Genomic DNA, 115,343 nt, shown 5'->3' with positions numbered 1-115,343 from the left:
GTTCCGATGGGGTCGTACAGGTCAAACGTCACGTCGACTGGAAGGTCTGCATCATCGGCGTTCAGCAGGTTATCGGCCGGGTTCGGGCCGGTCCCGCGTACCGTGACCCGTGGCAGGTTTGGATTGATCGGTCTGGGTCGATCAGGGTTGACCGGGCCGGGCACGAAAAAGTCGACAGCGATGGTCGTGGTATCCGAGCCGAACGTCCGATTGCCGCGCCTCACGTCATAACTGATCGGCGTGGCAACCTCGCCAGGCCCTGCACCATAGGCGGGCGCCAATATGGTGGTGTAGGGGACGTTGAGGATGATGGGGTCCTGCGCGCTGGTCATCTCATGGAACACCGGGGTTGGTGACGTGCCCCACGTCAGGATGAGCTGGTCCCCTTCCAGCCAATTCTCATAAAGGGGAATCTCGACCAGGTTGTCCCCCAGCAGCACGTCATCCAGATTCAAAACCCCGTCGTCGTCAATGCGCGGCACCAACGGCGCGTCCAGCGGCGCGACAGGTAGCGGCTTGATGAAAAGCCCTGTTTGCGCATTATCCGAGGTAGCGCCACGGTTACCAACCTTGTCCACCAGCCGGTAGTACAGAAATATCGTCCCGTCCTTCAGGTTATCGAAGGCTGTTGCAGGCACTTGCATCTTCACGGTTTTATCTGGCTCGCTGGGACCCAGCTCGCTGGTGAACACGGGGTCCGTCGGCAGTGTGTTCTCGTTATGCACATAGAGTTCCAGAGAATCACCCGTCTGTTTGTCGCCATAGGGCGCAATGATGATTTCCACCCCGTCATTGGCGGCCAGATATTCGCCGGTGATACCGTCCGAACCGATCGAGACATCGGAAAACGTGAGTTTATTGGGTGACTGATTGGCATTAGGCGGGGTCTTGTCGATGATAAAGGTCGAGACCTCAGAATAGGTCCTCGTCGAATTCCACAGATCTACGAAATAACGCAGCTCGAACCGGCCTTCGACAGCAAAGTTGGAGCTCGCCAGATTCAAGGCAATCGGAAAGTCTCCTGGGTGGTTGGCCCCTGGAACAGTAATGGGCCCTTGCGCGTCCTGCCAATCACTGGAGGCGGCTGGCTTCCACTGAAACTGCAGGATGTCGCTATCACCCGACTCGGCATATTCAGGCCACCCGTCAATTCGGATCTCCATGTCTTTTTCCTGGTCCTCTCTGGGAACCAGCCCTGCGAACTGCACATCGCCATTCCACCAGTCCGGTGGCACCGGCGCTGACAACAAGTCCAGAACACCTTCATTCAGTGTCAGGCGTTTTTTCTCCCGGCTGATAGCGCCTGCCAATGCGAACCTGAGAAGGTCGAACTTTTTCGATGATTTGCTGCTCATGCCATTTCTCCCTGAGTTGACGCTCGCCGCTCGAGCCCGGCGAGTCCTGATTCCCTGCTTGTGGATCTATCTACTGCCACGCCCCCACGCTCGAAACAGGCGCGCGAGAAAACTACAGCTCCTACGACAAAATTCGCATCCGCTCCCAGCAGACGTAACGCGTGGTGGCAGTGACGCAACGGGCCCGCAGATCTCACCGCCCGGCAATTGCCGATTGATCTTCACCAGTCCCTCGTAGGAACCGCCCGACTGGCCGCTCACTTTCGTCAGGCGATAACTCGCCACGGCTGACCCCTCGATGATGGGTTCAATGTGCGGGATGAAAGGCTCCACGAGGATGTCCAGATAATCGTCTATGACGTTCTGCGCACTGATCTCGCGGGAAAAAGTCCCCTCGGTTCCGGCAATGGGGTCATTGCCATTTAACGTGCGATAGCCCTGCCAGTGCAGCGTGATCTTGTCCTGGTACTCAAACAGATTACGCACGAACTCGATCCTTACCCGGATGCCGTTCCAGGGCTCGTGCGCACAATGGATATAACCGTCGAGCGTGGCATCCGGGAACCGAGGCTCAGGCAGATCGCCCCCCGGCAAAGGCTTGAGCGTTACCGTTGCGGCGGTCTCGCGGGAAAAAGTCTGGGTTTCGTTACCGGCACGGTCGCGCACCTTGTAGGTCGCGTAGAAATCTCCGTCCCGGTCAGGTGCACGGATGACGCTGCCAGGTAGCACGATACGAATGTCGCCGGCACCTATTTCAGCCTGCGTCACTGTCTTGCTGGCCACAACATCAGAGGTGGGCGGGTTGTCCTGCGACCAGTAGAGATCGACGGTGTCACCGGCTTCAGCATCCAGGTACACAGGACTGGGCAGCCTCAGTTCGACCTCATCGTTGTGATTGGTCAGATACGCTTCATCGATGACGCCACCGGGCAGATCGGCAGGCAGCAACAGCGCAAGCAACTGCTGATCGTAACTGGGAGGACGGGTGTCGATCGTGACGGTGCGACGCTCGGAAGACACGCTGGTATTATTGCTACCGGTAACCACATACCAGACCTCATACACACCGTCAGGCTGCAGGAGATTCTTGTCCACCGCCATGGCGAATGGAAACAGCGCCGTATCCACCGGCCCATCGAATCGTTGGGTCGCCACGGGATCGCCGGAGGCAGCACCGCTCCAGAACAGCGTCACGGTGTCCCACTCATCCCGCCCCGCGTAGCTGGGCCAGAGCGGGATCAGAACAACAAGGTCATCGAGCTGCGTTCCAGTGAGCACCAGGCCCTGCGGATCATTGGGATCGATGATCGCCGGAACCTGCGGCACCATCAGACTGAAATGTGCGGTGTCACCGTTTCGCCACGAGGACGTAGCTGTCCGATCCTTGGTCATGTGGTTCCCATCCCTGTCCGTGGAAACGCTGTCGGCCGGCACAGCGGCTTTGACAGCGCAACAGGTCTTCATTGAGAACCATTACAGCGGGCTTGGCTACTGTCAGAAATGACAGTTCCGGTCACCGCCGGTCGGATCCGGCGGCGTGTCAATCAACCCTGCGACCAGTGCGTAATAGTGATCACACCAGCGCTTCGTCGATCACCAGCACCACCTTGCCCGAGACCTGATTGGTGGCCAGCTCGGCGTAGGCTTCTTCGGCCTCGCTGATCGGGAAACTGCGAGCCAGTTGCGGCTTGAGGCGGCCCTCGGTGAACAGCGGCCAGACGTGCTGGCCCAGATCGGCGAGCAGGTCGGCCTTGAACTGATCGTCGCGGCTGCGCAGGGTGGAGCCAAGAATCTGGATGCGTTTGCCCAGCACTTGGGCGAAATCCAGTTCTGCCTTGCGGCCCCCCATCAGACCGATCAGCACCAGACGCCCGTCGGTGCCCAGCACCTTGAGATTCAGCGTGGCATAGTTGGCGCCGACCGGGTCGAGGACGACGTTGAACGGCGCGAAGTCGCTCAGGCCATCCAGGCTCTCGGTACGAACCACGCCCCCCTGCGCGCCGAGGTCTTCGCAATATTTCAGACGGTCCGCCGAACCGACACTCACCCAGCAAGGGTTGCCGAACGCCTTGCACAGCTGAATGGCAGCTGAACCAACTCCACTTGCTCCGGCATGCAACAACACTTTTTCGCCGGGCTTCAGACCCGCCAGCTGGAACAGGTTCAGCCAGGCCGTCGCATAGACTTCCGGAATGCCCGCCGCTTCATGCAGCGACACGCCCTCTGGTACCGGTAAAACATGCCGTGCGTCGACGACCACTTCTTCGGCCATCGCCCCGCCCGCAACCAGCGCACAGACGCGGTCTCCGACCGACCAGGAGGTACCGGAACCCACTTCGGCGATGACGCCGGAGCACTCCATCCCAAGGATTTCCGTGACGCCGGGCGGTGGCGGATACAGCCCCGCACGTTGCAACAAATCGGCTCGGTTGAGCCCCGCCGCCGCGACCCTGATGCGAACTTGCCCTACATCGAGCGTCGGTGATGGCTGTTCAACCCATTCCACATGACCTTCAACGCCTTGCAATGCTTTCACGGTGCCTCCATAGTGAGTCTGGACTGAGTCCGATGTGCCTCCTGGCACTCGGGCTTTCTTGCATTATGCGACCGGGTTCCCCTCTGTCCGGGGCGGAACCGGCGACCTCAAAGACGGCCTACTATGCGTTATCAATTGTCCCCGCGTCGAATCAGCATGAAGCAATTTTTGCCCAGCACCACCCTTGCATTACTCCTCGGTCTGACCGCACTGCCCATGTCGGCCAGCACTTTCGCAGCCAACAGCTGGGATAATCTTCAACCTGATCGCGATGAAGTCATCGCCAGCCTGAATGTCGTGGAGCTGCTCAAGCGCCACCACTACAGCAAGCCGCCGCTGGACGACAAGCGTTCGGAAATCATCTATCAGAGCTATCTCAAACTCCTCGATCCTGCGCGCAGTTACTTTCTGGCCAGCGACATCGCCGAGTTCGATAAATGGCGCTTCCAGTTCGACGACTTTCTCAAGAGCGGCGATCTGAATCCGGGATTCACTATCTACAAGCGCTACCTGGACCGAATCAAATCACGTCTGGACTTCGCGCTGGCCCAGCTGGACAAAGGCGTCGATAAAATTGATCTGAACACCAAGGAAACCTTGCTGGTGGATCGCAAGGACGCGCCTTGGCCCAAGAACGAAGCCGAACTCGACGACCTGTGGCGCAAGCGCGTCAAGGACGAGGTGTTGCGCCTGAAGATCGCCGGTAAAGACCCGGCCAAGATTCAGGAAACCCTGACCAAGCGCTACAAGAACCAGCTCGCGCGGCTGGGTCAGACACGCAGCGAGGACATCTTCCAGGCGTACCTCAACACCTTCGCGATGTCCTACGATCCGCACACCAACTACCTGTCACCTGACAGTGCGGAAAACTTCGACATCAACATGAGTCTGTCGCTGGAAGGCATCGGCGCGGTCCTGCAAAGCGACAACGACAACGTCAAGATCGTGCGCCTGGTGCCGGCCGGCCCTGCCGCCAAGACCAAGCAAGTGGCCACCGCCGACAAGATCATCGGCGTGGCTCAGGGCGACAAAGAAATGGTCGACGTGATCGGCTGGCGCCTGGACGAAGTGGTCAAGCTGATCCGTGGTCCGAAGGGCTCGGTGGTGCGCCTGGAAATCATCCCGGCCAGCAACGCGCCGAACGATCAGACCACCAAGATCGTGTCGATCACCCGCGAGGCGGTGAAGCTTGAAGAACAGGCCGCCAAGAAGTCCGTGCTGCACCTGAATCAGGACGGCAAGGACTACAAACTGGGCGTGATCGAGATCCCCGCTTTCTACCTCGACTTCAAGGCCTATCGTGCCGGCGATCCTGAGTACAAGAGCACCACGCGCGACGTGAAGAAGCTGCTGACTGAATTGCAGTCCGAGAAAGTCGACGGCGTGGTCATCGACCTGCGCAATAACGGTGGCGGCTCGTTGCAGGAAGCGACCGAACTGACCAGCCTGTTCATCGACAAAGGCCCGACCGTGCTGGTACGCAACGCCGACGGCAAGGTCGACGTGCTGGAAGACGAAAACAGCGGCGCGTTCTACAAAGGGCCGATGGCGCTGTTGGTCAATCGCCTGTCCGCCTCGGCTTCGGAGATTTTCGCCGGCGCCATGCAGGACTATCACCGCGCATTGATCATCGGTGGCCAGACCTTCGGCAAAGGCACCGTGCAGACCATTCAGCCGCTGAACCACGGCGAGCTGAAACTGACGCTTGCCAAGTTCTACCGGGTCTCGGGTCAGAGCACCCAGCACCAGGGCGTGCTGCCTGACATCGCTTACCCGTCGATCATCGACACCAAGGAAATCGGCGAAAGCGCGCTGCCTGAGGCGATGACCTACGACACCATCAAGCCTGCGATCAAGCCGGCAGTGGACCCGTTCAAGCCGTTCCTGGCACAGCTGCAGTCGCGCCACGACGTGCGTTCGGCCAAAGACGCCGAATTCGTGTTCGTCGAGCAGAAGCTGGCGCTGGCCAAGCAATTGATGAGCGAGAAGACCGTCAGCCTGAACGAGGCCGAGCGTCGCAGCGAGCACGCCGATGTCGAGAACAAGCAGCTGGTGATGGAAAACACCCGTCGCAAGGCCAAGGGCGAAGAGCCGCTCAAGGAATTGAAGAAGGAAGACGAAGACGCGCTGCCGGTGGACGACGACAAGACCAAACCGGAAGACGACGCGTACCTCTCCGAAACCGGACGGATCCTCATCGACTACCTGGGCTTGAGCGGTTCTGTGGCAAAGAAGTGAATCGTCAGGGCTCATGAAAGACGATAGATGATGGCAAATCGTCATCAAATAGTCATGAATCTGTCGTGAAATAGCGGGGCTTGGCGCCACAGTGCCAAGCCCCTTTTTCTTGCCCCGAGATTGCCATGACCGTAACTGAACAGCTGAGCGCACTGAGTTCAATTCTGACTCACAGCGACTTGCACAGCCTGTTCCAACCGATTGTGTCGCTATCGGATCGCCGTATCCTGGGCTACGAAGCCCTGACCCGCGGCCCATCCAACAGCGCGCTGCACTCCCCTGTCAGCCTGTTCGCCGTGGCGCGACAGGCGGGCCGCCTGAGCGAACTGGAACTGGCTTGTCGTGAATCGGCATGTCGGCGCTTCAGCCAGCAGAAACTCGAGGGAAAGCTGTTCCTGAACATTTCGCCCGAGTCGCTGCTTGAAGCCTCGCACCCGCCCGGCCGGACATTGCAGCTGCTGCAGCGCTACGGCATTCCGCCGAATCAGGTGGTGATCGAACTCACCGAACAGACGCCCACGGATGATTTCGGCCTGCTGTACAACGCGCTTCATCACTATCGCGACATGGGCTTTTCCATCGCCCTGGACGATCTGGGCGCCGGCTATTCCAGCCTTCGTCTGTGGTCGGAGCTGCGACCGGATTACGTGAAGATCGACCGGCACTTCATCGATGGCATTCATCAGGACGCGGTCAAGCGTGAGTTCGTCGGCTCCATGCTCCAGATCGCGAAGGCCTCAAGGGCGCTGGTGATCGCTGAGGGCATCGAGCTGCAGGAAGAGCTGTCGGTGTTGATCGACATGGGCGTCGAGCTGGTTCAAGGGTATCTGCTGTGTCGCCCGCAGGAGACGCCGCCCCGCGACGCGCGCGCCCTGCTGCCAAAGATTGATCCTGCGGCGGCAACGCTCGCTGAAGAAGGCAGCGACCTCACTGCGCTGCTCAACGAACTGCCCGCAGTGATCCAGACCACCCCGACCGCAACGGTGCTGGAAGCTTTCCGTAAACAGGCCAATCTGAACTCGCTGGCCGTGCTGGACGAACAGCAACAACCGATCGGCATCGTGCATCGTCATTCGCTCTCGGACGTGCTGTTGCAGCCATTCGCCACTGAGCTGTATGCGCGCAAGCCCATCAGCCGGCTGATGAGCGATGACTTTCTCGCCGTGGAGCTGAGTCAGTCGCTGCAGCAGGTCAGTCGGCTGATCACCAGCCGCGCCCGACAGCGGATCGAAGAAGACTTCATCATCATGCACAACGGCGTCTATCTGGGATTGGGTCGGGTGATCGATGTGCTCAAGCTGATCACCGAACTCAAGATTCAGCAGGCGCGCTACGCCAATCCGCTGACCCTGCTGCCCGGCAACGTCCCGATCCAGCAGTGCCTGACCCGTCTGCTGCAACAAGGCCGCGAGTCGATGATCTGCTACGTGGATATCGACAGCTTCAAACCCTTCAACGACCTCTACGGTTACGGGCGCGGGGACGAAGTTCTGCTGTGCCTGGCGCAGTGCCTGAACGACCGTATCGACCCGAGCCGTGACTTCGTCGGGCACATTGGTGGCGATGATTTCCTGATGGTGCTGAGCTCGGAAGACTGGCGCAAACGGCTGAACCTGCTGCTCGAGGATTTCCAGAATCAGTGTCGGCGCTTCTATCGCGCCGAGCATCTGGAAGCGGGCTGTTTCATCGCCCTCAACCGTCAGGGCCAGCGCCAGGAATTTGCGCTGCTGTCGCTGTCGATCGGGGTCGTGCACCTGCACGCGCAGGTCTGCAGCACCCTCGACGCCAGCCAGCTGGCGGAACTGGCATCACAGGCCAAGCACCACGCCAAGGACGTCGTCGGCGCCAGTATCCACGTCATCGACACCCTTGAGGCCGACGTCATGGCAGCGTTGAACCAGGCGATTTCCGCAAGCTGATCGCAGCCGCCCGAATGAGCGCCTGGTCACGACAAAGGCGAAATACGCGCCGACAGTGTGGGAGAACCCGCGACACCCGACGCCTTCCCGGCTGAAGCCGGTCCTACGAAAAACTCCCGGCGCTTGTAGGACCGGCTTCAGCCGGGAGGAAGCTGGTTAATGCTGCGCAGATGCAGCGTCTGGAAATCAGCGTGCGTGAGCCCAGCTCACTTTCCACCCGAATGACAGTTGGCGCGCTTTTTACGGCTCGGGTTTTGCCGGCTCCGGATAGACGAATTCGAACACGCGCACGACTTCAGCGGCGTGCCAGGAGGCGGCTGCGACGCCGTCGGAAGGGCCTGAAAAGCGACCCAAGCGTTCAGCGCATTCGAAGAAGCCGGTGCGGGGCAGTCGGCTGGCGCCCTGGCTGATCACCAGCGAGCTGCGCAGCGGTTGTTCGGCGCGGGCGTCCAGCGCCGCCAGATGTTCGAGCGCGGCCGTCAGCGTCTGCATCGCAGGGCTGGGCAGCTGCAGCCGCTCCAACAGTGCACGGTAGGTCACCAGATGCCGTTGCCGGCGCGCCAGGTCAAGCTCAGCGATAAGCCCCTCCCAGTGCTGACGGCTGATGCGCACGCTCATGATTCACCCCGCCAACCCGACACCCCCAGCTCCCACGCCAGGCTTCGTCGGATAGCGGCGTCAGGCTCGCGGCTGCCATTTTCAATCAACTCCAGGTAGGACGGACTAATGCCCACCGCCCGGGCCAGTCGGGCCAGTTCCAGACCTTTGGTCCGGCGCAGCACACCCACCTGATCGAACGAAGGAAAGTCATCGGAAGCGGCCGGACCGCCAGGCTGAGCAGCCGACGGCGCCTGCGGTGAGTCGGATATCCCGGCGGCCTTCAACAGCGCCTGATACTGCGCCCACGGCAACACCGCATACTCGGGCTTTCCCTCGCGAGAAATAACCTGAAGATCCATACCACCCCCTGTAGGACAAAAAGATGCTTCGTGTAGTCTTTTTCTTCGTATAAGGCATCTTAACAGCGCAAAGCCCCCGCCTGCGTACGCTCAGTCGACACAGTTTTCTCAGGAGCGACGTTTTTCAGGGGGATAACGGCCATTTGCCGCAATCAGGCGGGATTTCCAGCGAGGCGGCAACGCCGATGGCATCGCCCTCTGCTCGCGACTCAGAACGGTTTCAGTCCTTCTTTTCCTGCTCGAGCATCTTTGGCGTGGCAGGCAAGCGCTCCACCACCGCCAGTTTTTCCGGGGTCTGCCGGTCGCGCCATGCACGAAACGCGGTGAGCTCCGCTTCCAGGTTTTTCATCACCCAGGCAAGCACGGCGATGTCGTCGAGCATGCCAAGTCCCGGTATCCAGTCCGGAATCGCATCCAGCGGGCTGAGGAAATACATGAGCCCGGCGACCACTGACAGGATCGCCTTGCCGCTGATCGCCCGGTATTCCCCACGCCAGTAAGCCAGGCACAGCGCCTGGAGCAGCTTCAGATCCTCCTTGAGCTTGCCTAACCGGTTGCCTTCGCTGGCCGCCTTGCCGGCAACTGCAAACAGCAATGCCGGCAACCGACCTGCCGCCATGAGCCTTTTCGCCATGGGCAGGTAACGAATCAGATTCCAGGGTGCTTTCATGTTCACTCCAGCGATATCGATAAAAATCGACCAATCGGTCAACCGCTTCTGATGAAACGCCCTGCTTGTCGAGCACTCGCTGACAGGCACCCAAGGTTATCCACACAAATTGTGGATAACCTTGTGAACAGAGCCCGGTTACGGCGCCGAAACGCCCGTTTTATAGGGCTCTGGCTTAAATCGCGCGTTTTTTACTCACACACATAAACGCAAATAATCATTGACTCAGAGACTTCACGGGGCTAGCCACAGGCGGTATCAGGCTTGATCGAAGCCCCGACAAATCCCCGCTTTCGCCTGTCCACTGACGGTATTGGGACTGCCCTTACCGGGTCAGGTTCGATCTTTTTCGGCAAAAACAAAAATGCCCCGTCTGGGACGGGGCATTTGTTCAAGCGGCAATCGAGGTGTCGATTACTTCTTGGCTGCAGGCTTGGCAGGTTCGTCTGCCGGTGCAGTCTCTTCTTCGTCCGCGCCTGCGGCAGGGTCATTGGCGCCTGCAGCAGGGTCTTTGATGCCCAGCAGTTCGAGGTCGAATACCAGCACCGAGTTGGCTGGAATCATCGGGCTTGGGCTCTGCGCGCCGTAAGCCAGTTCGCTCGGGATGTAGAGCTTGATCTTCTCGCCGACATGCATCAGCTGCAGACCTTCAACCCAACCTGGAATCACGCCGCTGACCGGCAGGTCAATCGGGCTGCCGCGCTCGACCGAACTGTCGAACACCTTGCCGTCAGTCAGCTTGCCTTCGTAGTGAACGGTCACGACATCAGTCGGCTTGGGCACAGGGCCGTCGGCTTTCTTGATGATTTCGTACTGCAGGCCGGAAGCGGTGGTGGTGACTTCCTTGCGCTTGCCGTTTTCTTCGAGGAACTTCTTGCCGGCCGCGGCCGACTCTTCGCTCATCTTGGCCATGCGCTCTTCAGCGCGCTTCTGCAGTTCGCCGAAGGCTGCTACCAGCTCTTCGTCTTTGAGTTTCTGCTCTTTCTTGCCGACGGCGTCTTCGATACCCAGCGCTACGGCTTTGGAATCCAGATCGTCCATACCTTCCTGAGCCAGGCTCTTGCCCATGTTCAGGCCGATGCCATAAGAGGCTTTCTGTGCCGGGGTTTTCAGCTCAACGGTGCTGGCTTGCTTGTCGCAGCCCGCGAGTACCAGACCGACCAGGGCAATCGCCGCTGCCAACCGATGCTGTTTCATCCTGTTTCCTTGTTCATGCGCCAATAGGGCAAACGAGTAAAGCCGCGAGCTTATCAGGCTGCCGCGATCAATGGCTACCGGCATGAGAGGGGGAAAAGGCAGATAAGTTCAGGTAACCAAAGGTTTTCTTGTCCCATCGAGAAAGCTGTTCAGTTTTGGTTCAGGCGCCGCGCGCGGGAGTCGGTTGCGCGGGTCACGAAATGGACAGGAAGCGAAACGCAGGACATGCCGTTCGCGTTCACTAATTCGCAATAAAGCACTTTTCGAGGGGGCATTTATGCCCGCTTCATTCATGGACAAGACAGTACATTAGGGCTGCATGGTCCCGCAGAGCGACCGACAACAAAACCTCCCGCTCGCTTGATAAATCTGCCCACCATCCGGAGTCTTTTCATGAGCAAACCCTGCAACGCTTTGAAGCTGGCGAGTCTGGCGCTTTTGATCGGTGGCACCCAGCAGGCCTTCGCCGAGGACATCACGTTCGTGTCTCAGGGAGGGGCTTATCAGGAAGCGCAGAGCAAGGCGATCCTTGAACCGGCGGCGAAAAAACTGGGGCTGACGCTCAAACAGGACAGCTCGCCCAAGGCTTACCCGATCATCAAGACCCAGGTGGAAAGCGGCAAGGTCACCTGGGATGTGGTGGACCTGCCGACCGGCGACTGCGTGCGTGGTCAGCAGGAAGGCCTGTTCGAGAAGCTCGATCCGGCGCTGGTGCCCAACGCCGCGCAATTGCCCGCCGAATTGAAAGATGAGTACAGCGTCGGCTACATCAGTTACTCCACCGTGCTGGCTTACCGCACCGATGCGTTCAAAGGCGATCACGTGCCGAAGACCTGGGCGGATTTCTGGGACACCAAAAAGTACCCCGGCCAGCGCTCGCTGCGTAACCTGCCGCGTCCGACGCTGGAAATCGCGCTGCTCGCCGACGGTGTGCCGGCAGACAAGCTGTACCCGCTGGACGTCGACCGCGCCTTCAAGAAACTGGAGCAGATCAAACCGGACATCGCCACCTGGTGGACCTCGGGCGGTCAGTCGGCGCAGCTGATCAGCGACGGCGAAGTCGACATGATTCAGGCGTGGAACGGCCGCATCAGCGCGGTGCAGGCGGCAGGCGCGCCGGTCGCTTTCGATTACAACCAGGGCGTGCTGGAAACCAATTCGCTGTGCGTGCTCAAGGGCACCCCGCACAAGACCGCCGCCATGAAGTTCGTCAACGAAGCCATCGATGCGAAGTTGCAGGCCGCGCTGCCGATGATCATCGATTACGGCCCGCTCAATCCAGAGGCGTTCAAGACCGGCGTGATTCCTGCCGAACGTGAAGCCCGTCTGCCATCTTCGCCGCAGAATATTTCGCGTCAGGCCCTTTTGTCCGCGCAATGGTGGGCCTCGGACGCAGGCGTCAAAGCCGAAGAGCGCTGGCTGTCCTTCGTTCAGAAAAAGTAATGGGAGGCTCCAATGTCCAACGCTTATCTTGCCAAATCCCTGCCCGACTCCAGCGATCAGTATCCGCCACCGATGACCGATGAACAGGCATTGGTGCGCGAGGAGCGCAAGGAGCATGCCTCGATGCTGTTGCTGCTCGCCCCGGCGCTGGTGATGGTGGTGGTGCTGCTGATCATGCCGCTGTGCTGGCTGGCGTTTCAGTCGGTGCAGACCGAAGACGGCTTTTCACTGGCCAACTACCTGCGCATCTTTCAGGAGTCCATTTATTGGGACACCTTCGCGCTGACGTTCAAGATCAGTTTTCTGGTGACGATTCTGTCGATCGTCATGGGCTTTCCCATCGCTTACGCGGCGTCGCGGCTGCACGGGTTCTGGGCCAATCTGGTGTTGATCTGCGTCATCCTGCCGTTCTGGACCAGCGTGCTGGTGCGTTCCTACGCCTGGCTGGTGCTGCTGCAACGTCGTGGTCTGGTCAATCAGACGCTGATGGACCTGGGCATCATCGACCAGCCGCTGAACCTGATGCACAACACCACCGGCACCGTGATCGGCACGTTGCATGTGATGCTGCCGTTCATGGTCCTGCCGCTGTATTCGGTGATGAAAAAGATCCCGCAGGATCTGATGCAGGCCTCGGAAAGCCTGGGCGCCAAGCCGTTTTATACCTTCCGCCGCGTGTTCCTGCCGATGGCTGCGCCGGGCATCATGGCCGGTTCCATTCTGGTGTTCGTGATCTGCCTGGGCTTTTTCATCACCCCTGAATTGCTGGGTGGCGGGCGCACGATTCTGGTATCGATGCTGGTGCAACGCAACGTCGAGCTCTATCACGCCTGGGGCGCGGCCAGTGCGGTCGGTCTGGTGTTGCTGTTCGTGGTGTTCCTGATTTTCTGGGGCATCAATCGCTTTATCCCCATCGAACGCATTCTGGGAGCACGCTGATGAACCTGCTTGCCAACCTGCGCCACCTGCGTCTGTCCCGCGTGCTGTTCACGCTGCTGGTGGCGGTGATTCTGCTGTACCTGATCATCCCGGTGCTGATCGTGGTGCCGATGTCGTTCTCCGAAGCGCGCTTTCTGCAGTTCCCGCCCAAGCAGTGGTCGTTTCACTGGTACGAGGCGTTCTTCAACAGCGTGGAGTGGATGTCGGCGGCCAAGGTCAGCCTGATCACTGCGTTCTTCACCATGGTGATCAGCCTGCCGATCGGCATGGCCGCCGCCTACGCGATCAACAATTCGAGCCTGAAGGTGGTGCGCACGCTGCAGATCGTTCTGCTGTTGCCGATGATGGTGCCGATCATCCTGATCGCGGCCGGAGTGTTTTTCGTCTATGCGCGGGTGGGTTTGATCAGCACGATGACCGGTCTTGTGCTGGCGCACATCATGCTGGCGCTGCCGTACGTGATCATCGCGTTACTGGCCGGGCTGCGTAATTTCGACATGTCTCAGGAGATGGTCGCGCGCAGTCTCGGGATGAACCGCTTTCGCGCGTTCATGGCCGTGACGCTCCCGCAGATCAAGCCCAGTGTGGTGTCGGCCACCCTGTTCGCGTTCATCACGTCGCTGGATGAGACAGTGGTCGCGCTGTTCATTTCCGGTGGCGATAACCAGACCCTGACCAAGCGCATGTTCACTGCCCTGCGCGACGAAATCGACCCGACGATCGCTGCCATCAGCTCCATCCTGATTCTGGCATCGCTGATCCTGGTGGTGATCGCAGGGCGCAACAAGCAGGGGTGATTGGCTGGCTTTACTTCTGATCGTTCCCACGCTCCGCGTGGGAATGCCGCCTGTGACGCTCCGCGTCACGCCGGGGACGCGGCGCGTCCGGGGGAGCATCCCCGCGCAGAGCGTGGGGACGATCAAAAACACCCCAGCACAGCCTGCCGTCAATCCTCGCAATTCAGCATCAATCACCCGCCCAACCCTTGATCTCGGCATCGGCCGCTGGGCGCGGGTTTTTACAATGAGTCCATCCTTCGTACCCTCAAGGCCCTGATCATGTTGAAAAACCAGCTGCGTGACCCTTCCCTTCTCGTCGAACGTGCCTACGTCAATGGCGCGTGGATCGAGGCCGATGACGGCGCGACCCTCGATGTGACCAACCCGGCGGACGGCAGCGTCATCGCACGCGTTCCCGCCTTGCAGGCACAGGAGACTCGCCGCGCCATCGAAGCGGCCGAGGCGCGCTTCGCCAGTTGGCGCGAGGTGCCCGCCGCAGAGCGTGCGCGTTACCTTGAGGTGTGGTTCAAGTTGATCATGGACAACCAGGAAGACCTGGCCCTGATCATGACCGCCGAACAGGGCAAGCCGCTGGCCGAATCCCGTGGCGAGATTGCCTATGGCGCCAGCTTCGTCAAATGGTTTGCCGAAGAAGCGCGGCGTATCTACGGCGACACGATTCCAGCGCCCACTGCCGATCGGCGCATTCTGGTGCTCAAACAGCCCATCGGCGTCGTGGCCGCCATCACGCCCTGGAATTTCCCGAACGCCATGATCACCCGAAAATGCGCCCCGGCATTGGCGGCGGGTTGCCCGGTGCTGGTCAAGCCGTCGGAAATGACGCCGCTGTCCGCGCTCGCCCTTGCTGTCCTGGCCGAGCGCGCAGGCATTCCGGCCGGTGTCTTCAACGTGCTGACCGGTCTGCCGGCCGGCGTGGGCGGCGAGATGACCGCCAACCCTGCGGTGCGCAAGTTGTCATTCACCGGATCGACTCGCGTGGGTCAACTGCTGATGAGCCAGTGTGCCGCAACCATCAAGCGCCTGAGCCTTGAGCTGGGCGGCAACGCGCCCTTCATTGTGTTCGACGATGCCGATCTGGACCTGGCCATTGCAGGCGTCATGCAGAGCAAATTCCGCAACGCCGGGCAGACCTGCGTCTGTGCCAACCGCATCCTGGTGCAGGATGGCATCTATGACCGTTTCGCCGAGCGCCTCAGCGCTGCGGTCGCCGAGCTGAAAGTCGGTGACGGTCTGCAGAACGGCGTCACCATCGGCCCGCTGATCAACGCCGCGGCAGTGGATAAAGTCGCCCGCCACATCGATGACGCGCTGGAGAAAGGCGCGAGTATCGTCGTCGGCGGCGCGCCGCAAGGCGACGGCCTATACGTCCAGCCGACCGTGCTGCGCGATGCCAGCGCGGACATGCTGCTGGCCAGCGAAGAAACCTTCGGCCCGGTCGCCCCGCTCTTCCGCTTCAAGGATGAAGCCCAGGCGCTGGCGTTGGCCAACGCCACGCCTTATGGGCTGGGTGCTTATTACTTCACGCAGGACATGCGGCGCGCCTGGCGCGTGGGCGAGCGTCTGGAGTTCGGCATGGTGGGCCTGAACACCGGAATCATTTCCATGGAAGTCGCGCCGTTCGGTGGCATGAAGCAATCGGGCACGGGGCGCGAAGGCTCCAAATACGGGCTCGATGAATTTCTGGAAGTGAAGGCCTGGCACATTGGCGGGCTCAACTGACCCCGCCCTGCGTTCACTGCTTCGCCCCCGCCGCCGGACAGCAGATCGTGTTTTTCCGGCGGCCCAAAACGGCACGAACCGGGCCTGCGCCTGTGTTCAGATGACAGGCAGATCTTTCGGGCCAACCCCTTCTGCAAAGAGGACGCTCCATGAATTTCACTGAAGGTTTTGAATCGGTCAGCGTCAACAAGGTGTGCAAGCACTACGGCAGCCTGAAAGCGCTGAACAACGTCGACCTCAAGGTCGAGGCCGGGGAGTTCATGTCCTTACTCGGCCCATCGGGATCGGGCAAGACCACCTTGCTGAGCATCCTCGGCGGCTTCATCCGGGTCAGTTCCGGCAGCATTTTCTTCGGCGAGCGGGACGTCACGCTGATGCCGCCGCACAAGCGCGAGATCGGTGTGGTGTTTCAGAACTACGCGCTGTTTCCACACATGACCGTGGGCGAAAACGTTGCCTTTCCACTGCGCGCACGCGGGGAAAGTGCAGCCAAGAGTCGCGACCGCGTAAAAAGCGCACTGGCGACGGTCGAGCTGTCCGGTTATGAGGATCGCAACATCGCGGCGCTGTCGGGCGGGCAACGGCAACGGGTCGCACTGGCGCGGGCAATCGTGTTCGAGCCCAAACTGATCCTGATGGACGAGCCGCTCTCGGCGCTGGACAAACAGCTGCGCGAGATCATGCAGATCGAATTGCGCGCGCTGCACAAGCGGTTGGGCGCGACGATGATTTACGTCACTCACGACCAGCGCGAAGCCCTGACCATGAGCGACCGAATTGCGATCATGCGCGGCGGTGAGCTGGTGCAGGTTGATACGCCCCGTCGCCTGCACGATCATCCGGCCAACGATTTCGTCGCAAGCTTCATCGGCGAAAGCACGCTGGTGCCGCTGCAACGTGGCGCGGACAACGGCCTGACCCTGGGCGCGACCACGCTGCGCACCACACGGCCGGTGCCTGCTTCGGGTGACGTCTTCCTGGCCCTGCAATCGGAAAAGCTGCTGCTGGACAACGCAAGCTCCGGGCCTGAGTGGAACCGTCTGCGGGGCCGGGTTTCCGACATCGTCTTTCAGGGCGAGAGCCTGAAAGTGTTTGTCGATCTCGAAGGCGGCCCGACCGTCAGCCTGCGTCAGCCGAGCCACCATGAGGGCAATATGAGTCTGCCGCCCATCGGCTCGCCCATGCTGATGCGCCTGCATCCTGAAGACACCATCGTCGTACCTCGCGCCGGGGTTTGATCGACGGGTTGAACCTGCGGCCAGACCTGTAGGCGTGAGCCGGCTGCTTTCAAGGCCCCTTCGATCAACGGCGTAACACCCGACGCCTTCCCGGCTGAAGCCGGTCCTACGAGCGTCAGTAGGACCGGCTTTAGCCGAGAACAGCCCGGTGCATCTAAAGCCGGTCCTTTGAAAAGCTCGCAGATTCCGTAGGACCGGCTTTAGCCGGGAAGAGGCCAGTGCATGCCGTGGAGATGTAACGTCTGGAATCCGGTCTTCGCGGGCAAGCACGCTCCTACAGATTCTGTGGTTGCAGCGATCCCTGTAGGAGTGAGCTTGTTCAATTGGGCTTGCCTGATGACCACTTTTCATCCGACACACCCCGTCGCGAGCGCACTCACGCCTCCAGCAGTTTCAGGCAGCCTCAAAGGGTGTGAGCCTTACCACAAACACCCCGCAGCGAAATATTCCGAAACACCCCCTCAAAACAGTCGATCACAGCGCTGGCCAGCCCAAGTTCAGCGCTTGTGATTCCGGGCAGTCCTTATGCTGATGGCATCACCCGCCCTATTGGCAATCACGGAGATCGAGATGAATTCTGCACTGACTGAAAACCAGCGCTTGCTGGCCCTGCGCGAACAACACGTGCCGCGCGGTATCGCCACCGCTCACCCGGTGGTCGCTGCGCGCGCCGACGGTGCCGAGCTGTGGGATGTCGACGGCAAGCGATATCTGGACTTCGTGGGCGGGATCGGCGTGCTCAATGTCGGCCACAACCATCCTGACGTGGTCGAAGCGGTGCGCCGCCAGGTCGGTGAGATATCCCACGCCAGCTTTCAGGTCGTCGCTTACGAAAACTATATCCAGGTCGCGGCCCGGCTGAACGCGATGATCGGCGGTGACGCACATTACAAAAGCGTACTGTTCACCTCCGGCGCGGAAGCGGTCGAGAACGCCATCAAGATTGCCCGCGGTTACACCAACCGCACCGCCGTCATCTCCTTCCGCGGCGGCTTCCACGGTCGCACCCTGCTGGGCGTGACGCTGACCGGCATGAGCCAGCCCTACAAACAGAACTTCGGCCCCTTCCCCGCCGAGGTCTACCACGCCACTTACCCCAACGCCTATCGCGGAGTGAGCAGTGACGATGCGCTGGCCGAACTCGATGAGCTGTTTGCCACCGACGTCGCGCCCGATCGCGTGGCTGCGATCATCATCGAACCGGTGCAGGGCGATGGCGGTTTCCTTGCAGCACCCAAAGCCTTCCTGCAGGCCCTGCGTGAACGCTGCACCCAGCACGGCATCGTGCTGATTCTGGATGAAATACAGGCAGGCTTTGGTCGCACCGGCAAAATGTTCGGCTTCCAGCACGCCGACATTCAGCCGGACCTGGTGACCGTGGCCAAGAGCCTCGCCGGCGGGATGCCGCTGTCAGGCGTGGTCGGTCGCGCCGACATCATGGACGCCCCGACACCGGGCGGCCTCGGCGGCACATACGGCGGCAATGCAGTCGCTTGTGCTGCGGCGCTGGCGGTCCTTGATCTGTTCGAAAAGCAGGATCTGCTAAGCCAGGGTGAAACACTTGCCACGCAGTTGCGCGAAGGTCTGCAGGCGCTGCAAAAGCGCTATCCACGCATCGGTGACGTGCGCGGTCTGGGCTTCATGCTGGCGATCGAAATGGTGGCCGACGACGCTCGCCAGAGCCCGGATGCAGCCCTTGCGCAGAAGGTCATCGATGAGGCGCGCAATGCCGGTCTGCTGGTGATCAAGTGCGGCGTGCATCGCAACGTGGTGCGCTTCCTGGCACCGCTGGTGGCCACGCCGGCGCAAGTGGCAGAGGCCTTGCAGATGCTGGACAAGGCATTGGCTGCGGCCTGCTGATACACGGCAATACCCACGGCCCGACCTGCATTGGCAGGCTCGGGCTCAGGCTGCATCACAGGGAACCGTCAGCGCTGTTCAGGAGCAAAACATGAAAGTCACCCAGTACAAAGCGCTCGGGCTGTCCATCGCCACTGTGGTTGACCGCGAACGGGGCATCCTTGAAGGGCTGCGACCGCTGGCAGTGCAAAGCGAGGCGCTCACCAGTGACGCGCAACTGCTCAGTGCTTACCGACATGTGGCGCAGGAGCTGGCTGTAGCGCCGGTTCAGGTCAGTGCCACGGCATTCCATGGCCAGCTTTACCAACGTGTGGCGCAACAATTGCAAATCATTCCCGGCTGGGACGAAAGTGTTGCGTTTAGTAGCTCTTCGGCGCAGTGGCCGATTTTCGAAGACGCTCCGGGTGCGCTTCAGTACCTGAGCAAGTTTTACCGATTGATACTGATCGCCCCACCCCAGGGGGTCGATGCAACGGCGCTGAGCAAGCGTCTGCCCATCGAATTCGACGCGATCATCGAGCCGGGCGCAGACGACTGGCATGCCAGCCTCGCTAACGCCTTGCATCGTCTGGGTCTGGAACGATCAGAGCTGTTACCGGTGCGCAGTACCGAGAGTGACGACCCGTGGACCGACCGGGTGGACTTTCCGGTCTGCACACTCCGCCGCGGCCATGACCGGCCGTGGAACCATTCGCCTCAGGCAATGGATGGCAAGCGCTGTGAATACGCCAGTCTTGCCGACCTGGCCCATGCCCATCAAAAGGCATTGCACGCCTGAGACCGACAGCCCGGATATGACATTGCGAGGACTGATCAATGGACGCTGCAACGAAGCTGGACCGTATCGACATCAACATCCTGGTTCAACTGCAGAAAGACGGGCGCATGACCAACGTCAGCCTCGCCGAAGCCGTGGGTCTGTCACCCAGCCCTTGTCTGCAGCGGGTCAAGCGACTTGAAGCCGCTGGCTACATCAGCGGGTACGAGGCACACGTGAACCTGGCCAAGTTCGCCAACTCGGTAACGGTCTTCACCGAAGTGACATTGTCGGATCACAAACGCGCCGACTTCGTGAAATTCGAATCGAGCATCCGCAACATCGACGAAGTGCTCGAATGCCATCTGATCAGCGGCGGCTATGACTATCTGGTGCGCTTCCTGTGCAGCAGCATCGCGCATTATCAGGAACTGATGGAATCGATCCTGGACAAGAATATCGGCATCGAGAAGTACTTCAGCTACATCGTGATCAAGTCCCCGGTGGTCAAGAGCACGGTGCCGTTGAGGAGCCTTGTGCGGGCGGTTTGAGGTTTTGGATTTTGCAGAAAAGGGCCTGGATTGGCCCTTTTTCTTTGGGTTCTGCCTGACGCTGTAGCGGGAGCACATTCATTCGCGAAACATGATCAAGGCCTTGACCCTCTACGGTTGTACCCGCGCGTCGCGAAACGGATCGCTCCGGCCGTAAGCCCCATGGGTGACGAAGGTCCATGCCTGATCGGACGCCCTTCACGCCAGAATGCAAAACACCTTGCGCACGATCTCCTCGCTGACCCACGCATTGGTCGCACCTTTGGGCACCACAACGGTTTCCCCGGCACGCACGCAATGACGGTCACCGCCTTGCGCGGTCAGCGTCACCGCCCCGTCGAGAATAAACATCAGCTCGCTGTAGCTCGGCTCAACCTGCTTGCGGGTATAACCCTCGCACTGCCACAGACCAATGCGCAGATTGGCCACGCTGAACAACGTCTCACTCCAGGCCCTGGGCGCCGGCGTCAACAGCACGCTGGCCGCGGGCGGATTGCTTGGTGCAAGCGTTCGTCCCAGATCGATTTTGATCGGCATGGCGGGCATGTCGGAACACGCCTGCAGTCCCGGAAAGGCCATGAACAGACGCCGCAACTGCCCGCGATGATGCCAGCGCACCCGCACGCCGCGAGGCACGACGAAGCAGTCACCGGCGCTCAGTTGCAGGTCGAATCCATCACCTTGCAACCTCAGTTCGCCCGCCTCGACGATCCCCAGTTCAACCCAGGGAAAATCCTCGATCAGCAGGTTGGCACCGACACTGACGCTGCTGCCGGTGACGAATCCCTGCTGCGCCTCATGGAAATGGATCACCCGCCCTGCCGCCAGCGGATCGTCTTGCAGGGCGAACGCGGCGCAAGGCAGGTCGCGGTCGGTGTGGGGCTGTGAATAGTGCAGAATCGGGGGCATGTGCTGAGTGCTCGCTCATCGTCCGATGACATCAAGGAACTGCTGCCAGCCTGCCGCCAGGCGAACGCCCGGGGCCCGGAAGGCATGCAGCGGAATGGGTTTGAACGTGTCGCCCGCCAGCAGGCCGAGCTCGACGTTTTCGCCGGCGGTCATCGCCGACAGTTGCTTGCCCATCCACGTGGACATCGCCACCCCGCCGCCGTTGTAGCCGATGGCGTAGTAGCTGCGCTCGTCGAGTTTTCCGGCATGCGGAAGGTAGTCCAGGGTCATCGCCACCAGACCCGACCAGCGATACGCGATCTTGTAATCGCGCAAAATCGGGAACACCACCGCCATGCTGCGCTGCAGGTCGTCGAAGGCGCTGCTTGAATCATTTTTTCCGAACGCGCCGCGCCCGCCGAAGATCAGCCGGTCACCTACCACGCGGAACCAGCGCAGCATGCGTTTGGTGTCGCCACAGACCTGCCCGCCGGGCATCAGCGTTGCAAGCACATGGGCAGGCAGCGGCTCGGTGGCGATGATCGCGCTGCGAAACGGAATCAGCCGACGATGCAGGCTGTCGGTGACTCGGGTCTGATCCGAATAACCGTTGGTGGCATAGATCACCTGACGCGCGCTGACGCGGCCTTGCGGCGTCTGCACGATCACTCGATCGCCTTCGTGAGTCACCCGCTGCGCCGCGCTGTTGATGAAAACCTTCACCCCGCGATCCGTCAGGTGCCGGGCGATGCCACGGGCGTAATTCAAAGGATGGATACCGCCGGCCTTGGGCGTCAGCAGGCCACCGGCAAAAATCGTCGAGCCGGTCATTTCCCGCACCTGATCGGCCGGGATCATCACCGATGAAGCGCCGCCGGTTTCCCGCTTGATCCAGTTGGCGGTGCTTTCAAGGCCCGCCAGTGCATGCACGTTGTGCGCAGCGGCGATGTGCCCGCCCATGTGCAGGCTGGCATCGGTCAGCCCCAGGGTTTCAACGGTTTCCACGAGGCTGTCCACGGCCGCGTAACCGGTGCGGTACATGTGCAAGGCGGTGTCGCGATCGTAACGCGCCATCAGGGCCGAAAAGCCTACGCGGAATTTTGGCGAGACCACGCCGCCGTTACGCCCGCTGGCGCCCCAGGCGAGCGTGTTGGCGTCGACGATCAGCGGCTCGCGGCCACTGTCGGCGATGTGTCGGGCTGCCGAGAGACCGGTGTAACCGGCGCCGATGATCACCACGTCACACTGCCGTTCACCTTCGAGCGATTGCAATGCCGGTGCGGGTTGGGCGGTGGCCGCCCATAAGCTCTGAACAGTCATGCCAGCCTCTGGGCTCAGGAAGAATGGCGCTCGCGATCGGGCGCGAGCGCCGACAGGGTTCAACCCAGTTCTTTTTCCACGGCGTCGGCCAGTTGCGCCAGCGAGGTGAAATGGTAGTGCGGCTCAGTACGTTCGGATTCCAGCGTGCCGCCAGTGCCTTTCTGGGCGAAGCGCCGCTCGATCCAGCAGGTCTGGTAACCCAGGCGCATGGCCACGCCGATGTCGTGATACTGGCTTTGCGCAACGTGGAGGATTTCTTCGAAGACAATGCCCTGCGTCGAGGCCAGCACGCCGCGTGTGTAGGCGAAGAACTGCGGATCGGGCTTTTCGAAACGGACATCGTCGACAGTGACGCGCACGTCGAACGGCTGGTCGAGCGTCTCGGCCATGTGGTTGAGAGCCCAGATCTGCGAGTTGGTGGTGGCGACCAGCTTGAAATGTTTACGCAGGCGCTTGAGGGCTTCGACCGAGTCCGGGAAGGCCGGGAAATTTTTCACCGACTGAGCCAGGCCTTTGGCGTAGTCATCGTTGTCCGGCAGCCCCAGCTTGGCGGCGATGACGTGGTAGCAGCGCTCCAGATCGTCCGGCCACCAGCCCGAATCCGTGGAGGCGCGCGCTTCGCGATAGGCCTTGAGGATGTCATCGTCGCTGCAGGCTTTACCGGCTTCGCCGGACACTTCGCGCACATGGGCGAGGATCCCGGCTTCGAAATCGATCAGGGTACCGACGACGTCGAACGTCAGGGCTTTGAACTGCATGAAAGACATAGGGCGCTCCGCAAGAAAAGTCGTGAGAGTGAAACGGGCTGGACAGGCCCATTATCTGCCCCGCTTCTCGCGCAATATTCTGTTTTGCCCTGCCCGTAAGGCATAACCTACTGTTTTTCTACTCGACGTGCCGCACCTGTGCTCAAGCGGGTTTTCAGGAGCGTTTCAAGGGGTGTTCTTGAGGACGGCGGCAAGACTCAGATGCGGGTAAAGCGCGTCGATGGCGAGCAGATCGGCGTGCATCTCTTCGATGATCCAGTCGCGCACCTGTTCGACCACCGGACGCACTGGACGACTGCCCGGCACCACCAGACAACAGCGTCGGGACGTGACCCGGACAGCATCCGTGGCAGGGACCAGCTCGCCTTTGCAGAGCGAGTTGGACACGACGTTCAACCAGCCCAGCGCAATGCCCTGCCCCAGTAACGCGGCCTGCACGACGACCGCGTAATCCGAGAACACCAGGGTGTTGTCCGGCCGGCCCGCGGTCTCGAAAGCGGCTGCCCAGCTGCGATCCTGATTGTCCATGCTGATGAGTGCCGGTACCCGCTTGCGACCCTTGCCCTGTACCACGTCGGCCAGGTATTGAGGGTTGCACACCGGCAGGACAATCTCCGGCATCACCAGTGAATCCGCGGGTTTCAGGCTGCCGGACTCCAGATAGCGCATCCCCAGATCGACATCCACCAACGGCCCGCCGATCCTTCCCGACATCAGTTGATAGCGCATGTCGACCGTGGGAAACCGTTCGTTGAAGCGGCGCATACGCGGCATCAGCCAATGCGTGGTGAACGCTGTGGACACCGACAGCGTCACGGTCTCGATGCCTGTGGCGCGCGCTTCGATTTCACTGATCGCCGACTCGATGGTGCTGAAGCCTTCCTGCACCCGACGATACAGAATGCTGCCGCTGTCGGTCAGTCGGGCGCCGCCCCGGACGCGTTCGAACAGCTGCACGCCCAGGTGCTCTTCCAGGCGCGACAACATGCGGCTGACGGCCGGTTGACTGACACACAGTTCATCGGCCGCCCGCGTGAAACTGCCACATCGCGCGGCCGCTTCGAAGACGAACAGGGAACTGGAGCTGGGGAGTTTGCGACGTAAATTAGACATGACCTGAGATTATGCTCAATCCAACTATTAGTAAATTGTCGCTGAAAAAAAACCGAGCCTACTCTTGCCAGCCAATGTGTCCGGCTCGCGACCCTCGTTTGCCCTGCCACACACCCTCGTTTCCCCTCTTCGAAGAGACCGTTGCTGATATGGATAACGCCCTGAAATTTTATATCGATGGCCGCTGGGTCGAACCCCATGGCAACACCCGCCTGCCGGTGATCGACCCCGCGACCGAACAGCCATTCTGCGAGATCGCCATGGGCAATCTGGCCGATGTCGAAGACGCCGTGGCAGCGGCGCGGCGCGCCTTTCCAGCCTTCGCACGGACGACGCCCGGGGAGCGCAAACAGTTGCTGCAACGCATCCTTGACGGGTTCATGGCACGTTACGACGAAATCGCCGAAGCCATCGTTCGCGAAGTCGGCGCGCCCACGTCGCTGTCCCACGACTGGCAGGCCGGCATCGGCAAATTCCACCTGGAACAGCTGCTGCGCACCCTCGACACGTTCGAATTCCAGAAGACCCGAGGCACGACGCTGATCAATCAGGAGGCTGTGGGTGTGGTGGCGTTGATCACGCCCTGGAACTGGCCGATCAACCAGATCGTCTGCAAAGTGGCGCCGGCCCTTGCCGCTGGCTGCACGATGGTGCTCAAGCCGAGCGAGATTGCACCGATCAACGCGCTGCTGTTCGCCGAAGTGCTGCACGATGCTGGCGTGCCGCCCGGCGTGTTCAACCTGATCAATGGCGACGGCCCGAGCGTGGGCGCGGCGCTGGCAGCGCATCCGCAGGTAGACATGGTCTCGTTCACCGGATCGACCCGTGCCGGTGTCGAGATCGCACGCCTGGCCGCGCCGACCGTCAAGCGCGTGCATCAGGAACTGGGCGGCAAGTCGGCGAACATTCTGCTCGATGACGTTGATCTGGAGGCGGCTGTGACTGCCGGTGTGAACAGCTGTTTTGGCAACAGCGGCCAGTCGTGCAATGCGCCGACCCGGATGCTGGTGCCTGCCGCGCTGCATGATCGCGCGGTGGAAATCGCTCGACGCGCCGCCCTCGCTCATCGGCCCGGCGCCCCTGCCGCGGCACACACGACGATGGGTCCGGTGATCAGCGAACGGCAGTTCGACGCGATCCAGCGGATGATTGCCATCGGCATCGATGAAGGTGCACAACTGGTGTGCGGAGGCACCGGACGGCCGGCGCATCTGCCGACGGGTTACTACGTGCAGCCGACGATTTTCGCCCATGTCAGCCCGGAGATGACCGTTGCACGGGAGGAGATTTTCGGTCCGGTGCTGGTGATTCAGCCGTACGAAAATGACGCGCACGCGGTGCAACTGGCCAACGACAGCGTGTTCGGCCTCGCCGCCTATGTGCAATCGTCCGATCTGCAGCGTGCGCGGGACATCGCCCTGCAGATGCGTGCCGGAAGCGTCTACGTCAACTATCCTGCGTGGGACCCGGCGGCGCCGTTCGGCGGGTACAAGCAGTCGGGCAACGGCCGCGAATATGCCGAATGGGGACTGGAAGCGTTTCTGGAAACCAAGGGAATCGTGGGCTGGGGCCACTGATGCGAGGCAAGCCGCGCGCCCGGTTGCACGGGCGCGCGGCGTACCGTGAAAGGCCTTACAGGTGGGCGACTGCCTCGCTCATCTGCGCCACCGGCGTCTTGATCAGATCCGCCACGCGCTCGGCGATCATGATCGTTGGCACGTTGGTGTTGGCGCACGGGATCGACGGCATCAGCGATGCATCGCAGACCCGCAAGGCGTCGACGCCTATCACCCGTGCATCGCCGGTGGTCACGGCAAGCGGATCATCCGCCCGCCCCATGCGACAGGTGCCGGACGGATGCCAGGTGCCACCGACGTTGCGCTGCACGAATTCAGTCAGCGCCTGATCGTCGGCCAGCAGTTTCTTGAGGGTCACGCCCTGAGTCACCAGGCCATGAACCAGCAGCGCCCGCAATGGACCGGCGATATCCAGCAGCACACTCAACACGCCGCGCTGCAAGGCATTGAACAGACCCGGCATCGCGACCTTCGCCACCCGCGGCGAGTAACTGGAGGCGAACACCACACTGCGCTCGTCACGCAGCGCGTCACTCGACAACGCGCGCGCGCCAAATTGCAGCGCCTGCTTGAGCCGCTGCAGATCCCGAGGATCCGAGAGCATCTCGAAGTTCACCTGCGGCTCGTCGACGGGATCGCTGGACGCCAGGCGCAGACGGCCCCGGGAGAAGGATTTGTTGACCCAGAAAAAAATCGTTCCCAACCGATAACCGATCGAATGCCAGCCTGAACGCGACAGGATCGCGCCGTGCATGTCGCCCGGCATGGCGCCTTCCACGCCGGAAGAAAACCGCACGATGGCCTGCTCATGATGTTCCTCAGGGAACGGTGTCCGGCCACGCCGGGTCAGCAACGCCGAAACCGCGATCGAAGGATGTTCCATCAGGTTGCCACCCACGCCCGGCCGGTCGGCGACCACAGGAATGCCCAGCGAACGCAGATCCTGCGCCGGCCCGATGCCGCTGCGCAGCAGGATCGCCGGACTGTGAATGGCCCCCGCGCAGAGGATGACCTGCCGCGCCATCAGGGATTCGCGCTGTGCCGCTGCGTTGATGATCCGGGCACCGACGGCGCGACGGCCTTCGATCAGCACGCGATCGACCACGCAGCGAGTACGCAGCGTCAGATTGCTGCGCCGACGCACCTCGTCGGTCAGGTAGCACACGGAGGTGGGAATCCGTTCGCCCTGCTCGCTGACCCCGATGGCGCCGACGTAAGTGCCATCTTCCCACGGCCCATTCTGATCAGGCTTGTGCGCCAGGCCTTGCGCGGCGAAGACCTGAATCACCTTATTGACGAACGGCGACAGAAACTGCGCGGGCGTGCGACGAATCCGTACCGGGCCATCGCTGCCATGAAGCGCTGCGTGCGGCGGTCCGTTGAAATCCGTGTCGTTTTCCAGCTTGCGAAAGTACGGCAGGCAGGTGGCCCAGTTCCAGCCGTCGGCGCCAAGCGTCTCCCATTCGTCATAGTCGGCGGGGGCACCACGGTTGGTCATCAAGGCATTGATCGCCGAGCCGCCGCCGAGTATCCGCGCCTGCTCGTAACGCCGCGAAGCGTTCGCCCGCAGGCCCATGAACGCCGTCAGACTTTTCCAGATATTGCTCACGTCCAGATAGGCACGACCGGGATAGCGGCTGCGGATCGCCGGCGGCATGGTCTGCGCCGAGATGTCCCGCCCCGCTTCGATCAGGCAGACCTGCACGTTCGGGTCCTCCGAGAGCCGCGCGGCGAGCACACAGCCCGCCGAACCGCCTCCCAGAATCAGGTAATCGATCATCGAAGGACCTCGCCGTCACTGAACGAACTTGAGCCAGCGATCCTTCGCCGCGATACCGGCCGGCGATGCCCACCATTCCTCGGACATCAAGGCTTGTCTGGCGGCGTTGTCCGGCGAGCTAGGCAGCTCCCTGGCCCGTTGCTCGGTGATCTTCCCGGTGCCGAAGGCTGCAGGGTTGCCGGGGCCGTAATCGATGTACAGCGGCAGGTTAGCCTGCAGTTCGGGCGACAGCGCTTCGTTGATGAACGTCACCGCGGCCGCGTAGTTCGGCGCGTCTTTGAGGATGCACAGCTGGGTGTTCTGCAACAAGCCGTCGTTGTAGGTGAAGGCGACGTCGGGATTGCTCTTCTGCACGGCACTGGCGCGACCGTTCCAGATCATCAGCATGTCGACCTCGCCATCGGCGAGCAACTGAGCCGACTGGCCGCCGGACGTCCACCACACGGCAATGTTCGGCTTGATTTGCTCAAGCCGCTTGTAGGCACGGTCGACATCCAGCGGGTACAGCTTGTCACGCGGCACGCCGTCGGAGAGTAATGCCGCCTCCAGCGTGCTCATCGGGTCGTTGCGCAACGCGCGGGTGCCGGGGAAATTCTTCACGTCCCAGAATTCGGCCCAGGTCTGCGGGATTTTCTTCAGGGTCTTCTTGTTGTAACCGATCACCGAAGAATAGAACTCGTAAGCCACCGAATACGGCGTGCGGTATTGCGCCGGCATGTTTTGCACATTGGGCATCTTGCTCAGGTCCAGCGGCTCGATCAGCCCTTCGTTGCCACCGCGAACGCAGTTGGAGGGCGGCGTGTCGATCACGTCCCAGACGGGCTTTTTCGCATCGCCCATGGCCTTGACCATCGGCCATGCATCGGGGGCGCTGTCCTGTTTGATGGTCATGCCGAGGGTCTTTGCGGCAGGGTCCAGAATGGCTTTGGTCTGGGCTTCCTGGTAAGCGCCACCTTGGGAAACGAAGGTGATCTCTCCAGCCGCCAAGGCACTGCTCGCGCACGCCACCGAAAGACTCAACAGGGATAAGACGGAACCGAAAGCTGCAGCAACAGACAAGGTTTTCATGGCAAATCATCCTGGACGTAGATTAATTCGGCAGCTCAAAAAACCTGAAGGACACCCTGCACTGTCGTGCGCTGCTCAGATTTTCTTTTTGTTGGACCGAGCGGGACATCTGGACGTTACAAGAGCATGACGCCAGCGGGCAATGCACCAATAGTCAGGATGAACATGTCTTCAAGTTATGCCGGAATTGAACCTTGGCTGCGTTGACATCAGTCCCGTCGCACGGCTGCAAACGGCAGGCGCTGATTCAACGCGTGGCTCAGGTATCGCACGAACAGCGAGATGCGTTGCGGGATGTGCGCACGATGCGGGTACACCACGAAGATGTCACCACGCGGCGCCTGATGATCGGTCAGCACCGCGCGCAGGCGCCCGGAATCCAGATGTTCCTGCGTGTCCCAGCGCGATCGGAGAATCAGGCCGTGCCCCTCCAGTGCGAGGCCGACGGCGACTTCGCCATCGTTGCTCGACAGCGTGCCTCTGACTTTGTGTGCGTATTCGCGACCGTCCTTGTGAAAGCGCCAGATCGCGTAATCACTGCCGAACTGGCGCAGAACGATGCAGTTGTGCTGCGCAAGATCGGCCACGCAGGTCGGCTCAGGCATAGCTTCAAGGTATCTGGGCGCCGCGCAGAGGATGCGTGGATTCTCCAGCAATCGCACGCCGATCAATCGTGAATCGGGAGGCTCGCCCATCCACACGCCGAGGTCGAACTGGTCGTCCAGCAGGCTGGGCGGCTGACTGCTGAGCTCCAGGGAAATCTCCAGTTCCGGATGCAGCCGGGCGAACTCCGAGACCACCGGCGCCAGATGTCGTCGGCCAAAACCGAGCGTGCCGTTGATCCGCAGACGCCCGCGCAGTGTCGGCTGACGACTGTTGAGCGCGCTTTCCAATTCCTCAAGCTGGCGCAGGATGGGCCGGCCACCTTCCAGGTACTGCGTGCCTTCCGGCGTCAGCGAAAGCCGGCGCGTGGTGCGCTGCATCAATTGCACCCCGAGGCGAGCTTCGAGTTGACTCAAGCGCTTGCTCACTGCCGGCAGCGATAACCCCAACTGACGGGCCACTTCGGTCAGGCTGCCACGGCTGGCCACCTGCTGGAAGAAACTCAGGTCATCGATGGCGCTCATCGATTCTTTCCCCAAATCTAAGAATGGATTTCATTGAAGGCTAATTATTAATTCCAGAACACTGCATACACTCACTGGCATTGGCTTTCAATCCCAGCCTCTCAACCCAGGAGTCGAACCCATGAGCAAGGCCCGGTACAAAATCGCCGTCATCCCCGGCGACGGCATTGGCAAGGAGGTCATGCCGGAAGGCGTGCGCGTGCTGGACGCCGTGGCCGCCCGCCACGATCTGGACTTGCAATGGGACTGGTTCGATTTCGCCAGCGCCGATTACTACCTGGCCCACGGCAAAATGATGCCCGACAACTGGTTCGAGGTGCTCAAGGGGTATGACGCGATCTACTTCGGCGCGGTGGGCTGGCCCGACGTGGTGCCGGATCACATTTCGCTGTGGGATTCGCTGTTGCAGTTCCGTCGCGAATTCGACCAGTACGTCAACCTGCGACCCTGCCGCCTGATGCCCGGCGTGAAGGCGCCACTGGCCAATCGCAAGCCCGGCGACATCGATTTCTGGGTGGTCCGCGAGAACACCGAAGGCGAGTACTCAAGCGTCGGCGGCAAGATGTTCCCTGGCACCGAGCGGGAAATCGTCCTGCAGGAAACCGTCATGACCCGCGTGGGCGTCGACCGCATCCTCAAGTTCGCCTATGACCTGGCGCAAAGCCGACCGAAAAAGCACCTGACGTCGGCGACCAAATCCAACGGCATTGCGATCACCATGCCTTACTGGGACGAACGCGTGGTCGAAATGGGCAAGCAATACCCGGACGTGAACGTCGACAAGTACCACATCGACATTCTCACCGCGAACTTCGTGCTGCACCCCGACTGGTTCGACGTCGTGGTGGCGAGCAACCTGTTCGGCGATATTCTTTCCGACCTGGGTCCTGCGTGTACCGGCACCATCGGCATTGCGCCCTCGGCGAACATCAACCCGGAACGCAACTTCCCGAGCCTGTTCGAGCCGGTGCATGGCTCGGCGCCCGACATCGCCGGCAAGGGCATCGCCAACCCGATCGGACAGATCTGGTGCGGCGCGATGATGCTTGAGCACCTTGGCCATCCCGAGGCCGGGGCCGCCGTACTGGCCGCCATTGAAAGCGTATTGTCGATGGGCCCGGAAAACGCGCCGCTGACGGCCGACATCGGCGGGACCGGCAACACCGAAGCCCTCGGCAAAGCGATCGCCGCTGCGGTCTGAGCCTGAAAAAGCGCGCAATCTTCCGCTGACCCTGACGTTTTCGGAAGATTGTTTCGCAGCCCTCTGGCATCGTGACCAGACTTTCCCTGCGCTTGCGAGAACCCCATGGCCTTGCTGTTCAAAGTCGACGACGCCCGCGGCCCTGCCTGGCTGTCCCTGTTCCGGCAACATGCGCCGGACATCGACGTACGGCTGTGGCCGGACACGGGAGAGCCCTCGCAGGTGCGTTACTTCGCTGCCTGGCAGCCACCGCAGAATCTGCACGAACAGTTCCCCCGTCTCGAGGTGATTTTCGCCACCTCGGCCGGCGTGGATCAGTTCGACCTTGGCGAGTTGCCCGAACACATCAAAGTCGTGCGCATGCTCGACCCCGGCATCGCCAGGGGGATCATCGAGTACGCCTGTTTCGCCGTGCTGAGCCTGCATCGCCAGATCCCGCTGTACCTGCAACAGCAGCGCGAACGGCAGTGGCAACTGCACCCGCTCGTCCCGGCCACGAAGCGTCGCGTCGGGGTCATGGGCCTAGGCAATCTCGGCGCGGCCGTGCTCGAGAGCCTGCGCCCGTTCGGCTTCGAGTTGAGCGGCTGGGCGCGCTCCGAAAAAGACCTTCCAGGTGTGCGCTGCTTTGCGGGAAACGATCGGTTACCGGCATTTCTGGCGCAGTGCGACGTGCTGATCTGCCTGCTGCCACTGACTGATGACACGCGCGGGATTCTCAACGCGAACACCTTCACATCGATGCCCAAGGGCGCGCAATTGATCAACCTCGGACGCGGCGGCCATCTGATTGAACGGGACCTGCTGGATGCCCTGGCAAGCGGGCAATTGAGCCATGCGATCGTCGACGTCCTGAACGACGAACCGCCCGCCCCCGACCATCCGTTCTGGCAACACCCCGCCATCTGGCTGACCCCACACATCGGCGCCAACACCTCGCCCGACAGCGCGTTCAACGTCCTGCTGGCAAACATCCGCCGTCACCAGCAAGGCCAAGCCATGCTGGGAGAGATCGCCCGGGATCAGGGCTATTGAGCGTCTCAGTAGGACGAGGTGTAGCCAGTCCCATAACCGTTACGCCTTGCGTCGCCTCGGTAGGACCGGCTTTACGCTCTGCGTCGGTAGGACCGGCTTTAGCCGGGAAGAGGTCCGCGCGCGCGACATCCATTTTGCGATATCGCGACCGACGCCTTCCCGGCTGAAGCCGGCCCTACGGATTTGCGCCCTGCCTCGGTAGGACCGGCTTTAGCCGGGAAGAGGCCCGTGCGTGCGACATCCATTTTGCGATATCGCGACCGACGCCTTCCCGGCTGAAGCCGGCCCTACGGATTTGCGCCCTGCCTCGGTAGGACCGGCTTTAGCCGGGAAGAGGCCTGTGTGCACGCCATCCATTTTGCGACTTGGAAACCGACGCCTTCCCGCCCGAAGCCGGTCCTACGGATTTGCGCGTCGCCAGCTACATTCCCGGTCAGAGCGGTGGGCATCTGCTCGCTGGCGGATGTGCAACGCCTTAATACACGTCCCGCAGGTAGCGCTTTTCCTGGGCCAGCGATCGCAGATAGTCAGCGGCCCGTTCGCGACTCACGCCGCCGTGCTGGCTGACGATGTCGCGCAGGGCGTGGTCGACATCCTTGGCCATGTGCGTGGCATCGCCGCAGATGTAGATCCGCGCGCCGTCCTGTAACCAGCGCCAGAGCTCGGCGCCGTGCTGGCGAATGCGGTGCTGGACGTAGATTTTTTCCGCCTGGTCGCGGGAGAACGCCAGGCTCAGGTTCGTCAGCAATCCGGTACGCTGCAGGTCTTCGAATTCGTCGCGGTAATAGAAATCCGTTGCCGCGTGCTGCTCGCCGAAGAACAGCCAGTTGCGCCCGCGATCACCGCGAGCCCGGCGCTCCTGAAGAAAGGCCCGAAACGGCGCCACGCCGGTGCCGGGACCGATCATGATCATGGGCACATCGCCGTCGGCCGGCGGGCGAAAGTGTTGCGTCGGTTGCAGGAAAATCGGCACCTCAGCCTGCTCGGCCCGATCCGCCAGAAAGGTCGACGAGACGCCCTTGCGTTTGCCGTAACGCACCGCCGACACAGTGAGGTGCACCGCATCGGGATGCACCTTTGAACTGGATGCAATGGAGTACAGCCGAGGCTGCAGCGGCCTTAAGTGCTCAAGCAGTTCCTGCCCCGACGCGCGAAGCGGAAACTCGCGCAGGACATCCGCCAGCTGTCGCCCCCACAACCAGCTTTTCAGCTCATCCTTGAACGGTTCGCTGAGCAAGGTTTTCAACTCCTCGTTGCCGCTGCTTCGGGCAATGAACGCCAACGTCTCCGCGTTCGGCCGCGCGATTTCAAAGCGCTCGGTCAACGCCTGCCGCAGCGAAACATCACCCGCCTCCGCGATTTGCACCGGCCGGTCGCCTTCAAGCCCGGTCAGTTCAAGCACCTCGTCCACCAGCACCGGGCAATTGCGCGGCCAGACACCCAGCGCATCGCCCGCCTCATACGTCATGCCCGAGTCGTCCAGCGTCAGCGCGAACTGGCGAGTGTCCTTGCTCGCGCCATCGGCGCTCAGTCGACGATTGATCGACAAGCGAGCTGAGTGCGGGCGTGTCCGCGAAGGTTGATCGCCTGGCTGCTGCTCGCCCTCGCCTAAGGTGGCAAGGGGAACGTCCAACGCCAGCGCCTGTTGCAACGCTGCGAACCAACGTTCGGCTTGCGGCTGGAAATCGCTGTCGCAGTCGATTCTCTGCATCAGCGCCGACGCGCCCAGTGCCGACAGGCGTTGATCCAGATTCTTGCCGTGCTGACAGAATGTTTCATAGCTCTGATCGCCCAACGCCAACACGGCGTAACGCAACGACTCCAGCCGTTCCTCCAGGGCGCATAGCGACGCCCAGAACGCCTGCCCGTTGTCCGGCGGGTCGCCATCGCCGAACGTGCTGGTGATCAGCGCGACAGTGGAGCGCTGGGCCAAAGCGGCGACCGGAAAACTGTCCATCGGCGAAACCTGAACCGACACACCGCCTGCCCGCAACAGCGCGCCGATCCGCTTGGCCAGCGCCTCGGCATTCCCGGTCTGCGAGGCCCACAACAGCGTGAGCAGCGGTGCTTCGCCGAGCAGCTCCTGCGCCTCTTCCCGCGCTTGCCCCTGCCCCTCGGCATCGGCCTGCGCCAGGTCGATGAACCGATGACCGATCAACTCGATCTTGCGCAACGCCACCGCACAGAACTTGAACTCAGGCTGCTGTGAAATCGGGTCGATGGCGTCGCTGGTCACGGCGTTGATCGCAAGGTGCTCGCCGTACACGTCATTCCAGTGAAAAGGCGCAAAACACTCGCCGGGCCGCACGCGATCCGTGACCCGAGCGGGCAATATCGCCTGCCCACGGGCCGAACGGATCTCGACCGCGTCTTTTTCCCGCACGCCCAGCGCAACGGCGTCTTGCGGGTGAATCTCGATGAAAGGCCCCGGGTTGAGCCTGTTTAACGTCGCGACCTTGCCGGTCTTGGTCAGCGTATGCCACTGATGCTGCAAACGACCGGTGTTGAGCACCCACGGGAAGGTGGCGTCCGGCATCTCGGCGGGCGGCAGGTGGGGCCGCGGCAAGAACACTGCTTTGCCGTCGAGGGTGGGAAAAACCAGGGCCGGGCGCTGGCCTTGCGCGTCCACTTTCAGCGTCTGGCTGACGCCGGTGTTGAGGTAACGCAGCGGATTGCGCGTGCCCTGCGCATCAGGCGCGCAAGGCCATTGCACCGGTCGGTCACGCAGTTGCGCATAACTGGCGCCGCGTATGTCATAGCCGGTATCCGGATTCCACGCCCGCTTGATTTCCTCGAACACCTCCTCGGCCGACCCGTAGCTGAACGCCGAGGCAAAACCCATTTCGCACGCCACGCGGGCGATGATCTGCCAGTCCGGCAGCGCCTGCCCCGGCGCATCGACCGCCTTGCAGGTCAGGCTCATGTTGCGTTCGGAATTGATCATCACCCCTTCGCCTTCGGCCCACAGCGCACCGGGCAAGAGGATGTCGGCGTAGCGGTTGGTTTCCGTGTCGAGATAGGCATCCTGGGTGATCACCAGCTCGGCGGCCCGCAACGCCTCGATCACCGTGGTGCGGTTGGCGACGCTGGCCACCGGGTTGGTACAGATGATCCAGCAGGCCTTGATCGCGCCGTCGCGCATCTGTTCGAACAGGTCGATCGTCCCGCCGCCAGGCTCACGCCGCAGGCTGCCTTGCGGTATCGCCCAGAGGTGTTCGACGAATGCACGATCGGCGTCGACCAGCAGCGAGCGCTGCCCGGGAAGTCCCGGCCCCATGTAGCCCATCTCCCGCCCGCCCATGGCATTGGGCTGACCCGTGAGTGAGAACGGACCGCTGCCAGGACGACAGATCGCCCCGGTCGCCAGATGCAGATTGCACAGTGCATTGGTGTTCCAGGTGCCGTGGGTGCTCTGGTTCAGCCCCATGGTCCAGCAGCTCATCCAGTCTGGCGCCTGACCGATCATGCGCGCTGCCTGACGAATGTCGCCTTCGGCAAGGCCCGTGATCTGCGCCACTTTGTCCGGCGTGTACGCGGCCAGAAACGCAGGCATCGTCTCCCAGCCCTGGGTGAAGGACGCGATGAAACCGGCATCGACATCGCCGTTTTCATTCAATAAATAAAGCAGGCCGTTGAGCAGCGCCAGATCGGTACCGGGCCTGATCTGCAGAAACAGATGCGCTTTGTCTGCCGTGGCGCTGCGGCGAGGATCGACGACGATCAACTTCGCGCCGGCCTTGACCCGATCCATCATGCGCAGGAACAGGATCGGGTGGCAGTCCGCCATGTTGGCGCCGGTCACAAAGAACAGGTCGGCCCGGTCGAAGTCGTCGTAGGAACCCGGCGGCCCGTCGGACCCCAGCGACAGCTTGTAGCCGCTTCCCGCACTGGCCATGCACAGCCGCGAATTGGACTCAATGCGCGACGTGCGCACGAAGCCCTTGGCCAGTTTGTTCGCCAGGTATTGCGCCTCAAGCGACATCTGGCCCGACACATAAAAAGCCAACGCATCGGGGCCATCGCGGTCGAGGATCCTGCGCAGGCGTAGCGCCGTCTGGGTGATCGCCGCGTCCATGTCGGTGCGTACCGGGTCGGCATCTCGCTGACGGCGCAGGTAGGCCGCGTCCATGCGCCCCGAATCTGCAATCGCCTCGCCGCAGGTGGTGCCTTTGGTGCATAACCGGCCGCGATTGGCAGGATGCGCCTTGTCACCCGTGACCTTGATCACGCGGTTGTTCTCGACCTGCATGACGATGCCGCAGCCCACCCCGCAATAAGGACACACACTTCGTACGCTGTTGCTCGCCATAACCATTTCCCGAGGCCAAAAAAAAGACGCCCTGTTCTCTCCCGTTCAGATGAGCGGAGAGCACACGGCGCCTTTGTCGTGAAGATGGCAATCGGCGTTGACTGCCTGTCAGCTGGCAATTGCAAAGGACAGGCCAGCACGGGGGCGGAGGCTTTCGAGCGGTCGATCGGCGGGTGAACCGGCGCGGGTGGCCTGAGATCAGGGCGCTGCGGCGTGGAAGCAAACCGGCCAGAGAACCGCGGATTTCAGCCTCGCAATGGGGCGGGCCGGACGAAAGCGCACCGTTTGCGTGCCAGATGCCTCCCGTTGCAGAGGCGTGGCGCGTCCCGAGATCGGCGGAGAATCCGTCGTGAAAGCGGTGAGCGCGGTCAGCCTGACAGGCCCTTGATCAGGCCGATCGCCGTATCGCGGCAGATCCTGTGACGCGGCACGCGCCTGCACTCATCGTGCGGCGTACGCACTGGCACACCCATTGCTTGATCACCTGCAAGTCCAGCCTGAATGCGTGGTTGGCAGCCCTGGTCGGTCAATGACGATCGTCCGCCCCACACGGCATTGGGCTCATCAGGTTGCGCCGACACTGTGGTCGAGCGACAACCCCTAAAAGAACAGGCAAAGGCGCCTGGAACCGAGAGGTTCCGGGCGCCTTTTTTTTGCTTTCAAAAAACCTGATTGGCTTAGGCCGGGACTCGATATGAACACCACAGTCGCCCCTTTTGACGATATGCAGACACTGATCGTGGTTGGCAACGGAATGGTTGGTCACCACTGCGTCGAGCAATTGATCGCCGCCGGTGCCCTTGAGCGCTATCGCATTCACGTGTTCGGTGAGGAAGGCCAGCGCGCCTACGACCGCGTTCACCTGTCCGAGTATTTCGGCGGTCGCGATGCCGAATCCCTGGCGCTCAGTGATGCCGCGCTGTATCAGCAAGCCGGACTGACGCTGCATCTGGGCGTGCCGGTGCTGGAAATCGATCGGGCGCGCCGTGAAGTGATCACGTCCGCAGGTTGTTTTACCTACGACAAACTGGTGCTGGCGACCGGCTCCTATCCGTTCGTGCCGCCCATCGAAGGCGCCGAGGGAGACTCGCGACTCGTTTATCGCACGCTGGACGACCTGGACACCATCCGCGCCGCCGCGCGTCATGCCCGACGTGGGGTCGTGGTCGGCGGCGGGCTGCTCGGCCTGGAGGCGGCCAATGCGCTGAAGTCCCTCGGTCTGGAAGCCCATGTGGTGGAGTTCGCCCCGCGCCTGATGCCTGTGCAGCTGGACGATTTCGGCGGCGCAGCCCTCAAGGCACGCATCGAAGCGCTGGGCGTCGGCGTGCATTTGTCCCGCGCCACCCAGTCGATCACGCCTGGCGAGTCTTTCCGCTATCGCATGAATTTCGCCGGTGACGACTTTCTCGAAACCGACCTGGTCGTCTTTTCCGCGGGCATCCGTCCGCAAGACGCCCTCGCCCGCCAGTGCCAGCTGGCGCTGGGTCCACGGGGCGGCATCGACATCGACGAACACTGCCGTACCAGTGACGCCGACATTTACGCGATTGGTGAATGCGCCGCCTGGAACGGCAGCGTTTTTGGCCTGGTCGCGCCGGGTTATCAGATGGCACGCAATGTCGCCGCGCAATTGTGCGATCAGGACGCTGAACCGTTCTTCGGCGCCGACATGTCGACCAAACTCAAGCTGCTGGGCGTCGACGTGGGCTCCATCGGCGATGCCCACGGTGCACTGACCGGCGCGCGCAGCTACCGTTTTATCGATGAAGCCACGCACACCTATCGCCGGCTCGTGGTGTCCGCCGACGGCAAACAGGTGCTGGGTGCGGTGCTGGTGGGCGATAACAGTTATTACGACACGCTGCTGCAATACGCGCAGAACGGCATCAAGCTGCCGGCCGACCCGTCGAGCCTGATTTTGCCCCACAGCGACGGCGCGCCCACTCTGGGTGCCGACGCCTTGCCGGCGACCGCCACGATCTGTTCGTGCCATAACGTCAGCAAGGGCGCGATCTGTTCGGCCATCGACAGCGGCTGCAGCGACCTTGCCGGGATCAAGGCGTGCACCAAGGCGGCCACCGGCTGCGGCGGCTGCTCGGCCTTGCTCAAAAGCGTGTTCGAGCACGAACTGACCGCGCGCGGGGTTACGGTGGACAAAAGCCTGTGCGAACACTTTGCGTTCACGCGGCAAGAGCTGTACGCCTTCGCTCGGGTCGAGACGATCGAGAGTTTCGAGGACATGCTGGCGCGTCATGGCAAAGGCCATGTGGGCTGCGACATCTGCAAGCCGGTCATCGGCTCGATCCTCGCCTCGTGCTGGAACAAGCCGATCATGGACCCGTCACTGGTACCGCTGCAGGACACCAACGACACGTTCATGGCCAATATGCAGAAGAACGGCACGTATTCGGTGGTGCCGCGCATTCCAGCAGGCGAAATCACCCCGCAGGGGCTGATGGCGATTGGCGCCGTGGCGAAAAAATACGATCTGTACACCAAGATCACCGGCGGTCAGCGCATCGACCTGTTCGGCGCCCAGCTGCATGAGCTGCCGGACATCTGGGCCGAGCTGATCGCGGCCGGCTTCGAAACCGGACACGCCTACGGCAAATCGACACGCACGGTGAAGTCTTGCGTCGGCAGCACGTGGTGCCGCTACGGCGTGCAGGACAGTGTGCAAATGGCGCTGAACATCGAGGATCGTTACAAGGGCCTGCGTTCGCCCCATAAACTGAAATTCGCGGTTTCCGGTTGCACCCGCGAATGCGCTGAAGCGCAGAGCAAGGACATCGGCGTGATCGCCACCGAAAACGGCTGGAACCTCTATGTGTGCGGCAACGGCGGCATGCGCCCGCGACACGCCGAGCTGTTCGCCACGGACCTGGATGACCAAACGCTGATTCGCTACATCGACCGTGTGCTGATGTTCTACATCCGCACCGCCGACAAATTACAACGCACCTCGGTATGGCGCGAGTCGCTGGAAGGTGGACTGGATTACCTCAAGGCAGTGGTCATCGACGACAGTCTGGGGCTGGCCGCCGAGCTGGAAGCGCAAATGCAAGTGGTGGTCGATCGGTATGAATGTGAATGGGCGAACGCGCTCAAAAGCCCGGAGAAACTCAAACGCTTTCGCACGTTCGTCAATGACAAGGCGGCCGACCCCGACATTCATTTCGTCAAGGAACGCAGCCAGCGGCGGCCGGCGAGAGCCAGTGAACTCAACCTTATTCCCGTCCAGGAGACCGCACGATGAGTCAGGCCAACGCAGTGATGCTGGATGCTCCACAGAGCCGGGTCTGGCGCGCCGTGTGCGGGCGTGATGATCTGGTGCTCAACTCCGGCGTCGTAGCCCTGGTGGGCAATACGCAGGTGGCACTGTTTTACGTCGCTTCGATCAGTGGCACGCCAGAGCTGTTCGCAGTCGATAATCGTGACCCGGTATCGGGCGTCAACGTGATCGGACGTGGCTTGATCGGGAGTCTTGGCGGCGATCTGGTGATTGCGTCGCCGTTGTACAAGCAGCATTACCGTCTGGAAAACGGCACCTGCCTGGAAGATGCTTCGTTGAAACTGCGCACCTGGCCGGCGCGATTGAACGGCGATGTGGTCGAGGTGGACGTGGAGTGATGTTCGACCCGGATAGGCGTGTCTGGTAGAAGCGCGCTTGCCCGCGATTGCGACAGATCAGCCCCTGAAAGTCGGCACTGCGCAATCGCGGGCTAGCGCGCCTGCAACATGCGCCAAGGCATCAAATCGCAGGCACAAAAAAAGCGACCTTAAGGTCGCTTTCTTCGTCGTTTCGAGGAGTTCAAGGGCCTCGAAACTTAATATGGCGCAGCGGACGGGACTCGAACCCGCGACCCCCGGCGTGACAGGCCGGTATTCTAACCGACTGAACTACCGCTGCGCGTAACACCTTTCAACGAGTGGTGGGTGATGACGGGATCGAACCGCCGACCCTCTGCTTGTAAGGCAGATGCTCTCCCGGCTGAGCTAATCACCCTTGTCTCTCGGTGTGGCGCGCATTCTACGGAGCGATCAAACCTCTGGCAAGCACTTTTTCAAATAATTTTTATAATCCAACCAAAGGCTTACATCAGGGTTGGCCGCACGGTCGCGGCAGCGAATAATGCCCCCCTTTGTATAAAGGAGAGATGTACCCCATGTGGTTCAAAAACCTGCTTGTCTATCGCCTGACCCAGGACCTGCCATTTGACGCCGAGGCGCTGGAAACCGCATTGGCGACCAAGCCTGCACGTGCTTGTGCCAGCCAGGAGTTGACCACTTACGGTTTTATTGCCCCGTTCGGCAAGGGCGAAGACGCGCCGCTGGTGCATGTCAGCGGCGATTTCATGCTGATCGCAGCGCGCAAGGAAGAACGCATTCTGCCGGGCAGCGTCGTCAACGATGCACTCAAGGAGAAAGTCGAAGAGATCGAGACCGAGCAAATGCGCAAGGTCTACAAGAAGGAACGCGATCAGCTCAAGGATGAAATCATCCAGGCGTTCCTGCCGCGCGCCTTCATTCGTCGTTCCATGACTTTCGCCGCCGTCGCGCCCAAGCAAGGCGTGATTCTGGTCAACGCCTCCAGCCCCAAGCGTGCCGAAGACCTGCTGTCGACCCTGCGTGAAGTGGTCGGTTCGCTGCCGGTGCGTCCGGTCACCGTGAAAACCGCGCCGACCGCCGTGATGACCGAATGGGTCAAGACCGGCCAGACCGCCGAGAACTTCTTCGTGCTGGACGAGTGCGAACTGCGCGACACCCACGAAGACGGTGGCATTGTGAAGTGCAAGCGTCAGGACCTGACCAGCGACGAAATCCAGCTGCACCTGAGCACGGGCAAGGTCGTCACGCAACTGTCGCTGGCCTGGCAGGACAAGCTGTCCTTCGTGCTGGACGACAAACTCAGCGTCAAGCGCCTGAAATTCGAGGACCTGCTGCAGGATCAGGCCGAACAGGATGGCGGCGATGATGCGCTGGGCCAGCTGGACGCCAGCTTTACCCTGATGATGCTGACCTTCGGCGAGTTCCTGCCGGAGTTGTTCGAAGCCTTGGGTGGTGAAGAGATTCCGCAAGGGATCTGACCCAGCGTTCGGACTCGCGTTGTTCCTGTAGGAGCGCGCCTGGTCTGGGCCGCATTTGGACGAATGCGGCCCGGACCAGGCGCGCTCCTGCAATCGTGAAACCCATAATAAAAGGAGCGAGCCATGCGTGCCCTGGCTGCGTTGAGTCGTTTTGTCGGTAATACCTTCGCGTACTGGGTGCTGCTGTTCGCCGTGCTGGCGTTCCTGTTCCCGGCCTGGTTCATCAGTCTGAAAACCCTGATCGTGCCGCTGCTGGGGCTGGTCATGTTCGGCATGGGCCTGACCCTCAAGCTCGACGATTTCTCGGAAGTCGTGCGTCATCCGTGGCGCGTGGCGCTGGGCGTGGTGGCCCATTTCGTGATCATGCCGGGCGTCGCCTGGCTGCTGTGCCAGGTGTTTCATCTGCCCGCAGAGATCGCTGTCGGCGTCATTCTGGTCGGTTGCTGCCCGAGCGGCACGTCATCCAACGTCATGACGTGGCTGGCGAAAGGCGATCTGGCCCTGTCGGTCGCCATCGCGGCCGTCACCACCCTGCTTGCGCCGCTGCTGACGCCGGCGTTGATCTGGCTGCTGGCCTCGGCGTGGCTGCCGGTCTCGTTCATGGAAATGTTCTGGTCGATCCTGCAATTGGTGATGCTGCCGATCGTGCTGGGCGTGATCGCTCAACGCCTGCTCGGCACGCGCGTGCAATTCGCGGTCGACGTGCTGCCGCTGATTTCGGTGGTGAGCATCGTGATGATCGTCTGCGCCGTGGTAGCCGCCAGCCAGTCCAGGATCGCGGAATCGGGCCTGCTGATCATGGCCGTGGTCATTCTGCACAACAGCTTCGGTTTCCTGCTGGGCTACTTCACCGGCAAGCTGTTCAAGCTTCCACTGGCCCAACGCAAGTCGCTGTCACTGGAAGTCGGCATGCAGAACTCCGGCCTTGGCGCGGCCCTCGCCAGCGCGCACTTCTCCCCGCTCGCCGCCGTGCCCAGCGCGTTGTTCAGCGTATGGCACAACATCTCGGGCGCGTTGCTCTCGACGTATTTCCGGAAGATGGCTCCGGATGAAGAGCATCCAGCGCAGCAAAAGCCTGCTGCGCATTAACGTACAGGGCAGTAAGTTGCATCGTGATGATGGTGGGCCAAGCGCGGGACTGCTTCTTACCCACCTGATTCATTCGCACGACGCCGGGTCAGGCGATCAGTGACCATCGCCCTGCCCCGCTGCCTCGAGCATGTCCGCTCGCAGACTATTCAAGACATGTCAGCGCTTAGCGCACGGTGCCTCTGAGTGCCGCCACGCGCTCGCGCACCAGCGCCGGTTGCGACTCTTCGCCGGTCAGGGCCGGTCCGGCCACCAGGGTGACGCGTGACCAGAGTCTGCGAAACACGCCTTTGTTTGGGTCACGGCTGAAGAAGCTGCCCCACAAGCCTTGCAATGCAAGCGGGATGACCGGCACGTCGGTCTCTTCCAGCACGCGGGTCATGCCGCTTTTGAATTCGTCGATTTCGCCCGTTGTGGTCAGTTTGCCTTCAGGGAAGATGCACACCAGTTCGCCTTCCTTGAGGTAGCCGGCAATGCGTTTGAACGCCTGGTCGTAGATGATCGGGTCCTCGCTGCGTCCGGCGATGGGGATGGCGCCTGCGGTGCGGAAGATGAAGTTGAGCACCGGCAGGTTGAAGATTTTGTAGTACATGACGAAGCGGATCGGGCGGCGTACCGAGCCTGCGATCAGCAGCGCGTCGACGAACGAGACGTGGTTGCAGACCAGCAGCGCCGCGCCCTCGTCGGGAATCCGCTCGAGGTCCTTGTGCTCCACGCGGTACATCGAATGGCTGAGCAGCCAGATCATGAAACGCATGGTGAATTCCGGAACGATCTTGAAGATGTACGTGTTGACCGCGATGTTCATCAGCGAGACGACGAGAAACAGCTGCGGGATCGACAGCTTCACCACGCTGAGGAAGATGATCGAAACGATGGCCGACACCACCATGAACAGCGCGTTGAGGATGTTGTTGGAGGCAATGACGCGTGAGCGCTCCTTCTCCGGGGTGCGCGACTGAATCAGTGCGTACAGCGGAACGATGTAGAAACCGCCGAAGATGCCGATGCCCAGAATGTCCAGCAACACCCACCAGGCCTGAGCGTAACCGAGAATGGCCAGCCAGTTGTTGGCCTGGACATTTTGCGGAAAATCGCCCGAATGCCACCACAGCAACAGGCCGAAAACCGTCAGCCCCATCGAGCCGAACGGCACCAGACCGATCTCCACCTTGCGCCCCGACAGGCGCTCACACAGCATGGATCCTGCGGCGATACCGATGGAGAACACAGTCAGAATCAACGTGACGACGGTTTCATCGCCGTACAGAAACTCCTTGGCGTAGGCCGGAATCTGCGTCAGATAGATCGCGCCGACGAACCAGAACCAGGAGTTGCCGACGATGGAGCGTGAGACGGCTTTGGTCTGCCCCAGCCCGAGTTTGAGGGTGGCCCAGGATTCGCTGAAGATGTTCCAGTTCAGGCGCATTTCGGGGGACGCGGCGGCTGCGAACGGTATCGCGCGGCTGGCCAGGTAACCCAGGCAGGCAACCAGCACCATCGCGGTAGAGACGATTGGCGCATAGCTGCTGGCCGACATCATGATGCCGGCGCTGATGGTGCCCGCGAGGATCGCCAGGAACGTGCCCATCTCGACGAGGCCGTTGCCGCCCACCAGTTCGTTTTCGTGCAGGTGCTGCGGCAGGATCGAGTATTTCACGGGGCCGAACAGCGCCGAGTGCGTGCCCATGGCGAACAGCGCAGCCAGCATCAGTGACAGATGATCGTAGAGAAAGCCGACGGCGCCGACGACCATGATGGCGATTTCGAGCAGCTTGATCAGACGGATCAGTCGGTCCTTGGGGTATTTCTCGCCGAACTGGCCGGCCAGTGCAGAAAACAGGAAGAACGGCAGAATGAACAGCAATGCGCACAGGTTGACGTAAATCGAGCGATCGCCGTCGACGTTGAGCTTGTAGAGAATGGCAAGAATCAGCGATTGCTTGAAGATGTTGTCGTTGAATGCGCCCAGCGACTGCGTCACGAAAAACGGCAGGAAACGCCGTTTGCCCAACAGACTGAATTGCGACTGACTCATCAAACTTCGTCCTGAATGACGCCGGGTTCGGCTTTGGGATTGGAAGGCGGGATTCCTGTCCGAGCCACATTGAAGACGTTGCAGGGGTGAATGTACAGACCTCTTCGCCAGCAGACTCGGGCCACACTGGGATCGTGCGCGCCCTGAGACCGTATCAGCGCTTTAACCCGGCAATGCACGGTGACACGAACAGTTCGCCGGTGTAGGCACCGATCAGCGTGCGCTTCATGATCGCCAGCCAGAGTACGGTCAGGGCGACGGCAAGCAGGCTACCGAGGGTCGAAAAGAATGCCAGGTTCAGCACCGCGCCCAGCTTGAGGGTGGTCAGGGCGAAGACGCCCAACGGAAAGGTGAACCCCCACCAGCCGAGGTTGAAGGGCATGCCGTTGCGCAGATACCGCGCGGTGATCAACAGCGCCATCAACAGCCACCACACGCCCACGCCCCAGAGCAGAACGCCGGCGATCAGACCCAGTCCAAAGGCGATCTCGCCCACGCCTTGCAGACCATGGGCCGCAAACACGGTCGGTGCGTCGGCGCCCAGCACCATCAGACCCAGCGCGCCCGTGCTGATCGGCCCCAGCGCCAGCCAGCTCGATGCCGCCATGCTTTCGTGCGGCAATTTATGCAGCGCCATGCGCAGCAGCAAAATGGTCAGAATGCTGAAAGCCACCGGCACCGAAAGCGCCCAGAGCACGTAGCTGGTAATGAGCACGTTGAACTGGCTGTGCGCATCGGGCAGACGCGCGGCGAGCAAGCCGCCACTGACCGCCGCGACTTCGGCGGCCACGACCGGCAACAACCACACGGCGGTCATCTGATCGATGCGATGCTCCTGCCGCGTGAACATCATGAATGGAATCAGCACGCCGCAGGCCAGCGACATCGCAACGTCCAGCCACCACAGCGCTTCGGCGAGCGGCAAGACCGCAGCGCCCCAGCGCGCCTGCCCGAAGAGGAGCAGACCGTTGATCAGGGTCGCCATGCCCATCGGAATCGTGCCGAAGAACATCGACACCGTGGAGTGGCCGAACACCCGCCGCGCTTCATGGAAGAATAGAACCCAGCGAGCGGCATACAAAAAGCTGAAGGTCAGAAACAAGCCGATATTCAAGAACCACAGCGCTTCGGCCAGCTGAAAGACGCCGGCGATGTTTATCGGCAACTGAGTCAGCACAGTGGACAGGATGCCGGTGCCCATCGTGGCGGCGAACCAGTTCGGCGTGAACTGGCGGATGACTTCCCGTGGGTGAGTCAGTTGGCTGAAGGGTCTGCGTGGCAGAGAGAGGATGTGATTCATGGTGCGCTCCGGTCCCCGTGTGAGGTGGTGTCCATGTTACGGCGCGTCCTGATATCGATTAAGCGGGTAATTTCTCTATACCTCATAGATTTCGCAGATATGCGATTCCCTTCCGCGGGCAAGCACGCTCCTGCAGTGATCGTGCACGCCGGAGGACCTGCACCACCGCTCAGACCTTGGTCGAGACAGACGAACGTCACCCGGCATGCGAGACTGTCCCACCTGCAATGGATCGCAGTTGAAATCGATACCGCATGAATCTGGAGTTCCCATGTCGCTGTCCAGCGGACTGATCGCTGCCGTCGCTCTGGCCTATATGGCCATCATGTTCGCCATCGCCTTCTACGGCGATCGTCGGCGCGCACCGCTGCCGCCTCGTTTGCGGGCCTGGGTTTACAGCCTTTCGCTGGCGGTCTATTGCACCAGCTGGACGTTCTTCGGCTCTGTGGGGCAGGCCGCCGAACAGCTGTGGTCGTTCCTGCCGATCTATCTGGGGCCGATCCTGTTGCTGCTGCTGGCGCCCTGGGTGCTGCAGAAGATGGTGCTGATCAGCAAGCAGGAAAACATCACCTCCATCGCCGACTTCATCGCCGCCCGCTACGGCAAGTCGCAATCCCTGGCCGTCGTCGTCGCCCTGATCTGCCTGATCGGCGTGCTGCCCTACATCGCGTTGCAACTCAAAGGCATCGTCCTGGGGGTGAATATCCTCATCGGTGCTGGCGCCGACGCTGCGGGCACCCGCGCTCAGGACACCGCGCTGATCGTCTCGCTGGTGCTGGCGTTGTTCACCATCGTCTTCGGCACGCGCAACCTCGACGCCACCGAGCACCATCGCGGCATGGTCCTGGCGATTGCGTTCGAATCCCTGGTCAAGCTGTTCGCCTTCATGGCGGTCGGCGCCTTCGTCACGTTCGGCCTGTACGACGGCGTCGATGACCTGTTCAGTCAGGCCATGCTCGCGCCTCGTCTTGAGGAGTACTGGAAAGAAACGGTCAACTGGCCTTCGATGGTCGTGCAGACCGGCGTGGCGATGATGGCGATCGTCTGCCTGCCCCGACAGTTTCACGTCACGGTCGTGGAAAACATCGAGCCCCAAGACTTGCGCCTGGCCAAATGGGTATTCCCCGCTTATCTGCTGCTGGCGGCGGTGTTCGTGGTGCCGATCGCGCTGGCCGGGCAGATGCTTCTGCCGGCTTCCGTCCTGCCCGACTCGTTTGTGATCAGCGTGCCACTGGCGCACGCGCACCCTGCTCTGGCGATGCTGGCGTTCATTGGCGGAGCGTCAGCGGCAACCGGGATGGTCATCGTGGCGAGCGTGGCCTTGTCGACCATGGTATCCAACGACATGCTGCTGCCGTGGCTGCTGCGGCGCAAGACTGCCGAGCGCCCCTTCGAAGTCTTCCGCTACTGGATGCTCTCAGTGCGCCGGGTCAGCATCGTCGCGATTCTGCTGCTGGCCTATGTCAGTTATCGCCTGCTGGGATCGACCGCAAGCCTTGCCACCATCGGCCAGATTGCCTTTGCCGCGATCACCCAGTTGATGCCGGCCATGATCGGCGCGCTGTACTGGAAGCCCGCCAACCGCCGGGGCGTGTTTGCAGGGCTGGCCGCTGGCGTCTTCATCTGGTTCTACGCCCTGGTGTTGCCGCTGGCCGCGCACAGCATGGGCTGGTCATTGAGCAGTTTCCCGCTGCTGGCCTGGTTGCACAGTAACCCGCTGAACCTGCCGATCAGCCCGCTGACGCAGGGCGTGGTGCTGTCGATGGTGGGTAACTTCGCGCTGTTCGTCTGGGTGTCGCTGCTGTCGCGCACGCGGGTTTCAGAGCATTGGCAAGCGGGCCGCTTCATCGGCCAGGAGCTGCAGGCCCGGCCCAACAACCGTTCGTTGCTGGCCGTACAGATCGAGGATCTGCTCAAACTGTCGGCGCGTTTCGTCGGTGAAGAACGCGCGCAGCAGAGCTTCATTCGTTTCGCCTATCGCCAGGGCAAAGGCTTCAACCCCAACCAGAACGCCAATGGCGACTGGATCGCCCACACCGAGCGGCTGCTGGCAGGCGTGCTCGGCACTTCGTCGACCCGGGCGGTGGTGAAAGCCGCGATCGAGGGTCGCGACATGCAACTCGAAGACGTTGTGCGCATTGCCGACGAAGCGTCCGAGGTGCTGCAGTTCAACCGCGCCTTGCTGCAGGGCGCCATCGAGAACATTACCCAGGGCATCAGCGTCGTCGACCAGTCCTTGCGGCTGGTGGCGTGGAACGACCGCTATCTGGAGCTGTTCAATTATCCCGAAGGGCTGATCAGCGTCGGCCGGCCCATTGCCGACATCATTCGCTACAACGCCGAACGCGGGCTGCTCGGCCCGGGTGAGGCGGAAGTGCATGTGGCCCGACGCCTGCACTGGATGCGCCAGGGCCGCGCGCACACCTCCGAACGCCTGTTTCCCAATGGCCGGGTGATCGAGCTGATCGGCAACCCGATGCCCGGCGGCGGTTTCGTCATGAGCTTCACCGACATCACGGCGTTTCGCGAAGCCGAGCAGGCCCTCAAAGGCGTCAACGAAAGCCTGGAGCAACGGGTTGCCGAACGCACCCGCGAGCTGTCGCAGTTGAACCTGGCGCTCACCGAAGCCAAGGCCCATGCCGAAGCGGCGAACCAGTCGAAGACGCGATTCCTGGCCGCTGTCAGCCACGACCTCATGCAACCGATGAACGCCGCGCGGCTGTTTTCGGCCGCCCTGCTGCACACCGATGACAATGTGCCTGACGAGGCGCGCACGCTGATTCAGCATCTGGACAGCTCGCTGCGCTCGGCCGAGGACCTGATCAGCGACCTGCTGGATATTTCGCGTCTGGAGAACGGCAAGTTCACCCCGACCATCACGCCGTTTGCGCTCAATAACCTGTTCGACACCCTGGGTGCGGAATTCAAGGCGCTGGCACAGGAACAGGGCCTGAGTTTTCGCGTGCGGGGCAGCCGCCTGCGTGTCGCCAGCGACGCGAAACTGTTGCGCCGGGTGCTGCAGAACTTCCTCACCAACGCCTTTCGTTATGCCAAAGGCCCGATTTTGCTGGGCGTGCGGCGAAAAGGCGATCAGTTGAGTCTGGAAGTCTGGGATCGCGGTCCGGGCATTCCGGAAGACAAACGGCAGGTGATTTTTGAAGAGTTCAAGCGTCTGGACAGCCATCAGACCCGAGCCGAAAAAGGCCTGGGACTGGGGCTGGCAATTGCCGACGGACTGTGTCGCGTGCTCGGCCACACGCTGGAAGTGCGCTCATGGCCGGGCAAAGGCAGCGTGTTCAGTGTCAGCGTACCGCTGGCCCGCGCGCAGACGTTGCCGCACCCGCCGGCCGCTGAACCCAAGCGGGCAGAGCTCAACGGCACGCACGTGCTGTGCGTCGACAACGAGGACAGCATTCTGATCGGCATGAACAGCCTGCTCAGCCGCTGGGGATGTCAGGTCTGGACCGCGCGCAACCGTGAGGAGTGCCAGACGCTGCTCGACGACGGCATCCGCCCGCACCTGGCGCTGGTCGATTACCACCTCGATCATGGCGAAACCGGCACCGAGCTCATGGCCTGGCTGCGCACCCAACTGGGAGAACCGGTGCCCGGTGTGCTGATCAGTGCCGACGGTCGCCCGGAGCTGATCGCTCAGGTGCATGCCGCGGGCCTTGAGTACCTGGCCAAACCGGTCAAACCCGCGGCTTTGCGGGCATTGCTGAGCCGACACGTGAGTTTGAACTAGCGCCGCAGGCCTTCGGCACGATCAGTCGCGAAGGCCTGACGCTCGCCTTACTTCACCTTGCGAAACACGAACACCAATCCCACCACGATCAGCACCATCCCCAGCATACTCAACAGCGCCAGACGGTTGCCGAAGATCAGGTAGTCCATGATCGCCGTCACGGCCGGCACCAGATAAAACAGGCTGGTGACGTTGACCAGGTTGCCTTGGGCGATCAGCCGATACAGCAGGAAAGTCGCCAACACCGACACCACCAACCCCATGTAGATCACAGGCACGTAGAACCCGATGCTGTGTTCGAAGTGAAAAGGCTGGAACGGTACGAACACCGCGCACACCACGGCGCCGGCAAAATACTGCACCGGCAGCGTACCGAGCGGATTGTCAGTGATCCGCTTCTGCATGATCGAGCCGCCGGTCATGCTCAACATGCCCAGCACGCCAAAGAGCATGCCCGCCAGCGATCCGCCATCGCCGATGCCTTGGTAAACGACCAGCACCAGCCCGGCCAGGCCCAGACTCAGGCCGAACATGCGCGATCCCGAACGACTGCGCTCGACCAGCACCGCGGTCAGAATCGGTTGCACCCCCATGATGGTGGCCATGACACCGGGCGCGACTTTCATGTCCAGTGCCAGCAGATAGCAGATCTGATAAGCCCCCAGCAGCACGGCACCGGTTGCCAGGGCGTAACCCAGCGTGCGCCGGGTATCAGGCAGCTTGTAGCCCAGCGTCGGGATGAGGACCACCAGCGCAATCAGCGCCAGCAGAAAACGAAAGAACAGAAATGCGAAAGGCGAAGCGTGGGTCAATCCCCACTTGGAGACGATCGCCCCGCTACTCCAGAGCAGGACGAACAGGGTAGTCGTGGCCATCGAGGCCAGGGCTTTATTGGCAAACATGGTTTCACCTGTGATTCAGACAAAATCGGACCCGGCACTGGCCGGATTCACGGATGTTTTGTTGGCGTTTTGCAGGCGTGGATCGAACGTTCGCGACGCTCGATCAGCCCAGCACGACCACGCCTGGCGGTGCTGCAACGCACACGACCGGGCTGTTCACAGGGGAAGGTGGGGGATAACGCGTCAGGAAGGCGACTTGCAGGCAACCGCACGGTTCAGCGACAGCAGATGCTGTGGCGTGGAACGCATCATGTGAGCGGGTTGCAGGCATCGTGGTCGGCTTCTTGAGAGAAAGAGTCAAAGGGATGACCCAGTGTTGCCAGACATTGCAACACCGAGCCCGACTATAACCAGCCTGCGATGCCTTGCGCAATATCAAATGCAGCCTTGCGCGTGCGATTGACCTCCGCACGCTTTCGTTCGCTCAGTCCAGCAGATTGAGCGGGTACTCGACCACCAGGTAAAGCCGGTCGATATCGGCGCCGCCCTGCGCATCGTTGCCTCGATGCGAGAGGTGCGACACGTTGAACGAAAGGTCTTTGGCAGGCCCCGACTGCACGACGTATTTGAGGTCGATGTCGCGCTCCCAGTGGCGCCCGCCCTTGCCCTGAATCGGCTGGTAACGACCGGTCGACTCATCGAACGGCTGATAGACCGCGCCTTGTGGCGCGTGGGTCCCGTCGATGTCACTGCCGCGCACATAGCGCGTCATGAACTTGAGCCCCGGGATGCCGAACGCGCCGAAGTCCAGATCGTAGCGCGCCTGCCATGACTTCTCGTGGGCGCCGTTGAAGTCCGCGTATTTGATCGAGTTGGCCAGATAGATCGAGTCGCCGCCGACAAAATCGAACGGCGTATCACCGTCGACCTTCTGCCAGGCCAGGGTGAATCCCTGAGACCCGACATGGTATTTCGCCGACAGGCTGTAAGCGGTGTTGTTCAGGGCGCCCGCCTTGGCCGCGCCTTCATCGAGGGTGCGATAAAGATTGCCGTCCAGCAGCAGCGAGCTGTTATCGGACAGCACGCTCAAGTGATGCAGATTGGTGTAGTACTGCCGCCAGGTGTCAGTGAGTTGGGAGGCGTACACAGAACCGCCAAAGGGCGAATCGCCAGTGGTCTCGATGCCCGCCAGGCTCAGCGCGCGCCCGTCAGTGCTGGCACCGTAGCCATCAAAGTCACCCTTGGCCGTCGAGGCGTTTTCGTTCTTGAACGCCGTGAAGTGCCCGGCCACCAGCTTGACGCCGTCGACGTCACGGCTGTCGAGAAAAAAGCCCGTTGCGTATTCCGGCTGCAGGCGCTTGTCGCCCGTATCGAGCACCGGCGTTTCCACTTCCATCTCGCCGAACTTCAAGGTCGTGCGTGACACCCTCAATTTGATCGCGCCACCGGCGTCGGAATAAGTGTCCGCGGCCCGTCCGTCGTCATCCAGCGGCAACAGCCCGGTCCCCGCTCGCCCTCGCCCGCTGTCGAGCTTCAGACCATAAAATGCGTGCGCGTCGACGCCCAGGCCGAGCGTGCCCTGAGTGAAGCCCGATTGCAGATTGGCGATGAACCCCTGTGCCCACTCCTGCCGATAACTCTGCCCGGAGTGGCCGGTCCGGTAGTCATTCTCGAGGAAGAAATTGCGCGCCAGCACATTCAGCGACGTATCGGCGAGAAACCCATGTTCCTCGTCAGCGGTGGCCGCCATCAGTTTGCAGGAACAGGAAAGTAGCGTGAGGGTTAACAGGGTAAGTCGGCGTGCCATGGATCTGCCTTCATCAAAGTGCCCCTGGCTGTCGGGAATGACTGACAGCCGGAAGCGCTCGATGATCGGCGCAGCGCCGGTCGCTGGATTGAATGGGCGTGCTATTCGCCACGCAACAGGGCATTTCGGACAAAAAAAAGCGCCGCGGCACACAGTGCGGCGGCGCTTTTCAGAGGTGGATCAGCCGAACAACCAGTACCCGAGCAGCGTCAGCACAACAACCGCAAGCACGGGGCGCAATATGCGGTACGCCTTGGGATTGGCGCGTTTGAACTGCTTGACCTTGCCGCTGAAGGTGTTGCTGAAACGCTTGCTGAACGCATACGCCTGATTGATGCCGCCGACTCGCTCGTCATCGGTGTTCTGCGGGGCGGTTGCGCGCCCGAGAAAAGCACTGACGCTGCGGTTGACGGCGGTCATGAAGCGGTTGCTCAACGGCCTTTCGATGTCGCAGAACAGAATCACACGCGTGACATCGGTTTCGTTCTTGACCCAGTGCACATAGGTTTCATCGAACATGACGTCTTCGCCATCACGCCAGGCATACACCTTGCCGTCGACGAAAATGCGGCAGTCGTCGGAGTTCGGCGTCGACAGACCCAGGTGATAGCGCAGCGAACCGGCAAACGGATCGCGGTGTGGGTTCAGGTGGCTGCCGCCAGGCAGGAGCGCGAACATCGCGCCTTTGACGTTGGGAATGCGGCTCACCAGTTCAACCGTCTTTGGGCACAGCGCCTCGGCGGACGGCAGCGGTTTGTCGTACCACTTCAGATAAAAGCGCTTCCAGCCTTTCTTGAAGAACGACCCGAAGCCCGCATCGTTGTCCTTGGCGGCGGCGCGTATATAGCCTTCGTCGAACAGGTGCATCGCTTCATCACGAATGGTTTCCCAGTTATCGCGCAGCACATCGAGTTCGGGAAACTTGCTGCGGTCCAGATAGGGCTTGGACGGTACGCTGGAAAACAGGTACATCAGGGCGTTATACGGGGCAAACAGTGCGGAGTGATTCACGAACTGACGCAACACCGGCAGACGCGCCTTGCCGCGCAGATGCACGTAAAGCGTGCTGCCCACGAACAGCAGCAGAATCGCCACCTTGGCAGCGAAAGAAAGGGTCATCAAACTCTCCTTGGAACAGGCACATACACATCGTTGCGCTGAACAGCATTGCAGGACGCGGGCAGGATTCTAATCAAACTGCTGATCCCGCCAGATGACCTGAAGCAACCATCCGGCGGGTGTGAATGGCGCCCATCATAAGCCTTCGCTGCTCCGGTAAAAAGCCGGAGCGTGCCGCGATGGGGTTATTGAGTCAGCTCCTGTTCAGTGAACAGGTCGCTGAAGAGCATGCTCGACAGGTAGCGCTCGCCCGAATCCGGCAAGACGACGACGATGGTCTTGCCCTGCATTTCCGGCTTCTCGGCCATTCGCACCGCCGCCTGCATGGCCGCGCCGCACGAGATGCCGCACAGAATCCCTTCCTCCTGCATCAGCCGCAACGCCATGGCCTTGGCCTCCTCGTCGCTGACCAGCTCGACCCGGTCGATGATCGACAAGTCGAGGTTCTTCGGGATGAACCCTGCGCCAATGCCCTGGATCTTGTGCGGGCTTGGCTTGATCTCTTCGCCCGCCAGCTTCTGCGTAATGATCGGCGAACCCATCGGCTCGACGGCGACCGAGATGATCGGCTTGCCCATGGTGTGCTTGATGTAACGCGACACGCCAGTGATGGTGCCGCCGGTGCCCACGCCGGCCACCAGAACGTCGATGGCGCCATCGGTGTCGTTCCAGATCTCTGGGCCGGTGGTCTTCTCGTGAATGGCCGGGTTGGCCGGGTTTTCGAACTGCGCGGGCATGAAGAACGTGTCCGGATTCGCCGCCACCAGCTCCTCGGCCTTGGCGATGGCGCCTTTCATGCCCAGCGGCGGCTCGGTCAGCACCAGCTCGGCGCCGAGCGCCTTGAGCACTTTGCGCCGCTCGATGCTCATGGAGGCAGGCATTGTCAGCATCAGCTTGTAGCCGCGCGCTGCCGCCACGAATGCCAGACCGATGCCGGTGTTGCCCGACGTCGGTTCGACGATGGTCATGCCCGGCTTGAGCTTGCCGCTGCTTTCAGCGTCCCAGATCATGTTCGCGCCGATCCGGCACTTGACCGAATATCCCGGATTACGCCCTTCGATCTTGGCCAGGATGGTGACCCCGCGCGGCGCGATGCGGTTGATCTGCACCAGTGGCGTATTGCCGATGGAATGGGCGTTGTCTGCGTAAATACGGCTCATGACCGGGTCCTTGTGCAGGTTTGGGAAAAGCCCAAAGCCTATGCCTTGGGCCCGTGTGGCGTCCAGTCGTAGCGAACCGATGACACCGCCGACAGTCAACAAATCTACGTAACCGGAGAGTGTCGTCATGAAACGTCGCTATAGCTGGCCGCTGTGGACAATCCTCGGCCTCATCGTACTGCTGATCGCAGTGCATATCGCGTTGCCTTATGTGGTGCGCAACTACCTCAACGACAAGCTTGCCGACATGGGCGATTACCGCGGCCAGGTGGCGGATGTGGATCTGGCCCTTTGGCGAGGCGCCTACAAGATCAACGGGTTGAACATCGTCAAGGTCGACGGCAAGGTGCCGGTCCCGCTGCTCGATGTGCCCGTCATCGACTTGTCGGTCAGCTGGCACTCACTCTGGTACGACCACGCCGTGGTGGCTGAGGTTGCGTTCGTGCGCCCCGAACTGAACTTCGTCGATGGCGGCGCCAATAAACAGCAGACCCAGACCGGTGCCGGCACCGACTGGCGCGCTCAGTTGAACAAGCTGCTCCCCATCACCCTCAACGAAGTGAAGATTCAGGACGGCAAGATCACCTTCAGTAACTTCAATTCGACGCCGAAGGTGAAAATCGAGGCCGACAGCATCAACGCCAGCATCTTCAACCTGACCAACGTCGTTGACACCGCTGGCAAACGCGACGCCCGCTTTGAAGGCAAGGCCCTGTTGCAAGGCGAAGCGCCGCTGGAGACCAGCGCGACCTTCGACCCGTTCAGCAATTTCGAGGACTTCGACTTCAAACTGCGCGCCACCAATCTGCAGCTCAAGAGCATGAACGACTTCGCCTCGGCCTACGGCAAATTCGACTTCAAAGCCGGCAACGGCGATGTGGTGATCGAAGCACAGGCGAAAAAAGGTCAGCTGAGCGGCTACATCAAACCGCTGCTGCGCGATGTGGATATCTTCAATTGGCAGCAGGACGTAGAGAATCAGAACAAAGGTTTCTTCCGCTCGATCTGGGAAGCGGTGGTGGGCGCCAGCGAAACCGTGCTCAAGAATCAGGGCAAGAACCAGTTTGCAACCCGCGTGGAATTGAGCGGCAGCGTGCATAAACAGGATGTCAGCGCGTTCCAGGCGTTCTTGCAAATCCTGCGCAACGCGTTCGTTCAGGCGTTCAACACGCGCTACGACAGCGGCAAAAAAGAGGCGGATTGACTGCGATTGCGTCAGGGGGTGAGCCAGGTCGCTCCCTGAGCGTGCAGTTCCGTACGCGCGTTTTCTCAAGCGCGCGAAGCCGGTCAGACCGCGACCGGCCATTCAGCAACTGAATAAACCGTCTGCGTTCACAGTCGAACGAACGGCGCGTTATAGTCGCCGCATTCTTTCCGCTTATTTACGTCGCCCGGGCACACTGCCCGTGCGCCAGGTTCGAGGATTTTCCGATGAAGTTCGAAGGCACCCAGGCCTATGTCGCCACTGACGACCTCAAGCTTGCCGTCAATGCCGCCATCACGCTGGAGCGACCGCTGCTGGTCAAGGGCGAGCCCGGCACCGGCAAGACCATGCTTGCTGAACAACTGGCGCAGTCCTTTGGCGCAAAGCTGATCACCTGGCACATCAAATCGACCACCAAAGCCCATCAGGGCCTGTACGAATACGATGCGGTCAGCCGCCTGCGCGACTCGCAACTGGGTGTCGACAAGGTCCACGACGTACGTAACTACCTCAAGAAAGGCAAACTCTGGGAAGCGTTCGAGTCCGAAGAGCGGGTGATCCTGCTCATCGACGAGATCGACAAGGCCGACATCGAGTTCCCCAACGACCTGTTGCAGGAACTCGACAAGATGGAGTTCTACGTTTACGAAATCGACGAGACGATCAAGGCCAAGAAGCGCCCGATCATCATCATCACGTCGAACAACGAAAAAGAACTGCCAGACGCATTTCTGCGCCGCTGCTTCTTCCACTACATCGCCTTTCCCGACCGCCCCACGTTGCAGCGGATCGTCGATGTGCATTATCCCGACATCAAGAAGGATCTGGTGAGCGAAGCGCTGGACGTGTTCTTCGACGTCCGCAAGGTGCCGGGCCTCAAGAAAAAACCTTCCACCTCCGAGCTGGTCGACTGGCTCAAGCTGCTGATGGCCGACAACATCGGTGAGGCTGTACTGCGCGAGCGCGATCCGACCAAAGCCATCCCTCCGCTGGCCGGTGCGCTGGTCAAGAACGAGCAGGACGTGCAGTTGCTCGAACGGCTGGCGTTCATGAGCCGTCGCGGCAATCGCTGACACTGGGACAAGTGCGGGACAACCATCATGTTGCTCAATCTGTTTAACGAGATGCGCGCAGCGAAGGTGCCGGTGTCGGTACGTGAACTGCTGGACCTGATCAACGCCCTGAAACAACGGGTGACCTTCGCCGACATGGATGAGTTCTACTACTTGTCCCGAACGATTCTGGTCAAGGATGAACGCCATTTCGACAAGTTCGACCGAGCGTTCGGCGCCTATTTCAATGGGCTGGAAAAGCTCGACGACCACCTGCAGGCGTTGATCCCCGAAGACTGGCTGCGCAAGGAATTCGAGCGCTCGCTGACCGATGAAGAGCGCGCGCAAATTCAGTCGCTGGGTGGCCTGGACAAGCTGATCGAGGCATTCAAAAAGCGTCTGGAAGAACAGAAAGAGCGCCACGCTGGCGGCAATAAATGGATCGGCACGGGCGGCACCAGTCCGTTCGGCTCGGGCGGTTACAACCCTGAAGGCATCCGCGTGGGTGACGCCGGCAAGCGTCAGGGCAAGGCTGTAAAAGTCTGGGATCAGCGCGAGTACAAGAACCTCGACGATCAGGTTGAACTCGGCACTCGTAACATCAAAGTGGCTTTGCGGCGCCTGCGCAAGTTCGCCCGTCAGGGCGCGGCGGACGAGCTGGATATCGACGGCACCATCGATCACACCGCGCGTGACGCGGGGCTGTTGAACATCCAGATGCGTCCGGAAAGACGCAACACCATCAAACTGTTGCTGCTGTTCGACATCGGCGGCTCGATGGATGCCCACGTCAAAGTGTGCGAAGAACTCTTCTCGGCCTGCAAGACCGAGTTCAAGCACATGGAATACTTCTACTTCCACAACTTCATTTATGAATCCGTGTGGAAGAACAACTTGCGCCGCACGTCCGAGCGCACGTCCACACTAGATCTGCTGCACAAATACGGCGCCGACTACAAAATCATCTTCATCGGCGACGCCGCCATGGCGCCCTACGAAATCACCCAGCCGGGCGGCAGCGTCGAACACTGGAACGAAGAAGCCGGGTACGTCTGGATGCACCGCTTCATGGCCAAGTTCAAGAAGATCATCTGGATCAACCCCTACCCCAAAGACGCCTGGGGCTACACAACCTCCACCCATATCGTGCGCGACCTGATCGAAGACCAGATGTATCCGCTGACGCTGCGAGGGCTGGAGGAAGGGATGCGGTATCTGGCGAAGTAATAATGAGATTGTTGAGAGCTGGCTTGCTGGTGGTGGCGCCCCCAACCTTGCCGCCGCAGCAAGCCGGACTACTAAAAGCCCTAAATCTCATTTTAAGCCCTTCCCCCTCTCTGCGCTGCTCTGCTCTGCTCTGCTCTGCTCCAAAAATGGCGCGGTCTCCGGCCACACAGCTTCACATTTCCTTACATATTAAGCATTGATCCTTCCCGCAAGCGATGATTATGTCTCTTCATCAGCGATGCAATATTCAAAACCCCCACCTCAATAGTGCTTACCTATTGAATAGAAACCACTTGTCATGCAAATAACTTAAACGGATTTATTATGAACAAATGCGCCTATAAGAAAACTGCCCTAGCGACGTCGATGATTTTAACTATTGGTGTTTTATTCGCTCCGGTGGCTGCAGCCCGCGCGGACTGCGAAGATAATATGCAAAATACAGGCATTAATGAGAGCACCATTGATCAAGCTCCAAACACGAGCTAGCGGAACCCACCGACACTCAATTCATCGAGTTACCTGATAAAATCAACCGTATTTTTGACAAACTGGAAACCGCCACTGACGTAAAATACTACAGCTTCATAGCTCTACGTGGACAGAAAGTCATGATCAATCATGTCCAGCAAGGGGATGAAAGCTCGTATTGGAAAATTGAATATAACATTGGAGAGAAATGGCAGCTCACGCCCACGTCTGAGTCGCTCATCATCCCTTCACTTGCCGTCGGCCAGAGAGTAAAGCTTAGGATTTCGCACCCAATCGGCTCTTCCTTTCGACAAAACAGGTTTTTCCATATTGATTTCGGATCTGCGCCTTACGCTCACAATATTAGAATTGAGACAAGGGGCCCAAGTACGGGAACTTATTTCTCGACGAGAACTTTCAGAGACCAGATTATGTGGGCGGGTAACATTAGAGACTCCACGGACCATTACCTGGAAGGAGCAACAGTCGATTTTATCCTCCAGCCAGACAATCAAGTCCCTTCCAATACGGTAGTTTCTCGATGGGTCACTATCGATGGAGGAATAGGAAAATATATAGACTTTCAAAGCTGTATTGGTCGCCATTCCACCGCTCCATTCACTGGTGTGTATGACAACATAAGATGGTGGCGAGCCGGATATAATAGTGGTCACTGGTATGTCACTGTTCGAGGTAATCCAAACACCGGCATCAGCCCAGTGCCCATCACACAGATCTGCACAATGAGCATGATCGGCTGACACCCGAAGACTAACCGCAAGCAATTGTGGTTAGTCTTTCATGGATTAAAGATTACGAAATATCGTGCATATTCAGCGGACAAACCATCTGCCGTGTACGGTACAAGTTTTGCAAGAATTGAAGCATACTCAATAGCTAATTGCTTTAACCCTGATCGCTTATCAAGAATTTCAAAGAGTTTTTTCTCATCATCAACCTCCAGATCATTCATATTACAAACCGGACGAACTTCTCCAGCCTCATCAACTGAAAAACTTATTTCTCCGAGCCTGTCGGCATTCATATTGATAACTTCTTTCTTTAAATCCTCCCACATGCGTTCCATCTGCACTGCGATACATTCTGCCGCATTACGACGAGCGCTCAGTTTTATGTGCTCGTAAAGATCACGCGCGCTGAGCGTTCGAAATGATATGCACCCGTCCTCAAGCAACTGTGATCGGTCTTTGTCCTTAACTTCATGATATATATAATCAGGCTCGGGCTCACTCAACACCCACTCACACTCTTGCGCAGTCTGCTCATCGACCAAGCCTTCCTGTAAAGCTTTTTCATAGGCAATCTTTATAGCCTGCTTATAGGTGTGATTCTGATCGACAATCCAAGTCAGGTTCATGCGTGCACCTCATGTCAGGAATACATGAATTGCTTAACGACGCTCGCTCGAAAATGATTACCCCACAATCCTGACCAGCATTTCTGACAATCACGTAGGACTAAAGTCACAAAACCGATTAGCTCGCGAGCGATTTCAAACAGCCCACCTGCTCCCGATGCGCAACCTCCTGCACCACGGCCCTCATCCGCACCCCACTCCCCGGCAGTTTTTGCGCCAGCCGTGCCAGCGACAGCGGGGTCAGTGCACCGAGCCGGGGGTAGCCACCGATGGTCTGGCGGTCGTTGAGCAGGACGATCGGCTGGCCGTCAGGCGGGACCTGAATGGCGCCGAGCGGAATGCCTTCGGAGATCATCGGTCTGCCCTGATAGACCAACTCCGGGCCCAGCAGGCGCATGCCCATCCGGTCGGCGCGGCTGTCCAGGGTCCAGTCGCTGTTGAAGGCATCGAACAGGCTCTGGCCGCTGAACTGGCCGATCTGTGCGCCGAGTACGACGTCGAGCGCCCGCGCATCGTCGAGGTCCGGAATCAGGTGGGCGGGCAGCGTATGCAACTGGAAGGAAGCGCCCGAGTAGGTCAGTTGATCGCCCTCACCCAGCGCTTTGCCGTAGCCATCCAGACCACCGAGCCCTTCGCGCCCCACTGTCGCACAGCTACCTAACACATCGCGGGCATCAAACCCGCCAGGGGCTGCCAGGTAAGCGCGCGCCCCACATACGGGCTGAGTGAAACGCAAGTGCTGGCCTTTTCTGACGAAGAAACTGCGCCACGGCGCGATGGAGCGATCGTCGAGCATCACGCCCAGGTCAGCGCCGGCCAGCGCGAGGCAGCAGTCGGCTTCGGCGATGAGCGTCAGGCCACCGAGGGTGACCTCGACAACAGCGGCGCCGAGCGGGTTGTTCAGCAGTTTGTTGGCCCAGGCCATCGACACCCAGTCCAGCGAGCCGCCCTGGGTCACGCCAAGATGGCGCACACCGAAGCGGCCTGCATCCTGCAAAAGACAAAGCGGCGTACTGCTTTTGACGGTCAGCCTGCTCATTTCAGCGCCTCCAGCGGGGTGTCGTCGCCGCCCAGACGAATGAATTCGGCATGGCTCACCGGCGCAAAACGCACAGTGTCGCCTGGTTGCATGAGGCTGTAGCCGTCGAGGGTGCGGTCGAACAACTTTGCCGGCGTGCGCCCCAGAATGTTCCAGCCGCCGGGGGATTCCAGCGGGTACGCTGCGGTTTGCCGCTCGGCAATCCCGACACTGCCTGCGGCGACACGCTTGCGCGGGGTCTTGATGCGAGGCGCAGCGAGGACGTCTTCGACCAGCCCCATGAACGCGAAGCCGGGCGCGAAACCGAGCGCGAACACTTGGTATTCGCGCTGGCTGTGACGCTGGATGACTTCATCCACCGACAAGCCGCTGCGTCTGGACAACAAGGCCAGCTCAGGCCCGACGCTCGCGTCATACCAGACCGGCAACACATGCTGCCGGCCGCCTTCGCCGGCGTCAGGCGACAGGTGTCGTAGCGCGGCGGCAATGACGGCGCGCGCTTGCTGCGGATCCAGCGCCAGCAGGTCGTAGTGCACCATCAAGGTCGTGTAAGACGGCACCAGATCTATCAAATGCGCACCGAAGCCCTCCCGCAGACGCAGGCTTGCGGCCAGCATCCACGGCATGTTCGCCTCATCGATGACGTCGAACAGGCGGACCATCAGGCAATCGATCGCGACGACTTCGATGCGCACATTCATGACGCTGACGTCTTGCCCAAGGCCTGACGAATGCGCTGCACCGCAGCGATGGAACTGGCGTTGTCGCCATGCACGCACAAGGTATGCGCGGCGAGCAGCAGCTCGCTGCCGTCACTGGCAATCACAGCTTCGCCGCGGGACAGTGTCAGCGCCTGGCTGATAATGGTTTCCGGGTCGTGATGGACTGCGCCAGGCAGGTTGCGCGACACCAGTCGACCGAGGGCGTCATAGGCCCGATCGGCGAAGGCTTCGAACCACAAGGTCACTCCGAACTCATCGGCAATGGCCTGGGCGGCGGAATTGTCGCGCATGGCCAGCAGCATCAGCGGCATCTGCGGGTTGTATCGAGCAATGGCCTCGACCACCGCCCGCAGCTGCGCCGGGTTCGCCATCATGTCGTTGTACAAAGCGCCGTGCGGTTTGACGTAGCTGACCTTCGCTCCCTGGGCACGGCACACGCCATCCAGCGCGCCAATCTGGTAATGCAGCAGGTCCTGAATTTCCTGCGCAGAGCACACCATCGACCGACGGCCGAACCCCACCAGATCCGGATACGCGGGATGAGCACCGATGGTGACGTCATGGGCCACCGCGAGCGCGACGGTCTTGCGCATGACACTGGGATCACCGGCGTGAAAGCCGCAAGCGATATTGGCGCAATCGATGTAAGGCATGACCTCGGCATCCAGACCCATGGTCCAGGCGCCGTAGCTTTCGCCGATATCACAATTCAATAACAGGCCGCCCACGGGGTGTCTCCTGTGCGAATGAAAGTTTAGGACGAGGCTTGAGTTTACGCGTGAGAAAGATCACTTGGCAGCGCTGAAAACGGCCCGTCACCTGCACGCGCATTCTTGGGCGAGAACCACCGACGCGTCCAACTAGTAAAAGCGAGAGGGGCAGATAAGAAAAAGTGAACGGTCGATATCCTGCGTAGGATTGAAGGTTGGCAGGCGGGATTCGCAGGACCGGCTTTAGCCGAAAAGGCGCCTGCCAGATTCCTGCCTTGGCACAGCAACTGTAGGAGTGAGCTTGCTCGCGATCTGGCGCGCAGCGGCAGCAGAATCGGATGACGGGGTATGTCAGGCAGACTGCATGGCCGGGCTTTACGACGACTTCGTCGCCGATCGCGGGACAAGCCACGCTCCTACGGGCAGTGCATCAAGCTTTCGCGAGCAAGCGCGCTCCCACAGGTTTTGTGCTTGACCCAATACCAGGCGACGCCGCAGAAATCGTGTGGGAGTGAGCTTGCTCGCGATTAGGCCGATATGTTCGCCGGAGAGATATCGCGTGACCATCAGCCTTCGAGTTTTGTGCTCGACACGAACCTGGCAACCCCACAAATCCCTTGTAGGAGCGCGGCTTGTCCCGCGATCTGGCGCGCAGCGGCAGCAGAATCGGATGACGGGGTATGTCAGGCAGACTGCATGGCCGGGCTTCACGACGACTTCGTCGCCGATCGCGGGACAAGCCACGCTCCTACGGGCAGTGCATCAAGCCTTCGCGAGCAAGCCCGCTCCCACAGGTTTTGTGTTTGACCAATACCAGGCAACGCCGCAGAAATCGTGTAGGAGTGAGCTTGCTCGCGAAGACTGGTTTCCAGCCTCCGCATCTCGACTGGCTGTAACCGGCCCCTTCCCGGCTAAAGCCGGTCCTACAGACGCCGCGAACGGGGCGAATGTCCAGAGCCGGCTCGCCCTGTTCATCAGCGATCAGACCGTCAATCGGCTCAGGGCTCAACGCCAGTCGCGATTGACCGGGCGGACGTGGTGTCGGCCAACGAAAAGCCAGTCGATGAACACCACAAAACTTTCGATCACCAGGGAGAACAGCAGCGCGCAGGCCAAGCCCCAGCCGATGACTTCCGGCGACAGCAGCACCTGCCATGTGTAGCCATTCCAGGTTTCCGTACGAATGTCGGGGTCGGCGGCGGTCAGGACGTGATAAGCGCGTGCGTACCACGGGCCCTGTAGCGCGAGCCACTCGCGGTCCAGCGTCTGAGTGCGCGTCAACAGGTTGTTGATGTTGCTGGCATCGGCGCGAAACACCGGGTCCTCACTGCTGCGATAATGCTGGATCAGCGCCTGCACATCGCCGTTGAAGAAACGCTGCGCGGTCTCGTTGTAGCCGCGAAGGGCCTGCTGGGCTTCCATCAGATGCGCTTCTACCCGCTTGCTGTAGTCACTGATGAAGCCGGGAATCTGCACGCCGATCAACAGGCCCGCCGTGAACAACACCAGTCGCAGATAGCTTCGCAGCATAGATCCCTCTCTTTCAGGTTCGCCCTTGGGCCACGCATTCGCCGCGGCGCCAGAGACTCCAGTGACCTGGCTCGTAGCGATTCCAGGTCTCGTTTTCGGTCAGAGGTTCGGTGGCGATCACGGTGACCACGTCATTGGGCGTGGTTTCTGCCTGAAAATCGACAATCATATCGACATCCTTCAGGCGGGCCGGACCGAACGGCGCTCGACGGGTAATGTGCACCAGCTTGGTGGAACAAAAGCAAAATAACCAGTCGCCATCACTGAGCAGACCGTTGAACACGCCCTTGCTGCGGTAGTGATTGCAGGCTTCGACCAGCGTCGGCAACAGCTGTTCGATCTCGACAGGTTCGGGGAACGCCTCGCGGATCCGGTTGAGCAGATCGCAGAATGCAGCCTCGCTGTCGGTATCGCCGACCGGCCGGTAAAACGTGGCGCGGGGATGAAAATCCGCCAGTTGGCCGTTGTGGGCAAAGCACCAGTTGCGCCCCCACAGCTCGCGCACGAAAGGATGCGTGTTGGACAGACAGACCTTGCCGACGTTGGCCTGGCGAATATGCCCGATGACCACTTCACTCTTGATCGGATAGCGCTGCACCAGCTGCGCCACCTCGGACTCGCTGCTGGCCGCGGGATCCTGGAACAGCCGCAATCCGCGCCCTTCGTAGAACCCGATGCCCCAACCGTCACGATGCGGACCGGTACGCCCGCCGCGCTGCATCAGCCCGGTAAAGCTGAACACGATGTCGGTGGGTACGTTGGCACTCATGCCCAGAAGTTCACACATGATGAGGTCTCGGTACGCTCAACGGCGCATGGCCCTACAGAAGCGCGCTGCCTGCAAAAACGGGGATCTGGCAACCAACGCGCGATTTCGACGGATGGATCGTGCAGAAGCGGCATAACGGTGCCGCGCAGCATTACAGTTTGGGTTCGACTCGATAGCGTCCGCCATTATTGCCGACTGCAGGCTGACTGGCCGGTGCGCTCGGCTCGGTGGCATACCGCCCGTTGCCTTCTGCGGCATACCGTTCATCCTGCTGCTTCTGTTCGGCAGCCGCTTGGGCAGCCGCGGCTTCGGCGTGTGCCTGACGGGCCTTTTTCTTGCGCAGAAACGGCAGGCGAATCAGCGCGAAAATGACATAGAGTCCCAGCGCGATTGCGCCATAAGTGGCCAGATCAAGAACCGCTTGCCAGACGATATTGCCGACCTTCAAGGCCAGGTCCAGCACGCTGATCGCCAGCGCCGGAGCGTAACGTTCTTTGACCGGATCGATGACAGTCGGGCAGAACAGCAGCACAGCGCCGATCACGCGCAAAGGTTCGCGCAGGTAGCGCCACATCCAGCCGGTCAGCTTGAACCACACCAACAGACAACCCAACGCAGCGAATGCGTAAAGGCCCCAGGCAATCAGATAGTCGTTGTCGGTCATGACGTCCGTGGTAAGGCAGGTAAAGAGGCGCTTATGATAACGACTTTTCGCACGCCTAGCTTCCCCGGCTTCAGTTATCGGGCTGCAGCGTCCTCGCGCCGCGTTCCGCACCGGCCGACCCCACTTGAGAGAGCCCCGCATGCCATCTTCCCATAACACCCTGAGCGCCCCGGTTGCCCGCAAGGCCGACGGTGCCGATCCGTATGCCTGGCTGCAGAACCGCGATACCGATGAGGTGCTCGACTACCTCAAGGCCGAGAACGACTATCAGGAGCAGCAACTGGCCGATCAGCAGGCGCTGCGTGAAGCGCTGTTCCAGGAAATCAAAGGGCGCATTCTCGAAACCGACCTGTCGCTGCCTTCGCCATGGGGCCCGTATCTGTATTACACCCGCACCACCGAAGGCGACGAGTACGCACGCCATTATCGCTGCCCGCGCCCGGCCGACGACTCGCAGACGGTCGATGAAAGCGCCGAAGAGCTGTTGCTCGACCCCAATGCACTGGCCAATGGCGGCTTCTTTTCACTGGGCACGTTCAGCATCAGTCCGGACCATCAACGTCTGGCCTACAGCCTGGACACCAGCGGCGAAGAGGTCTATCAGCTGTACGTCAAGGAGCTGAGCAGCGGTGATGTCATCGGCCTGCCGTTCGAGGACTGCGACGGCAGCATGACGTGGGCCAACGACAGCCGCACGCTGTTCTTCGGCGAACTGGATGACACTCATCGTCCGCACAAGCTGTACCGCCACACGCTGGGCAATGATTTTGCCGATCTGGTGTTCAACGAGCCGGACGGGCGCTTCTTTCTGCATTGCTATCGCAGCAGTTCCGAACGTCAGCTGGTGCTGGCGCTGGACAGCAAGACCACCAGCGAGGCCTGGGTGCTGGACGCGAGCAAGCCGGAGCAGGCGTTCGTCTGCATGGCCCCGCGCAGCGAAGGCCACGAATATTCGGTGGACCACGGTCTGGTCGACGGTGCGTGGAGCTGGCTGATCCGCAGCAACCAGGCGGGCATCAATTTCGCGCTGTTCCAGGCGCCCGAAAGATCGGCCGGCGTGCCAGGACGCAACGACTGGCAGACGCTCGTGCCGCACAGTGAGTCAGTCATGCTCGACGGCTTCAGCCTCAATGCCAAAGGTCTGACCCTGAGCCTGCGCGAAGGCGGTTTGCCCATCGTCGAAGTTCACCCGCAAGGCCTGCCGGCTTATCGCGTGCAACTGCCGGATGCGGCCTACAACCTTTATGTGCAGGACACTCTTGAATTCGAGAGCGACAAGATCCGCCTGCGCTATCAATCCCTCAACCGTCCGCCACAGGTGCGTCAATTGACCCTGGCAACCGGCGAGCAGACCGTGCTTAAGCAGACGCCGGTACTCGGCGTCTTCGATGCCGATGCCTACGTCAGCCAGCGCCTGTGGGCCACCGCCGCCGATGGGACGCAAGTGCCGATCAGCCTTGTGGTCAAACGTGAGCTGGTGGGTCAGACGGTTCCGCTTTACCTCTACGGATACGGCGCCTATGGCGAGAGTCTCGATCCGTGGTTCTCTCATGCACGCCTGAGCCTGCTGGATCGCGGCGTTGCGTTTGCCATTGCCCATGTGCGAGGCGGCGGCGAACTGGGCGAGGCCTGGTATCGCAACGGCAAGCAAGAGCACAAGGCCAATACCTTTAGCGACTTCATCGCCTGTGCCGAGCACTTGATCGCCGAGCAGCTGACGAGCGCCGAGCAATTGGTGATCAGCGGCGGCAGCGCGGGCGGCCTGTTGATCGGTGCAGTGGTCAATCAGCGACCTGAGCTGTTCAAGGCGGCGATCGCCGAGGTGCCGTTCGTCGACGTGCTGAATACCATGCTCGACCCCGAACTGCCGCTCACCGTCACCGAATACGACGAGTGGGGCAACCCGCAGGAGGCCGATGTCTACCAGCGCATCAAGGCGTACGCGCCATACGAAAACGTCACGGCGCAAGATTACCCGGCGATGCTGGTGATCGCCGGCTATAACGACAGTCGGGTGCAGTATTGGGAAGCGGCCAAGTGGGTGGCAAAATTGCGTGACTGCAAGACCGATGACCATCTGCTCCTGCTCAAGACCGAACTGGGCGCCGGGCACGGCGGCATGAGCGGCCGCTATCAGGGATTGCGTGACGTGGCGCTCGAATACGGGTTTATCTTCAAGGTATTGCATCTGGCCTGAGGAACTCCCTCGCGGCCCTTTGTCATATCAGGCATATCCCGGACAGTGTGTAGTCCGGGAGCCGTTTTCATGTAAGCAAACGCTTCTTCATCAAGACACTCATCAAGAACCTGCCATGCCAACACCGTCGTCACTGAACAACGAAATTCGCGAAATGCTGATGGATTGCGGTCTCTTCCTGGCACTGAGCCCCGCCGACTTTTCCGCCGCCGCGGGCTACTTCAGCATCAGCAGCATCGACAAAGGCGAAGCCATCTTCAACGAAGGCGACGCGGGCACGTTCATGTGCATCATCCACTCGGGCACGGTGTCGGTGCAGAAGCTCAACGGCGACGGCAAGCCGGTGGAAACCGCGATCTTGCGCAGCGGTCGGGCGTTCGGTGAAATGGCCGTCCTCGACGGCGAACGACGTTCGGCCAGTTGCATTGCCGCCTCGCCCTGCTATCTGCTGAATCTGGGCAAGGACTCACTCGACAAGATGCTTAACGACGCGCCCAAGGTCGCCGCGAAGATCATCCGCGCGATTGCGGTCGCCATGTCGAAGCGTCTGCGGATGATGGACGGACAGGTGTTGGCGCATCAGGAATGACGCGCCAGTCTTGAGTCTGTCTGGCCGGAGAATTCAGAAACGCCCGTAAATCCCTGCAGGGGTGAGCTCGCTGTTTTTAACGGCCCCTCGATCAACGGCGTGACGCCCGACGCTTTCCCGGCTGAAGCCGGTCCTACGAAAAGCTTGCAGCGTCTGTAGAACCGGCTTCAGCCGGGAAGAGGTCGATGCATGCTGTGGAATTGGAGCGTCTGGAAGTCAGCCATCGCGAGCAAGCTCGCTCCCACACGTTTTGTGGTCTGGCTCGATACCCGTCGGCGCCGCACTACCTTGTAGGAGCGCACTTGCCCGCGAGAGGCTGGCACCTTCACAACCTCTGCGCTGGCTGCAACACTGCCCTGACAAACACACTCGCTCCCGCCAGACGTTAGCAAAGCGCCACGGCTTTCAGGGACTCGGCTTGGCCGGCGGCGGCAACCTCGGCAGCGGCTCGTCCTCTTTTGGCGGTCCAGGCTGGGGAATCTTCGGCAACAACGGTGGGTTGCCCTGCCCTCCCGCGCGCGGCACCGACGGCGGTGTGACTTGCGGGTAAGGCGTCGGCGTGGCGGTTCCGGGTGAGCCGGCCGTCGCGGAAATGGGCTCAGGTACGTTGAGGATCGGCTGCAGATTTTCGGCATAAACCTGCGACGCACCGAGCATCGTCAAGACAATCGCCGCTAGAATGGAGCACTTCATCGTTGGCCTCCACTGCCAATGTTCGTTGTTCCGCTCAGGCTACTCCTGCGCAACGCATCATGCTCAGACAAATTAACGCGTGCGCCCGGCCTTCCCATGAGTTCTCCATGAAACGTTTCGTTCTGCTCGACACCACTCCGATCCCCGATAACGGCGGCGCCCTGTGCCTGTTCGAATACGGCGAGGATTTCGTGATCAAGATTCAGGGCGGCGACGGTGGCCAGCTGATGAACACGCGCATGCACGGCTCCGAGGACGCGCTGGCGCAGATACCCTGTACCAAAGTCGCGTCGCGGCCCAACCCTCGAGTGCTGATCGGCGGTCTTGGCATGGGCTTCACACTGGCCTCGGCCCTCAAGCATCTGGGCAAGAATGGCGAAGTGGTCGTCGCCGAACTGGTGCCCGGCGTGGTCGAGTGGAACCGCGGTGCCTTGGGTGCGAAATCCGGCAATCCATTGCAGGACCCACGCGCGAAGGTGCTCGTCCAGGACGTCGCGCAGGTGCTGAAAAGCGAGCCCCAGGGCTTCGACGCCATCATGCTCGACGTCGACAACGGTCCCGAAGGCCTGACGCAGAAGTCCAACAGTTGGCTGTACTCGGCCGGTGGCCTTGCCGCTTGCGCCAGTGCCTTGCGCCCTAAAGGCGTGCTCGCGGTGTGGTCGGCCAGCGCTGATGCCGCCTTCAGCGAGAAGCTGCGCAAGGCCGGATTCAAGGCCGAAGAGGTCAAGGTCTACGCCCACGGCAACAAAGGCACGCGCCACACGATCTGGATCGCAGAAAAAGTCAAAGGCTGAGCCCGCAGCAAAGCGCTAGAATTCCCCCATTGCCAATGCACACGAAACAGGTGACACCATGAGTTCGGGAACGCCGACCCCCACGTCCAAGCTGGACCGCATCCTTGCCGACGCCCAGCGCGATCGCGAAATGGGCTATCGCGACAAAGCCCTGCGCATGTACCCGCACGTCTGCGGCCGCTGCGCGCGGGAGTTTTCCGGCAAGCGCCTGAGCGAGCTGACCGTCCATCATCGCGATCACAACCATGACAACAACCCTCAGGACGGCTCCAACTGGGAATTGCTCTGCCTGTATTGCCACGACAACGAGCACTCTCGTTACACGGACCAGCAGTACTTTTCCGACAGCTCGCTGAGCACGCCCAAGGCCGCCAAAGCGACCCACAACCCGTTCGCCGCCCTGGCCGGTCTGATGAAAAAGGATGAATGAACCTGTCGCAGGGCGCTGCCCCGCGATGCGTTCGTTCAGCCGATAAAAGGTTGTCGCCTGATCTGGACAATCGCCGGCGAGCGCGCTCCCACGCGTTCGCTGAGCCCCGCCTTCCCGTATAATCCCGCGCTTTCTCTCAAGAGCACCCTTCTCCGTGGCCAACAAACGCTATGCCTGCATCGGCTTGTTCAACCCTAAATCCGCGGAAAACGTCGGTTCGGTGATGCGCGCGGCAGGTTGTTACGGCGTGGCATCGGTGTTCTACACCGGCAAACGCTACGAGCGGGCGCGGGACTTCGTGACCGACACCAAGAAAATCCATCAGGACATTCCGCTGATCGGCATCGACGACCTGAAAAAGATCATCCCGCTGGGCTGCGTGCCCGTCGCCGTCGAACTGGTGGACGGCGCACGGGCGCTGCCCGAGTACACCCACCCTGATCGCGCGTTGTACATCTTCGGCCCTGAAGACGGTTCGCTGGATAAAGAGATTCGCGACTGGTGCGAGGACGTCGTGTACATCCCGACGACCGGCTGCATGAACCTGGCTGCTACGGTCAACGTGGTGCTTTACGACCGCATGGCCAAAGGCAACAACACTCGCTCCGGTCCGAAGTTTGGCCGGGAAACCGATCGCACCTGATCGGCAGGTGATGACAACGCATTGAACAGTTCGTGTTTGTGACAGTCAGCTTTAAGGACCTTACTCTTCATGGAGAACGCATCATGAGCGACACCCCGATCATTGAACGCATCGAACGTCCTTTGCATGATTACCCACAACAGAACGTCCAGGGCTGGGAGCGAATTGGCTCGCTGGCCGGTGGTGTGCTGATGATGGGCAAAGGCCTGCGCCGAGGCGGGATTTTCGGTCTGGTGCAGTTGGCCATTGGCGGTGCGGTGCTGGCGCGAGGCATCACCGGCCATTGCTCAGCCAAGGCGCTGCTGGAGAAAAGTCGCAGTGAAATGGACGTGGCCCGCGCCCGGATCCACGAAGCCGGTGCCGAGCTGAGCAAACTCAAGACTAAAGCCGAAGTCGCGGCGGAAGAAGCCGTGGTTCAGAGCGTCGATGCCGTCAAAGGGCCAAAAGGCGTCTGAGTCAAGCTGACGAGCGGTCGCCGCGCTGGCTGCCAGGCGCAGCGTCCGGGTCAGCCAAGCGTCAGCGGTGCTTGTCCGAGGTTTACGCTTCGGACACAACCGCTGGCGCTTCTGCCAGGCGATGCGTCAGGATCAACCCGCGCGGAAAATCAGATAATCCTCCCAGTCGTCCTCTGCCACGCTCTTTTCACTGAGCATGCGCCCTGATTGGGAAATCCCTTCTTTGTGAACCTGCTCGCGGTCACCGCACACCAGATGGTGCCAACGCGGCAAATCTTTGCCTTCGCTGACCAGACGATAGCCACAGGTCGGGGGCAGCCATTTGAATTCATCGGCCTGACCCGGCGTCAACTGAATGCAGTCCGGGACCCATGTGCGGCGATTCGGGTAATCGGTGCACTGGCACGTCTGCAGATCCAGCAGTTTGCAGGCGATGCGCGTGTAGTAGACGCTGCCGTCGTCCTCGTCCTCAAGCTTTTGCAGGCAGCACAATCCACAGCCGTCACACAGCGACTCCCACTCGACCGGATCGAGTTGAGCGAGAGTTTTGCGTGTCCAGAACGGTTCGGCTTTTGCGGTCATGATGGCTGCGAGAACTGCTTTCGGGCGATGAAAAGGTCGCCAGTCTAGAGCCACATCGCAGCCGGGCCAAGCCTTGGCGACTGTCGGTCCCACCAGCGGCGCAGGAAACAGGGCGCAGGCTTGTCAGCCGCCCTTCGGCACAGTAGCTTTAGGCCCTCACCGGCTCTGTGCAAAGCCCGTGATCACGCATCACCTCGGTTTCGACGATGCCTGCCGTCAACGGCCCATCTGATTGTTATTCACCCCGGCTGTCCAACGGCTGGCGGTTTACTTAACCCTTCAGGATCAGACATTCATGAGCGCCAACCCACGCGTTGCCGATTACGCCATCCACCCGCAGTTCACCGATCGCTGGTCGCCTCGTGCCTTTACCGGTGAAAGCATCCCGCAGGAAACCTTGCTGAGCTTCTTCGAAGCCGCGCGCTGGGCGCCATCGGCGTATAACTCGCAACCGTGGCGCTTTCTGTACGCCCGACGCGACACCCCGAACTGGGAGCGTTTCCTTGGCCTGCTCAACGAGTTCAACCGCGGCTGGGCGCAGCACGCGTCGGCGCTGGTGATCATTATTTCCAAGACCACTTTCACAGCGCCCGGCGCCAGCGAAGAATCGCCCGCGCTCTGGCATACTTTCGACACCGGATCGGCATGGGGCCACTTGGCGTTGCAAGCAAGCCTGAGCGGCTGGCACACCCACGGCATGGCCGGTTTCGATCAGGAACTGACCCGCAAGGAACTGAAAATCCCCGAAGGCTACGCGCTGCACGCCGCAGTGGCGATCGGCAAACTGGGAGACAAGGCAACGCTCGCCGAGTACTTGCAAGCACGCGAAACCCCGAGCCCACGCCGCCCGCTGGCCGAGCTGGCCGCTGAAGGGGATTTCACGCTGTAAGACGACGTCCGGGCAGACACAGCCGCGCGTCTGTCCGGACCCGACCGACCAGCGACAGCCCGTCACGCATCAATAGCCTTTCACGAAATCCACCTCGCCGCGCAGTGCTTCGCCTGCCCCGTAGGCCTTGAGGTTCTCGACGAATAACCGGGTCATCGCCACCGGCGAGGTGGGCCCGGAGCTGTGGCCCGTGAGCAGCAGACCCCACGCCGTCCAGAACGGGTGACGTTGCGGCAGCGGTTCCTGACGGCACACGTCGATCACGGCGCCCGCCAGATGACCTTCCTTCAGCGCATTGACCAGATCGGCATCGACCACCGCTACGCCTCGCCCGACGTTGATGAACAGCGCCGAGGGCTTGAATTGACTGAACAGGCTGGCGTCGTAGACGTCGTGAGTCTGCGGCGTGTTCGGCAGCAGGTTGACGACGAAGTCGACCTGCCCCACCAGCCGCGGCAGATCGCTCAGCGTGCCGACTTCGATGAACGGCGCCTGAGTCCGGGCGCTGGACGCTACACCGTAGACTTCGACGCCGAAGGGCTGCAGAAACCGGGCGACGCTGACACCGACATCGCCAGTGCCAACGATCAGCGCCTTGCGCCCCGCCAGACTCTGGCTCGGACGATCATCCCATTTGCGCTCGACCTGACTGACCAGACGCGCCAACACTTCGCGCTCGTGAATCAGCATGTAGGTCAGCACGAACTCAGCCATGACCTGCCCGAAAATACCGACGGCGCGAGTAAGCCGGTAATCGCGATTCAGGCCGGCCGCCAGCAGCGGCGTGATCCCTGCCCATGTCGACTGCAGCCATTGTGGCTTGTGGCCCTGGCGCAGCAGATTGGCCAGCAGATCAGGCTGCCCCAGCCAGATCGGCGTCTGGGCGGCCATTTTCGACAGTTCGGCAGAGTCGCCGCTGCTCAGGACTTCGATCTCGGGAGCGGCTTTGCGCAGCAGTTCGGTGTAAATAACGTAATCGTGTTCGGCGATCAGAACGCGCATGGATTAAAACTCGAATAAACAGGACATGCGACCGCGCGATGCGAGACCGGCTGGCTTGTTGATAAATGGCAGCCAGGTCGCGCCACGCTTGCGGTCCGGTGTACCCCTGCGATGGATTGCAGGGTCGAAATCATTCAGACAGGGTCGTTGCGACGCAATAACTCTTCGGGCAAGTGCTCGATGTACTCGTCCTCGGCCGGCGGCATCTGCAGGTGATAACCCTGCTTCTCGAGGTTGGCCAGTACCGTGTGAATGTCTTCGCGGGCCAGGGTGCGCTCAGGCGTCAGGACCAGATCGAAAGCGTGCTGCGGCTTGCCGAAAGCGCTCAGCAACTCGACCGGAACGCGCTCTAGCGCATCGCTCTTGAGCACGTAGAGGTACATTTCGTTCTTGCGCGGGCTGCGGTAGATGGAGCAAATACGTTTCAAGGCTGTTCTCCGGCATTGGCCAGGCTGTCGAGCAGCATCTGACCCATCAATTCGCGGCGCCAGCCACGCAGCGAATCGGGCAGTTGATAGGGACCGTCAGGGAAACCGGTCTTGAGCAATGCTTCGAGGGTCTTTTTGCGCAGCATCAGCTCCGGCGCCATGTCCAGGCGTTCGGCTTGCTGCTGGCCAATGGCGCGCAGGCTCTCGAGTACATTCGAAGCTTCGATCGGCAGCGGCTCGGGCAAAGCGGGCGGCCACAGATCGGGTGACACGCTGCCGGCTTTCTTGATCAGGTCGAGCAGAAACTCGCCATCCTGACGCACGGTCTTGGGATGCATGTCTTCAATTTTTGCCAGCGCGGCGAGATTATCCGGCTGGGTCTTGGCCAGCGGCCACAGCGACTGTTCGCGCAGCACCCGGTTGCGCGGTTGATTACGCAGGCGCGCCTGCTGTTCACGCCAGGCGCACAGTTCACGCAGCACTGCCAGCTGCGCCCGGGACAGCTTCCACGCCAGCTTGGCCTCGCGGTAAACCTGATAAGGATCGGTTTCGCGGCGCAGATTGGCGACCAGCTCAGCGCCGTCCTCCAGCACCCAGGCGTACTTTTCTTCGGACAGGCGCGGGCGCAGAACGCTGTAGACCTCGGCCAGATGTACGGCGTCTTCGGCGGCATAGCTGATCTGAGTGTCCGACAGCGGACGCTGCAGCCAGTCTGAACGGGTCTCCCCCTTAGGCAGCTCAATGTTGAGCACTTCCTGCACCAGACGCGAATAACCCATGGAGAACCCGAGGTTCAGGTAGGCAGCGGCCAGCTGAGTATCGAATAAGGGCGCCGGCAAGCTGCCGGTCAGGCGCAGGAGCACCTCCAAGTCCTCGCTGCAGGCATGAAGCACTTTGATGACGTCAGAATTTTCCAGCAGATCGGCAAGCGGTTTCCACTCGTGGATCAGCAACGGGTCAATCAGAAAGGCACGCGAACCATCGCCGATCTGCAACAGGCCGGCAATAGGATAGAAGGTGTCGACGCGCATGAATTCGGTGTCGAGCGCTACAAACGGCAGCGTCTGCCACCGTGCGCAATGTTGGGCGAGGCTGTCGTCGTCGCGAATCCAGTGAATATCGATGGCCACACGGCTCTCCCTTGAAGAATGGCGCGCAGTATATATCGCTGAAAGCGTTTACCGCGCATCCGTCCTGCAAGTCTCGAACAACTTCATGTTCGATGTTTCCCGATCGAGGGCGTAATGACGACCGCCCATCGGATCATCCACCCTGCTTGCGCAGGATGTAGACGCGTCGCAGACCATAGCCGGGAACGAAATCGTGATGGTCGACAATCTGGAAACCTGCCCGCGCGAACTCTGATTCTATTTCGCTGCGGCACACAACGAACCGATTGCGTGGACCACCCGCCACATCGTTCCGACTTCGCTGCTGACGGTTACGCCGCCAGGCTTTGAGGTTGCCATCGACCCACATCGAAACGATGGCCGTATCACGCGTCACTCGGTGAAACTCTTCGAGCACCTCGGCGCGTTTATCGCCGTCGGCCAAGTGATGGAACAGCCGCATGCAAAAGATGCAGTCGACAGCGTTCGCCGAAAGATCAATGGCAAAAGCCGAGCTCTGAAAGGTTCGCACGCGCTTGCGCACCTCGTCCGAAGACTGCGCTTCGGCCCTTTGCAGCGTGTCCACAGATGGGTCCGCAGCCAGAATCACGCGATTGGCATGCTCGGCGAGCACCGGCCAGAAACGCCCGGAACCGGCCGGCAGGTCAAGCACCAGCCCCGGCTCACCGGCGTCGCGCAGGGCACGACGGGCCATTTGCGCGTTGCGCCACAGACTCAGACGGCGGGCCAGTCCAGGCTCGGATGGGCGTTCACCGTGTTGCATTCGGGAGGGATCGCGCGCCTGGTCATTCATTGGCCAGTACCCCATCCGTATAGATCCCCCGGCAGCCGGCAAACATATCCAGCGCCGGGTTGTAGACGCGGGTATTCACCTTCAACAGGCCCAGCATCGAGTGAAACAAGTTGTCTTGACTCAGCGGGGTGTCGCGTTCTTGCTGCAAGCAGTGGGTATTAACGGCAAAGGACTGCTGATAACTATCAGAGAACCAGGCAATCATTGGCACATGTTTTTGTTGGTCAGGCGCCAGCATGTAAGGTGTGCCATGCAGAAACAGATTGTACTCGCCCAGCGACTCGCCGTGATCGGAAAGATACACCATCGCTGTGTCCACTTTATTCTGATTGGTGCGCAAGATGTCGATCAGGGACGCCAATACGTGATCGGTGTACAACAGCGTATTGTCGTAGCCATTGACGATACTTTCTCGCGTGCAGTTGTTCAGCGCGTTACTTTCACACACCGGCGTAAACTTCTCGAACTCTTTAGGGTAGCGCTTGAAGTATTCAGGACCATGGCTGCCCATCTGGTGCAACACGAGTACGGTGTCTTTGCTCAGGTTGTCGATGAAACTCTGTAAGCCCTGCAAAAGGATTTCATCGCGGCATTCATTGTTCGAACACAACACCGGGTCTTTCAGGTTACTGACGTCCTGCAGCGTCACGCGATCGCAGGTGCCTTTGCAGCCCGACTGGTTGTCGCGCCAGACGACGTCCAGACCGGCGCGTTTGAGCACATCGAGCATGCCCTCTTCATTCTTTGCGGCACTGGCATCGTAATCCTTGCGGCCCATGTTGGAAAACATGCAAGGCACCGAGACGGCCGTTTCAGTACCGCAGGAGTGCACATCGGTGAACGTCAGCAAGCCACGTTCTTTCTTCAATTCCGGCGTCGTATCGCGGTGATACCCCAGAATACCGAAGTTCTCGGCGCGGGCACTTTCACCAACGACCAGCACCGTCAAAGACTTGCGCTTGTGGTCCTGCCAGTCGCTGGCCAGTGTCGCATCCTGACCGATACTGACGAAAGGACGCTGAGCGGACTTCACCTGCTCCCCGAGGTAGCCGATGGACGCGCCGATGTAGTTGCTTGGCACGACCATCAAGCGCAGTTCATGGTGGTTGCGAAACAGCGAAGAAAGCCCCTGATAGTTCATCAGCGCGACGCCACCGATCACACCGGCGCACACGACGGTGACCAGGGCCTTGCTGACCAGCTCGCGGGGCCAGCGGCGGTAATTGACCGGCAGTCTGTAGATGACGATCGACGGTAACACGCCGAGAATCAGCAGGTACGCCCCAAACTTCAGCGACAGCAGGTCACGCACTTCGGTCGCATTGGTCTCGGCAAAGTTACGAAACATGCCCGAATCAATCAGCACGCCATATTGGCTCATGAAATAAGTGACGCCTGCACTGATCATGAATAAAGCAATCAATACCGGTTTTAATACTCTTTTAAACGCAAACAGGGTCAAAAATATATTGAAGGCACAGAAAACCATGACTGCAAAAGCGCCGCGCAACAAGAGTCCCTTACCGTTAACGTCGGTAATGGAAAACAGGTGCTGCCAGAGTGTCAGGTTAAAAGCGACCAACAAAAAGACACTGGCGAGCACGGTCACGCGCTCGGGACGGACAGCTTTTACGTTGAGCATGGGAATCTGCTTTAGGTGAAGTGAGAACGTCGAACGCACAAATAAGGCTCTTTCGACGTTGCAAACTTTAGGCAGCGAGCCATCAATTTTTTGTGAAAAGAATGAGAACAAATGGTGCGGTTGAACATTCTTTCGAGCGTGAAGGTTCTTTTAAGGGCGAACAGTTCGCACTCAGGGTCGGGCGCCGTGGCGGGCATCGATAGCTGCCCGCCGAGCGCGCAGAAAACGAAGGCCGCATCGCCCGGCGACGGATCGGCGACTACAGGGAATGGGCGGGCCGTTCAGGTGCAGCGGACATGCCCGCCGACACGGTATGCTCGTCGGTCAGCGCATCCTCGATGATCATCTGCGCGGCTTTTTCGGCAATCATCACTGTGGGTGAGCAGGTGTTGCCCGATGTAATTGTCGGCATGATCGACGCATCAACCACTCGCAAGCCCGGCACGCCGTGCACGCGCAGACGTTCGTCGACGACCGCGTCGCGCCCCTGCCCCATTTTGCAGGTGCCCACCGGGTGAAAGATGGTGGTGCCGATGAGGCTGGCGGCCTCGCGCAACTGCTCGTCAGTCTGCAACGTGACGCCGGGCAGGTATTCAACGGGCTCGAAGCTCGCCAGAGCGGGCGCGCAAGCAATGCGGCGAGTAAGGCGAATCGCATCCGCGGCAACCTTCAAGTCGGTTTCGTGGCTCAGGTAACGCGGGCGGATCACAGGCGCCGCATCGGCCAGCGCGGAACGGATTTCCACGGTGCCGCGGCTCTGTGGACGCAGGTCGCACACGGACGCCGTGAACGCCGGGAATCCATGCAGTGGCTCGCCGAAGCGTTCCAGGGACAATGGCTGCACGTGGTATTCAAGGTTAGCCGTGGCCTGCTCCGGCCCGGAGCGGGCGAAGGCGCCCAACTGACTCGGCGCCATTGCCAGCGGTCCGCTGCGGTTGAGCGCGTAGCGCAGACCCATGTTCATCTTGCCCCACAGACTGCCCGCCATCTGATTGAGGGTGTGGCCGTTGCTGACCTTGTAGATCAGCCGCAATTGCAGGTGGTCCTGAAGATTCGCGCCGACGCCGGGCAACTCGAGGCGAACGTCGATGCCCAACTTTTCCAGCAAGGCGCGCGGGCCGATGCCTGACCGCTGCAGCACCATCGGCGATCCGATCGATCCGCAGCACAAAATGATCTCTCGACGGCTTCGCATCGTGCGCAGTTGCTTGCCGATGCTGGCGACCACAGCGCTGGCGCGGCCCTTGTCGAATTCGATGCGCGACACTTCGGCGCCAGTGAGCACAGTCAGGTTGGGCCGTTGCAGGACCGGCCGCAAAAACGCCTTGGACGCGTTCCAGCGCACACCGCGGCGCTGATTCACCTGAAAGTAGCTGCAACCTTCGTTGTCGCCGCCATTGAAGTCGGGAATCGAGGGAATGCCGGTCTGCGCCGCCGCCTCGCGGAAGGCGTCCAGCAATGCCCAGGACAGGCGCTGCTGCTCGACGCGCCACTCGCCTTGCGCACCATGCACGTCAGAGCCGCCGGCGTAATGGTTTTCCGAACGCTTGAAGACCGGCAGCACATCCTGCCATCCCCAACCCTTGTTGCCCTGCGCCGCCCACTCGTCGTAATCCCGCGCCTGGCCACGCATGTAGATCATCCCGTTGATCGACGAGCAGCCGCCCAACACTTTGCCTCGCGGGTAGTTCAATGCCCGCCCGCCCAGACCTGGTTCGGCTTCGGTCTTGAAGCACCAGTCGGTGCGCGGGTTGCCGATGCAGTAAAGGTAGCCAACCGGCACATGTATCCAGGCATAGTTGTCCTGGCCACCGGCCTCGAGCAGCAATACGCGACGGGATGGATTCTGTGACAGTCGATTGGCCAGCAGACACCCGGCCGGGCCTGCGCCAACAATGATGTAGTCGTACAGCACACTGTCCGTCTGCATGAGTCCCTCATCGATGTTTTTGTTGTTATCGAAGGGTCATCCTGAAGTCTTTCGTGACAAAACAAAAGACCGCCGCATGTTGCCATGGGCGGTCTCTCGATACGTCGTAAATCTTTCAGCGCACGCTCAATGCGCCCGCGAGTCAGGGCCGCTTATACGGCGCTGCGACGGTAGCTGCGGTAGTTCGGCATCCAGAAATTGCGCTCGATCGCTTCCACCAGCATCTCCTCGGTGGTTTCCAGCGCCATGCCTTCAGCCTGCGCCTGCTTGGCCACGGCCAGTGCGATCTTCTTGCTGACCTGCTGGATTTCCTTGAGCGGTGGTAAGACGGCGTCACCTTTACCGGTCACCATCGGCGAGCATTCGGCCAGCGCGTTGGACGCTGCCATCAGCATTTTGTCGGTGATGCGCGTGGCTTTCGCCGCGACCACGCCCAGACCGATGCCAGGGAAGATGTAGGAGTTGTTGCACTGTGCGATGTGGAACGTGCGATCGCCCACCGTCACCGGCGCAAACGGACTACCGGTGGCGACGAGTGCATCGCCGTTGGTCCAGGTCAGCACTTCCTGCGGGGTGACCTCCACTTTCGAGGTCGGGTTGGACAGTGGCATCACCAGCGGCTTGGCACAGTGCTTGTGCATTTCGCGGATGACTTCTTCGGTGAACAGACCACGCTGACCCGACACACCGATCAGCACCGTCGGCTTGCCGTGGCTGACCACTTCCAACAGGCCCGGGTAGCCTTCGCCGCTCGACCAGCCGGCAACATCTGTCGCCTTTTGTGCCAGATTTTTCTGGAAGTCCAGCAGGTTGTCCATGCTGTCGGTGAGCAGGCCGAAACGATCGACCATCATCACGCGTTTGCGCGCTTCGGCTTCGCTGAGGCCTTCAATCACCATCGCGGCGATGATGTGTTCCGCAATGCCACAGCCTGCCGAACCCGCGCCCAGGAACACCACGCGCTGCTGACCCAAGGTCTCGTTCTTGGCCTTGCAAGCGGCGAGCAACGTGCCCACCGCCACCGATGCAGTGCCCTGGATGTCGTCGTTGAAGCAGCACAGCTCGTCGCGGTACTTCTCCAGCAACGGCATGGCGTTGGTCTGGGCGAAGTCTTCGAACTGCAGCAACACATCCGGCCAGCGACGCTGAACAGCCTCAATGAACAGCGCGATGAAGTCGTCATACTCCTTGCCGGTCACGCGCTGGTGGCGCCAGCCCATGTACATCGGGTCGTCCAGCAGCTCTTGGTTGTTGGTGCCCACATCCAGCACGATCGGCAGCGTGTACGCCGGGCTGATACCACCGCACGCAGTGTACAGCGACAATTTGCCGATCGGGATGCCCATGCCGCCGATGCCCTGATCGCCCAGACCCAGAATACGTTCGCTGTCGGTCACAACGATGATCTTGATGCGATCTTTTGTGGCGCTGCGCAGGATGTCATCGATGCGGTCACGCTCGGGGTACGAAATGAACAGACCGCGGTGAGTGCGGTAGATCTTGGAGAATTCCTGACACGCCTGGCCCACGGTCGGGGTGTAGATGATCGGCAGCATCTCGTCCAGATGCGAATCCAGCAGGCGGAAGAACAGTGTCTCGTTGTTGTCCTGGATCGAACGCAGATAAATGTGCTTGTCCAGATCACTTGCGCACTGCTGGTACTGGTTGTAGACGCGAGTTACTTGCTCTTCGATGGTCTCAACGTTCTGCGGCAAGAGGCCGACCAGATTGAAATCGATACGCTCCTGCGGCGTGAATGCGCTGCCCTTGTTGAGCAGCGGCATTTCCAGCAACGAAGGGCCTGCGTAGGAAATGTATAAAGGTCGCGAGGTCTTGGTCATTTTCAGTGATCGCCTTTTCTCTGTTTGCTCTATCAATTCGTGATCGAAAGGATGCCCCGGAGGTCGGTATTGCACGACACTCGACGCAGGATCCGTCCGAAGAAATGGGGAGGTGAAAATCAGGGTGCCTATCTTACTCGTCTGAGGGCGATTGCGACATTTTGTCACTGCCCCGATTGCGAAATGATGGCCAGAGAAAAGGAGGTTGAACAGTGAAACCGTTGTCAGCTGGAAACGCACGGCACCTGGCGGTCACTCGGTAAACGCCACATGCCGCGCACGATTTTATTTCGCGAGGTAATACTGAAGGCAGTCACTCATGTAGCGTTCCTGAACCACCGAAACAGGCTGGTCGGATCTGGTTTTGTACACGTTGTCGCCAATTGCCCTCGTCATCCGAGGCATCCAAGGCTCCGGATGAGCGACATTATCAAAGCTCACCAGAAAATCCCGGCGAGAATGGCCCGACAGCATGTTCTCCTGAGCCAGTCCCGCGACACTACGGCCCCATTTACAGCGAGCAACATAACGATCGTCCAAGCTCGAGAGATCATCGTCGGCCATCGCACACAGCGAAAAAGCCATCAGCAAACCCATTTGAAATACGCATGACTTCTGCATCACCACGCCCGCCGAATTGGTCGATTACCTCTTGTAAAACACCGCCGTCGTGGCCGAGTTCAATAGGTTTTGCAACACAGGCAGGCGTCATTTCTGGCGCCAGAAACTAACCTTCGAAAACCCGACGCTTTATGGAACTGGCGATAGGCCAGTGAAGTCGCATTGATATCAAATGGAGAGATCAATGCGAGTCCTGAGGGTTTACCGAATTCACTACTGCATCAACGGAAAGCCGTCAGACTTTCTGCAGCCAGACCACGACATGAGCGAGGCGGATGCCTGGCATTACGCGTGCCTGCATGCAGGCATCGGCGTGCTGCACAATGCCCCCGCGGGGCAGGACGAGCTCGTGACCCTGGTCAGACACGCAAAACGATCCGGCCTGGGCGAGGTACGCTGGGAAGAAGTGATCAGCGAAGATCCTTTAGAAGAATCGCGCGGGTGAAGCGGGTGAAATCGTCAAGGTGCTGAGTGATGATGGCGACTGTGATGGGCAGTTGGAGGGTCTGGTATTCGTGAACGGCGATGTTCCGGAACCCCACCATGTTCTTCATGACGACAAGCAGTGATGCCTCGAGCCAGCCACCACGGTTAAACAGATCGAAGACATCGCGAGCGCTCTGCGGAACCCCAAGACGCTCCCGGCGGACAAGATGCTGCCCCATGTCCAGCGCTGCCTCACAGGCGCGCTGTATATCCAGAATGGCGGCATCCTGCCAGGTAAAGTCGGTCGAGACTCGTAGGGTCCTTTTCATATTCCTCACGCGCCCGTTGCACGCCACGTTCGATGGTTGCCGCCTTGTTGATCAATACATCATCGGCCATGAATCACCCCATTCTCCCTGATTTCGCCCAGCAGACCGGCGCGTGCCGTGTCCAATGAGGTTTTCTCGCTCAATACGAACGCCTCGAACAGCCCGACGGACGTATCTCTGGCCCACAACTGCCGACCCGTGGTGATGATCTGATATTGCATGACGGTAGAGGCCGCGCCGAGATCAACCAGGTCTACCGGCACGCCAGCAACCTCGGCCAACTCGCCGGCCACCTGCCAAAGCTTCAACGGATCGCCCTTGCCGGGCAACAGAACCGAGATGTCGAGGTCGCTATGAGCCTGAAAGTCGCCGCTGGCGTAACTGCCGAACACGTATGCGGCCAACGCCTCAGGGACAAACTCCAGCAGACGCGTCAAAACCTTCTCGAGATCCATCAACATGCTCCAGCAGAAACAAAAAAGCCCCAGAAGCATAACTTCTGGGGCTTTATTTGTAATGGCGGAGAGATAGGGATTTGAACCCTAGGTACTGTCGCCAGTACAACGGATTTCGAATCCGTCCCGTTCGGCCACTCCGGCATCTCTCCAACGGCGCGCATCATAACAGCTCAGACGAAGAACGCGAACCCTTTTTGAGGATTTTTTCGCGTTCTTTCAGATGCTTGCGGCATTTCCCGCCTCAGAGCGGTACGCCGAGGCGCCGGGCGACTTCTTCGTAGGCTTCGATGACATCGCCGAGGCCCTGACGGAAGCGGTCCTTGTCCATTTTTTTCTTGGTGTCCTTGTCCCACAGGCGGCAGCCGTCCGGGCTGAACTCGTCGCCCAGGACGATAGAGCCGTCGCTGAACACGCCGAACTCGAGCTTGAAATCGACCAGCAGCAGGCCAGCGTCGTCGAACAGCTTGCTCAGGACGTCGTTGACCTTCAGCGACAGCTCTTTCATGCGCGCCAGTTGCTCGGCAGTACCCCAGCCGAACGCTACGACGTGGGATTCGTTGATGAACGGGTCGCCCTTGGCGTCGTCCTTCAGGAACAGTTCAAACGTGTACGGATTGAGCTTCATGCCCTCTTCCACGCCCAGACGCTTGACCAGACTGCCGGCGGCGTAGTTACGCACGACGCACTCGACAGGGATCATGTCGAGTTTCTTGACCAGCACTTCGTTGTCGGCCAGCAGTTTGTCGAACTGGGTCGGGATACCGGCAGCTTCGAGTTTCTGCATGATGAACGCGTTGAACTTGTTGTTCACCATGCCCTTGCGGTCGAGCTGTTCGATGCGCTTGCCGTCGAACGCCGAGGTGTCGTTACGAAACAGCAGGATCAAGCGGTCAGCGTCGTCGGTCTTGTAAACCGATTTGGCTTTGCCGCGGTAGAGTTCTTCACGTTTTTCCATGATGGGCTCCGCTTGCTAAATAGTTGGGCTAGACGCCCCTTTTGGGACGCTAGGCGATTTCGCGCCAGTCGAGCCCTGAATCTTGATCGGCCAATTGTAGCCAGTCCGGGTCGCACCCAAGGGTGTCGACGAAACATTGCCGGGCCAGATGCGGCAGGTTGTTCTTGCTGCTCAGATGGGCCAGCACCAGATGCTGCAGGTCTTGCCATCCCAGCTCGCTCACCAGACTGGCCGCCTGGTGATTGTTCAAATGTCCGTATTCCCCGCCAACGCGCTGTTTCAGGAAATATGGATAAGCACCTCGGGCCAGCAAGTCGCGACAGTGATTGGACTCGATCATAAGGGCATCGAGCCCCCTGTAGCTGTCGAGCACCGACGGACAGTACGACCCCAGATCGGTCAGCAGACCAAAGCGGCGGCGGCCGTCATTGAAGACGAACTGCGTGGGCTCCAGCGCATCGTGGGCCACCGAAACCACATCGATACTCAGCCCGCCGATCTCCAGCCCTTGACCGCCGGTGAGCCTGAAACCCGCCTCGACCGGCTTGCGCATGCCTCGCAGCGTGCCATCGCTCAAGTACACCGGAACGTCGTAGCGCCGAGACAGCAAACCCACGCCATGCACATGATCGGCATGTTCGTGGGTCACCAGAATGGCGCTCAGTTGATGGCCGCTGACACCCAGCCGCTCCAGTCGCCGCTCGGTTTCGCGCAAGGAGAAACCGCAGTCGACCAGCACGTAGGTGTCATGACTGGCTACCAGCGTGCCGTTACCCCGACTGCCGCTGCCCAGAACCGCGAAACGCACTTAACCGAGGTTGTCTTGAATGACGCTCAATACGCGGCGAGCGATGTCGGTCGGCGCCACGGTATTGATGTTCTTCTCGACAGTCACCTGGACGTTCTCACCGACCTTGCTCAGGCGGACCTGATAACGCTCGGCGCGGGCTTCCTTCTCTTCCTTGGTCTCTTCGCTGCCGAACATGCGGCCAAAGAAGCCAGGCTTGTTCTCGGGCTTGTCAGCCTTTTCCGCCAGGTTGATGTAGTACAGACCCAGACTGCGGTTGATGTCCTCGACGCGCCAGTCACCCTGATTCAGCGCACGACCGACGCTCGACCAGGCGCGATCCAGGTCGGCGCCCAGGTTCAGGACCGGGTTGCCGCTGCCGTCTTCGCTGAGGGAAACGCGGCTTGGCGTGTCGAAATCGCGAGCGGCCAGCAACGACACCGAGCCGCCTTTTTCGGCAGTCCGGGTCAGGCTCGCCAGCATGTCGTCGGTCAGGACCGAATCCAGGCCGACATTGGTGGTGCGCGACGGGAACTCGGGTTCGTCGTTGCTGCCTGCCGGGCGCTGAACGCTGACGACGTAGATTTCACTGGTGTTGCGCTGCACGCCCGGCTCGATGCGGACACGCACGCGGGTTTCATTGCCGGCGGTGTCGCCCATGCGCTTGGCGACTGCTGCAGACAGCTCGTCCGCACGCTGCCAGGTGGTCTTGAATTCACCGGTCTGCGGACGATCTTCAGCGATGCGGAAACCGTTGTCCTCAAAATACTGATGCGCGACCGGCCAGACTTCGGCAGGCGCACGCTGGGCCAGGATCCAGCGATTGTCGCCGCTCTTCTGCAGCGTGTAGTCGCCCGAATCCTGAACGGTGGACAACGGCTGCGGACGCGGCACGTTGAACTCGCCCTTCTGGGTATCGTCGGCCACGTTGCGCGGGATCGGCAGCAGCGGGTCCAGACGTTTGGCTTCCTGGACGCCTTCAGGCAGTTGCATCGGTGGTTTCTGGGTGGCTTCCAGGTAATCGCTGCTGCGATCGCGGAAGTAGCCATCCTGACCAAACAGCCAGCTGCAACCGCTGGTGCTGGAGATAATCAGGGCTAGTGCGGAAAGTCCGGCCAGTCGCTTCATTGCGTAGTGCTTCCTCATTAAACCAATACACCGGACTGGCGCAGGGCCTGACGCAGCGGCTCGTGGCAGGACTCGCTGAGCCAGGTGAGCGGCAGACGGATACCGTCCGGCATCAAACCCATCTCATGCAGGGCCCATTTCACGGGAATAGGGTTCGATTCGATGAACAGATTCTTGTTCAGCGGCATCAGTTTTTCATGGATCGCACGGGCTGTGGCGGCGTCGCCAGCCATCGCGGCCTTGCACAGTTCGGCCATGTCACGCGGGGCAACGTTGGCGGTGACTGAAATGTTGCCCTTGCCGCCGAGCAGGATCAGTTCGACCGCAGTGGCGTCGTCGCCGGAGTAGACGAGGAAGTCGCTGCTCACGCCCGCCAGGATGTCCTTGGCGCGCTGCAGGTCACCGGTGGCTTCCTTGATGGCGATGATGTTCTTGACTTTGGACAGACGGATGACGGTCTCTGCGGACATGTCGCACGCCGTACGGCCTGGCACGTTGTAGAGGATCTGAGGAATGTCGACGGCTTCGGCGATGTGCTTGAAATGCTGGTACAAGCCTTCCTGGGTCGGCTTGTTGTAGTACGGCGTGACCAGCAGGCAGGCATCGGCACCGGCGTTCTTGGCATTGGTGGTCAGCTCGACCGCCTCGCGGGTGGAATTGGCGCCTGTGCCGGCGATGACCGGAATGCGGCCTGCGACCTGCTGAACCACGCGGCGAATGACTTCAATGTGCTCATTGACGTCCAGCGTCGCGGATTCACCTGTGGTGCCGACGGCAACAATGGCGTTGGTGCCCTCTTTGAGGTGAAAGTCCACCAGTTTGCTCAGGCTGTCCCAGTCAAGACGACCCTGTGCATCCATAGGTGTGACCAGTGCCACCATACTGCCCGCAATCATGCAAACCGCTCCTGCCGGAAAAAGAGAGCGGTAATGGTACTGGCGCCATGATCCTTGCACAAGGCGAGCATTCCCCTGAGCGACGGTTTTCGCTACCCTTCGGTCTTTGATCGGTACTGGTCATCTGCCCGGCCCGTTCGACTGTTCGTTTTCGTCGTCGCAAACCCCGCCCCAGCGTCGTTATCGCTTGCCGTGACCGGCTCAATAAGCGATATACCGCAGTGGTCCGGATTGAAGTTGCAACGCCTTCGTTCGTCGAATTTGCCGCACAAGCCAATAATGTACCGACCGCTCATCGCTTAGGAATGCTGCATGTCGTCCATCCCCACAGTTCGCGAACAATTCCTTGTCATCAGTGCCCTTGGCGCCAACCCAATGGAGCTGACCAACGTCCTGTGCCGCGCCAGTCATGAAAGCCGTTGCTCGGTGGTCAGCTCGCGCCTCACTCGCCACGGCGAATGCAGCGCGTTGATCCTGCAGGTTTCCGGCAGCTGGGACGCCCTGGCTCGCCTGGAAGGCAGCCTGCCGAACCTGTCGAAGAAGCACGCGTTCACGGTCAACGTGGTGCGCAGCGCATCGCTCGAGAACCGGCCCGAGGCCCTGCCGTACGTGGCGTACGTCAGCTCGGCCTATCGCCCGGACATCATCAACGAGCTGTGCCAGTTCTTCATCGATCACCATGTCGAGCTGGAGAACCTGATCTGCGACACCTATCAGGCACCGCAGACCGGCGGCACCATGCTCAACGCCACGTTCACCGTCACCTTGCCGGCCGGGACCCAGATCAGCTGGTTGCGCGACCAGTTCCTGGACTTCGCCGACGCACTCAACCTCGACGCCCTGATCGAACCATGGCGCCCGCAAGCACCGATGTAAGGAATTCCAATGGCTGTAGAACTCGACCAACCCGTTGCCGACTTTCAGGTACAGGCCACCAGCGAACAGGCAGTGACGCTGTCCGCGCTGAAGGGTCAGCAAGTGGTGATCTATTTTTACCCCAAGGACAGCACGCCAGGCTGCACCACTCAGGGCCAGGGCTTCCGTGACCACCACGCCGAGTTCAAGGCCGCCAACACCGTGGTTTTCGGCGTGTCGCGCGACAGCTTGAAGTCGCACGAAAACTTCAAGGCCAAGCAGGCATTCCCTTTCGAGCTGATCTCGGACAAGGATGAATCCCTTTGCCAGCTGTTCGACGTGATCAAGCTGAAAAAGCTGTACGGCAAGGAATACATGGGCGTTGACCGCAGCACCTTCCTGATCGACAAGAACGGTGTGCTGCGCAAGGAATGGCGCGGTGTGAAAGTGCCCGGTCACGTGGCGGCGGTGCTGGAAGCGGCCCAGGCGCTCGATAAGGCCTGAGTCATCGAGTCTTGCGCATGACCTGTGGGAGTGAGCGTGCTCACGAAGGCTGACGTCCAGCCTGAGAAGAGGCTCTGACTGTACCGGCCTCTTCGTGAGCAAGCTCACTCCCACAGTTACAGCCTTTGTTACAGCAACGGCGCCACGGTCGGTTCGTTTCGCGGCCAGGCGTCCAGCACGGCTTTGCACAGCGTTGCCAGCGGGATCGCGAAAAAGATACCCCAGAACCCCCAAAGCCCTCCAAACAGCAGCACCGCACAAATGATCGCGACCGGGTGCAGACTCACGGTCTGGGAAAACAGCAGCGGCACCAGCACGTTGCCATCCAGCGTCTGAATGATTCCGTAGACGGCCATCAAGTAAATGAACTGATCGCCCCATCCCCACTGAAACAGCGCAATGAAGGCCACCGGCACCGTCACCACCACCGCGCCCACATAAGGGACGACGACTGAAATGCCCACCAGCATCGCCAGCAGTGCTGAGTAATTGAGCCCCATGGTGACAAATGCGATGTAGGTCACCGCGCCGCAGATGAAAATCTCGATGACTTTTCCGCGAATGTAATTGGCGATCTGCCGGTTCATTTCCTCGGCGACCCGGGTGATCAACGTACGCTCGCGGGGCAGATACCCTCTCACCCAGCGGCCGATCATCCGACGGTCCTTGAGGAAAAAGAACACAAGAATCGGCACCAGCACCAGATAGATCATCATGTTGATCAACAGCGGCAGACTGGACAGCGAGAATGTCAGCGCCCACTGGCCGAACTTGCCGATTTCACCGCGCGCCACTTCAATGGCCTGCAACACCTGCTCATCGGACACCAGATGCGGATAACGCTCCGGCAGCAGCAACAGCAGCGACTGCCATTTGGCAAGCATGCCGGGCAGCTCGTTGAACAGGGTGATCAACTGATGCCAGAGCAAAGGCACCAGCACCAGCAGAAACAACCCCAATGCCCCCATGAATAGCGCGAAAACCAACCCCACCGCGCCGCCTTCCGGCACGTGCAGGCGTTCGAGCTGAGCCACCATGCCGTGCATCAGGAATGCCAGCACCAGACCGGCAAGCACCGGGGCCAGCATGCCGCCCAGTGTGAGGACAATCGTGAACGCCAAGACCAACAGCACCGCCAGCACCACGGCTTCCTCATCGGAAAAGTAGCGCTGAATCCAGTCGCGAAGCACTTTGAACATCAAAAATCCTTTGGGAGCGGTGGGATCGAAACTCTCAGGCCTTGCGCAGCCAATACCGATAGATGCCATCGACATCTTCTTCGTGCAACAGCGCATGCCCGGACAACTTGGCAAAGGTGCGGAAATCACGCTGGGATCCTGCGTCCGTTGCGGTGACTTTCAGCACTGCGCCGCTCGCCAGACGATTGAGTTCCATTTTCGCCTTGAGCAGCGGCAACGGGCAGTTCAAACCACTGGCATCCAGTTCGGCATCACAGTGTGCGGGGCGCCCTACAGCGTCAGACATCGTTTCTCTCCGGGTAGGCACATCGTTTACAGAGAAACTGCAAACAGAGCGAGGAAGAACATTCTTACAAGTTTGCAAGAATACCCCACTCTGGTCAGCAAGCCATTGAGCCAGCTACAGTAACGACTTTCTGCCTCAGAGTTTCGTGCATGACTTTTTTGCGCCCCACGCTGCTGACGCTCGCATGCCTGCTGGCTAGCCCTGCTTTTGCAGAAGATGACCTGCCGTCCCTTGGCGACGCCAGCTCCTCTATCGTCTCGCCTCAACAGGAACATGACCTGGGCCGCGCGTGGCTCGGACTGCTTCGCGCACAAGTCGCTCAGCTGTCGGACCCGCAATTGAAGGACTTCGTCGAGACGTCTGTCTATCGTCTTGCCGAAACCAGCCAGGTGCAGGATCGCCGACTCGAGTTCATCCTGATCAACACGCCCGAGATCAACGCCTTCGCGGCGCCCGGCGGCATCATCGGTGTCAACGGCGGCCTGTTCCTGCACGCCGAAACCGAAGGCGAATACGCCGCCGTCCTCGCTCACGAACTCGCTCACTTGTCGCAACGGCACTTCGCCCGTGGGGTGCAGGCGCAGCAGCGCATGCAGGTTCCGGTGATGGCCGCGATGCTGGCGGGCATCGTCATGGCCGCTGCAGGCGCCGGCGATGCCGGGATCGCCGCCATCGCGGGCACACAGGCCGCCGCCATTCAGGAACAGGCGCGCTTCTCTCGCCAGAACGAAGCCGAGGCGGACCGGATCGGCATTCTCAACCTGGAGAAGGCCGGTTACGACCCACGCAACATGCCGACGATGTTCGAACGCCTGGCGCGTCAGTATCGGTACGACGCCAAACCACCGGAATTTCTCATGAGTCACCCGGTGACCGAGTCGCGTATCGCCGACACCCGCAACCGCGCAGAACAGGCGAGCCCCGGCGGCAAGGAAGACAGCCTGGCTTACCAGTTGATGCGCGCCCGCGTGGTGTTGATCTACGAAGAAACGCCGGGCATGGCCGCCAAACGCTTTCGGGCGCAGCTGGCCGAAAACCCGAAAAACGACGCAGCCCGTTACGGCCTTGCATTGGCGCAAACCAAGGCAGGCCAGTTGAACGAGGCGCGCGAGACGCTCAAGCCACTGCTCGACAAAGCACCCGACAACATCACGTACAACCTTGCAGCGGTTAATCTCGACATCTCCAACAATCGCTTGCCCGACGCGCAGCAGCGAGTCGACCGGATGTTGAGCATCTACCCGGACGACTATCCGCTCAACCAGGCGAAGGTCGACGTTCTGCTCAAGCAGTCAAAAGCGCCTGAAGCACTGAAGTCGCTGGAAACCCTGCTCAAACGCCGCCCTGACGATCCGGACATCTGGAATCAGGTGGCCGATACACGCGGACTGTCGGGCAACACCATCGGCCTGCATCAGGCACGCGCGGAGTACTTCGCCCTGATGGGTGACTTCAAGCAGGCGATTCAACAGCTGGAGTTTGCCAAGCGACGTGCCAACAACAACTTCCAGCTGGCCTCGCGAATCGACGCGCGACAGCAGGAAATCATCGCTCAGGAGCGGGCGGTGAAGGAGATGATGAACTAGTAGGAGCTCCGGGCGTTAAGCATTAAGCGTTAAGCCTCAAGCCGCAAGAAAAAGCAGGCTCTCTTGCAGCTTGACGCTTGCGGCTGCTGTCAGGCATTCCCCGAAAGTTTCAGACGCGCAGCCTGGGTAAAATCCAGCATGCGCTGCAGCGGCCTCACGGCCTGAGGAATGACGGCCGGGTCGACGAAGATTTCATTGGTGCCCTCCCGCAGGCACTGCAGCGTCCGCGCCAGCGTGTTCATTGCCATCCAGGGACAATGCGCGCAACTTCGGCAGGCGGCGCCATTTCCGGCGGTCGGCGCTTCGATGAAAGTCTTGTCCGGGCACAGCTGCTGCATTTTGTAGAAGATGCCCCGATCGGTGGCGACGATAAACGTCTTGTTCGGCAGTGTCTGCGCCGCTTTGATCAGCTGGCTTGTAGAGCCCACTGCATCGGCCAGATCGATGACCGACTCCGGCGACTCGGGATGCACCAGGATCGCAGCGTCCGGGTACAGCGCCTTCATGTCCTCCAGCTGCCGCGACTTGAACTCCTCGTGGACAATGCATGCGCCGTCCCAGAGCAGCATGTCTGCGCCCGTTTCGCGCTGGATGTAGCGACCCAGATGCTTGTCCGGTGCCCAGATGATCTTTTCGCCGTTGTCCATCAGGCTCTCGACGATCTCCAGCGCACAGCTTGACGTCACCACCCAGTCAGCACGGGCCTTTACCGCTGCGGAGGTATTGGCATACACAACCACAGTGCGCTCTGGATGTTGATCACAGAACGCGGTGAATTCGTCCACGCCGCAACCCAGATCCAGCGAGCAGGTCGCTTCCAGCGTCGGCATCAGGACGCGTTTCTCAGGGGTGAGGATTTTCGCGGTTTCGCCCATGAAGCGAACGCCTGCGACCAATACGGTTTTTGCAGGATGGTTTTTGCCGAAGCGGGCCATTTCCAGTGAATCCGACACACAGCCACCGGTTTCCTCAGCCAGCGCCTGAATCACTGGATCGCAGTAGTAATGCGCGACCAGCACGGCATCCTGCGCCTTGAGTTCGGCAGCAATCAGTCGACGGTACTCGGCTTCTTCTTCCGGGCTCAGTGGTTTGGGCTGTTTGGCGTCTAGATGCGCCTGTACCAGAAGGCGTTCAGAAATCTGTGTCATGTTCGCAGGCCCTGAATGCGCGTTAGCGCGAACGTCGAGTTTACACCTGTACATCAGGCAACAATTGCGGCGGAAAACCCTCACGGTCATGGAGTTTCCGGCCTTGCGCACGCTTCGTGGAGCGTGCGTCGATAGGGATCCGCTGCACACTCCCCTCCCACTTGACGATCTTTTGAGGATCGATGAGAAGGGTCGCGCAAAGCGGCGGCGAATGTACCATGCAACCTGTTGAGCGATCACTTACCGAGCGCTGCGTACGCCTGCGGGTGCTGCGGTGCAGTGCCGAAGTCCCGCTTCCCGGCAAGCTCCACACGAAAGGCCAATAAACGCTTCGGAAAATCGAGGGCAAAAAAAAACCCGAGAATTCACACTTTCGTGGACCTCTCGGGTTTTGAAGATGGTGGGTCGTGTAGGATTCGAACCTACGACCAATTGGTTAAAAGCCAACTGCTCTACCAACTGAGCTAACGACCCGCTTCGTGGTGGCGCGTATATTACTGATTTTTCTCAGTAATTCAACACCCGATTGCAAAAAAATCAAAAATATCTGGTTGGATCATTCACACCGGCGGCCGCGAAGCCTTCAGCACGCAGGCGGCAGCTGTCGCATTTGCCACACGCACGGCCTTCATCGTCAGCCTGATAGCAGGAAACGGTGAGCCCGTAATCAACGCCCAGGCGCGTACCCGCTCTGACGATGTCAGCTTTGCTGAGCATCTGCAGCGGCGCCTGAATGGTAAAGCCCTGCCCTTCCACGCCTGCTTTGGTCGCCAGGTTCGCCATCCGCTCGAACGACTCGACGAACTCGGGACGGCAATCCGGGTAGCCGGAGTAATCCACTGCGTTCACACCGATGAAGATGTCGCGAGCGCCCAGAACCTCAGCCCAGCCCAGCGCCAGCGAAAGAAAAACCGTATTGCGCGCTGGAACATAGGTCACCGGAATGCCTTCGCCCGGTGTTTCAGGGACCGCAATGCTGCTGTCGGTCAATGCCGAGCCACCAATGCCGTTCAGGTTGAGGCCGATCACCTTGTGCTCGACGACTCCCAGATCCTTCGCTACCCGCTCGGCCGCCTGCAACTCGGCGCGGTGACGCTGACCGTAGTCGAAGCTCATGGTGTAGCAGGTGAAGCCCTCGGCTTTCGCCATCGCCACGACCGTGGCCGAATCGAGCCCGCCGGACAGCAGGATTACCGCTCTTTTCTCAGTCATCAGGTCTTCCCTCATCTCAGCGCCCCGGCTCATCGTTCCAGAGAATTTTGTGCAGCTGCAGTTGCAGGCGCACTGGCAGATTGTCGGCGACGATCCAGTCCGCCAGATCACGCGCATTCAGGTCGCGATGCACCGGCGAAAACAACACTTCACCGGCACGGCGATCCAGTCCGTACTGGATGATCTTCGAGACAGCCCAGTCGTAGTCTTCGCGAGAGCAAATAACGAACTTGGCCTGATCGTTCCGCGTCAGCAGGTCGATGTTCTCGTAGCGGTTACGCGCGACCTCTTTGGAGCCCGGCGTCTTGAGATCGACCACGCGACTGACCCGCGGATCGACCCGGGAAATGTCCAGCGCACCGCTGGTCTCCAGAGAAACTTCGTAGCCGGCGTCACACAGCCGCTGGAGCAGCGGGATCGCGTTGGGCTGAGCCAGCGGTTCGCCGCCTGTGACGCAGACATAGCGCGGGCGGTATCCAGCGACCTGCTCCATGAGCGAGTCGAGTGTCTGGATGGTGCCGCCACTGAATGCGTATTCGCTGTCGCAATAACCGCAGCGCAAAGGACAGCCGGTCAAACGGACGAAAACGGTAGGCAAGCCTGCCGTGCGCGTTTCACCCTGCAACGAATAAAAGACTTCGGTGATTCGTAATGTGTCTTGCATAGGGGCCACGGGCGTAACGGCTAAACAGGCCATCCGCCTCCGTCAGGCACTTTTGTGCACCCTGCGCTCGCAGAATCCACAGAAGCGTAATCAATACCGGAATTTCGGGTGCGAGATTCTAACGAAAAAAGCCGCGCAACGCGCGGCTTTCTTGAACCAGAGGTCAAATCGACAGCAGTCAGAGGCGCTGAAGGTCCCGCTGCGCCAGTTGTGCAGCCGAAGTACCGGGGTACTGGGCGACAACCTGTTGCAAGATGCCTTTGACCTTGTCGGTGTGCCCCAGGCGGCGCTCGACATCGGCAAGCTTATACAGCGAGTCAGGCACCTTGGCGTGCTTCGGGTACAACTGGCTGACCTTGGCAAAGGCCTGACCGGCACCTTGAAGGTCGCCTTTGGCCAGATTGACTTCACCCAGCCAATACTGTGCATTACCGGCGTACTGACTGTTAGGGTATTTACGCAGGAAAGCGGCGAATGCCTGGCTTGCCTTGTCGAAATCCTTGGCTTTGATCAGGTCGAAAGCAGCGTCGTAGTAGAGCTTCTCTTTCGCCGGATCGCCCGGTTCGCTGCTGGTCTGGGGGGCCTGAGAGGCTCCACCAGCGGCAGGCGCCACGGAATTTCCGCCGGCATTGACTGCGCCGTCGGAAGAAGAATTGTTGGCAGCTGGTGCGGCAGCGCCGCCAGCTCCGATGCGGGAATCGAGGTCTTTGTAACGATCCAGCGCTTCCTGTTTCATCTGCTGGATATCGTTCTGCTGGACTTCGACGATTCCGCGCAAGCGCGAAATTTCATCCTGCATTTGTTGCAACTGCATGAACAGCTGACCTTGCGCCGAAGGTTGGGCCGTAGCCCCCCCTCCGGCGTAGGCGCCGGCCGTACCATAACCTGATGGCGGATAACTGCTGCCAGCAGAGCCAGAGTTGTCATCGACCACAGGAACCGCACCCATCGCTGCAAGAGGAAGGGTGAGAGCCAAAACGGTTAAAGCACGGCGGCACGTTCGCATGTCAAATTACTTACGCAGTTCGACGCGACGGTTTTGAGCCCAGGATTGCTCGTCGTTGCCGGTAGCAACTGGACGCTCTTCACCGTAGGAAACGATTTCCAGCTGGGCTGGCGAAACGCCTTGCAGAACCAGGTAGCGTTGAACGGCTTTCGCACGACGCTCGCCCAGTGCCAGGTTGTATTCGCGAGTACCGCGTTCGTCGGTGTTACCTTCCAGAACTACGCGAGCGCCGTTGGCTTTCAGGTCCTTGGCGTGAACGTCCAGAGCGCGCATGGCTTCTGGTTTCAGGTCAGAACTGTCGTATTCGAAGTAGAAAGTGGTGATTGCGCGCAGAGCAGCTTCTTCGCTCAGGGAGCCGTCAACGGCACCCGTGTTTGCGCCGTAACCAGCGTTTGGATCTACAGCAGCGCCTTCACCGGCATTGTCGCCGCCTTTGGACGAGCAACCTACAGCTACAGCCATGGCCAGAGCCAGCGCAGCAAATTTACCAAACTTCAGCATTTCCATCGTGAAACTCCTAATGAACCCCAGTGTGTTAAGTAAAACGTAAAGCGCCGCGTCAGTTCAGGTAAGGGGACCAGGAAGGTTCTCTGACTTCGCCTTGAGCGGTAGGAAGCGGGAGCCTTACGCGTCCGTTAATGGACACGAGCATCAAGACTCCCCGGCCCTGCTGGCGGGTGGCGTAGATTACCATGGTGCCGTTGGGCGCAACAGTAGGCGACTCATCAAGGTTGCTGTCTGTGAGGATTTTTACGCTACCGCGCTGCAAATCCTGAGCCGCTACCTTGAAGTTGGTGAAACCATCTTGACGATGGATCATCACGAGCGTCTTTTCATCAGCCGACAACTTAGGGTTGGCGTTGTAGTTACCGATGAAAGTGACACGCTCGGCGCCGCCACCATTAATGCTGGTTTTATAGATCTGTGGCTTGCCGCCGCGATCGGAAGTGAAATAAAGCGTCGAACCGTCTTTACCGAAGAAAGGTTCGGTGTCGATGGACGAATCATTGGTCACACGCGACAACTGACGAGACGCCAGATTCATCACGTAGATTTCGGGGTTGCCGTCCTTGGACAGCACCATCGCCAGCTTGCTGCCGTCCGGAGACCACGCCGGTGCACCGTTCAGGCCTTCGAAGTTGGTGATCTGCTCACGGCGGCCAGTATCGATGTGCTGAACGAAGATGCGTGGACGCTTCTGCTCGAACGACACATAGGCGATGCGTTTGCCGTCCGGCGCGAAGCGAGGCGACAGGATGGGCTCGCGCGATTGCAGCAAGGTCACGGCGCGGGCGCCGTCATAGTCCGAACGTTGCAGCGTGTAGCGAGTGTTGTTCGCCGCGAAGCGCTCCGCAGTGACGTACAACATGCGAGTGGAGAACGCGCCCTTGATGCCGGTCAGTTTTTCGAACGACTGGTCGGCGATGTAGTGCGCCATGTCACGCAACTGATCATTGGTGCCGGTCACGTTACCGGTCAGCACCTGCTGTTCGGTGGCCACGTTGAACAGCGCGTATTGAACCTGAAGACGACCACCGGCAGGGGTGATGCTGCCCACCATGACGTACTGGGCGCCCAGGGCTTTCCAGTCGCGGAAGATGACTTCGCTCGCCTGACTAGGCTGGCTGATCATGTTTTCCTTTGGAATCGGCGAGTAGTAGCCAGAGTTCAGCAAGTCATTGCCGATGATCTGAGCCATGTCTTCCGGCAGAACGCTGCCGCCCTGCAAGCCAAATGGCACGACTGCAATAGGCGTGGCGCGGTCACTGCCGCTTGTGACCAGAATGTTCTTTTCGTCGGCAGCGGCGAAACCCGCTGCGCAACAAAGAACGACAAGCAATCCTCGAAGAAGGTTAATCACAAGGCTAGGTCCTCAGGTGTGAATGTCATCTTGAATGAACGGTAAGGCGCGAAATCCGAAGGTTTCAGCCCCTGCATCTCTGTCAAACGACCAATGTTCTTGACCGCTGCTACTGCCGAACTGTCGAACGGACCATCGCCGCTGGACTTGCTTACGCTCACCGAAGTGATCGTGCCGTCCGGCAACATTGCGATCTGCAACACGACTGTCATGCCTTTGCGCGCTGAAGGTGGACGTGCCCAGCCTTCCGCAGCCCGCGAGCGAATCAAGTCATCGAAGCTGCCCGCAACCTCGTCGCCCTGTTCATCGGCCAGCGCCTGTTGGCGTTCCGGCTTGTCGGAAAGCAGATCGGCCAATGCTTGCGCCTTCTTATCTTCCGCCGATTTACGGGCAGCATCCTGGGCTTTCTTCTTCGCGTCGTCAGCAGCCTTTTTCTTGGCATCCTCAGCCGCTTTCTTCTTCGCGTCTTCGGCAGCCTTTTTCTTGGCGTCTTCTGCAGCCTGTTTCTTCGCGTCCTCGGCAGCCTGTTTCTTGGCTTCCTCAGCGGCCGCGCGCTTGGCGTCTTCTTCGGCCTTTTTCTTCGCGTCGTCTTCGGCTTTCTTCTTGGCTATATCAGCCAGTTGTTTCTCTTCGGCGGCTTTCTTGGCGTCGTCCGCTTTTTTGGCTTCGGCTTTCTTGGCGTCGTCGGCTTTTTTGGCCTCTTCCGCTTTCTTGGCTTCCTCGGCCTTCTGTTCTTCGGCTTTTTGAGCGGCATCGGCTTTCTTTTGTTCCGCCGCCTTTATCGCCTCTTGCTCAACTTTTTTCTGCTCCATCTGCTCGACTTCAGTCTGTCGTGCAGCGGATTTCTTCGCCTCGCCAGCAAGCTTCTGGTTGGTCTGGGTGGTCGCCTGACTCTTGGACTTCAACTGATAGAGCGTTGCCTGAACGATAGGCTTTGCCTCAGGCAGCTCGGGTGTCATCGCGAAGCTGACGAACAACAGGCCAAAAATCAGGACGTGCAGCGCAACAGCCCAGACAGAGGGCCAGAAGTAGCTTTCCGAGGCAGACGGCTCTCGAATCGGCTGCATCAGGGCGCCTCGGTAATCAAACCAACGTTCCCGACTCCGGCCTTCTGCAACCCGCCCATCGTGCCCATGACGGCACCATAGTCGACGGTTTTGTCGCCACGAATGAACACCTGAGTCTGCTTGCCCGCCTCACGACCGGCCGCGATGATTTTCGTCACGGCGCTGGTCAGCTGCGGCAAGGTCATGGCCTTGTCCATCTGTTTGTCGGTATCGACTTCGCTGCCAAGGTTCCAGTAGTAGGTCTTGTCAGCCTTGATCGAAATGGTCAGGACCTGATTGTTGTTGTCCTGCGGCAAAGCCTCGCTGGAGACCTTCGGCAGATCCACTTTCACGCCCTGGTTGATCATTGGAGCCGTCACCATGAAGATGACCAGCAGCACCAGCATCACGTCGATGTAAGGCACCACGTTCATTTCGGCGACCGGCTTGCGTTTGCCGCGTCGGCCGCGAGCGATTAAAGCCATTGGGAAATACCTGCTCAGTCTTCGCTGGTGTGCACTTTACGGTGCAGGATCGCCTGGAATTCGTCGGCGAATGTGTAGTAACGGCCAATCAGGTTCTCACCGCGCGCGGCGAAACGGTTATAGGCAATTACTGCAGGAATCGCAGCGAACAGGCCGATGGCGGTAGCGATCAGCGCTTCGGCGATACCCGGTGCCACGGTGGCGAGAGTGGCCTGCTGCGCAGTGGCCAGACCACGGAATGAGTTCATGATCCCCCATACGGTACCGAACAGGCCGACATACGGGCTGGTGGAACCGACGGTCGCCAGGAACGGCAGGCTCTGCTCGAGCTTTTCTTCCTCGCGGGAAATGGCAACGCGCATGGCGCGAGCCACACCCTCCATCACTGCATCCGGGTCCACGCCCGGTTGCTGACGCAGGCGCGAAAACTCCTTGAAACCGGCACGGAAAATCTGCTCCACGCCAGAATCGGGATCAGGATTGCTGCCTGCCTGACGATACAGTTTGGACAGGTCGATACCTGACCAGAAACGCTCTTCGAAGCTGTCCAGCGCCCGGCGCCCGGCGCGCAGCATGGCGCTGCGCTGAAAAATCATGATCCACGAGGTGACCGAGGCGGCCACCAGGATCAGCATGACCAACTGTACGACCACGCTGGCATTGCTGACCAAACTCCACATGGAGGAATGGTCGACGACGTTAGCTTCCACGCTGTATCTCCTGCTCTGAATGTGTACCCGCGCCGCCCTGACCGGCAAAGGCCGTGCGCAGAGCTTCGGGAATGGCCCGGGGTTTCAAACTATCGGCGCGCACACACGCCACCAAAAACTGCCCTTCGCAGAGCAGCACATCATCCGCAGCCCGCCTGACCTGTTGCTGAAAGCGCAGGCTGGCGCGGTTCAATTCGATCACTTCGGCGCTGATCAGCAGCTCATCGTCCAGCCGCGCCGGCTTGTGGTAACGAGCCTCGCTGGAATGGACGACGAACAACAGGTTCTCGACACCCGCCATTGCCGACTGGGCGAAACCCAGCTCGCGCAACCGCTCGGTACGAGCCCGTTCCATGAATTTCAGGTAATTGACGTAGTAAACGATGCCGCCGGCATCGGTGTCCTCGTAATAAACGCGACAACGATGTGCGAACGACTGAGCCCCGTTTTGCGCGCGCATACTCTAGTGCTTACTCCTCAGGTTGCCAATCCGGCCAGGCAACTGTTTTTCATCGTTTTTAGCGCCAGACGGCAGGCCGTAATCCAGCGACTGCCCGTCTGACCATGAAACGTACGAATAAATCGGTCAGCGTCATCTTTATTCGTCATCTTCGACCAATTCATCGGCAACCGGCCGCTCCCCCATTCGCGAAGGAATGTTCAGCCCGAAATGCAGGTAGGCGTGACGCGTGACCATGCGCCCGCGAGGTGTGCGCATCATATAGCCTTGCTGGATCAAATAGGGTTCCAGGACGTCCTCGATGGTATGCCGTTCTTCGCTGATGGCGGCCGCAAGGTTGTCGACACCCACCGGCCCGCCATCGAACTTCTCGATCATCGTCAGCAACAGTCGCCGGTCCTGATGATCGAAACCGCGCTCATCGACATCGAGCAGATTGAGCGCCAGGTCTGCGATCGCCTTGGTGATCTGTCCTTTGGCGCGCACTTCGGCAAAATCGCGCACCCGGCGCAGCAAGCGGTTGGCGATACGCGGGGTGCCCCGTGCACGCCGGGCAATTTCGAACGCACCCTCATCCTCGATGTGCAGACCCAGAATACCGGCCGAACGCGACACGATGGTGGCAAGGTCTGCGGTGCTGTAGAACTCCAGACGCTGAACGATGCCGAAGCGGTCGCGCAGAGGATTGGTCAGCATGCCGGCACGGGTCGTTGCGCCCACGAGCGTGAACGGCGGCAAATCCAGTTTGATGGAACGGGCCGCCGGCCCTTCTCCGATCATGATGTCGAGCTGAAAATCCTCCATCGCCGGATAGAGCACTTCTTCAACGATGGGCGACAGCCGGTGGATTTCGTCGATGAACAGCACGTCGTGGGGTTCGAGATTGGTCAGGATCGCCGCAAGGTCGCCGGGGCGCTCGAGCACCGGACCGGAGGTGCTCTTGATGGACACCGACATTTCCTGGGCGATGATGTTGGCCAGGGTGGTCTTGCCGAGGCCCGGCGGCCCGAAAATCAGGGTGTGATCAAGCGCTTCGTTGCGCCCGCGGGCGGCCTGGATGAACAATTCCATCTGCTCACGCACGGTCGGCTGGCCGATATAGTCGGCCAGGCTCAGCGGCCGGATCGCACGATCCAGTTGCTCGTCACGGTCACGCCCGGTCGCGGCGATCAGACGGTCAGCTTCAATCACTTACAGCATCCCCTTGAGTGCGCGGCGAATCAGATCTTCGCTGCTCAGATTCTTGTCCTTGATGGCCGTGACCGCCTTGCTGGCTTCCTGCGGCTTGTAGCCCAGGGAAATCAGCGCGCTGACGGCATCGGATTCGGCAGTCGCCACCGGCGTCGGTGCCCCCGGCCCCTCGGACACCAGTGCGAAGGTGCCTGGCAACGCATCCCAGGCCTTGAAGCGATCTTTCAGCTCGACCAGCAAACGTTCGGCGGTCTTCTTGCCAACGCCCGGAACGCGAGTCAGCGCCGAGGTATCCTGAGCCTGCACGCAACGCACCAGTTCGTCGACTTCCAGCGTCGACATCAAGGCCAGCGCCAGCTTGGGACCTACGCCATTGAGCCGGATCAGTTCGCGAAACATCTCGCGATCGCGCTTCTCATAGAAACCGAACAGCAAATGAGCGTCCTCGCGGACCACCAGATGCGTATGCAGCGTCACGGTTTCGCCCAGATGAGGCAGACGATAAAGCGTGGTCATGGGCACTTCTACCTCATACCCCACACCGTTGACATCAAGCACCAGATGCGGCGGCTGTTTCTCGACCAACGCACCGCGTAAACGTCCAATCACGTATCAGATCCTTTCCGTTAGCCCGTCGTTGCGCTAGCCCACGCTCAACCCAGGCCGTCATGTTTGCAGGACTCACATGAGCCGCAAGTAAAAATTTATGAGCGAATGATGCTATCAGAGACGCAGCCGACCACCACGACTGCGTGCAGTATTGAGGCCGTGCGGTATCAGGCTGGAGCGGGTATGCGCATGACACAACGCGATCGCCAGCGCATCCGATGCATCTATCTGGGGCTTGGCGGTCAGTTTGAGCAAATGCATGACCATCATCATCACCTGATCCTTGTTCGCGCCACCCGTGCCTGCCACCGCCTGCTTGACCTGAGTCGCGGTGTACTCAGCGATCTCCAACCCCTCCTCGGCACCGGCCACGATGGCTGCGCCCCTGGCCTGGCCCAGCTTGAGCGCCGAATCGGCGTTTCGCGCCATGAACACCTTTTCGATCCCCATGGTCATCGGGCCATACGTCTGAATGACCTCGCGCACGCCGCGATAGACGATCTGCAGGCGCTCATGCAGCAGCCCGCTGCCCGTGCGGATGCAGCCGGAGGCCACGTATTCGCAGCCACGCCCGGTATCACGCACCACACCGTAACCGGTGATTCGCGAACCGGGGTCGATACCTAAAATAAGAGTCATAACGCCTGCAGCTTGAGAGGTGACGCGCACATTTGAACGCAGCATAAAGGCAGAAGCCGGAGGCCGATAGCGATGATCGAATCAGCGCTTCGTGCCTCCGGCCTCAGGTCCAGACAATAGTGACGGTCAGCCAAGCTGCTCCATCACGTCATCCGGGATTTCAGCGTTGGAATAGACGTTCTGCACGTCGTCCAGGTCTTCAAGCATGTCGATCAGTTTAAGGACCTTCTCCGCCATCTCCAGATCCAGAACGGCGCTGGTGGTCGGTTGCATCACGATTTCAGCGTCAGCGGCCTTGAAGCCCGCCGCCTCCAGCGCATTGCGCACGGCATAGAATCCGGCGAACGAGGTGAAGACATCGATGGAGCCGTCCTCGTGCGTCACGACGTCGTCCGCATCAGCCTCCATCGCCGCTTCCATCAGCGCGTCTTCGTCAACGCCTGGCGCGAACGAGATCTGACCCTTGCGCTCGAACAGATAGGAAACAGAACCGTCGGTGCCGAGGTTGCCGCCACATTTGCTGAACGCATGCCGAACTGCGGCCGCCGTACGGTTGCGGTTGTCAGTCATGGTTTCGACCATCACCGCCACACCACCAGGGCCGTAGCCCTCGTAACCCAGCTCGACCATGTCGTCGGCATCGGCGGCGCCGGCACCGCGGGCAATGGCGCGATCAATGATGTCGCGGCTCATGTTCGCGCCGAGCGCCTTGTCCTGAGCCAGACGCAAACGCGGGTTCGACGCCGGATCGCCACCACCTTGCCGGGCGGCAACCGTCAGCTCACGAATCCACTTGGTGAAGATCTTGCCTTTCTTGGCATCCTGACGCTCTTTGCGGTGCTTGATGTTCGCCCACTTGGAATGACCAGCCATAACACGCTCCAAACCTTGAAACTCGCACGCTCTCTCGTCGAACCCGACAGAGAACGCTTCACTCGAATAAGTGCCTTTTTAGGGCCTGGGTGTGAAAGCGGGCCATCACTGGCCCGCTCTACCCGGTGTTACTCAGCCTTCGGCGTTTCGCGCAGGCGGATATGCAGCTCGCGCAATGCCTTGGCATCGACCGCGCCTGGCGCCTGAGTCATCACGTCGGCCGCGCTCTGGGTTTTCGGGAACGCGATGACTTCGCGGATCGACTGAGCGCCCGTCATCAGCATGACCAGACGATCCAGACCGAACGCGAGACCGCCATGCGGTGGCGCACCGTACTTGAGGGCGTCGAGCAGGAAGCCGAACTTCTCCTGCTGTTCGTCTTCGGCGATGCCCAGCAGACGGAACACCGCCTGTTGCATTTCCTTGCGATGGATACGAATCGAACCACCGCCCAGTTCAGTACCGTTCAGCACCATGTCGTAAGCGCGAGACAGAGCCGTGGCCGGGTTGGCTTCCAGTTCTTCAGGCGTGCACTTGGGCGCGGTGAACGGGTGGTGCAGCGCGGTGAAGCTGCCGTCGTCGTTCTCTTCGAACATCGGGAAGTCGACGACCCACATCGGCGCCCATTCGCAGGTCAGCAGATTGAAGTCGTGACCCAGCTTGATACGCAGCGCGCCCAAAGCCTCGCTGACGATCTTGAATTTGTCGGCACCGAAGAAAACGATGTCGCCATCCACGGCACCGACGCGATCCAGAATCACGTTCAGATTGGCTTCCGGGATGTTCTTGACGATCGGCGATTGCAGACCTTCGACACCCTTGGCGCGCTCGTTGACCTTGATGTAGGCCAGGCCCTTGGCGCCGTAGATGCCGACGAATTTGGTGTAATCGTCGATCTTGCTGCGCGGCATGCTCGCGCCGCCAGGCACCCGCAGGGCAGTCACGCGGCATTTCGGATCGTTGGCAGGACCGCTGAAGACCTTGAACTCGACGTCTTTCAGCTGATCCGCGACGTCTACCAGTTCCAGCGGGTTGCGCAGGTCTGGCTTGTCGGAACCGTAGCGGCGCATGGCTTCTTCGAAGGTCATGTGCGGGAAGTCACCGAATTCCAGATCCAGCACTTCCTTGAAGAGCTTGCGAATCATGCTCTCGGTAATGCCCATGATGTCGGCTTCGTTGAGGAAGCTGGTCTCGATGTCGATCTGGGTGAATTCCGGTTGACGGTCGGCACGCAAGTCTTCGTCACGGAAGCACTTGGCGATCTGGTAGTAACGGTCGAAACCGGCCACCATCAGCAGTTGCTTGAACAATTGCGGCGACTGCGGCAGGGCAAAGAAGCTGCCGGCGTGAGTACGGCTTGGCACCAGGTAGTCGCGAGCGCCCTCAGGCGTTGCGCGAGTCAGGATCGGCGTCTCCACGTCCAGGAAGCCGTTGCCGTCCAGGAAGCCACGGATGCTGGAAGTGATCCGCGAGCGCAGACGCAGCTTCTCTGCCATTTCCGGGCGACGCAGGTCGATGAAGCGATAACGCAGGCGGGTTTCTTCGCCGACGTCGGAATATTCGTTCAGCGGGAACGGAGGCGTTTCAGACTCGTTCAGCACTTCCAGCTCGTAACCCAGCACTTCGATCGCGCCGGAAGCCATGTTCGGGTTGACGGCACCGGCCGGACGGGCACGGACCTTGCCGGTCAGCTTGACGACGTATTCACTGCGAACACGGTCAGCGATGGCGAATGTATCCGCGCGATCAGGATCGAACACCACCTGCGCCAGCCCTTCACGATCGCGGATATCGAGGAAAATCACTCCCCCGTGGTCGCGACGGCGGTGGACCCATCCGCAAAGGGTAATTTCCTGACCTTCCAGGCTCTCGTTCAGTTGGCCGCAATAATGGCTGCGCATCATGATCGTGTGTTCACTTCTCGTAATTCGGAATTCGGTGGAGCTCTCGCCCGTCGCCAGTGCGCAATGGTGCAGGAGCCTTGGCATGCAGTTCAACCCGACGGTCAGTCCCTGCCTTCCAGAGTAAGGCGGGGGATTATATAGGGTTAATCAAGGCTGTGCAGCCGCGCAGGCCGATACTGATCAAGAAGTTGCCCGGCATGAGGCTGTCTCACCGCCGGGCCTACCGCGAAACCGGGCTCGCCTTGGCGAACCCGTGGAATATGGGGTCGTGCCGGATTCAGATCGGCGAGAGCCGAAAGCCCTCGGCATTGAGCAGATGCGCTACGCACACCACACGAATCAGGCCGCTGAAGTTTTTGACGCCGCCGTAACGCAAATGGACTTCACGGTCGATGAAGGACAGGACCGCATTGATCGAACAGTTATTGAACCTCGCGATTTCCGACAGGATGTCCCAATACACCTCTTCCAGCCGCAGGCAGGTGGCCAGCCCGTTCAGCCTCACCGAACGCGAATGCGGCTGAGCCAGATCCATGTTGAAAGTTTCTATGAAAGGATCGCCCCGAACGTTCAAACATCGGTTCGACTCCCGGGGATCCTGCGCAATATTTTCACTCATTTAGTTGCCCTCGAATGCAGTGGTAGACAGCGTGTTGGAAACATCTGAAATCAAATCAACACGATGCCTATCAAGCCGTATTCCTCGGGGCTTAGCCAGCAGAAGCAACACCTGAAACACGTAGGACATCACCACAGTTTGATGGTGATTTTCGACACTTAAAATACGGGTAATTCCTGAAACTTAAGATGGTATTAAATATATATTTTTAACAAATTAAATGCGCAGAAAATCCGGCAACCAGGTGATGCCCGGCCACTCATATTCAACAGAATAAACGTTTCATTTTGTCGGTCAGCCAAGGGGCTTGGTCGAGCGGGTACGCAACTGCAGGAAGGGAGGCATCGATGGAATGCAGGCAGGCGACCGAAGCCGCCTGCCTGACGGGTATTACTGGTTTTCGAGCATCGCGCGCAGCATCCAAGCGGTTTTCTCGTGAACCTGCATGCGCTGGGTCAGCAAGTCCGCGGTCGGCTCGTCACTGACTTTATCCAGCAGAGGGAAAATACTGCGAGCGGTACGGGTGACGGCTTCCTGACCTTGAACCAGAGAACGGATCATGTCTTCGGCAGCCGGCACGCCCTCTTCTTCCTTGATCGAAGAAAGGCGCGCGTAGGTCGAATAGGTGCCGGGCGCCGGAAAGCCCAGCGCGCGAATGCGCTCGGCAATCAGATCGACCGCCAGCGCCAACTCGTTGTACTGCTCTTCGAACATCAGGTGCAAAGTGCGAAACATCGGCCCCGTGACGTTCCAGTGAAAGTTATGGGTTTTCAGATACAGCACATACGTATCTGCCAGCAGGCGGGAAAGACCGTCCACGATGGACTTGCGATCTTCTTCGCTGATGCCGATATCGATTGCCATGCTTAGTCCTCTTTATATGATGGTATTTGCCAAACAACTGCCGACCACTCTACCAAGACGCACAGGACTGCGCAGCCATCCATCCATATAACCCGCTGTCAATGTTGCCCACTGCTGGCATTCGGCACGGGTGAACGGCGGCAGACCATTGGGAATCTGCTCGATCCGCGCCTCGACGGCTCTGGAACACGGGTCGAGCTGGAAACCGCCAGGTATGGACAAATAGCCACCATCTAACGCTGACGCTTGCGCTAAGCGCTTGATTTGAGTAGCTCTCGGCTTTGCTGTTAAATACAGATGTGTCGCAGCTGGACCTTATCTCGGGACAACTGTGCATAGGCTGGACCGACGCTCGTGCATCACGCCTCCCTTTTTTCAGAAGCGTACCGAAAATCACCAGCTATTTCCTTGCGATCCATCTTAATGTGAGTCATCAAAATGTTGAAAATAGTCCATCTGCTAACGGGCGCAGCTGCCCTGCTGCTGTCATTCATCCCTAGCCTGCGTAGTGAAGCGCTGTCTTCTTACCTGTCCCAACCGGATGCGCTGTACCTGGCGTTTTTCGGCCTCATCAACCTGGTGCTTGCGCCAGTGATCCCGTACTGGAACAAAGGTCCGCGTCATCAACTGCAAAATCTGGTCAGCGCCTTGCTCGTCCTGGCCGTGGTGCTTCAAATCCTTACGTTGCTCGTCCCTCTGGAAACGATCGCTGGACAACCGGCCGTTCTGGTCAGCCTGTTGGCCGTAGTGGTCGCAGTTGCCGTGCATCTGGCCGTGAGCTTTTACAGGTCATCGCCTTCACCTGCGCCGCAGTCGCACGACCTGGGCAATCGCGACACAGGTACGGTGAAGTGGTTTAACACCTCCAAAGGCTTCGGCTTTATTTCTCGTGACTCCGGGGACGATATTTTCGTGCACTTTCGAGCGATTCGCGGTGAAGGCCACCGCGTCCTGGTCGAAGGCCAGCGCGTTGAGTTCTCCGTGATGAATCGCGACAAAGGCCTGCAGGCCGAAGACGTGATTGCTGCATTGCCGCGCCGCTGATCGCGACGTCACAAAAAAAACCGCGCTCAAGGGCGCGGTTTTTTTTTGCTTCAAGCCCACATTAATAATGAGGGGGAGGCGCTTCTTCCTCGAATGCCTCGAACTGCCCGCCCATTTCTTCCTGACGCTTGATGAGGGCCGCCATTTGCAGTTGCAGACGCTCCATGCTGCGCTGTTGCGCGATGAGTACATCGTTGAGCGCCTGAATGGTGTCGTCCTGAAACGCAAGACGACTCTCCAGCTCCATCACACGGTCTTCAAGGTTCATGGCTGCTCCTGAGCAAATACGAATTCGCTCGTCAACACGGGTTTCAACCTGGACATGATGTCGGCCACCTCGCCTGCAGAATAAGGCGAGGCCGCCATTTTACCCCAGACAGGTGCAGGCCAGGCAGGATCCCCAACGTGGCGGACAATGACATGCATGTGCAGTTGTTTGACCACATTACCCAATGCGGCAACATTCATCTTATCTGCACTAAATAGCTCGCTAAGTATTTGCGCCAGCTGCGAGGTCTCTTTCCAGAGTTGAGCCTGTTCCGATTCGGAGAGCTCGAAGACTTCACTTATATCCGCACGCCTGGGCACCAGGATGAACCACGGATAGTTCGAGTCATTCGACAGCAATAACCGACACAGCGGGAAATCGCCCACCGGCAAAGTGTCTTGCATCAAGCGCGGATCTAGTACGAACACGCCATTACTCCTGTTCAATGATGAGCTCGGCGGCGCACGCGGAGCGTCGAAATAAACCGTCAATTGCCAGCAGGATACTCGGGAAACCCGAGGGATTCATCTTGGGTATTGTGCAATCGGGACATTTTGCACGGAAGGTGTTGATTCACGGTCATCGCCACGGAATTCGCGGGACGCACCGGTAACGTACGTTTTTGTACTGAGCGCACTGAGATGACGCAGCAAGGAATGGCGACCGCTGGAGAGCTCAATCGCCCGGAATACCGCTGTAATGCTCGATTTAGAAGGGTTCACCCATTATCGGAAATGAAGAGTGCTGACTTTTCGGTCAAGAGTCTCGTTGGCGAAGGCACGTCCGTACCAATTTCAGGCGATTTGTCGGCCCCATGCACCAAAACGACTCACTCTTGACGCGACAGACCATAGAGTTATCCGGGAATTACCCACTCGCTGTCGGTAACAGGTAACGTCAGTGACATTTTTCTCCTCTACCCTCAGCGAAACGTAACGGAAAAGCTTTTTTTTTCACATTTTTTTATCCATCAAAATCAGCGGTTTAGCCCAAACACTCAAAGTCATTGCACGGGTTTGAGGATTTTTTTTCAGGAGACCGGAACTTTGTGCACGGTTGTTGCTTTGTCACGGACAGGAACAGAAATGCCGGGTCATCGAGACCGGCTTTCTGGTCAAGCAAAAATGGCGAGCATGCTTCTGGGGGCGTTCGGAATGGCTTGACCTCGATCACTGCGGACAGGGATCAGGCCTCTGAAAAGTACTGCGGTAGTTGTACGTCTTTAAATATGGAGCTGTTCAGTAGCGACATGGACAGAGCTGATTTGCGACATGGCCGTAAAGAAATTGAAAGGATAGGTTCGTAACTATCGCCAATAATGTCAGCGTGCTATAAGTTTCGCCGACACCAAAAAGAAAGAGCCGTTCAGATAAAAAAACAGGTGGACGGCGGTACTCTTCTTAAAACCAAAGGAGCAAAGTCACGATGAGAGTGATGAAGTGGAGCGCAATCGCCCTGGCAGTTACTGCGGCCAGTACCCAATTGGCATCGGCTGCGGCATTCGTAAGCGATCAGTCCGAAGCAACTGGTTTTGTAGAAGGCAGCAAGCTGGACGTCAAAGCTCGCAACTACTATTTCAACCGTGACCGTAAAAACGGTGGCGTTGATTCCAAAGACTGGACTCAAGGTTTCTGGGGCAACTACAGCTCCGGTTACACCCAGGGCCTGATCGGCGTAGGTATTGACGCGTTTGGTTATGCAGGCTTCAAGCTTGACGGTGAAAACCACCACTCCGGTTCTGGCAACCTGGTCACTGACAGTGACGGCAAGAACGAAGACAGCTTCGGCAAAGCCGGCGCTGCAGTTAAGTTCCGCGTTTCGAAAACCGAGCTGAAAATCGGCGACATGCAGCCGCAGAACCCGGTCTTCGCAGTGGGCGGCTCCCGTTTGCTGCCACAAACTGCTACCGGCGTGACTTTGCAGAGCAGCGAGATCAAAGGTCTGGATGTCGAAGCAGGTCGCTTCACTTCCGGCACCAGCCAGGACGATACCAACCGCAGCGGCGACATTTGGGCGACCTACGCAGGTGTGACATCCAAGTCTTCCACCTACGGCGGCGGTAAGTACTCGATCACCGACAATCTGGGCGTCGGCTTCTACTACAACAAACTGGAAGACGTCTGGAACCAGTACTACGGCAACGTGAACTACGCACTGCCGTTGTCCGATGACCAGTCTCTGGCCTTCGACTTCAACTACTACAACACCCAGGACACTGGCAGCAAGAAAGCAGGCGACATCAGCAACAACGCCTACTCCCTGTCTGCAGCGTACTCGTTCCTGGCCGCTCACACCCTGACACTGGCTTTCCAGAAAGTTAACGGTGATACACCGTTCGACTACATCGGTATCGGCGACAACAACCGTGGTGGCGACTCGATCTTCCTGGCGAACTCGATTCAATACTCCGACTTTAACGCCCCGGGTGAAAAATCCTGGCAAGCTCGCTATGACCTGAACATGGCAACATACGGTGTCCCAGGCCTGAGCTTCATGGCACGTTACATCAGCGGTTCTGACATCGACGGTACCCACACTCCGTCCAACAGTACCTACACCGGCCTTTACGGTGCAGATGGCAGCCACCACGAAACTAACATTGAAGCCAAATACGTTGTTCAGACTGGCCCGGCTAAAGACCTGTCGTTCCGGATCCGTCAAGCATTCCACCGTGCCAACACGGACGAGGGCGAAGGCGATGTAAACGAGTTCCGTCTGATCGTCGACTACCCGATTTCGGTCCTGTAATCGCGCTTTCTGACACTCGCTACAGAAAAAGCCCGGCCTTGTGCCGGGCTTTTTCGTATACGGAACATCAGGTATCCGACCGCCCACGACGCCCTCCCGCCCTGTACTCGACCGTATCACCACCGTACAATGCCAGGTCATTTCCCAGTCACAGCAACCGACAACGGCCGACCATGCGTACCAGTCAATATTTGCTCGCCACACAGAAAGAAACGCCATCCGACGCGGTCGTGATCAGCCACCAGCTGATGCTTCGCGCCGGCATGATTCGCAAACTCGCTTCCGGCCTTTATACCTGGCTGCCCATGGGCCTGCGTGTACTGCGCAAGGTCGAGGCCGTCGTTCGCGAAGAAATGGACGCTGCTGGCGCACTGGAAGTATTGATGCCCGGCATTCAGCCGGCAGAACTGTGGCAGGAATCCGGCCGCTGGGAACAGTACGGCCCTGAACTGCTGCGCCTCAAGGACCGCCACGATCGCGACTTCTGCGCGGGCCCGACTCACGAAGAAGTGATCACCGATCTGGCGCGTAACGAGCTCAACAGCTACAAACAGCTGCCAATCAACATGTACCAGATCCAGACCAAATTCCGTGACGAGATCCGTCCACGCTTTGGCCTGATGCGCGGTCGCGAATTCATCATGAAGGACGCCTACTCTTTCCATGCCACCCAGGATTCCCTGCAGGAAACCTACGACCGCATGCATCAGGCGTACTGCAACGTCTTCACCCGCCTGGGTCTGAACTTCCGCCCTGTGGTTGCGGACAACGGCTCGATCGGTGGCGCCGGTTCTCACGAATTCCACGTACTGGCCGAATCGGGCGAAGACGATATCGTATTCAGCGACACCTCTGACTACGCCGCCAACATCGAGAAGGCAGAAGCGATTCCACGGGAAACCAGCCGCCCTGCCCCAACCGAGGAGCTGCGCCTGGTCGATACCCCGGATGCAAAAACCATCGCTGCGCTGGTCGAGCAATTCGGTCTGGCCATCGAAAAGACTGTCAAGACGCTGGTCGTCCACGCTGCGGAAGAAGGCAAGCTGATTGCGCTGATCATTCGCGGGGACCACGAGCTCAACGAAATCAAGGCCTCCAACCATCCACTGGTTGCCAACCCGCTGGTCATGGCTTCGGAGTCCGAACTGCGCGAAGCGATTGGCGCCGGTGCCGGTTCGCTCGGCCCGCTGAACCTGCCGCTGCCTTGCATCATCGATCGCTCGGTCGAGCTGATGAGCGACTTCGGGATAGGCGCGAACATCGACGACAAGCACTACTTCGGCGTGAACTGGGAGCGTGACCTGCCCGTGCCGGAAGTGGCAGATCTGCGCAATGTCGTCGAGGGCGATCCAAGCCCTGACGGCCAAGGCACGCTGATCATCAAGCGCGGTATCGAAGTCGGCCACATCTTCCAGCTGGGCACCAAATACAGCGACGCGATGAAATGCCAGGTACTGGGCGAGAACGGCAAGCCGGTCACCCTGGCCATGGGCTGCTACGGCATTGGCGTTTCGCGCGTGGTGGCGGCGGCCATCGAGCAGAACAATGACGAGAACGGCATCATCTGGAGCGACGCACTTGCGCCTTTCCAGATTGCGCTGGTTCCTCTGCGTTACGAAACCGATGCTGTTCGCGAAGCCACCGACAAGCTGTATGCGGAACTGACCGCTGCCGGTTTCGAGGTATTGCTTGATGACCGCGACAAGAAAACCAGTCCGGGCATCAAGTTCGCGGACATGGAACTGATCGGCATTCCACATCGCATCGTTGTCAGTGACCGCGGTCTGGCCGAGGGCAATCTCGAGTACAAGAGCCGCACCGAACCGCAAGCCCAGGCGCTGCCAGTGGCCGATGTGTTGTCCTTCATCAAGGGCCGCATCAACCGCTGAGTCGATGGCGCGTCCGCGTTGATGCGGGCGCGCATTGCGACCTGTTTTGTCCAGGCAAGTACCCCTTACCTGCAGCAAGAGATCTCATGTTCAAGCGAAAATCCTCAAGCCTGACGGGCGCCGTTCTGTCCGCGAGCCTGTTCGTCAGCGGTTGCGCCAACCACCTGTCTCAACGCAGTGAGCATGAAGAGCGCGTCGAGCGCAAATTGCTCGACCACAGCTTTCAGGTCGACATCGGCGAGCCCAAGACACTTGAACTGCCGCAGCGTCGCATACGCATTCATGAACTCAAGACCTTCGACGTCACCGAGTTCGAAGTCACCCGCCATTACGATCGCTACACGCCGTATCAGCCGTGGCGCGAAATCTACGAAATCCCGCTGGGCGCAATCGCAATCGTCGCCGGCGTCGGGGCAAACGTCGTGAACGTGGTCACGTTTGGCAGCCTTCCCGACAGCGTGACCAAAGACTGGCTCAGCTATGGCGTAGCCGGCATCAACCCGTTCATGAACGCCCCTTCGCACGGACGTGCGCAGCAGAACCTGGCGAGCATCGATGAAGTCCAGCTCGATCATCGGGTCGAGCATTCGAGCCTGCCATGGAGTGAAGCGCCGGTGGAAATCACGGCCGGAAAGGACATCAGCGAGCTGGATACCGATCGCAACGGCGTGTTGCGCATCAACCTGCTGGACAGCCCCTTCGCCGAGCAGAACCTGAGCCACGTCACCCAACTGACGTTCAAAGTGCAGGACGATCAGAGCAACGTGCAGGCGACAGCCAGCCTGCCGTTGAGCAAATCCCTGCGCGGCAAGCTGATCGAGGCCCATGATCTGATTTATGACGATCTGGAAGACGATGAAGTGAGCCAGTGGGTACACCGGATCAAGCGCCTCTCCGAGCTGGGGCTGGAGGAACAGGCCAGCGATCTGGAGCAGTCACTGATCGAGATGACACGCAACGATCCGCAACTGCAGCACGAATTCCTCAGGTCTCTGGCTAAGGATGCTGGCCGCCTGGTGGCAGTTCCCGTCGGCAGTGAATGAGCGTCTAGCTGAATAACTCCAACTGCTCATGGGCGCCGCGCAGATCATGCAGGCGCACCCCGATCCCCAGCAGGCGCACCGGTTTTGCGCCCCGAGCAAAGGCCTGGGTCAGCAGTTGCTCGTAGCTGTCCAGATCGCGTCCCGCGCCGGCCTGCTCCAGCGTCGTCTGGGTGAAGTCATGAAACTTCACTTTCACGAACGGCTTGCCAGGTCGATAAAGCGTGTCGATGCGCGCGATGCGTCCGTTCAGGTTCTCGAGCAAGGCGGGTAACTCCAAGAGGCAACTGGCCAGATCAGGCAGATCCGTGTCGAACGTGTTCTCGACGCTGACCGACTGCCGGCGACTGTCATTCTGCACAGGGCGCTCGTCCACGCCGTGCGCCAGATTCCACAGCCGCTCGCCGAACGAGCCGAACTCCCTCACCAACGCCAACTTGCTCCAGTCACGCAGGTCCGTGCAGTTGACGATTCCCAGCCGTGCCAGCTTATCGGCAGTGACCTTGCCGACCCCGTGCAGCTTGGACACGGGTAACTGCGCGACGAACGCTTCGACCTGATCCGGAGTGATGACGAACAGACCATTGGGCTTTTTCCAGTCACTGGCGATCTTGGCGAGAAACTTGTTGGGCGCGACGCCTGCTGAGACCGTGATGTGAAGCTGGCTGGAAACCCGCCGGCGGATGTCCTGAGCGATGCGCGTGGCGCTGCCGGAAAAATGTTCGCTGGCAGACACGTCCAGATACGCCTCATCCAGCGACAACGGCTCGATCAGGTCGGTGTAGTCGCGGAAGATGGTGTGAATTTCCTTCGACGCTTCTTTATAGGCGTCCATGCGAGGCTTGACGATGGTCAGGTCCGGACACAGGGAAATGGCGTGCCGCGACGACATCGCCGAACGCACACCATACGCCCGCGCCTCATAGTTGCAGGTCGCAATCACCCCTCGCCGGTCAGCTGAACCGCCCACCGCCAAGGGTTTGCCTGCAAGGTTCGGGTCGTCGCGCATTTCTATGGCTGCATAAAAGCAGTCACAGTCGATGTGGATGATTTTGCGCTGCGGCATGACGTCGATCGTAGGAAAACGGTTGTGCAGTATCTCACTCGCGCAAGCGTCTGACACTCATCAGGGCAAGTGACTTGCCGAAAACGAACGCTTCCCAGCGTGTGACCAGCACCACATACAGCCGCGCCGAGGCCCGCACGGCATGGCTCCAGGCAGCGTCACGGCCTGGGCAGATCGCTAACCAATTGAAGAAAAAGCAGTTTTTTCAGATGATTGCTTGACAGGCTGGCGTTCCTCTGTAGAATGCCGCCACACAGACGCGGGATGGAGCAGTCTGGTAGCTCGTCGGGCTCATAACCCGAAGGTCGTCGGTTCAAATCCGGCTCCCGCAACCAAACATCGAAAAAGGCTACTCGAAAGAGTGGCCTTTTTTGTGCGCGTCCGTTTTTTCAGACGGCGCATCGACCCTTTTTCATTCATAAAACTGAAACACCCTCGACGGATGATGGCGACCTGCCCTGCCGAGCCGTCGAGATAAAAGCCTTGTCCGATCGCCACTTAGGCTCGCCATCTGCGCAAACGCGGTTATTTTGTCGATCCTTGGCATTAAAGGTTGACACTTTATCGTTCGACTGTAGAATGCCGCCTCACAGACGCGGGATGGAGCAGCCTG

The 115,343-nt window shown here is 60.1% G+C and carries 101 protein-coding genes, 6 tRNA genes and 2 pseudogenes (2 of these 109 running past the window's edge); 39 read left to right on the top strand and 70 right to left on the bottom strand.

Going from position 1 to position 115,343, the window contains the following annotated elements; all coding sequences use genetic code 11:
- The 3 genes from BMZ10_RS15170 to BMZ10_RS15160 form a co-directional block, all read right to left on the bottom strand.
- Positions 1-1,355, bottom strand: the 5' portion of a protein-coding gene (locus BMZ10_RS15170) for a hypothetical protein (protein WP_093463742.1). It extends 718 nt beyond the left edge of the window; only the first 1,355 of its 2,073 coding nucleotides appear in the window; it begins with the start codon at positions 1,353-1,355; the stop codon falls past the left edge of the window.
- A 66-nt stretch (positions 1,356-1,421) separates the two neighbouring features.
- The gene (locus BMZ10_RS15165) at positions 1,422-2,747 is read right to left on the bottom strand and encodes a hypothetical protein (RefSeq protein WP_093463739.1); all 1,326 of its coding nucleotides are present in this window, start codon (positions 2,745-2,747) and stop codon (positions 1,422-1,424) included.
- A 181-nt stretch (positions 2,748-2,928) separates the two neighbouring features.
- The gene (locus BMZ10_RS15160; RefSeq protein WP_093463736.1) at positions 2,929-3,891 is read right to left on the bottom strand and encodes a zinc-binding dehydrogenase; all 963 of its coding nucleotides are present in this window, start codon (positions 3,889-3,891) and stop codon (positions 2,929-2,931) included.
- Positions 3,892-4,047: 156 nt separating this feature from the next.
- Between BMZ10_RS15160 and BMZ10_RS15155 the strand changes: the two genes are divergently transcribed.
- Positions 4,048-6,129 (top strand): carboxy terminal-processing peptidase, encoded by a 2,082-nt coding sequence (locus BMZ10_RS15155; protein WP_177182131.1) that lies wholly within the window; start codon positions 4,048-4,050, stop codon positions 6,127-6,129.
- Between the two features lie 125 nt (positions 6,130-6,254).
- A complete protein-coding gene (locus tag BMZ10_RS15150) occupies positions 6,255-8,048 on the top strand; it encodes a bifunctional diguanylate cyclase/phosphodiesterase (protein WP_093463730.1) in 1,794 nt (597 codons plus the stop codon).
- Positions 8,049-8,288: 240 nt separating this feature from the next.
- Here the strand turns inward: BMZ10_RS15150 and BMZ10_RS15145 are convergent, their stop codons facing one another.
- The 4 genes from BMZ10_RS15145 to BMZ10_RS15130 form a co-directional block, all read right to left on the bottom strand.
- Positions 8,289-8,666 carry a hypothetical protein gene (locus BMZ10_RS15145; RefSeq protein WP_093463727.1) on the bottom strand — a complete coding sequence of 126 codons (378 nt, stop codon included), beginning with the start codon at positions 8,664-8,666 and terminating at the stop codon, positions 8,289-8,291.
- The gene (locus tag BMZ10_RS15140) at positions 8,663-9,007 is read right to left on the bottom strand and encodes a helix-turn-helix domain-containing protein (protein ID WP_093463724.1); all 345 of its coding nucleotides are present in this window, start codon (positions 9,005-9,007) and stop codon (positions 8,663-8,665) included. The genes BMZ10_RS15145 and BMZ10_RS15140 overlap by 4 nt, the downstream gene beginning before the upstream one ends.
- Positions 9,008-9,227: 220 nt before the next feature.
- Entirely contained in the window at positions 9,228-9,677 is a 450-nt protein-coding gene (locus BMZ10_RS15135) for a YkvA family protein (protein ID WP_093463721.1), read from the bottom strand.
- Between the two features lie 414 nt (positions 9,678-10,091).
- Positions 10,092-10,874, bottom strand: a complete 783-nt coding sequence (locus tag BMZ10_RS15130; protein WP_093463718.1) for a BamJ family beta-barrel-assembly machinery protein — start codon at positions 10,872-10,874, stop codon at positions 10,092-10,094.
- Between the two features lie 393 nt (positions 10,875-11,267).
- Here BMZ10_RS15130 and BMZ10_RS15125 point away from each other — a divergent pair, with 393 nt between their 5' ends.
- The 8 genes from BMZ10_RS15125 (at position 11,268) to BMZ10_RS15090 (ending at position 20,181) form a co-directional block, all read left to right on the top strand.
- Positions 11,268-12,317 carry an ABC transporter substrate-binding protein gene (locus BMZ10_RS15125; RefSeq protein WP_093463715.1) on the top strand — a complete coding sequence of 350 codons (1,050 nt, stop codon included), beginning with the start codon at positions 11,268-11,270 and terminating at the stop codon, positions 12,315-12,317.
- Between the two features lie 12 nt (positions 12,318-12,329).
- A complete protein-coding gene (locus BMZ10_RS15120; protein WP_093463712.1) occupies positions 12,330-13,256 on the top strand; it encodes an ABC transporter permease in 927 nt (308 codons plus the stop codon).
- On the top strand, positions 13,256-14,053 hold the full coding sequence (locus BMZ10_RS15115) for an ABC transporter permease (RefSeq protein WP_093463709.1): 798 nt from the start codon (positions 13,256-13,258) through the stop codon (positions 14,051-14,053). Before BMZ10_RS15120 ends, BMZ10_RS15115 begins: the two co-directional genes overlap by 1 nt.
- A 261-nt stretch (positions 14,054-14,314) precedes the next feature.
- Positions 14,315-15,775, top strand: coding sequence for an NAD-dependent succinate-semialdehyde dehydrogenase (locus tag BMZ10_RS15110; RefSeq protein WP_093463706.1), 1,461 nt, complete (start codon positions 14,315-14,317; stop codon positions 15,773-15,775).
- 149 nt (positions 15,776-15,924) lie between these two features.
- The gene (locus BMZ10_RS15105; protein ID WP_093463703.1) at positions 15,925-17,013 is read left to right on the top strand and encodes an ABC transporter ATP-binding protein; all 1,089 of its coding nucleotides are present in this window, start codon (positions 15,925-15,927) and stop codon (positions 17,011-17,013) included.
- Positions 17,014-17,583: 570 nt separating this feature from the next.
- Positions 17,584-18,873, top strand: a complete 1,290-nt coding sequence (gene gabT / locus BMZ10_RS15100) for a 4-aminobutyrate--2-oxoglutarate transaminase (protein WP_093463700.1) — start codon at positions 17,584-17,586, stop codon at positions 18,871-18,873.
- 91 nt (positions 18,874-18,964) lie between these two features.
- Positions 18,965-19,651, top strand: coding sequence for an HAD family hydrolase (locus BMZ10_RS15095; RefSeq protein ID WP_093463697.1), 687 nt, complete (start codon positions 18,965-18,967; stop codon positions 19,649-19,651).
- Positions 19,652-19,689: 38 nt separating this feature from the next.
- Positions 19,690-20,181: an Lrp/AsnC family transcriptional regulator gene (locus BMZ10_RS15090; protein WP_093463694.1), complete on the top strand. Its 492-nt coding sequence runs from the start codon at positions 19,690-19,692 to the stop codon at positions 20,179-20,181.
- Positions 20,182-20,379: 198 nt separating this feature from the next.
- Here BMZ10_RS15090 and BMZ10_RS15085 read toward each other — a convergent pair whose 3' ends face one another.
- The 4 genes from BMZ10_RS15085 to BMZ10_RS15070 all read right to left on the bottom strand — a co-directional run bounded on the left by BMZ10_RS15085 (position 20,380) and on the right by BMZ10_RS15070 (position 24,269).
- Positions 20,380-21,090, bottom strand: coding sequence for a cupin domain-containing protein (locus BMZ10_RS15085; RefSeq protein WP_093463691.1), 711 nt, complete (start codon positions 21,088-21,090; stop codon positions 20,380-20,382).
- 15 nt (positions 21,091-21,105) lie between these two features.
- Positions 21,106-22,389 (bottom strand): NAD(P)/FAD-dependent oxidoreductase, encoded by a 1,284-nt coding sequence (locus BMZ10_RS15080; protein WP_177182130.1) that lies wholly within the window; start codon positions 22,387-22,389, stop codon positions 21,106-21,108.
- Between the two features lie 59 nt (positions 22,390-22,448).
- Entirely contained in the window at positions 22,449-23,156 is a 708-nt protein-coding gene (locus BMZ10_RS15075) for an HAD-IA family hydrolase (protein WP_093463688.1), read from the bottom strand.
- A gap of 165 nt (positions 23,157-23,321) precedes the next feature.
- Positions 23,322-24,269: a LysR family transcriptional regulator gene (locus BMZ10_RS15070; protein ID WP_093463685.1), complete on the bottom strand. Its 948-nt coding sequence runs from the start codon at positions 24,267-24,269 to the stop codon at positions 23,322-23,324.
- A 149-nt stretch (positions 24,270-24,418) separates the two neighbouring features.
- Here BMZ10_RS15070 and BMZ10_RS15065 point away from each other — a divergent pair, with 149 nt between their 5' ends.
- A complete protein-coding gene (locus BMZ10_RS15065; protein WP_093463682.1) occupies positions 24,419-25,846 on the top strand; it encodes an aldehyde dehydrogenase family protein in 1,428 nt (475 codons plus the stop codon).
- 55 nt (positions 25,847-25,901) lie between these two features.
- On the opposite strand, the gene BMZ10_RS15060 is transcribed toward BMZ10_RS15065, so the two are convergent.
- The 3 genes from BMZ10_RS15060 to BMZ10_RS15050 form a co-directional block, all read right to left on the bottom strand.
- Complete coding sequence (locus BMZ10_RS15060; RefSeq protein ID WP_093463679.1) at positions 25,902-27,626, bottom strand: GMC family oxidoreductase; 1,725 nt, start codon at positions 27,624-27,626, stop codon at positions 25,902-25,904.
- Positions 27,627-27,641: 15 nt separating this feature from the next.
- Positions 27,642-28,694 carry an ABC transporter substrate-binding protein gene (locus tag BMZ10_RS15055; RefSeq protein ID WP_093463676.1) on the bottom strand — a complete coding sequence of 351 codons (1,053 nt, stop codon included), beginning with the start codon at positions 28,692-28,694 and terminating at the stop codon, positions 27,642-27,644.
- Between the two features lie 209 nt (positions 28,695-28,903).
- Positions 28,904-29,821, bottom strand: coding sequence for a LysR substrate-binding domain-containing protein (locus tag BMZ10_RS15050; RefSeq protein ID WP_093463673.1), 918 nt, complete (start codon positions 29,819-29,821; stop codon positions 28,904-28,906).
- 121 nt (positions 29,822-29,942) lie between these two features.
- Here BMZ10_RS15050 and BMZ10_RS15045 point away from each other — a divergent pair, with 121 nt between their 5' ends.
- Together BMZ10_RS15045 and BMZ10_RS15040 are read left to right on the top strand one after the other, a co-directional pair.
- Positions 29,943-31,022 carry a tartrate dehydrogenase gene (locus BMZ10_RS15045; RefSeq protein WP_093463670.1) on the top strand — a complete coding sequence of 360 codons (1,080 nt, stop codon included), beginning with the start codon at positions 29,943-29,945 and terminating at the stop codon, positions 31,020-31,022.
- 105 nt (positions 31,023-31,127) lie between these two features.
- Positions 31,128-32,054: a 2-hydroxyacid dehydrogenase gene (locus BMZ10_RS15040; protein WP_093463667.1), complete on the top strand. Its 927-nt coding sequence runs from the start codon at positions 31,128-31,130 to the stop codon at positions 32,052-32,054.
- Between the two features lie 475 nt (positions 32,055-32,529).
- On the opposite strand, the gene BMZ10_RS15035 is transcribed toward BMZ10_RS15040, so the two are convergent.
- On the bottom strand, positions 32,530-36,363 hold the full coding sequence (locus tag BMZ10_RS15035; RefSeq protein WP_093463664.1) for a bifunctional nitrate reductase/sulfite reductase flavoprotein subunit alpha: 3,834 nt from the start codon (positions 36,361-36,363) through the stop codon (positions 32,530-32,532).
- A gap of 694 nt (positions 36,364-37,057) precedes the next feature.
- Here BMZ10_RS15035 and nirB point away from each other — a divergent pair.
- Complete coding sequence (nirB, locus tag BMZ10_RS15030; protein ID WP_093463661.1) at positions 37,058-39,619, top strand: nitrite reductase large subunit NirB; 2,562 nt, start codon at positions 37,058-37,060, stop codon at positions 39,617-39,619.
- Positions 39,616-39,993 carry a nitrite reductase small subunit NirD gene (gene nirD / locus BMZ10_RS15025; protein WP_093463658.1) on the top strand — a complete coding sequence of 126 codons (378 nt, stop codon included), beginning with the start codon at positions 39,616-39,618 and terminating at the stop codon, positions 39,991-39,993. The genes nirB and nirD overlap by 4 nt, the downstream gene beginning before the upstream one ends.
- A 203-nt stretch (positions 39,994-40,196) precedes the next feature.
- Here the strand turns inward: nirD and BMZ10_RS15020 are convergent.
- Together BMZ10_RS15020 and BMZ10_RS15015 are read right to left on the bottom strand one after the other, a co-directional pair.
- Positions 40,197-40,273: transfer RNA gene (locus BMZ10_RS15020), tRNA-Asp, on the bottom strand.
- A 20-nt stretch (positions 40,274-40,293) separates the two neighbouring features.
- Positions 40,294-40,369: transfer RNA gene (locus tag BMZ10_RS15015), tRNA-Val, on the bottom strand.
- Positions 40,370-40,529: 160 nt separating this feature from the next.
- Between BMZ10_RS15015 and rdgC the strand changes: the two genes are divergently transcribed.
- Positions 40,530-41,450, top strand: a complete 921-nt coding sequence (rdgC, locus tag BMZ10_RS15010; protein WP_093463655.1) for a recombination-associated protein RdgC — start codon at positions 40,530-40,532, stop codon at positions 41,448-41,450.
- A gap of 123 nt (positions 41,451-41,573) precedes the next feature.
- The gene (locus BMZ10_RS15005) at positions 41,574-42,539 is read left to right on the top strand and encodes a bile acid:sodium symporter family protein (RefSeq protein WP_093463652.1); all 966 of its coding nucleotides are present in this window, start codon (positions 41,574-41,576) and stop codon (positions 42,537-42,539) included.
- Between the two features lie 166 nt (positions 42,540-42,705).
- Here BMZ10_RS15005 and BMZ10_RS15000 read toward each other — a convergent pair whose 3' ends face one another.
- Positions 42,706-44,580 carry an MFS transporter gene (locus BMZ10_RS15000; RefSeq protein ID WP_093463649.1) on the bottom strand — a complete coding sequence of 625 codons (1,875 nt, stop codon included), beginning with the start codon at positions 44,578-44,580 and terminating at the stop codon, positions 42,706-42,708.
- Between the two features lie 151 nt (positions 44,581-44,731).
- Positions 44,732-45,877, bottom strand: coding sequence for a TDT family transporter (locus BMZ10_RS14995; RefSeq protein ID WP_093463646.1), 1,146 nt, complete (start codon positions 45,875-45,877; stop codon positions 44,732-44,734).
- 271 nt (positions 45,878-46,148) lie between these two features.
- Here BMZ10_RS14995 and BMZ10_RS14990 point away from each other — a divergent pair, with 271 nt between their 5' ends.
- The gene (locus BMZ10_RS14990) at positions 46,149-49,622 is read left to right on the top strand and encodes a hybrid sensor histidine kinase/response regulator (RefSeq protein ID WP_093463643.1); all 3,474 of its coding nucleotides are present in this window, start codon (positions 46,149-46,151) and stop codon (positions 49,620-49,622) included.
- Between the two features lie 47 nt (positions 49,623-49,669).
- On the opposite strand, the gene BMZ10_RS14985 is transcribed toward BMZ10_RS14990, so the two are convergent.
- The 4 genes from BMZ10_RS14985 to cysK form a co-directional block, all read right to left on the bottom strand.
- Positions 49,670-50,524, bottom strand: coding sequence for a DMT family transporter (locus BMZ10_RS14985; protein ID WP_093463641.1), 855 nt, complete (start codon positions 50,522-50,524; stop codon positions 49,670-49,672).
- A 424-nt stretch (positions 50,525-50,948) separates the two neighbouring features.
- The gene (locus tag BMZ10_RS14980) at positions 50,949-52,271 is read right to left on the bottom strand and encodes an OprD family porin (protein ID WP_093463635.1); all 1,323 of its coding nucleotides are present in this window, start codon (positions 52,269-52,271) and stop codon (positions 50,949-50,951) included.
- 180 nt (positions 52,272-52,451) lie between these two features.
- Entirely contained in the window at positions 52,452-53,390 is a 939-nt protein-coding gene (locus BMZ10_RS14975; protein WP_093463632.1) for an aspartyl/asparaginyl beta-hydroxylase domain-containing protein, read from the bottom strand.
- 185 nt (positions 53,391-53,575) lie between these two features.
- Positions 53,576-54,550 carry a cysteine synthase A gene (gene cysK / locus BMZ10_RS14970; RefSeq protein WP_093463629.1) on the bottom strand — a complete coding sequence of 325 codons (975 nt, stop codon included), beginning with the start codon at positions 54,548-54,550 and terminating at the stop codon, positions 53,576-53,578.
- A 127-nt stretch (positions 54,551-54,677) separates the two neighbouring features.
- Between cysK and BMZ10_RS14965 the strand changes: the two genes are divergently transcribed.
- From BMZ10_RS14965 to BMZ10_RS14955, 3 genes are all read left to right on the top strand, one after another.
- Positions 54,678-55,754 carry a DUF748 domain-containing protein gene (locus BMZ10_RS14965; RefSeq protein ID WP_093463625.1) on the top strand — a complete coding sequence of 359 codons (1,077 nt, stop codon included), beginning with the start codon at positions 54,678-54,680 and terminating at the stop codon, positions 55,752-55,754.
- 227 nt (positions 55,755-55,981) lie between these two features.
- On the top strand, positions 55,982-56,827 hold the full coding sequence (locus BMZ10_RS14960; RefSeq protein WP_093463622.1) for an AAA family ATPase: 846 nt from the start codon (positions 55,982-55,984) through the stop codon (positions 56,825-56,827).
- Positions 56,828-56,854: 27 nt separating this feature from the next.
- Positions 56,855-58,033: a vWA domain-containing protein gene (locus BMZ10_RS14955; protein ID WP_093463619.1), complete on the top strand. Its 1,179-nt coding sequence runs from the start codon at positions 56,855-56,857 to the stop codon at positions 58,031-58,033.
- 1,270 nt (positions 58,034-59,303) lie between these two features.
- On the opposite strand, the gene BMZ10_RS14950 is transcribed toward BMZ10_RS14955, so the two are convergent.
- The 7 genes from BMZ10_RS14950 to BMZ10_RS14920 form a co-directional block, all read right to left on the bottom strand.
- On the bottom strand, positions 59,304-59,882 hold the full coding sequence (locus tag BMZ10_RS14950) for a hypothetical protein (protein WP_093463616.1): 579 nt from the start codon (positions 59,880-59,882) through the stop codon (positions 59,304-59,306).
- 118 nt (positions 59,883-60,000) lie between these two features.
- A complete protein-coding gene (locus tag BMZ10_RS14945; protein WP_093463613.1) occupies positions 60,001-60,921 on the bottom strand; it encodes a 5-oxoprolinase subunit C family protein in 921 nt (306 codons plus the stop codon).
- Entirely contained in the window at positions 60,918-61,622 is a 705-nt protein-coding gene (locus tag BMZ10_RS14940) for a 5-oxoprolinase subunit B family protein (protein ID WP_093463610.1), read from the bottom strand. Before BMZ10_RS14940 ends, BMZ10_RS14945 begins: the two co-directional genes overlap by 4 nt.
- Positions 61,619-62,371: a 5-oxoprolinase subunit PxpA gene (locus BMZ10_RS14935; RefSeq protein WP_093463607.1), complete on the bottom strand. Its 753-nt coding sequence runs from the start codon at positions 62,369-62,371 to the stop codon at positions 61,619-61,621. Before BMZ10_RS14935 ends, BMZ10_RS14940 begins: the two co-directional genes overlap by 4 nt.
- Before the next feature lie 987 nt (positions 62,372-63,358).
- The gene (locus BMZ10_RS14930; protein WP_093463604.1) at positions 63,359-63,883 is read right to left on the bottom strand and encodes a DUF2937 family protein; all 525 of its coding nucleotides are present in this window, start codon (positions 63,881-63,883) and stop codon (positions 63,359-63,361) included.
- A gap of 13 nt (positions 63,884-63,896) precedes the next feature.
- On the bottom strand, positions 63,897-64,670 hold the full coding sequence (locus BMZ10_RS14925) for a class II glutamine amidotransferase (protein WP_093463601.1): 774 nt from the start codon (positions 64,668-64,670) through the stop codon (positions 63,897-63,899).
- Positions 64,671-64,803: 133 nt separating this feature from the next.
- Positions 64,804-65,316 (bottom strand): MFS transporter, encoded by a 513-nt coding sequence (locus tag BMZ10_RS14920; RefSeq protein WP_093463598.1) that lies wholly within the window; start codon positions 65,314-65,316, stop codon positions 64,804-64,806.
- Between the two features lie 139 nt (positions 65,317-65,455).
- On the opposite strand from BMZ10_RS14920, the gene BMZ10_RS14915 reads away from it, so the two are divergent.
- Both BMZ10_RS14915 and BMZ10_RS14910 read left to right on the top strand, forming a co-directional pair.
- Complete coding sequence (locus tag BMZ10_RS14915; RefSeq protein WP_093463595.1) at positions 65,456-67,513, top strand: S9 family peptidase; 2,058 nt, start codon at positions 65,456-65,458, stop codon at positions 67,511-67,513.
- Positions 67,514-67,628: 115 nt separating this feature from the next.
- Positions 67,629-68,102 (top strand): Crp/Fnr family transcriptional regulator, encoded by a 474-nt coding sequence (locus BMZ10_RS14910; protein WP_093463592.1) that lies wholly within the window; start codon positions 67,629-67,631, stop codon positions 68,100-68,102.
- A 405-nt stretch (positions 68,103-68,507) separates the two neighbouring features.
- On the opposite strand, the gene BMZ10_RS14905 is transcribed toward BMZ10_RS14910, so the two are convergent.
- Complete coding sequence (locus BMZ10_RS14905; RefSeq protein ID WP_093463589.1) at positions 68,508-68,795, bottom strand: hypothetical protein; 288 nt, start codon at positions 68,793-68,795, stop codon at positions 68,508-68,510.
- Positions 68,796-68,902: 107 nt separating this feature from the next.
- On the opposite strand from BMZ10_RS14905, the gene BMZ10_RS14900 reads away from it, so the two are divergent.
- From BMZ10_RS14900 to BMZ10_RS14885, 4 genes are all read left to right on the top strand, one after another.
- The gene (locus tag BMZ10_RS14900) at positions 68,903-69,589 is read left to right on the top strand and encodes a spermidine synthase (protein ID WP_093463586.1); all 687 of its coding nucleotides are present in this window, start codon (positions 68,903-68,905) and stop codon (positions 69,587-69,589) included.
- 58 nt (positions 69,590-69,647) lie between these two features.
- Positions 69,648-70,019, top strand: coding sequence for a YajD family HNH nuclease (locus BMZ10_RS14895; RefSeq protein WP_093463583.1), 372 nt, complete (start codon positions 69,648-69,650; stop codon positions 70,017-70,019).
- Between the two features lie 154 nt (positions 70,020-70,173).
- A complete protein-coding gene (locus tag BMZ10_RS14890) occupies positions 70,174-70,662 on the top strand; it encodes an RNA methyltransferase (RefSeq protein ID WP_093463580.1) in 489 nt (162 codons plus the stop codon).
- An 83-nt stretch (positions 70,663-70,745) separates the two neighbouring features.
- Positions 70,746-71,117, top strand: coding sequence for a YgaP family membrane protein (locus BMZ10_RS14885; RefSeq protein ID WP_093463577.1), 372 nt, complete (start codon positions 70,746-70,748; stop codon positions 71,115-71,117).
- Positions 71,118-71,249: 132 nt separating this feature from the next.
- On the opposite strand, the gene BMZ10_RS14880 is transcribed toward BMZ10_RS14885, so the two are convergent.
- Complete coding sequence (locus BMZ10_RS14880) at positions 71,250-71,699, bottom strand: YcgN family cysteine cluster protein (protein ID WP_093463574.1); 450 nt, start codon at positions 71,697-71,699, stop codon at positions 71,250-71,252.
- A gap of 295 nt (positions 71,700-71,994) precedes the next feature.
- Between BMZ10_RS14880 and BMZ10_RS14875 the strand changes: the two genes are divergently transcribed.
- Positions 71,995-72,588, top strand: coding sequence for a nitroreductase family protein (locus BMZ10_RS14875; protein ID WP_093463571.1), 594 nt, complete (start codon positions 71,995-71,997; stop codon positions 72,586-72,588).
- Between the two features lie 69 nt (positions 72,589-72,657).
- Here BMZ10_RS14875 and BMZ10_RS14870 read toward each other — a convergent pair whose 3' ends face one another.
- The 8 genes from BMZ10_RS14870 to BMZ10_RS14835 all read right to left on the bottom strand — a co-directional run bounded on the left by BMZ10_RS14870 (position 72,658) and on the right by BMZ10_RS14835 (position 81,951).
- Positions 72,658-73,590 carry a D-2-hydroxyacid dehydrogenase gene (locus tag BMZ10_RS14870; protein WP_093463568.1) on the bottom strand — a complete coding sequence of 311 codons (933 nt, stop codon included), beginning with the start codon at positions 73,588-73,590 and terminating at the stop codon, positions 72,658-72,660.
- 134 nt (positions 73,591-73,724) lie between these two features.
- Positions 73,725-74,018 (bottom strand): YcgL domain-containing protein, encoded by a 294-nt coding sequence (locus BMZ10_RS14865; protein ID WP_093463565.1) that lies wholly within the window; start codon positions 74,016-74,018, stop codon positions 73,725-73,727.
- Positions 74,015-75,148: a ribonuclease D gene (gene rnd, locus BMZ10_RS14860; protein WP_093463562.1), complete on the bottom strand. Its 1,134-nt coding sequence runs from the start codon at positions 75,146-75,148 to the stop codon at positions 74,015-74,017. Before rnd ends, BMZ10_RS14865 begins: the two co-directional genes overlap by 4 nt.
- 133 nt (positions 75,149-75,281) lie before the next feature.
- On the bottom strand, positions 75,282-75,911 hold the full coding sequence (locus tag BMZ10_RS14855) for a class I SAM-dependent methyltransferase (protein WP_093463559.1): 630 nt from the start codon (positions 75,909-75,911) through the stop codon (positions 75,282-75,284).
- A gap of 22 nt (positions 75,912-75,933) precedes the next feature.
- Positions 75,934-77,583, bottom strand: coding sequence for a phosphoethanolamine transferase (locus BMZ10_RS14850; RefSeq protein ID WP_093463556.1), 1,650 nt, complete (start codon positions 77,581-77,583; stop codon positions 75,934-75,936).
- A gap of 259 nt (positions 77,584-77,842) precedes the next feature.
- Entirely contained in the window at positions 77,843-79,513 is a 1,671-nt protein-coding gene (locus BMZ10_RS14845; protein WP_093463553.1) for a GMC family oxidoreductase, read from the bottom strand.
- 152 nt (positions 79,514-79,665) lie between these two features.
- On the bottom strand, positions 79,666-81,354 hold the full coding sequence (locus BMZ10_RS14840; protein ID WP_093463550.1) for an NAD-dependent malic enzyme: 1,689 nt from the start codon (positions 81,352-81,354) through the stop codon (positions 79,666-79,668).
- Between the two features lie 285 nt (positions 81,355-81,639).
- Complete coding sequence (locus BMZ10_RS14835) at positions 81,640-81,951, bottom strand: hypothetical protein (protein WP_143070292.1); 312 nt, start codon at positions 81,949-81,951, stop codon at positions 81,640-81,642.
- A 196-nt stretch (positions 81,952-82,147) separates the two neighbouring features.
- Between BMZ10_RS14835 and BMZ10_RS14830 the strand changes: the two genes are divergently transcribed.
- Positions 82,148-82,420, top strand: coding sequence for a DUF6555 family protein (locus BMZ10_RS14830; RefSeq protein ID WP_371265972.1), 273 nt, complete (start codon positions 82,148-82,150; stop codon positions 82,418-82,420).
- On the opposite strand, the pseudogene BMZ10_RS14825 reads toward BMZ10_RS14830, so the two are convergent.
- The 7 genes and pseudogenes from BMZ10_RS14825 to dapA form a co-directional block, all read right to left on the bottom strand.
- A pseudogene (locus BMZ10_RS14825) lies at positions 82,386-82,800 on the bottom strand (DUF86 domain-containing protein). The gene BMZ10_RS14830 and the pseudogene BMZ10_RS14825 sit on opposite strands and share 35 nt — an antisense overlap.
- Positions 82,790-83,185 carry a type VII toxin-antitoxin system MntA family adenylyltransferase antitoxin gene (locus BMZ10_RS14820; RefSeq protein WP_093463542.1) on the bottom strand — a complete coding sequence of 132 codons (396 nt, stop codon included), beginning with the start codon at positions 83,183-83,185 and terminating at the stop codon, positions 82,790-82,792. Before BMZ10_RS14820 ends, BMZ10_RS14825 begins: the two are co-directional and overlap by 11 nt.
- Positions 83,186-83,247: 62 nt before the next feature.
- Positions 83,248-83,337: transfer RNA gene (locus BMZ10_RS14815), tRNA-Ser, on the bottom strand.
- A 92-nt stretch (positions 83,338-83,429) separates the two neighbouring features.
- A complete protein-coding gene (gene purC, locus BMZ10_RS14810) occupies positions 83,430-84,143 on the bottom strand; it encodes a phosphoribosylaminoimidazolesuccinocarboxamide synthase (protein WP_093463539.1) in 714 nt (237 codons plus the stop codon).
- 49 nt (positions 84,144-84,192) lie between these two features.
- On the bottom strand, positions 84,193-84,951 hold the full coding sequence (locus BMZ10_RS14805; protein ID WP_093463536.1) for an MBL fold metallo-hydrolase: 759 nt from the start codon (positions 84,949-84,951) through the stop codon (positions 84,193-84,195).
- The gene (gene bamC, locus BMZ10_RS14800) at positions 84,952-86,058 is read right to left on the bottom strand and encodes an outer membrane protein assembly factor BamC (protein ID WP_093463534.1); all 1,107 of its coding nucleotides are present in this window, start codon (positions 86,056-86,058) and stop codon (positions 84,952-84,954) included.
- A gap of 17 nt (positions 86,059-86,075) precedes the next feature.
- Positions 86,076-86,954, bottom strand: coding sequence for a 4-hydroxy-tetrahydrodipicolinate synthase (gene dapA, locus BMZ10_RS14795; RefSeq protein WP_093463532.1), 879 nt, complete (start codon positions 86,952-86,954; stop codon positions 86,076-86,078).
- 312 nt (positions 86,955-87,266) lie between these two features.
- On the opposite strand from dapA, the gene BMZ10_RS14790 reads away from it, so the two are divergent.
- Positions 87,267-87,830, top strand: coding sequence for a glycine cleavage system transcriptional repressor (locus tag BMZ10_RS14790; protein WP_093463530.1), 564 nt, complete (start codon positions 87,267-87,269; stop codon positions 87,828-87,830).
- A gap of 9 nt (positions 87,831-87,839) precedes the next feature.
- Positions 87,840-88,313 (top strand): peroxiredoxin, encoded by a 474-nt coding sequence (locus tag BMZ10_RS14785; protein WP_093463528.1) that lies wholly within the window; start codon positions 87,840-87,842, stop codon positions 88,311-88,313.
- 128 nt (positions 88,314-88,441) lie between these two features.
- Here BMZ10_RS14785 and BMZ10_RS14780 read toward each other — a convergent pair whose 3' ends face one another.
- Both BMZ10_RS14780 and BMZ10_RS14775 read right to left on the bottom strand, forming a co-directional pair.
- Positions 88,442-89,512, bottom strand: coding sequence for an AI-2E family transporter (locus BMZ10_RS14780; RefSeq protein WP_093463526.1), 1,071 nt, complete (start codon positions 89,510-89,512; stop codon positions 88,442-88,444).
- 34 nt (positions 89,513-89,546) lie between these two features.
- Positions 89,547-89,798, bottom strand: coding sequence for a sulfurtransferase TusA family protein (locus BMZ10_RS14775; RefSeq protein ID WP_093463524.1), 252 nt, complete (start codon positions 89,796-89,798; stop codon positions 89,547-89,549).
- Between the two features lie 149 nt (positions 89,799-89,947).
- Between BMZ10_RS14775 and BMZ10_RS14770 the strand changes: the two genes are divergently transcribed.
- The gene (locus BMZ10_RS14770) at positions 89,948-91,384 is read left to right on the top strand and encodes a M48 family metalloprotease (protein ID WP_093463521.1); all 1,437 of its coding nucleotides are present in this window, start codon (positions 89,948-89,950) and stop codon (positions 91,382-91,384) included.
- Between the two features lie 89 nt (positions 91,385-91,473).
- Here BMZ10_RS14770 and nadA read toward each other — a convergent pair whose 3' ends face one another.
- The 18 genes from nadA to BMZ10_RS14680 all read right to left on the bottom strand — a co-directional run bounded on the left by nadA (position 91,474) and on the right by BMZ10_RS14680 (position 106,675).
- Positions 91,474-92,532 (bottom strand): quinolinate synthase NadA, encoded by a 1,059-nt coding sequence (gene nadA, locus BMZ10_RS14765; RefSeq protein WP_093463519.1) that lies wholly within the window; start codon positions 92,530-92,532, stop codon positions 91,474-91,476.
- Positions 92,533-92,930: 398 nt separating this feature from the next.
- Positions 92,931-93,006 (bottom strand) — tRNA-Lys (locus BMZ10_RS14760).
- 63 nt (positions 93,007-93,069) lie between these two features.
- A complete protein-coding gene (gene queC, locus BMZ10_RS14755) occupies positions 93,070-93,744 on the bottom strand; it encodes a 7-cyano-7-deazaguanine synthase QueC (protein WP_177182128.1) in 675 nt (224 codons plus the stop codon).
- Positions 93,745-93,760: 16 nt separating this feature from the next.
- Positions 93,761-94,408, bottom strand: coding sequence for a 7-carboxy-7-deazaguanine synthase QueE (queE, locus tag BMZ10_RS14750; RefSeq protein ID WP_093463513.1), 648 nt, complete (start codon positions 94,406-94,408; stop codon positions 93,761-93,763).
- 178 nt (positions 94,409-94,586) lie between these two features.
- Positions 94,587-95,414, bottom strand: a complete 828-nt coding sequence (ybgF, locus tag BMZ10_RS14745) for a tol-pal system protein YbgF (protein ID WP_093463510.1) — start codon at positions 95,412-95,414, stop codon at positions 94,587-94,589.
- 6 nt (positions 95,415-95,420) lie between these two features.
- Entirely contained in the window at positions 95,421-95,921 is a 501-nt protein-coding gene (gene pal, locus BMZ10_RS14740; RefSeq protein WP_093463507.1) for a peptidoglycan-associated lipoprotein Pal, read from the bottom strand.
- Between the two features lie 52 nt (positions 95,922-95,973).
- On the bottom strand, positions 95,974-97,275 hold the full coding sequence (gene tolB, locus BMZ10_RS14735) for a Tol-Pal system beta propeller repeat protein TolB (RefSeq protein WP_093463504.1): 1,302 nt from the start codon (positions 97,273-97,275) through the stop codon (positions 95,974-95,976).
- A complete protein-coding gene (gene tolA, locus BMZ10_RS14730; RefSeq protein WP_093463501.1) occupies positions 97,272-98,342 on the bottom strand; it encodes a cell envelope integrity protein TolA in 1,071 nt (356 codons plus the stop codon). Before tolA ends, tolB begins: the two co-directional genes overlap by 4 nt.
- Entirely contained in the window at positions 98,342-98,797 is a 456-nt protein-coding gene (gene tolR, locus BMZ10_RS14725) for a protein TolR (RefSeq protein ID WP_177182142.1), read from the bottom strand. Before tolR ends, tolA begins: the two co-directional genes overlap by 1 nt.
- A 23-nt stretch (positions 98,798-98,820) precedes the next feature.
- Complete coding sequence (gene tolQ / locus BMZ10_RS14720; RefSeq protein WP_074752669.1) at positions 98,821-99,516, bottom strand: protein TolQ; 696 nt, start codon at positions 99,514-99,516, stop codon at positions 98,821-98,823.
- The gene (ybgC, locus tag BMZ10_RS14715; protein ID WP_093463495.1) at positions 99,506-99,976 is read right to left on the bottom strand and encodes a tol-pal system-associated acyl-CoA thioesterase; all 471 of its coding nucleotides are present in this window, start codon (positions 99,974-99,976) and stop codon (positions 99,506-99,508) included. The genes tolQ and ybgC overlap by 11 nt, the downstream gene beginning before the upstream one ends.
- A gap of 138 nt (positions 99,977-100,114) precedes the next feature.
- Positions 100,115-101,167, bottom strand: coding sequence for a Holliday junction branch migration DNA helicase RuvB (ruvB, locus tag BMZ10_RS14710; protein ID WP_093463492.1), 1,053 nt, complete (start codon positions 101,165-101,167; stop codon positions 100,115-100,117).
- Positions 101,168-101,776: a Holliday junction branch migration protein RuvA gene (gene ruvA / locus BMZ10_RS14705; protein ID WP_093463489.1), complete on the bottom strand. Its 609-nt coding sequence runs from the start codon at positions 101,774-101,776 to the stop codon at positions 101,168-101,170.
- Positions 101,777-101,890: 114 nt separating this feature from the next.
- Positions 101,891-102,415, bottom strand: a complete 525-nt coding sequence (ruvC, locus tag BMZ10_RS14700) for a crossover junction endodeoxyribonuclease RuvC (protein ID WP_093463486.1) — start codon at positions 102,413-102,415, stop codon at positions 101,891-101,893.
- 126 nt (positions 102,416-102,541) lie between these two features.
- Positions 102,542-103,288 carry a YebC/PmpR family DNA-binding transcriptional regulator gene (locus BMZ10_RS14695; RefSeq protein ID WP_093463483.1) on the bottom strand — a complete coding sequence of 249 codons (747 nt, stop codon included), beginning with the start codon at positions 103,286-103,288 and terminating at the stop codon, positions 102,542-102,544.
- Between the two features lie 128 nt (positions 103,289-103,416).
- Positions 103,417-105,192: an aspartate--tRNA ligase gene (gene aspS / locus BMZ10_RS14690; RefSeq protein ID WP_093463480.1), complete on the bottom strand. Its 1,776-nt coding sequence runs from the start codon at positions 105,190-105,192 to the stop codon at positions 103,417-103,419.
- Positions 105,193-105,469: 277 nt separating this feature from the next.
- The gene (locus BMZ10_RS14685; protein WP_093463478.1) at positions 105,470-105,811 is read right to left on the bottom strand and encodes a ribbon-helix-helix domain-containing protein; all 342 of its coding nucleotides are present in this window, start codon (positions 105,809-105,811) and stop codon (positions 105,470-105,472) included.
- A 390-nt stretch (positions 105,812-106,201) separates the two neighbouring features.
- Complete coding sequence (locus BMZ10_RS14680; RefSeq protein ID WP_093463475.1) at positions 106,202-106,675, bottom strand: Dps family protein; 474 nt, start codon at positions 106,673-106,675, stop codon at positions 106,202-106,204.
- Between the two features lie 438 nt (positions 106,676-107,113).
- Here BMZ10_RS14680 and BMZ10_RS28315 point away from each other — a divergent pair.
- Positions 107,114-107,389 (top strand): annotated as a pseudogene (locus tag BMZ10_RS28315) (cold shock domain-containing protein membrane protein); the annotation flags it as partial.
- Positions 107,390-107,497: 108 nt separating this feature from the next.
- Positions 107,498-107,719, top strand: coding sequence for a cold shock domain-containing protein (locus tag BMZ10_RS28310; protein ID WP_004667445.1), 222 nt, complete (start codon positions 107,498-107,500; stop codon positions 107,717-107,719).
- 61 nt (positions 107,720-107,780) lie between these two features.
- Here BMZ10_RS28310 and BMZ10_RS14670 read toward each other — a convergent pair whose 3' ends face one another.
- Positions 107,781-107,987 carry a SlyX family protein gene (locus tag BMZ10_RS14670; protein ID WP_093463471.1) on the bottom strand — a complete coding sequence of 69 codons (207 nt, stop codon included), beginning with the start codon at positions 107,985-107,987 and terminating at the stop codon, positions 107,781-107,783.
- Positions 107,984-108,415 carry an HIT domain-containing protein gene (locus tag BMZ10_RS14665; RefSeq protein ID WP_093463469.1) on the bottom strand — a complete coding sequence of 144 codons (432 nt, stop codon included), beginning with the start codon at positions 108,413-108,415 and terminating at the stop codon, positions 107,984-107,986. Before BMZ10_RS14665 ends, BMZ10_RS14670 begins: the two co-directional genes overlap by 4 nt.
- Before the next feature lie 997 nt (positions 108,416-109,412).
- Here BMZ10_RS14665 and BMZ10_RS14660 point away from each other — a divergent pair.
- From BMZ10_RS14660 to BMZ10_RS14650, 3 genes are all read left to right on the top strand, one after another.
- Entirely contained in the window at positions 109,413-110,735 is a 1,323-nt protein-coding gene (locus BMZ10_RS14660) for an OprD family porin (protein ID WP_093463466.1), read from the top strand.
- 173 nt (positions 110,736-110,908) lie between these two features.
- Complete coding sequence (locus BMZ10_RS14655; protein ID WP_093463464.1) at positions 110,909-112,624, top strand: proline--tRNA ligase; 1,716 nt, start codon at positions 110,909-110,911, stop codon at positions 112,622-112,624.
- Positions 112,625-112,710: 86 nt separating this feature from the next.
- A complete protein-coding gene (locus tag BMZ10_RS14650; protein ID WP_093463461.1) occupies positions 112,711-113,667 on the top strand; it encodes a hypothetical protein in 957 nt (318 codons plus the stop codon).
- A 4-nt stretch (positions 113,668-113,671) separates the two neighbouring features.
- Here BMZ10_RS14650 and dinB read toward each other — a convergent pair whose 3' ends face one another.
- Positions 113,672-114,730, bottom strand: coding sequence for a DNA polymerase IV (gene dinB / locus BMZ10_RS14645; protein ID WP_093463458.1), 1,059 nt, complete (start codon positions 114,728-114,730; stop codon positions 113,672-113,674).
- Between the two features lie 258 nt (positions 114,731-114,988).
- Between dinB and BMZ10_RS14640 the strand changes: the two genes are divergently transcribed.
- Positions 114,989-115,065: transfer RNA gene (locus BMZ10_RS14640), tRNA-Met, on the top strand.
- Positions 115,066-115,324: 259 nt separating this feature from the next.
- Positions 115,325-115,343 (top strand) — tRNA-Met (locus BMZ10_RS14635); it runs 58 nt beyond the window's last position.

Source organism: Pseudomonas sp. NFR16, from assembly GCF_900108875.1.
GTDB lineage: Bacteria > Pseudomonadota > Gammaproteobacteria > Pseudomonadales > Pseudomonadaceae > Aquipseudomonas.
This window is presented reverse-complemented; position numbering and strand designations above follow the sequence as displayed.

Coding starts and splice junctions, on each gene's coding strand:
- BMZ10_RS15165 (WP_093463739.1), bottom strand. CDS start 2,747: ATGACCAAGGATCGGACAGCTACGTCCTCGTGGCGAAACGGTGACACC.
- BMZ10_RS15155 (WP_177182131.1), top strand. CDS start 4,048: ATGAAGCAATTTTTGCCCAGCACCACCCTTGCATTACTCCTCGGTCTG.
- BMZ10_RS15150 (WP_093463730.1), top strand. CDS start 6,255: ATGACCGTAACTGAACAGCTGAGCGCACTGAGTTCAATTCTGACTCAC.
- BMZ10_RS15145 (WP_093463727.1), bottom strand. CDS start 8,666: ATGAGCGTGCGCATCAGCCGTCAGCACTGGGAGGGGCTTATCGCTGAG.
- BMZ10_RS15140 (WP_093463724.1), bottom strand. CDS start 9,007: ATGGATCTTCAGGTTATTTCTCGCGAGGGAAAGCCCGAGTATGCGGTG.
- BMZ10_RS15135 (WP_093463721.1), bottom strand. CDS start 9,677: ATGAAAGCACCCTGGAATCTGATTCGTTACCTGCCCATGGCGAAAAGG.
- BMZ10_RS15130 (WP_093463718.1), bottom strand. CDS start 10,874: ATGAAACAGCATCGGTTGGCAGCGGCGATTGCCCTGGTCGGTCTGGTA.
- BMZ10_RS15125 (WP_093463715.1), top strand. CDS start 11,268: ATGAGCAAACCCTGCAACGCTTTGAAGCTGGCGAGTCTGGCGCTTTTG.
- BMZ10_RS15120 (WP_093463712.1), top strand. CDS start 12,330: ATGTCCAACGCTTATCTTGCCAAATCCCTGCCCGACTCCAGCGATCAG.
- BMZ10_RS15115 (WP_093463709.1), top strand. CDS start 13,256: ATGAACCTGCTTGCCAACCTGCGCCACCTGCGTCTGTCCCGCGTGCTG.
- BMZ10_RS15110 (WP_093463706.1), top strand. CDS start 14,315: ATGTTGAAAAACCAGCTGCGTGACCCTTCCCTTCTCGTCGAACGTGCC.
- BMZ10_RS15105 (WP_093463703.1), top strand. CDS start 15,925: ATGAATTTCACTGAAGGTTTTGAATCGGTCAGCGTCAACAAGGTGTGC.
- gabT (WP_093463700.1), top strand. CDS start 17,584: ATGAATTCTGCACTGACTGAAAACCAGCGCTTGCTGGCCCTGCGCGAA.
- BMZ10_RS15095 (WP_093463697.1), top strand. CDS start 18,965: ATGAAAGTCACCCAGTACAAAGCGCTCGGGCTGTCCATCGCCACTGTG.
- BMZ10_RS15090 (WP_093463694.1), top strand. CDS start 19,690: ATGGACGCTGCAACGAAGCTGGACCGTATCGACATCAACATCCTGGTT.
- BMZ10_RS15085 (WP_093463691.1), bottom strand. CDS start 21,090: ATGCCCCCGATTCTGCACTATTCACAGCCCCACACCGACCGCGACCTG.
- BMZ10_RS15080 (WP_177182130.1), bottom strand. CDS start 22,389: ATGACTGTTCAGAGCTTATGGGCGGCCACCGCCCAACCCGCACCGGCA.
- BMZ10_RS15075 (WP_093463688.1), bottom strand. CDS start 23,156: ATGTCTTTCATGCAGTTCAAAGCCCTGACGTTCGACGTCGTCGGTACC.
- BMZ10_RS15070 (WP_093463685.1), bottom strand. CDS start 24,269: ATGTCTAATTTACGTCGCAAACTCCCCAGCTCCAGTTCCCTGTTCGTC.
- BMZ10_RS15065 (WP_093463682.1), top strand. CDS start 24,419: ATGGATAACGCCCTGAAATTTTATATCGATGGCCGCTGGGTCGAACCC.
- BMZ10_RS15060 (WP_093463679.1), bottom strand. CDS start 27,626: ATGATCGATTACCTGATTCTGGGAGGCGGTTCGGCGGGCTGTGTGCTC.
- BMZ10_RS15055 (WP_093463676.1), bottom strand. CDS start 28,694: ATGAAAACCTTGTCTGTTGCTGCAGCTTTCGGTTCCGTCTTATCCCTG.
- BMZ10_RS15050 (WP_093463673.1), bottom strand. CDS start 29,821: ATGAGCGCCATCGATGACCTGAGTTTCTTCCAGCAGGTGGCCAGCCGT.
- BMZ10_RS15045 (WP_093463670.1), top strand. CDS start 29,943: ATGAGCAAGGCCCGGTACAAAATCGCCGTCATCCCCGGCGACGGCATT.
- BMZ10_RS15040 (WP_093463667.1), top strand. CDS start 31,128: ATGGCCTTGCTGTTCAAAGTCGACGACGCCCGCGGCCCTGCCTGGCTG.
- BMZ10_RS15035 (WP_093463664.1), bottom strand. CDS start 36,363: ATGGCGAGCAACAGCGTACGAAGTGTGTGTCCTTATTGCGGGGTGGGC.
- nirB (WP_093463661.1), top strand. CDS start 37,058: ATGAACACCACAGTCGCCCCTTTTGACGATATGCAGACACTGATCGTG.
- nirD (WP_093463658.1), top strand. CDS start 39,616: ATGAGTCAGGCCAACGCAGTGATGCTGGATGCTCCACAGAGCCGGGTC.
- rdgC (WP_093463655.1), top strand. CDS start 40,530: ATGTGGTTCAAAAACCTGCTTGTCTATCGCCTGACCCAGGACCTGCCA.
- BMZ10_RS15005 (WP_093463652.1), top strand. CDS start 41,574: ATGCGTGCCCTGGCTGCGTTGAGTCGTTTTGTCGGTAATACCTTCGCG.
- BMZ10_RS14995 (WP_093463646.1), bottom strand. CDS start 45,877: ATGAATCACATCCTCTCTCTGCCACGCAGACCCTTCAGCCAACTGACT.
- BMZ10_RS14990 (WP_093463643.1), top strand. CDS start 46,149: ATGTCGCTGTCCAGCGGACTGATCGCTGCCGTCGCTCTGGCCTATATG.
- BMZ10_RS14985 (WP_093463641.1), bottom strand. CDS start 50,524: ATGTTTGCCAATAAAGCCCTGGCCTCGATGGCCACGACTACCCTGTTC.
- BMZ10_RS14980 (WP_093463635.1), bottom strand. CDS start 52,271: ATGGCACGCCGACTTACCCTGTTAACCCTCACGCTACTTTCCTGTTCC.
- BMZ10_RS14975 (WP_093463632.1), bottom strand. CDS start 53,390: ATGACCCTTTCTTTCGCTGCCAAGGTGGCGATTCTGCTGCTGTTCGTG.
- cysK (WP_093463629.1), bottom strand. CDS start 54,550: ATGAGCCGTATTTACGCAGACAACGCCCATTCCATCGGCAATACGCCA.
- BMZ10_RS14965 (WP_093463625.1), top strand. CDS start 54,678: ATGAAACGTCGCTATAGCTGGCCGCTGTGGACAATCCTCGGCCTCATC.
- BMZ10_RS14960 (WP_093463622.1), top strand. CDS start 55,982: ATGAAGTTCGAAGGCACCCAGGCCTATGTCGCCACTGACGACCTCAAG.
- BMZ10_RS14955 (WP_093463619.1), top strand. CDS start 56,855: ATGTTGCTCAATCTGTTTAACGAGATGCGCGCAGCGAAGGTGCCGGTG.
- BMZ10_RS14950 (WP_093463616.1), bottom strand. CDS start 59,882: ATGAACCTGACTTGGATTGTCGATCAGAATCACACCTATAAGCAGGCT.
- BMZ10_RS14945 (WP_093463613.1), bottom strand. CDS start 60,921: ATGAGCAGGCTGACCGTCAAAAGCAGTACGCCGCTTTGTCTTTTGCAG.
- BMZ10_RS14940 (WP_093463610.1), bottom strand. CDS start 61,622: ATGAATGTGCGCATCGAAGTCGTCGCGATCGATTGCCTGATGGTCCGC.
- BMZ10_RS14930 (WP_093463604.1), bottom strand. CDS start 63,883: ATGCTGCGAAGCTATCTGCGACTGGTGTTGTTCACGGCGGGCCTGTTG.
- BMZ10_RS14925 (WP_093463601.1), bottom strand. CDS start 64,670: ATGTGTGAACTTCTGGGCATGAGTGCCAACGTACCCACCGACATCGTG.
- BMZ10_RS14920 (WP_093463598.1), bottom strand. CDS start 65,316: ATGACCGACAACGACTATCTGATTGCCTGGGGCCTTTACGCATTCGCT.
- BMZ10_RS14915 (WP_093463595.1), top strand. CDS start 65,456: ATGCCATCTTCCCATAACACCCTGAGCGCCCCGGTTGCCCGCAAGGCC.
- BMZ10_RS14910 (WP_093463592.1), top strand. CDS start 67,629: ATGCCAACACCGTCGTCACTGAACAACGAAATTCGCGAAATGCTGATG.
- BMZ10_RS14905 (WP_093463589.1), bottom strand. CDS start 68,795: ATGAAGTGCTCCATTCTAGCGGCGATTGTCTTGACGATGCTCGGTGCG.
- BMZ10_RS14900 (WP_093463586.1), top strand. CDS start 68,903: ATGAAACGTTTCGTTCTGCTCGACACCACTCCGATCCCCGATAACGGC.
- BMZ10_RS14895 (WP_093463583.1), top strand. CDS start 69,648: ATGAGTTCGGGAACGCCGACCCCCACGTCCAAGCTGGACCGCATCCTT.
- BMZ10_RS14885 (WP_093463577.1), top strand. CDS start 70,746: ATGAGCGACACCCCGATCATTGAACGCATCGAACGTCCTTTGCATGAT.
- BMZ10_RS14880 (WP_093463574.1), bottom strand. CDS start 71,699: ATGACCGCAAAAGCCGAACCGTTCTGGACACGCAAAACTCTCGCTCAA.
- BMZ10_RS14875 (WP_093463571.1), top strand. CDS start 71,995: ATGAGCGCCAACCCACGCGTTGCCGATTACGCCATCCACCCGCAGTTC.
- BMZ10_RS14870 (WP_093463568.1), bottom strand. CDS start 73,590: ATGCGCGTTCTGATCGCCGAACACGATTACGTTATTTACACCGAACTG.
- BMZ10_RS14855 (WP_093463559.1), bottom strand. CDS start 75,911: ATGCAACACGGTGAACGCCCATCCGAGCCTGGACTGGCCCGCCGTCTG.
- BMZ10_RS14850 (WP_093463556.1), bottom strand. CDS start 77,583: ATGCTCAACGTAAAAGCTGTCCGTCCCGAGCGCGTGACCGTGCTCGCC.
- BMZ10_RS14845 (WP_093463553.1), bottom strand. CDS start 79,513: ATGCAGACGGACAGTGTGCTGTACGACTACATCATTGTTGGCGCAGGC.
- BMZ10_RS14840 (WP_093463550.1), bottom strand. CDS start 81,354: ATGACCAAGACCTCGCGACCTTTATACATTTCCTACGCAGGCCCTTCG.
- BMZ10_RS14835 (WP_143070292.1), bottom strand. CDS start 81,951: ATGGGTTTGCTGATGGCTTTTTCGCTGTGTGCGATGGCCGACGATGAT.
- BMZ10_RS14830 (WP_371265972.1), top strand. CDS start 82,148: ATGGAGAGATCAATGCGAGTCCTGAGGGTTTACCGAATTCACTACTGC.
- BMZ10_RS14820 (WP_093463542.1), bottom strand. CDS start 83,185: ATGGATCTCGAGAAGGTTTTGACGCGTCTGCTGGAGTTTGTCCCTGAG.
- purC (WP_093463539.1), bottom strand. CDS start 84,143: ATGGAAAAACGTGAAGAACTCTACCGCGGCAAAGCCAAATCGGTTTAC.
- bamC (WP_093463534.1), bottom strand. CDS start 86,058: ATGAAGCGACTGGCCGGACTTTCCGCACTAGCCCTGATTATCTCCAGC.
- dapA (WP_093463532.1), bottom strand. CDS start 86,954: ATGATTGCGGGCAGTATGGTGGCACTGGTCACACCTATGGATGCACAG.
- BMZ10_RS14790 (WP_093463530.1), top strand. CDS start 87,267: ATGTCGTCCATCCCCACAGTTCGCGAACAATTCCTTGTCATCAGTGCC.
- BMZ10_RS14785 (WP_093463528.1), top strand. CDS start 87,840: ATGGCTGTAGAACTCGACCAACCCGTTGCCGACTTTCAGGTACAGGCC.
- BMZ10_RS14780 (WP_093463526.1), bottom strand. CDS start 89,512: ATGTTCAAAGTGCTTCGCGACTGGATTCAGCGCTACTTTTCCGATGAG.
- BMZ10_RS14775 (WP_093463524.1), bottom strand. CDS start 89,798: ATGTCTGACGCTGTAGGGCGCCCCGCACACTGTGATGCCGAACTGGAT.
- BMZ10_RS14770 (WP_093463521.1), top strand. CDS start 89,948: ATGACTTTTTTGCGCCCCACGCTGCTGACGCTCGCATGCCTGCTGGCT.
- nadA (WP_093463519.1), bottom strand. CDS start 92,532: ATGACACAGATTTCTGAACGCCTTCTGGTACAGGCGCATCTAGACGCC.
- queC (WP_177182128.1), bottom strand. CDS start 93,744: ATGACTGAGAAAAGAGCGGTAATCCTGCTGTCCGGCGGGCTCGATTCG.
- queE (WP_093463513.1), bottom strand. CDS start 94,408: ATGCAAGACACATTACGAATCACCGAAGTCTTTTATTCGTTGCAGGGT.
- ybgF (WP_093463510.1), bottom strand. CDS start 95,414: ATGCGAACGTGCCGCCGTGCTTTAACCGTTTTGGCTCTCACCCTTCCT.
- pal (WP_093463507.1), bottom strand. CDS start 95,921: ATGGAAATGCTGAAGTTTGGTAAATTTGCTGCGCTGGCTCTGGCCATG.
- tolA (WP_093463501.1), bottom strand. CDS start 98,342: ATGCAGCCGATTCGAGAGCCGTCTGCCTCGGAAAGCTACTTCTGGCCC.
- ybgC (WP_093463495.1), bottom strand. CDS start 99,976: ATGCGCGCGCAAAACGGGGCTCAGTCGTTCGCACATCGTTGTCGCGTT.
- ruvC (WP_093463486.1), bottom strand. CDS start 102,415: ATGACTCTTATTTTAGGTATCGACCCCGGTTCGCGAATCACCGGTTAC.
- BMZ10_RS14695 (WP_093463483.1), bottom strand. CDS start 103,288: ATGGCTGGTCATTCCAAGTGGGCGAACATCAAGCACCGCAAAGAGCGT.
- aspS (WP_093463480.1), bottom strand. CDS start 105,192: ATGATGCGCAGCCATTATTGCGGCCAACTGAACGAGAGCCTGGAAGGT.
- BMZ10_RS14685 (WP_093463478.1), bottom strand. CDS start 105,811: ATGAGTGAAAATATTGCGCAGGATCCCCGGGAGTCGAACCGATGTTTG.
- BMZ10_RS14680 (WP_093463475.1), bottom strand. CDS start 106,675: ATGGCAATCGATATCGGCATCAGCGAAGAAGATCGCAAGTCCATCGTG.
- BMZ10_RS14670 (WP_093463471.1), bottom strand. CDS start 107,987: ATGAACCTTGAAGACCGTGTGATGGAGCTGGAGAGTCGTCTTGCGTTT.
- BMZ10_RS14660 (WP_093463466.1), top strand. CDS start 109,413: ATGAGAGTGATGAAGTGGAGCGCAATCGCCCTGGCAGTTACTGCGGCC.
- BMZ10_RS14655 (WP_093463464.1), top strand. CDS start 110,909: ATGCGTACCAGTCAATATTTGCTCGCCACACAGAAAGAAACGCCATCC.
- BMZ10_RS14650 (WP_093463461.1), top strand. CDS start 112,711: ATGTTCAAGCGAAAATCCTCAAGCCTGACGGGCGCCGTTCTGTCCGCG.
- dinB (WP_093463458.1), bottom strand. CDS start 114,730: ATGCCGCAGCGCAAAATCATCCACATCGACTGTGACTGCTTTTATGCA.